This window comes from Rhodoferax sp. RT5P35 (assembly GCF_056521385.1).
Genome location: NZ_JBWMAX010000017.1, coordinates 1 through 106,600 on the forward strand (window position 1 = coordinate 1; position 106,600 = coordinate 106,600).

Below are 106,600 nucleotides of genomic sequence, written 5' to 3' on the forward strand. Positions count from 1 at the left end.
CAACGCACAGGGCCCGGGACATTGAACAACTGCTGCCGCATCGCTGGCAGCCCATCCCTCCTTGAAATCAACCATGGCTGTGGCCAGTGGTCAACATGGGATGGCCGGACGCTTACGATGAATCGGCTGATTTAGACCTTTGGGGACGAAAAAAAGGCCGGTGAAAACCGGCCTAGATTTAGTGGAGGGAGAATCAACCGCGCATGGACTGCGCAATGTCGGTTTCTTCAACCCCCATGTCCAAGGCGTTGATCGCGTTGGAGAGCACGCGGCGCACGCCCTCGGCGAATGCCTTGTGGCCGTCCAAGTCGGTCCAGCGGCGGCCGGCTGCTTCGACCGGAGTCATCCAAAGGATTTCCCACTGGCCGATCCGGCCCACCACCGTGCCGAGCATGTTCTCCTCGACCATGCTTTCGACGTTGCCCTCGGGATCGACGTAGAACGCCGCCGGCTCGGCCACGTCGAAGATCGTTCCGAAGGTTTGCCCTTTGCGGATTGAAGCCTCCAACACGCTATTGATCCGGTTGCCGTTGAACCACGCCTCCAAGTCCGCTCGTTGGTAGTAGCAAGTCTGATTGCTGCCCGTCACTCCGACCGCGCCGGGCTGGCTGTAAGTGGGGCCGCTGCCACTCTTACGCAGGCGCTCCAAAGTCGTCACCGACATCCGCAAGAAGATCGCAGCCTCCGAGGTCGTCAAAGGGATCGTGGGGTCCAAGGACTTGATGGCGTTGATCACATCGACCACCTTCATCTTCTCGCCGTTGTAGTTGACCTCGGCGAACAGAGATTTGGACGAAGACGACACGGGCTGGCTCCTTGGATTTTTTTTCGGGCGGATGCCCCAAGATTATCCGATAAGACCTTGGATCGTTCGGAAGCGCCTGGCTGAGATGAACGACAGCCCAGGCCGCTGGCTTTCAAAAGGTCACACCCGCAACGAGCGTGGCTGCTTTTGACTGGGACTCGCGCTCAAAGCTCTGGCGAGCCTCTTGTGCTCATCGACGGCTGCGATTCGAGCCTTGATCAACGCCGATATCTCAGGCAGGCCGCCAATCTTTGCGTGGGTCGCGGCAGTTCTCCTCATGGCGTCCGTGGACCGCAGGTCCGCGCCGGCCTCGACCAGAGCGTCGATGAAGGAGTGATCACTTGCGCCGAAACGCGCCGCCCACATGGCAGGGGTCATTCCGAAAAAATCCTTGGCGTTCACATCGGCGCCTGCATCGAGCAACAGCCTCATGCATTCGCGGTTCGCCGTGCTCATCACCCGCATCAATGCGGTCTCCCCAGCATCCCCACGGGCATCCACTTCGGCGCCCGCCACGAGCAGCACGCGGAGGCAATCCGCGCGCTCAGCGTCCACTGCCCAGATGACGAGGGGGTTTTCCGCACCCTCGACCTTGCCTGAGACGACGCTCTCTCCCGCTTGGATAGCCCGCTTCGCGCGTTCGGCGTCGCCAGCCTTCACCGCTGCGCAGAGTTCGGAGGTGTGTTTGAAATCCATGATTCAGATTCTCAGAATCATGGAGGGCCGTCAAAGCGGCCACTGGCCTCGATGACGGACGGCTAGCCGACTTCGCCGGAAGCAAGGGCGTCGTGGCAGATCAATGACGCTCACGAACCGAATGATCCCCTGCTTCGTATTTCACGACGGCCCTAACCATTGCACGAGGCAAATTAACCCTACACCCTCAACGGACCTGAACCGGTCTTCGTTGGCTCTTTGGCGTTGGCGGCGAATGCCAACTTAGCTTTCAAAACAGCAGCCTTGAATGACCCCTCAAAATTTTGACCAATCCATTGCATGGCGTCCATGTCATTCATCAAGGCGGTCGCGATCAATGACGCATCCTCGATCACTGCTCTCACCACAATGTCCCTAGGAATTTGGAAATCCATTTTCGGGCCGCCGCCTGCGCCTCTCACCTTCAATAAGAAGGTAGTGGTTCCGTCATTCAAGAAATGTCTGACAACAAAGATTTTTCCCCAATGAAACTTTTCAAGCTCATACACATTGAACAAAGCTTCATCTCCGCTCGCCGAAACTTTCTGGATTGTTTCTGCGAGTATTGCAGCTCCGCCGAGGACGACAATTGCTTTCCCCAAAACCAATTCGCTAAACGCCTTGACTGGCAATCCAACGCCTTGAGTTTCAAATTCCACTTCATCAGCGCTCATTGACTTCCTTTCATAGTTGTGTAAATTTTTCAGCATTGCCAAGCGCACGGAGTCAATGCATGTCTCAAAATGAACTTCCAAAGAGAATCTGGAACCTCGACGCAGAAACTCTCATTGAGATGGGAGCAGACGCAGAATCGATACATGCACATGCGGAAATTGAGCTCGACGAAGATTTAGATAATCTAGCGAAACTGAACACCGCCAAAGTTCCGATCGACGAAAAAGCACTGGAGGAAAAAATTCGTGCTCGTCATCGAATGCATTGGGCAAAATTCTCGAAGGCTTAAGTTTTCCTTCCGAATATTATCTACTGCGGAGTCTTCGTAACCGTCTTGCGCGGCCTTCCGGTCCGGGACTTGGGAGGACGGCACACATGGGGCTCCGGGGCCGGGATCGGCGGCCAGTCGGCCGGCTTGAGCGAGTTGTAGATGTTGGGAGCCCTGACGATGATCGACTGCTCGACCTTCATCATCCATTCCCGCAAGAGTGCCCATTCGGCCGTCGTGTAGGTCTCCGTCACGTCGGCGCGGGCGTGGTTCAGGAAACGCTTCTTGATGCCTTCGGGGACTTCGATCGCCGTCATCACCGCGCCGAACGAGCGGCGCAGGTCGTGCCGGTTGAGCTTCTCGACACCGATCTCTTCCCGGAGGTCGTCGAGCAGGTCGGTGGCGTCCATGTAATGGCCGGTCTTCGAGAATGGGCTGCGGGCCGGGAAGACGAAGCTGCGGGACTTGCCGCCAAATCCGCGCCGAGAGGCCTCCTCGGCGGCGGCGACCTGCCGGCGCTTCAAGAGCTCCAACGCCATGGGCGTCAGCGGCATGCGGTGGCTGCGGCCGTTCTTGGTTTTGTAGAAGAAGACGTAGGGACCCCAGTCGGGGTGGTCTTTGATGTGGACGTGGCTGGTGGAGCGACGGCCCACACCGGGGGGGCCGGTCTCCAAGAGCAGCTCGCCCCACACAAGGCCGGCATGCTCGCTCTTGCGGCAACCCCAAAGCAGCATCAGCATCAAGTAGTGGACGCCGGTCATGTTGTCGTTCATGTCCTTCTTCGACCAGCAGGCCTCCAAGAAGGGGCCGAGGTCGGCCGATGGCCGCAAGGGATTGCGTTTGCCCTGCTCTTCGCGAACCTCCTCGATCTGCTCCCGGCTGCGGTAAAAGTTGTTGATCGCCAAGAAGTTGAACGGATTGCCCTCAATGTGGGCTTCGCGCCGCTGCGCCTGCGCCCTGATCTTCTCGTTCTCGATGAACCAGTTGATCGCCCGCGCCGGCCAGCGGAACGCCTGCTCCGTGGCGGTCGGCGTCGCCTCATGGGTCTCCAAGAATTTCTTCTTGATGTCGTCGGTGTGGATGTCGCGCACCTTGCGGTCGGACCACCTCCATTCCTTGTGCTTCCTCATCACCCGGTCGTAGACCTTCAAGGTGTCGGGCTTGGCCGGCCGCTGCGTCCGCTCGACCATGTGCTCGCGGTAGGCAAGCATCGCCTGCTTCAAGGTGACTTCGGCGGCGTCGCGCTCGCGGGCCAACACATTGGGGTTCTGGCCCGTCTCGACCATCGTCAAAGCCAACTCGGCCGCCCTCGCCCGCGCGTCCTGAATCCTGTCGTAGTCGGCGAAGTTGCCCACCTTGGAGAGCATGGACTTGCCCATGACCTTCCTGCGCAGGATGTAGGTCTTCTTGCCAGCCACCTTCAAGCCGAACCCCGGCGGGGCGTCCCGACTCGTGTCCCATAAGATGTAGCTTTCGGGATTTGGGACGGCTTTTTCAGCGAACTTCAACTTGCCTTGGCCGTTGTAGCCAACGGGGGGCAATTCAAGCTTTCGGAGCTTGCAGAAGTTGTCGTTGAGCTCGGCGCGCCACGCAGGAGCCCGCTTGGTGGCGGAGCCCTCCGCTTGGGGAGCGTCTGCTTGGCTGTCTTGGTCGAGCGACATGGCGATCCTCTCCGAAAAACATGAGATTTCGCGGCCGGGGGACTTTACTTCGGCTGCAAACCCTTGTCGCGAAAGGAATTTTCTCTTCAAGGGGGAGTAAACTGGAGCATAGCAGAAGAGAGGATCGAGGGGTCCCCATCTGGTCCCCAATACCGGGGTAGGCAAATGACGGAGCATGGTGGCAATTGAGGGTGCTAAGACCCCTCAAAAGATCAGTAAGTTATTGAATGACAACAGAAAAACAAGAAATCGACGGACAGGCAGCGAACGCACTCAGCGGCGGCCTAGACACGTCTAAGCACACCCCGATGATGCAGCAGTACCTGGCCATCAAAGCCGAGCACCCCGACACGCTGGTTTTCTACCGCATGGGCGACTTCTACGAGCTATTTTTCAGCGATGCCGAAAAGGCCACCGCCCTGCTCGACATCACCCTGACCAAGCGCGGCCACACGGCGGGCGTGCCGATTCCGATGTGCGGCGTGCCCTTCCATGCGTTGGAGGGCTATCTGGCCAAACTGATCAAGCTGGGCGAGTCGGTGGCGATTTGCGAGCAGGTGGGCGAAGTCACGGGCAAGGGGCCGGTGGAGCGCAAGGTGGTGCGCGTGGTGACCCCCGGCACCTTGACCGATGCCGAGCTGCTGTCCGACAAAACCGAATCCGTGCTGCTGGCCATCCACCAGGGCCCGCGCAACACCTGCGGCCTGGCCTGGCTGAGCGTGACGCGTGCCGAAATCCACCTGGCCGAATGCCCCAGCGACGAGCTGGAAGCGTGGGTCACCCGCATCGCCCCCAGCGAGCTGCTGCACAGCGCCGACGCCAGCCCCAGCCTGGAGCAGCGCATCCAGGCCCTGAAGCGCGCCACTGCGCCCGGCGTGGCCTTGTCCACCACCGCCCGCCCGGCGTGGCAGTTCGATGCTGCCCTGGGCCAGCGCAAGCTGCTGGAACAACTGCACGCCGCCACCCTGGCCGCCTGGCAGGCGGAGGACCTGCCCCAGGCCCACGCGGCGGCCGCTGCCCTGCTGAACTTTGCCGAGCACACCCAGGGCCGCGCCCTGTCGCACGTGCAGACCATCCGCGTGCAAAAGGGGGATGCCGGCATCCATCTGCCGCTCTCCACCCGGCGCAACCTGGAGCTGACGCAAACCCTGCGCGGCGAAGACAAGCCCACGCTGTTCTCGCTGCTCGACACCTGCAGCACCAGCATGGGCAGCCGCGCCCTGAAGCGCTGGCTGCTGGAACTCCAGCGCGACCGCAGTGAGGCTACGCTGCGCCTGCAAGCCATCGCCACCCTGCGAGAAGCCGGGCACGGCCAGCGCCTGCGCGAGCAGCTCAAGGGCAGCGGCGATGTGGAACGCATCAGCGCCCGCATCGCGCTGCGCCAGGTGCGCCCGCGCGAGCTGGTGGCCTTGCAATACACGCTACAAAAAGCAGAGCTACTAGTGCAGGCAGTACCTACGCAATCGGCACTTTTGATTCAAATTTCTGCCGCACTGCACCCTCCCGAGGGTTGCGCCGCCCTGCTGCAGCGCGCCATCCTGGACGAGCCCGCCGCACTGGTGCGCGACGGCGGCGTGATCAACCGTGGCTTCGATGCCGAGCTGGACGAACTGCGCGATATCCAGACCAATTGCGACGCGTTTTTGCTGGACCTGGAAACCCGCGAAAAAGCCCGCACCGGCATTGCCAACCTGCGGGTGCAGTTCAACAAGGTGCACGGCTTCTACATCGAAGTCACCCAGGGCCAGATCGACAAGGTGCCCGCCGACTACCGCCGCCGCCAGACGCTGAAAAACGCCGAGCGCTTCATCACCCCCGAGCTCAAAGCCTTTGAAGACAAGGCCTTGAGCGCCCAGGAGCGCGCCCTGGCCCGCGAGAAATGGCTGTTTGAGCAGGTGCTGGATGCCTTGCAGGCCTTTGTGCCCGCCTTAAGCCAACTGGCCTACGCCCTGGCCGCGCTGGACGTACTGTGCACCCTGGCCGAGCGCTCGCTAACCCTCAACTGGTGTGCCCCGGTATTCGCGAAAGAACCCTGCATCGCCATTGAAGGTGGCCGCCACCCGGTGGTGGAAGCCCGCCTGGCCGAGACCAGCAGCGCCAGCTTCATCGCCAACGACACCGCCCTGGGCCACCGCCAGCGCATGCAAATCATCACCGGCCCCAACATGGGCGGTAAATCGACCTATATGCGCCAGGTGGCCACCATCGTTCTGCTGGCCAGCATGGGCAGCTATGTACCCGCCAGCGCTTGCCGCCTGGGGCCAATAGATGCCATCCACACCCGCATCGGCGCGGCCGACGACCTGGCCAACGCGCAATCCACCTTCATGGTGGAGATGACCGAGGCCGCGCAAATCCTGCACAGCGCCACCGCCCACAGCCTGGTGCTAATGGACGAAATTGGCCGCGGCACCTCCACCTTCGACGGCCTGGCCCTGGCCAGCGGCATTGCCGCGCATCTGCACGACAAAACCCAGGCCTTCTGCCTGTTTGCCACCCACTACTTTGAGCTGACCGAGTTCCCGGCCCAGCACCATGGCGCGGTGAACATGCACGTCAGCGCGGCAGAGTCGGGCCGGGACATCGTGTTCCTGCACGAGCTGCAGCCCGGCCCGGCCAGCCGCAGCTACGGCATCCAGGTGGCCCGCCTGGCCGGCATGCCCGTAGCGGTGCTCAACCACGCCCGCCATACCCTGGCCGCGCTGGAAGACCACGCGCTGGGGAACCAGGCGCAAGTGGATTTATTTGCGCCGCCGCCCCAAAAGCCCGACGACGGACCCAGCGCTTTAGAATCTGCGTTAGCCGCCATCCAGCCGGATGCCCTGTCTCCACGCGAAGCGCTGGAGGCCTTGTACAGCCTGAAGAAACTCAGCCTGGGCGCATCGGCCTAACCCCATTTCAGCTTCTTACCCGTACCACCATGACCTACTGCGTCGCCATCAAACTCAATGCCGGGCTGGTTTTCCTGTCCGATTCGCGCACCAACGCCGGACTGGACCAGATCAGCACCTTCCGCAAGATGATCGTGTACGAGAAGCCGCAAGACCGCTTCATGGTGCTGCTGTCGGCGGGCAACCTGAGCATTTCGCAGGCCATCCGCGAGATCTTGCAGATCGAACAACTGAAGGAGAGCGAAGGCGGCGAGCCCATCACCATCTGGAACGCCAAGAGCATGTTCGACGCGGCCCGGGTGCTGGGTGCGGCGGTGCGCCATGTGTACGAACGCGACGCGGTGTCGTTGCGCCAGGCCGGTGTGGAATTCAATGTGTCGCTGATTTTTGGGGGCCAGATCAAGGGCGAGGGTATGCGCCTGTTCCAGGTGTATTCGGCCGGTAACTTCATCGAAGCCACGCCCGAAACCCCGTACTTCCAGGTCGGCGAATCCAAGTACGGCAAACCGGTGCTGGACCGCGTCATCACCCCCATCACCCCGCTGGACGAGGCCGCCAAGTGCGCGCTGGTGTCGATGGATTCCACCCTCAAATCCAATCTGTCCGTCGGCCTGCCGCTGGACCTGGTGGTGTACGAGGTCGATAGCTTCCAGACCGACAAGGTGGTCTGCATCGACGAGAACAACCCCTACATGAAGATGCTGCACAGCAGCTGGGGCCACAAGCTGCGCGAGGTATTCGACAGCATTGAAGACCCGATGTGGAACGGCGAGCAAACCGACGTGCCGCTGATGGTCGAATCCGGCCGGGGCAAACCACTGCGCAAGATCACTACACCGCAAGAACGCTTGATTTAGCACACCCCCAGGCTGCAGCGCTACGCGTCTTTCGCCAACCCCCTTGCAGGGGGCAACACCTGCGGCCTGGCGAAGCCAGTTCCGCGGTGTTCACGAAAAAGCGGGGAGGCATCGCTCACGTCTACAGCGACACGGCGGTGAACCTGCGCGACTGGGCTCGGCGGGCTAAGGTCACAAAATGCAGGTTATGCCGCCCATCATCTTCACCCACGCCAATAGCTTCCCCGCCGCCACCTACAGCGTCCTGTTTGCCAGCCTGCGCGCGCGCGGCTTCGCAGTAGAGGCCATCGACCAGCTCGGACATGACCCGCAGTACCCGGTCACCAACAACTGGCCGCACCTGGTGCAGCAACTGGCTGACTTTGCCGCCGAGGCAGTCACGCGGCACGGCGAGCCGGCGTTTCTGGTCGGGCATTCACTGGGCGGATTTTTGAGCCTGATGGTGGCGGCCCGACACCCGGAGCTGGCCAGCGGCGTACTGCTGCTGGACGCGCCGATTGTGGGCGGCTGGCGCGCCACCACGCTGGGGGCCATCAAGCGCGCCAAGATGGTGGAAGTGGTGTCGCCCGGCAAGATCAGCCGCACCCGCCGCCAGCACTGGGCCGACCAGAGCGCGGCGCTGGCGCACTTCGAGGGCAAAAAAGCCTTTGCCCGCTGGGAGCCGCAGGTGCTGCAGGACTACATCACTTTTGGCACCCGCGACGAGGACGGCCAGCGGGTCCTAAGCTTCGACCGCGCGGTAGAAACCGCCATCTACAACTGCTTCCCCGACAACATGGAAGGCCTGCTGCGCCGCCACCCGTTGAGATGCCCGGTAGCGTTCATCGGTGGCACCCACTCGGCCGAGATGCGCCAGATTGGCATGGGCCTGACCACCAAAATCACCAAGGGCCGCACCATGATGCTGGACGGCAGCCACCTGTTCCCCATGGAAAAACCTCTAGCCACAGCTGCGGCGATCGAGGCGGCCTTACGGAATATCGACAATATCAGTGCGCCAGCAGTGGCCCCAGAGCCTGCAGGCCCGCAATAAACGTCACCCGTTCGGCCACGTCCGCCGCCAAGCCTTCTTGCGGGTGCAGGCTGAACACCTGCATACCCGCGGCCAAACCGGCCAGCAGGCCCGGCAGGCTGTCTTCCACCACCGCGCAGTGGGCGGGCGCCACGCCCAAGGCCTGGGCGGCGTGCAGAAACAGGCCGGGGTCGGGCTTGAAATGGCCGACCTCGTAGGCGCAAAAAATACGCTCGCCCAGCAAGGGGCGCAAGCCGGTCAGGCCCAGGGTCAGCTCGACCTTTTCGCGCGGGCCGTTGGTGGCCACGCAAAACGGGAGATGCAGACTTTGCAGCAAGGCCAGCGCGCCTGGCAGCGGCTGCAGACCCTGGCGAAAGCGGATTTCGGACTGCTTGCGTGCCTGCGCCGTCAGGGTAGCTTCAAAACCCGGTGCCTGGGCGGGCAGCTGAGCCGCAATCCAGCCAATGCAATCGGCCATGCGCGCGCCGCGAAACCGCTGGTGCGCCTCTGCCCGGCTGACCGGTACGCCGTGGGCGATGGCCAGCGCGTGCAGCACATCCATGCCCGGCTCTTCGCTGTCCACCAGCGTGCCATCGGCATCGAAAATGACGGCCTGGATGGCCGCCATCAGGCTGCCCAGACGACGGTACCCGTATACCAAGTGGCCAGCACCACCAAACCAAAGGCGATGCGGTACCAGGCAAACACCACAAAGTCGTGGGTCGAGATGTAGCGCAGCAGCCAGCGGATGCACAGCCAGGCGCTCAGGAAGCTGACCACAAAGCCTACGGCAAACATCGGGAAGTCGGCCATGGACAGCAGCGCGCGTTCTTTCCACAGGCTGTAACCTCCGGCGGCGATCAGCGTGGGGATGGCCAGAAAGAAGCTGAAATCGGTGGCCGCCTTGCGCGACAGGCCTAGCAGCATGCCGCCAATGATGGTGGAGCCGGAGCGGCTGGTGCCGGGGATCATGCCCAGGCACTGCACCAGGCCGACCTTGAGGGCGTCCAGACCGCTCATGTCGTCGATCTCCTGGATACGCACCACGGGCTTGGCGCGGCGTTCCACCCACCAGATGATCAGGCCGCCGACGATGAAGGCCGTGGCCACCACCGGGGCGTTGAACAAATAGGCCTTGATGCTTTTATAAACAAAAAACCCGACCAGGGCCGCAGGCAGGAAGCCGATGGCCACGTTGAACACAAAGCGGCGCGAGCGGGCGCTGCTGCTGAAGCCGCTGATGGCCCCGGCAATCCGCTGCCAGTACACGATGATCACGGCCAGGATCGCACCGGTCTGGATGGCGATGTCGAACACCTTGGACTTGTCGTCCGTCATGCCCAGGAGCGAGCCGGTCAAAATCAAATGCCCGGTGCTGGACACTGGCAAAAACTCGGTCAGCCCCTCGACGACGCCCATGATGGCGGCTTTGATCAGCAAAATGGTATCCACACGCACTCCCCAAAAAATAAGATGGGGTGATTATCACTGGCCGGTCAACCGCTTTCGTAAAGCGCGCACCGCGCTGTCCACGGTTGTCAACACCGGTAAACCCGTAGCCACTGTGCAGGTTACTTGGCCGCAATTTTGCTGGCGCTACAGGTGTTTGACACCGCAGGCGTGGTCACCACGGGGGTGCTCACTGCAGGCGCGGACACCACCACCGGGGCTGTGGCCGTATAGACCACGTTGTCCACCCAAGCCGCGTCCGAGCCCGCGCTGCGGCTGGCATTTTTGGCATAGGTCCAGACCAGGGTGTGGCTGCCCGATGCCATCTCCAGGGTGTTGGTGATCCAGCCCTTTTCGCCGCTGATGCTCAGGGCGGTTTGCACCACGCCGTCTACCGCCACCGACAAAACGTCACCCCCCGCCTGCGACGACACCTTCCAGTCAAATGCCAGCGTGCCTGGACCGGTGACGGTGGTGGACAGGCTGCTGCTCTGGCTGTGCGTGATGTTGCCGGACTGGGCCGCCGATGCGCCCACGTGGACCGTGCTGGTCTGGCCAAAAAAGCCCACATCGCCGCCGCTGGTCCAGACCAGGCTGTCGTCCAGCGCCGTGGCCAGGGCAATTACCGGCACCACAAAGGTCGCGGTGGCGGCCTTGGTGGTGTCCATGGTCAAGGTGCAGGTGCCGGTGCCGCTGCAGGCCCCGCCCCAGCCGCTGAAGCTGGAACCGGTGGCGGGGGTGGCTGTGAGCGTCACGCTGCCATTGGTGGCAAACGGTGCGGTGCAACTGCTGCCGCAGCTGATGCCTGCGGGGGACGAGCTGACCGTGCCCGCGCCATTGCCCAGTTTGCCCAGCGACAGCGACACCGAGGCCACCGGGTTTAGCCAGGTGCTCAGTGCGGCGTTGTAGGCGGTGTCAAACCGGCCATAGATATTGCTGCCGCTGGGCGCGCTGCAGCTGGAGCTGCCGCCATACAACTGGCCCACCAGGTAGTGGCTGCTGCCGTTGGTCTGAAACAGCGGTGAGCCACTGCTGCCGCCCTCGGTCACCCCGCTGGTGTAGCGCACATTGACAAACGCTCCGCTGGAGCCGGCAGTGCTGCAGGTGAAGGTGTCGGTGGTGGTGTTCAGCGCCGTACACGCCTGGTAACCGGTAATCGTGCCGGTACTGATTTTTTGCAGATCCCCCGCCGGGTGGTGCACACCCGCCACCACCGCACCCAGCATAGGCGCGGTGGCCGCAGCCGACACCGACCAGCCCGCATATACCGCCCCGGTAGGCGGCATGCTGGCCAGCCGCATGAACGAGGTGTCGGTGCTGCTGCTGGCGTAAAGCAAAGTAGCCCCCCCAGAGACGGTTTGGCTGCCGCCGCCCAGGCTGCCACTGGCACAACTGCTGGCCCGGTAGAACCAGTAGCTCTCCAGCGTGGAAGCCACGGTTTGCTGGGATATGCAGTGGTTGGCACTCAGAAAATACGGGCTGGTGCTGGCGGCGGTGTCGGCCACCAGCGCCCCAGAGCACAGGTAAGCACCGCCATCGCTGCCAATAAAGCTGATCTTGGCCACCGCGTTGCTCTCGGCCGTGTAGCTGCTGTTGCAAGCCACATCCACCTCGCAGCTGCCCGCCGTACCGATGCCGGTGGCTTTGCCCAGGTTGTCACCGCCCGCCAAGGGCGAGGCGTAGATGTGGGCCAAGCGGGGAATGGCGATCTGCACGCTGTCGGTGGCAGTGTGGGCGGGCAGCTCTATCTCCAAGGTGGTCTCGGTGCCCTCGACCATTGGGGTCCAAAACATCCGCGCGGCATCGCTGCTGTCGGTGGCCAGGTTGCGCTGCACCGTGGCCAGCACCTCTTGCCCGGTCAGCACGTAGGCCGTGGGCGAGTCCGGGGCATACACCCGCAAGGTCGCCGCTGCGGGCAGGCTGCGCACCAGCACGCCCAAACGCACACCTTGGGCCAGACCCGACCCGATGCGGATGGCGGCAACGCTGCCACCCGCTGCGGTGGCTTGCCAGTCCAGCAGCGCCAATGTGCCAGCCACACTGGCCGTTTGCAGCATCTCGCGGGCCACACCGATCCGCCGCGGCACGCCCAGCGTGTCTTCCTGGGCTGCGGCGCTGCGCCGGGCCAGCGACAATTCTCCGAGGCTGACGCTGGCCGTGCGCACCGGCTGGCTGGGGCGCAGCTGGACCGGTGAGACCTCGCCGCTGCTGGCCACCCTGCGGATGGATTCGGCATGCGCCGCTAGGCCATCGCTGGCTGTAGGCACTGCCGCCACCGTGGCCCAGGCCACTAGGCTACCGGTGTCTTCTGCCGCCGTGGCGCAGGCCGTAGTACTGGACCCACTGCCTCCGCCGCAGCCAGCCACCGCCATAGCCACCACCCACACACTCCCAATAGCCAGCATCCGCACCATATGCGCTATCCCGTTGACAATTTCTTACATGATACGAAGGCTAGGTAAAGCCTATGTACCAAAACCACACCGCCCAGCGCGGGACCGGGAATGGAAATTTATAAGTAAAATAGGCCTATAGCGCATATTCCACCTACACATACAGCTACAAATAAGATAGCAGTATTTTAATTGCATGCCGAGGTGCCAGGAGCCAGCCACTGGCGCAAGGCCGTGTTGTAGGCCACATCCAGTCGGCCATAGGCGTTGCTGCCTGTGGGGTTGCTGCAGCTGGAGCTGCCACCGTACAACTGGCCCACCAGATAGTGGCCACCACCGATGGTTTCAAACAGGGGCGCGCCGCTGCTGCCCTCCTCGGTGGCACCGCTGCTGAACTGGGCGTTGACAAAATTGCCGCTGGCCTGGTTGGAGGTGGTGCAACTGAAGTTCAGCGAAGAAGCGGTCAGCGCCGTGCAGCTCAGGAAGGAATTGATTACGCCCGCGCTGATCGCCTGCCAACTGCCCTGCGGGTGGTGCAGCGTAGCCGCCGCGTCTCCCAGGGTGGGGACAGCCACCGACCAGCCGGCAAACACCGCGCCCGTGGGCGGTGTGTCGGCCAGCCGCATGAACGAGGTGTCGGTGCTCTGGCTGGCATACAGCAAGGTGGCGCCGCCGGTACGGGTGGTGGCGGCGGCATCCAGCGCCGGGCCTGCGCAGGTGCTGGCGCGGTAAAACCACCAGGTTTGCAAAGTCGATGCGGCCGTTTGCGTAGCGATGCAGTGGTTGGCCCCCAGGAAGTACGGCGTGCCGTCGCCCCGGGTGTTGTTGACCAGCGTGCCGGTGCACAGAAAGGCCGCACCGCCGTCTACAAAGCTCATGCGGGCCACCGCATTGCTCTCGGACCCGTAGCTGGGGCTGCAGGCCACATCCACCTCGCAACTGCCCACTGCGGCCTTGGCCAGGTTACCGCTGCCTGCCTCCGACAGCGGGCTGCTGAACAGGTGCGAAACGCGCGGAATGGCGATTTCCACCCCGGCGGTGGACACCTGCGGGGGCAACTCAATCTCCAGCGTGGCCTCGGTACCATCCACCACCGGAGCCCAGTAGGTGCGCCCGGCATCGCTGGTATCGCCCGCCGCGCGGTTGCGCGCCAGGGTGTCAAGCACGTCTTGCGCGGCAATGGTGTAAGCCGTGGCCGCGCCCGGGGCGTAGACCCGCAGCGTGGCCGAGGCAGGCAGGCTTTTCACCAGCAGGCCCAGGCGCAAACCCAGGGCCTGACCAGAGCGGATGCTGATGGCTGCCACCTGACCGCCCGCCGCCGTGGCCTGCCATTGCAGCAAGGCCGCCGTACTGGCCAGCGTACCGGTGACCACCACATCGCGCGGCAAACCAATTTGCTTGGGCACGCCGGTTTGCGCCAACAGGGGTTTCGCCGCCGCCACCTTGGCCTGCGCCACATCACCCAGTGCGATAGCCCGGGCCAGCACCTGCAGCGCGGGACGCGGCTGCAGGGGCGAGACATCGGTGCCTGCCATCTGGCGCAGCGACTCGGCCTTTGCCGCGGTACCCGACAGCAAACTGTCCGAAGCCGACCTGGCCGCATTGGTCGTCACAGCGGAGCACACTGCCCCACCATCGCCACTGCCGCCACCGCAACTGGCAACCAAACCCGCCACCGCCAACAGACTGACCCTGTTCCAACTACGCGCCATAAATATCTCCCGATAAGTTTGCCTATAACCCATTCCAACCCAAGCAATGTACCCGTCAGGCGTACCGCAAGGCCGCAATAGGTGCCAACTGGGATGCCCGCTGTGCCGGGTAAAACCCAAAAAACACGCCGACCGCCGCCGAAAAGCCCACCGCCAGCGCCACCGATGCCAACGTCATGCTGACCTGCCAGCCCGCCGCATGCCCCACGGCCCAGGTGGCCAGCGCCCCCAGCAGCACACCCGCCGCGCCGCCCAGCAAACTGAGCGTTACGGCCTCGACCAGAAACTGCACCAGAATATCGCGCCCCCGCGCGCCCACGGCCATGCGCAGGCCGATTTCACGGGTGCGCTCGGTCACGCTGACCAGCATGATGTTCATGATGCCGATACCGCCAATCAGCAGGCTGATGCCAGCCACCGCCGCCAATAGTAAGGTCATGGTGCGACTGGATTGCTCTTGCGCCTCCAGAATCTCACTCAAATTGCGGAGGGTGAAGGTGTCGTCGGCACTGGCCTCCACCTTGAAGCGCTGGCGCAGCAGCTCGCGGATGTTTTCCTCGGCCACCTGCATGCTCTGGCCCTCGCGCACCTTCACGTTGATGGCCCAGACGCGCTTCACATTGCCCGGCGAGCCGCCCTGCAGCCGGTTGCGGTAGGTAGAGATCGGCAACACCAGGATGTCGTCCTGGTCCTGGCCCATGGAGTTTTGCCCTTTGCGGGCCAGCACGCCGACGATCTTCACTGGTACGGTGCGCACCCGCACCGTCTGGTCGATCGGGTCGGCATCCCCAAACAGCTCTTGCGCCACGGTGGCACCGATCAGGCCGACCTTGGCCGAACCCTGCAACTCGGCATCTTCAAACGCCCGGCCCGCGGCCAGCGGCCATTCGCGGGCCTCTAAATAGTCGTTGTTGGTGCCAAAAATGGTGGTGCTCCAGTTGGCGTTGTTGGCCACCACCTGGGCCATGGTGCGCGAGGACGGCGCGGCCACCTGCACCTCGGGCACTTCCAACTGGATGGCGGTGGCGTCCTCTTCGGTCAGGCGGCTGCGGGTTTGCGCGCCCTGGCGCACGCCCGCCGCCGTGGCCCCGCCGGGCAGCACCAGCATGATGTTGGAGCCCAGGCCCTGCATTTGCTCCTGCACCCTGTCCGTCGCGCCCCGGCCCACCGCTACCATGGTGATCACCGCCGCCACGCCAATGACGATGCCCAGCATGGTCAGCAGGCTGCGCAGCGCGTTCGAGGCCAGCGCCCGCCAGGCACTGCGCAGCGCGGCCATGCCGTTCATCTGGGCAGGGCCGCGGCGGGCAGCGTCGTCCCGAGCCGCCGCCGGGTGCAGGGTGTCCGAGACGCGCCGCAGGTCCTCCACGATCTGCCCGTCCTTGAAGACGATCTTGCGCCGCGCCCAGGCCGCAATATCGGCCTCGTGCGTCACCAGCACCACGGTAATGCCCTGGGTGTTCAGGTCGGTCAGCAGCTGCATCACTTCCTCGGAGGTCTGGCTGTCCAGTGCGCCTGTGGGCTCGTCGGCCAAGATGAGCTGCGGCTGGTTCACCAGCGCCCGCGCAATCGCCACCCGCTGCTGCTGCCCGCCCGACAGCTCGGCGGGCGTGTGGTGCATGCGCGCGCCCAGGCCCACGCGCTGCAAGGCGGCGGCGGCCCGCGCCCGGCGCTGCGTGGCCGCCACCCCAGCGTAAACCAGCGGCAGCTCCACATTTTCCAGCGCACTGGCACGGGGCAGCAAGTTGAACTGCTGGAACACAAAGCCGATGCGCTGGTTGCGGATACGCGCCAGCGCGTCGGCATCCAGGCCCTGCACCGCATCGCCCGCCAGCGTGTAGCTGCCGCTGCTGGGCGTGTCCAGACAGCCCAGAATGTTCATCAGCGTGGACTTGCCCGAACCCGAGGTGCCCATGATGGCCACGAAGTCGCCCTCGGCAATCTCCAGCGACACGCCACGCAGGGCGTGCACGACATCTCCGCCCATGGCGTAGCTTTTGCCTAGCGCCTGGGCGTGGACGACATCCATTAAAAAGGCACCTTGGGCGCGGCTGCGCGGGGGGCTCCGGTGAGCGGGTTGCCCGTCACCACCGCCGTGCCGCTTTGCAAGGCGCTATCGGGCGCAAGCAGCTCGGTGCTGCTGCCGTCGGTGATGCCCAGGCAAACGTTGGTGGCCACCGGCTTGCCCAGCGCGTCCAGCAGGTAGATCCGGCCCCGGCGCGCAGAATTTATAGAAATAGTGCCGCTAGCGCAGGTAACAACTGCGCCATTAGCTACAGTATTAGTAGCATTGGCGGTATCGGCAATGCGCATGCGCAAGGCGGCGTTGGGCACTTTCAGCACGTCTTGCCGGGTGTCGGTGACCACCCGCACATTGGCTGTCATGCCGGGCAGCAGGCGGCCATCGGTATTGGCAAAGCGCAGCACGGCCACGTAGGTGACCACATTGGCCACGTTCAGCGCAGCCTTGCGCACCTGGCGCACCTCGGCCTCGAAAGTCTGGCCGGGGAAGGCATCGACATTGAAATTGGCCTTTTGCCCCAGGCGGATGCGGCCCACATCGCTCTCGTCGATGCTGGCCTCGACCTGCATGTCGTGCAGGTTTTGCGCAATCACAAACAGCTCGGGGGCCTGCAGGCTGGCGGCCACGGTCTGGCCGCGCTCGATGGTGCGTTTGATGACAATGCCACTGACCGGCGAGGTGATGCGGGTGCGGCCCAGGTCGATACGCGCCTGGCCCAGCATGGCTTCGCGCTGCGCCACATTGGCCAGTGCGGTTTTGATCTGCGCATCGGTCACGCTGGCCTGGGCCTGGGCCAGCTTGAGCAGCTCGCCGCTGGTGTTGACCAGGGCGCGGGTGCGGTCCACCTCGCTTTGGGCGATGAATTGCTTGTCGGCCAGGTCGCGCTTGCGCTCAAAGTCGCGCTGGGCCTCGGTCAGGTCCACCTGGGCTTTAGAGATGGCGGCCCGGCCCGCTGCGGCGTTGGCCTGGGCCGTCAGCACAGCAGCCCGCGCAGCATCCACATCGGCCTGGGCCGAGCGCACGCGGTACTCAAAGGTTTCCGGGTCCAGCATGGCGATGAGTTGCCCGGCCTTCACCTCGTCGTTGAAGTCGGCGTACAGCTCCTTGATCTGGCCCGACACCTGGGTGCCCACCGACACCTGGGTCACTGGGTTCACCGCCCCGCTGGCCGCCACGGTGGCCAGCAGCGAGCCGCGCTCCAGGCTGCCGGTGCGGTACACCGGCTGGTCCGCGGCACGGCTCTGGGTCCACCACCACGCAGCACCGCCCAGCACCGCCACGGCCACCAATCCCCCCACCCATTGCTTCATTTTTCGCATGGGGGCGATTGTAGGAACGGGCGGTTACAGAATGCCGTGTGGGGTTACCCGCTGGCAAAGATCAGGGCCGTCGAAACGACACAGGCTGCTTCGCCCAGTACGCCGATGCCAGCAGGTCCAGCCGCACCTCGCCGCCGCTAGACGGCGCGTGCACAAACCGCCCCTCGCCCACGTAGATGCCCGCATGTGTGGCCGCGCCGCGCGGAGTAAACACCACCAGGTCGCCGGTACGCACCGCCTCCAAGGGCACAGCCTGGCCCCAGCTGATGAGAGATGCCACGGTGCGCGGGGCCGACAGGCCCGCCTGGGCTTTGTAGACATAGCCAATCAGGCCGCTGCAATCAAACCCCGACGCGGGCGTATTGCCGCCATAGCGGTACGGCGTGCCGACCAGGCTGATGGCGTAGAGCGTCACGTCATTAGCTTCGTCCACCGACAAGCGGGACGCAGCCAGGGTACTGGCCGTGGAGGGGCGGGACGGTGGTGCGGTAGAGCAGCCCGCCAGCGCCAGCAGCAGCAGCAGCACCAGCCCAGCCGCCGAAGGATGTATTTTTAAGGAGATGCACATACCGCCATTGTGGACAACATCCCCGGGCCAGGCATTCCTGCGCGCTCAGGTCACCGGGGCCGGGTTGAACAGCACCAGGGCGTTGTGCAGCTTCCAGTGCTCGGCCCAGGTCTTTTGGCCGCTGGCTACGGCCAGCATCAGGTGGAACAGTTCCCAGCCCACGTCTTCGATGCTGGCCTCGCCAGTGGCGATACGGCCTGCGTTCACGTCCATCAGGTCGTGCCAGCGGCGCGCCAGGTCGCTGCGGGTCGCCACCTTGATGACGGGCACTTCGGCCAGGCCGTAGGGCGTACCCCGCCCGGTGGTGAAGATGTGGACGTTCATGCCCGCGGCCAGTTGCAGCGTGCCGCAAATGAAGTCACTGGCCGGGGTGGCCGCGTAGACCAGGCCTTTTTGCTGCAACTTCTCACCCGGCGAGAGCACCCCCGAAATCGGTGCCGAGCCGGACTTGACGATGCTGCCCATGGCCTTCTCGACGATGTTGGACAGGCCCCCCAGCTTGTTGCCCGGAGTGGTGTTGGCGCTGCGGTCCACACGGCCTTGGTGCAGATAGTTGTCGTACCAGGCCATTTCACGCACCATGGCATCGGCCACGGCAGTGCTGCTGGCGCGGGCGGTGAGCTGGGCGATGCCGTCGCGCACCTCGGTGGTCTCGGAAAACATGACGGCCGCCCCGGCACGTACCAGCAAATCGGTGGCAAAGCCCACGGCCGGATTGGCGGTCACGCCCGAAAACGCGTCGCTACCGCCGCACTGCACGCCCACCACCAACTCGGACGCGGGCACGGTTTCGCGGCGGCGCAGGTTCAGGCGCTCCAGGTGCACCCGGGCTTGGCGCAAGATCGCGTCCACCATGGCCATGAAGCCCACGTTCTCTTCGGCCTGCAGGCAGACCACGTCCAATGCCGCACCGCGCTGGTCATCAATCGGAATGCTGCCGGGCGGCAACAGGCGCTCGGGCTGCAGCTTTTCACAGCCCAGGCTGAGCACCATCACTTCGCCGCCAAAGTTGGGGTTCAGGCTGATATTGCGCAGGGTGCGAATGGGAATGATGGCATCCGGCGCGTCGATCGCCACGCCGCAGCCGTAGGTGTGCTCCAGGCCCACCACGTCGTCCACATGCGGGTAGCTCGGCAATAGCTCAGCCTTGATGCGTTGCAGCGCAAAATCCAACACACCCGCCACACACTGCACAGTGGTGGTGATGGCCAAAATATTGCGGCTGCCCACCGAGCCATCGGCATTGCGGTAGCCCTGGAAGGTATAGCCCTCCAGCGGTGGCAAGGGCACGGGGGTCACCACGCCAGCATCGCCCGGCATGGGCAGGCCCACCAACTCCCGGGCGGCGGGCATCTTCAATAAACGCTCGTGTATCCAGCTGCCGGCCGGAATCTCGCGCTGCGCATAGCCGATCACCACGTTGTAGCGCAGCACCGGCGCGTCGGCCGCCAGCGCAACCAGACTGACCTTGTGGCCTTGCGGCACCTTGTCTTGCAGCACCAGTCCCGACGGCAGTACCGTGCCCGCAGGCAGGCCCCCGTCGTTGGCCACAATGGCCACGTTGTCCAATGCATGCATGCGGATGGTGAGGGGCACAAGGGCGGGAGATACAGGGGCGGAAGGTGCAAGAGCGGGTGGGGATGCCATGGAGGATGTCCTGTATTTTTAAAATCGCCAGCGGTAAGCCTGCGTCATCAGTTGTCTGACAACAAGCTACGGATGATGCCCCAAGTACGCCATGGGGTCAAGCTGTCTGGCCTGCAAAGTTAACCCTGACAACACTGGACAAACTTGTGGATAAGCCGGGCAAACCGCTGTATGCATGGCTTAAGTGTTTGTTTTCAAAAGACAAAGCTTGCAGTGCCCATAAAACAGGCAGATTGTAAAAACGCCCCTGGCCGCTGAAATCTCCTACCATGGGCCGCATCCATGGAACGCTGCAAAGGAGATTTTTTATGCCGATCCGCCCTGTTGTTTTGCTCGCCACTGCGGCTTTGCTGGTGGGCTGTGCCCTGTCGGCCTGCGCCAACAAAACCGCAACGCCCGCAACACTGTCCGGCCCCGCGCTGCAAAGCCGCCTGAGCGCTCTGCGCTGGACGCTGCAATCGGCTACCGATGGGCAAGGCCACGCCATCGCCACCCTGCTCCCGCGCGCCGACCCGCGCTTCAGCATGGAATTTAAAGAGGGGCGCATCGGCATCCGGGGTGGCTGCAATGCCATGGGCGGCAGCTACCAGATCGATGCGGCGAACCAGCTGCGAGTGGGGGAATTGGTGTCCACGCGCAAGGCCTGCGTGGACGGCGGGCTGATGGAGGCCGACAGCGCCCTCAGCGCGGTGCTCGCAGACAGGCTGCAGCTCCGGCTGGAGGATGGCCCAGCCCCCCTGCTGCGGCTGGTGTCGGTTGCCGGACAGACACTGGTGTGGGCGGGTGCAGCAGCACCTTGATTGCTACAATTTAAGTAGCATCTAGCGCAGATGGAGTATACGCCAGAGGCCTATTTGGCGTTGAAGTTATGCAGTGACCGACACCGGTTCCAAGCGGCGGTGCTTGACGATCAAGCGCTCGGGCGACAGGTACTGTGGCAAGTAGACATCAAAGGGCATGGTGTCGGCGGCCTCGATGGCTTTCTGGGCGGCAACCGACGCGGTGGTCATCGCTTCAAAACGGCTTTGCTGCTCAGCACTGAACGGCAAGTCCAGCAGGTGCTGGCGGGTTTGCAGCGACTGCTGGGCGATGAAGGGCACGAACGAACCGCACGCGGTTCCCTGCATGGCCGCCAGCACGCGGGCCGACGACAGCAGGCTGGGATCGGCCAGGGCGGCATCGGCAGCGGCCAGCGCATCGCTGTACAGCGTGCCACCGTGGGCGGCATCCAATGCAGCGGCGATGGGGCGGCACTGGGCCACCAGGTCGCTGCCCCACTCGGCCAAGGGCACTTCCTGGCCTGCGCGTTCCAGCGTCAGGCCGGGCTCGCGGCCCCGGGCGGCCACGCGGTGCTGGTTGTGCGCCAGCTCGGTGATTTCCTGCGGGCTGTCGGGTGGGCTGTCGCTCAGCAAACAGTGCAGCAAGAACACGTCGATGAAGCGCATGGTCTGGGCGGTGATGCCGACCGGCACAAATGGGTCCAGGTCCAGCAGGCGCACTTCCACGTACTCCACGCCGCGCTCGCGCAGGGCGTGCAGCGGGCGCTCGCCGGGGTAGATCACCCGCTTGGGGCGGATGGTGCCGTAGAACTCGTTTTCGATCTGCAGCAGGCTGGTGGCCAGTTGGTTGTAGTCGCCGCCGGTGCCGCGCACACCCACCGCCTTGTAGGCCGGGTAGGCGCGGGTCAGCGCGTCTTGCAGCGATGCGCCGTAGCCTTCCAGGCTGTTGTAGCTCACGGCCAGCGAGGCCTGGGCATCGCTTTGGTAGCCCAGGGGCCCCATGCGCAGCGAGGTGCCGTGCGGCATGTACATGGTGCAGTCATTGAGTTGTTCCAGCGCATGCTGGCGACCGGCCACAAAGCTGGAGCACACCGCGGGCGACGCGCCAAACAGGTACAGCAGCAAAAATGCGTGGCGGCGGAAGTTGCGGATCAGGCCGAAGTATTCCTCGCTGGTCACGCCCGGCAGCGACCAGTTGTAGTGGATGCCCGAGATGGTCTGCATGCGGCGGCCATAGCGGTGGCCCAGACCCATGCGGTAGACGCTCTTGGCGCGGCCCACGTTGGAGCTGCCATAGCGGCCAATCGGAATGGTCTCGTCGGTGGGCAGGCCGCAGGGCATGCTGGACACCCAGAGCATTTCATCGTCACCCTGCGCTTGCAGGGTGCGGTAGGTGAACTGGTGCACTTCGGTGAGCTCGTCCAGGCAGGCTTCCACGCCTTTGTGCACGCCGGTGATCAGCTCCACCTGGGATTCGCTGAAGTCGGTGGTGATGTGCGGGTGCGTCAGGGCCGAACCGAGGGCTGACGGGTGCGGCGTGAGGGCTAGGCTGCCGCTGGGCTGGGCGCGCAGGCTTTCCTTTTCCAGGCCACGGCGGATGCCCTGGAGCCGGTCGGGCGCGAGGGCCTGCAGGCGTTCTAGCAATGCGGCGGAGGGGGAGGAACTGCTCATCATGGGTATCCGTTAGAGAAAGGATGCAGCGCCCAAACCCCGGGCGGCTCGCCCACGGTCTGGGCACTGCATCCAGTCGTACATAAATCTTGACTGGGCGTGGAAGGTATCACAGGCGCGCCGGGCGTGCTGGAGACGGCAAAACGCCCCCAGCCGCAGGGCGTGGGGGCGTTTTGCGCAAGCGAGAACTACGGTTTTGCTACCTGCGCCGTGACGCTGCTGGCATCCCAGCCGCCGCCCAGCGCCTTGTACAGGCTGACCACGGCATTCAACTGGCTGCGCTGGATGTCGATCAGGCCAGATTCGGCCTGCGCCAGGTCGCGCTGGGCGTTCAGCACATCCAGGTAGCTGGAGTAGCCGTTTTTGTAACGCAGGTCGGCCAGGCGCAGGGTACTGCGCAGGGCATCAATGCGCTTGGCGGTAGTGGCGGTGATGTCGCGGCCAGCAGCCACGTTGTTCAGCGCGTCGTGCACATCGCGGAAAGCGTTTTGCACAGTCTGGGTGTAAGTGGCCAGCGCCTGCTGCTGGCGCGCGTTGGACGCGGCTACCACGGCATCGATCGCCCCGGCGCGGAAGATCGGCTGGGTCAGGTTACCCACCAGGTTCCACAGCAGCGAGGCCGGGTCGAACAGGTCTTTGAGCTCCTTGGACTGGTAGCCCACGCCCGCCGTCAGGCTGAGCTTGGGGAAGTAGGCAGCGCGGGCCTGGCCGATGTCGGCGTTGGCCGCCACCAGGCTTTGCTCGGCAGCCACTACATCGGGGCGGCGGGTCAGCACATCCGACGGCAGATCGGCCGGAATGGCTTGCGCGGCGTACAGCGTGCCCAGGTCGGCACCGCGCACCAGCACCGGGTTGGCGATTTCAGTGGGCTTGCGGCCCAGCAGCACAGCCAGCGCGGATTCGGCATTGCTGCGACTTTGCACCGTCTGCTGCAACGTGGCCTGGATGCCTGCGGCTTCGGATTCGGCCTGGCGCAGGTCCAGCTCGCCAATCACCCCGGCGCTGAAGCGGCGGTTTTGCAAACGCAGGTTCTCGGTGCGGGTGGCCAAAGTCTGTTCGCCCAGGGTTTGCTGGGCATCCAGGGCGCGCAGGGCAAAGTAGCTTTGGGCCACGTTGGCGTACAGCGTGGTCAGCACCGTGCCGCGGCTGGCCGCCTGGCTGAGCAGGCGGGCACGGGCAGCTTCGTCGGCGCGGGCATATTTGCCCCAAAAGTCCAGCTCGTAACTGGCGCTAAGGGCGAGTTGCCGGTCATTGGAGTACGGGCTGGCACCCGGTACGAAGCTGGCCGCATCCTGGCTGCTGCGCCGACGCGTAGCACTGGCGTTCAAATCCACCGTAGGGTAGAAGTTGGACGCGTTCTGGTCCAGCGTAGCGCGGGCTTCGGCGATGCGGGCAGTGGCCAGGGCCAGGTCTTGGCTATTGGCGGCGGCCTCTTGCAGCAGGCCATCCAGCACCGGGTCGTTAAAGCCCTTCCACCACACCAGCCAGTCCACGCTGGTGGCGGTGCCACTGCTGGTCAAGGTGGTGGGCAGGTCCAGCGCCGGGCGCTGGTAATTAGGACCTAAAGGGGCGATACCGCAGGCAGATAGTACGCAAGCAGCTGCTAAAGTAATAGCAAATGATTGTAGAGTGCGCTTAGACATGCTGCGCTCCTTCGCCATGGGTGGGTTTGTTCAGACTCTTGAAGTCCTCCGGCGTGCTGCGGAAGTTCCAGTCGTTGACCAATTTAAAGAACAGCGGCACCAAAAACACCGCCAGGAAGGTCGCCGCCAACATGCCACCCAGCACACCGGTACCGATGGACTGGCGCGCAGCCGCACCCGCACCGCTGGAGAAAGCCAGTGGCACAACACCCAAAATGAAGGCCAGCGAAGTCATCAGAATCGGGCGGAAGCGCAGCCGGGCCGCTTCCAGGGCCGCAGCCACCGGGGTCAGGCCTTCGTGCACCTTCATGGTCGCAAACTCGACGATCAGAATCGCGTTCTTGGCCGACAAGCCCAGCAGCGTGACCAGACCAATCTGGAAGTACACGTCGTTGGTGTAGTTGCGCAGGTATACCGCCACCAGGGCACCAAAGATGCCGAACGGCAGGGCCAGCAGCACAGAGAACGGCAGCGACCATTTTTCATACTGCGCAGCCAAGATCAAGAAGATCATCACAAAACCTGCGCCGATGGCCAGGCCGCTCGAGCCGCTGCTGCGCTTCTCCTGAAAGGCCGAACCACCCCAGTCGTAACCCACATCGGTGGGCAGCACATTGGCGGCCGCGCGTTCCATGGCTCGAATCGCCTGGCCGGAGCTGAAGCCCGGCTTGGGGTCACCCAAAATCTGGATGCTGGGCAGGGCGTTGAAATGCTGAACCGAGTCCGGCCCCGACACAAACTTCACGTCGGCGACGCTGCGAATCTGGATCATCTTGCCGGTGTTGCTGCGCACGTACAGGTTGCCGATGTCGTCCGGCTTGGAACGGTACTCGCCCTCGGCCTGCATCAGCACCTGGTAGATACGGCCACTTTTGTTGAAGTCGTTGACGTAGTAGCTGCCGAGCGTGGCGGCCAGGGTGTTGTAGATGTCGGCCACGGCGATGCCCATGGAGCGGGCTTTTTCGGTGTCCACACTCACATACAACTGCGGCGAATTGGCCTGCCACAGGGTCTTCACGCCTTGCAGCTCGGGCTGCTTATTGGCCTCGGCCAGCAGCTGGGGCAGGATTTGCGCCAAACGCCGCACACCGCCGTCACCCTTGTTTTGCAGATAAAACTCGAAACCACCGGTCTGGCCCAGGCCCTGGATGGCCGGGGGCGTAAAGGCCAGGGGCAGGCCTTCCTTGATGCCGCCGGTTTTCATGTAGAACTCACCGACCAGCTCTTTGGCCGACTGTTTGCGCTCGTCCCAGGGCACCAGCGGGAAAAACATGGTCGCGGCTGACGACTTCAGGCCGCCGCCACCCAGAAAGTTCAGACCCACCAGGCTGAAGGTGGAGTCGATGTTCTTGTTGGGAGACACCGCGGCTTCGATTTGCTTGACCACCTGGTTGGTACGGTCCAGCGACGAACCTTCGGGCAGGATGGCCGCCGCAATGTAGTAGCCCTGGTCTTCATCGGGCACCAGGCCACCGGGGACAATCTTGAACAGCAGCCCGGTCAAACCGGCCATGCAGACAAACAAAATCACGCCCATGAAGCCGCGCTTCAGGAAGAAGGCCACGCCACGGGTGTAGCGGTGGGTCAGCTTCTCGAAACTGCGGTTGAACCAGCTGAAAAACGCATTCTTGCGCTCGGCACCAGGCTTCAGCAGCACCGCGCACAAGGCAGGGGTCAGCGTCAACGCGACCACGCCAGACAAGCACACGGCGATGGTGATGGTGACCGAAAACTGGCGGTACAACTCGCCCGCCAGGCCGCCCAAAAACGCCACCGGAATAAACGCGGCGCACAGCACCAGCACAATCGCGATCACCGGGCCGGTGACTTCGCGCATGGCCTCGATCGAGGCTTCACGCGGGCTCATGCCCTCTTCGTGCATCAGGCGCTCGACGTTTTCCAGCACCACAATCGCATCGTCCACCACGATACCGATCGCCAGCACCATGCCGAACAGGGTCAAGGTGTTGATGCTGTAGCCCAGCAGGTGCAAGCCCGCCATGGTGCCGATCAACGATACCGGCACGGCCAGCGTGGGAATGATCGTGGCGCGCCAACTTTGCAGAAACAAATACACCACGATGAACACCAGCACCATGGCCTCGGCCAGGGTTTTCAGCACTTCATGGATGGACTCGGTGACGAAGGGCGTGGTGTCGTACGGGGTGGAATAGGTCATGCCCTCGGGGAACTTGGCCTTGAGTTCGATCAGCGTTTTTTCCAGCGCTTCGCGGGTGTCCAGCGCGTTGGCACCGGTCTGCAGGAACACCCCGACAGGAACCGTCGGGTGGCCATTGATGCGACCGTAGAAGTTGTAGTCTTTGGAGCCCAGCTCGACGCGGGCCACATCCTTCAGCCGCACGATGGCACCTTTGTCGCCAGTACGGACCACAATGTTGGCGAAGTCTGCGGGTTCGAGCAAGCGGCCTTTGGCCGTGACGGTCAAGGTCAGCTCTTCGGTATTGCCGGGTGGTGCGCCGATCTTGCCGGCGGCGTACTGGGCGTTTTGCTCGGTTACGGCACTGGAAATATCGCCTACGGTAATGCCCATGGCCGCCATGCGGTCCGGGCGCAGCCAGATACGCATGGCGTAGTCTTTGGCACCGAAGATCTGCACATTGGTGGTACCGGGCACGCGCTTGATGGCATCCAGCACGTTTTGCGTCACGTAGTTGGAGATGAACAGCGCGTCATAGCGGTCGTCGGGCGAGTAGATCGCCGCCACCGTCATGAAACTGGCCGAGCTTTTGGCCACGGTCACGCCCTGGCGCTGCACTTCTTGCGGCAGCTTGTTCAACACCTGGTTGACGCGGTTGTTCACGTTCACCGCGGCGATATCCAGGTCGGTGCCCACGTCAAACGTGACGCTGATGCTGACTGCGCCGTCGCCGGACGAGGTAGAGCTCATGTAGAGCATTTTTTCCACACCATTGATCGACTGCTCGATGGGTGCGGCCACCGTGGTTTCCAGTACTTCGGCCGAAGCACCGGGGTAGACCGCGCTGACGCTGACCACGGGTGGCGAAATTTCCGGGTAGCGCGCAATCGGCAGCACGCGCATGGCGGCCAGCCCGGCCAGCACCAGGAACAGGGACAACACCGTCGCGAAGATCGGACGGTCGATAAAAAACTTGGAGAACATGGGTGTGTTGCTCCTTATTTCGCAGCTGAAGCAGCAGCACTAGCGGGCGCTGCAGGTGGCTTATCTGCAGGAGGTGCAACAGGTGAAGCAGGTGAAGCAGGTGCAGCACCTGGGGCTGCGGCCACATACGGCACGGGCTTGACCGTCATGCCTGGCTCGTGCGCCTTGATATAGCCTTCGACCAGCACGCGATCGCCGCTTTGCACACCCTTGGTGACGATCCATTCGCCCTTGGTCCAGCCATCCAGCTCGACCGGACGCGGGGCCAACTTGTCGTCAGGGGTGACCAAAAACACGATCTTGCCCATCGGGCTGTCGATCACCGCACGCTGCGGCACGCTGATGGAGTTGGGGCGACTGGCACCGCCCAACAGCACACGCACAAACTGGCCGGGACGCAAGACACCATCGGGGTTGGGAATTTCGGCCCGGGCATCAAAGCTGCCCGTGGTGGCGTTGAGCTTTTCGCCGGTGAAGTTGAGCTTGCCCGCACGCGGGTAGGTGCTGCCGTCGGCCAGCTTGACATTCACGCTGAAGCCCAGGCTGCCATTGGGCGACTTTTTGCCCGGCACGGCCAACTGGCCCGAACCCACTTGCTTGGTGATGCGCAGCAGGTCGGCCTCGGACACGCTGAAGTTCACGTACATCGGGTTGGTTTGCACGATGGTGGTCAGCAGGCTGTCGGTGGCCGACACCAGGTTGCCGTCGGACTTGGCGGCCGCGCCGGTGGTGCCGCTGATGGGGGCCACCACGGTGGTATAGCCGAGGTTCAAACGGGCTTCGTTGGCCTGGGCCTGGGCTTGCTTCAAGGAAGCAACGGCGGATTCGGCGGCCGACTTGGCATCGTCAAATTCTTTCTGGCTGATGGCTTTCTCGGCCACCAGCGGGGCCAGACGGGCCTGGTCGCGCTGGGCCTGGTTGACCTTGGCCTGCGCCACGGCCACCGCCGCATCGGCGGAAGCGGCCTGGGTCTGGAAGTTGGCCGGGTCAATCTGGAACAGCGGTGTGCCCGCCTTGACCACAGCACCTTCTTCAAACAAACGCTTGTTCAGAATACCCGCGACCCGGGCCCGCACCTCGGTTTCGCGCGAACCGGCGGTTTGGCCCACGTACTCCAGTTCGACCGCATGGTCCTGGGCCGTGACGGTGACCACCGACACCTCGGGCGGTGGCATGGCGCCACCCGGCGCTCCGGCCTGACCCACAGGCTTGCCACAGGCCACCAACGCCAAAGGCAGGGCAGCCAACAAGAAGGGCGACATCCACCGCTGGCGCAAGGAACGCGCCGTAGATGCGGGTTGCGAATGCTGATGGGGGTGGTCGATCGAGGGAGTGCGAGACAGTGCGATGGACATAAACATAGTAAGGTTTAATTAGGTTGATGTAGTATCACATACATTCGTGTATGTTTACTTTAAGATCAGTAGTAACCCGTTAGCAACTTTCCCGCCATGGCCAGAAAAACCAAAGAAGACGCAGAGCATACCTACGCCGCCCTGCTAGAGGCGGCGGAGCAGATGTTTTTTGACAAAGGTGTTGCCCACACCACGCTGGCCGATATTGCCAGCGCCGCAGGCATGACACGGGGTGCTATCTACTGGCACTTCAAAGATAAGGGCGCGCTGCTACAGGCCCTGTTTGAGCAGGCCACGCTGCCCATGGAAAACATGCTGGCCGAGGCTACCGCCTACACCGAATCCGACCCGCTGGGTGCCCTGCGCCACATGTGCGTGCAAGCCCTGACCACGCTGGCCGAGTCGCCTCGGCAGCAGCGCGTGTTCAATATCCTATTCCATAAATGTGAAAACGTGGGCGAAGTGGCCGACGTGCTGGAACACGAACTCGCCTGCCGCGACGAATGCATGGCCAAGTTTGAAGCCATCCTGCAACAAGCAATTGCCCAGGGCCAGTTGCCCGCCGACACCGACGTGTTCCTGAGCCTGCAAACCGTGCACAACTTCACCATGGGCACCATGCGCGAATGGCTGCTGGAGCCCCAAAGCTATCCACTGGCCAGTGCCGCTCCGGCCATGGTAGACATGCTGATCGCCGGGCTGCGCACCTGCCCACCAAGGATCAAATCCAGTTAAGCGCCGGGTTACAGTGCGGGCCATGCAAGGCCTGCACCTCACCGCCGATCTCCACCACTGCGATTGCGACAGCGCCTGGCTGCTGGATGCGCGGCTGCTGGGCGTGGCCTGCCGCGATGCCGTGCAGGCCGCAGGCCTGCAGGCCGTAGGTGAGCTATTCCATGCTTTTCCAGCCACAGCGCAGGGTCCTGGTGGGGTTACCGCTACTATTTTGCTAGCAGAGTCACATTTGTGCGTGCACACCTGGCCCGAGCTGCGTGCGGTGACGCTGGACGTGTACGTGTGCAACTTCGGTGCCGACCACTCGGCCAAGGCGCACGCGCTGCTGGACTTGCTGGTCGCCCTGTTTGCGCCCAAGCACACCGAGCAGCACAGCCTGCAGCGCGGCGATATACGCTGAAATTGGGGCCGGATATCATGCCCATCCACCTTACCTCCAGGAGCACACCATGGCCTTGATGGACTTCATCCGTAAACAGTTCATAGACATCCTCCAGTGGACCGAGGACGGCGACGGCACCCTCGCCTGGCGCTTCCCGATGGCCGACATGGAAATCCAGAACGGAGCCTCGCTCACCGTGCGGGCCTCGCAGGTAGCGATTTTTGTCAACGAAGGCCAGGTGGCCGACGTATTTGGCCCCGGCACCCACAAGCTCACCACGCAAACCCTACCGATCCTCACCTACCTCAAGAACTGGGACAAGCTGTTCGAGTCGCCGTTCAAAAGCGATGTGTATTTCTTCAGCACCCGCCAGCAGATCGACCAGAAATGGGGCACGCCCCAGCCCATCACCATCCGCGACAAAGACTTTGGCGCGGTGCGCCTGCGCGCCTTTGGCAACTACAGCTTCCGCGTGGCCGACCCCAAACTGTTCCACACCGAAATCTCCGGCACGCGCAACAACTACAACGTGGCCGATGTGGACGGCCAACTGCGCGGGCTGGTGCTGCAAAACATCAGCACGGCGATTGCCAGCAGCGGCATTCCGTTTCTGGACCTGGCCGCCAACCAGCAGGTGTTTGCCCAGGCGCTGAGCACCCAGCTGGCCCCCGAATTTGCCAAGATCGGCCTGCAACTGGACGCCATGACGGTGCAAAACGTCTCCCTGCCCGAAGACCTGCAAAAAGTGCTGGACCAAAAAATCGGCATGGGCATGGTCGGCAACGACATGGGCAAGTTCATGCAGTACCAGACAGCGCAAGCCATCCCCAAATTCGCGGAAGGTGCTGGATCGGGCGGCGGCATTGCGGGCGACGCGATGGGCCTGGGCGCGGGCGTAGCCCTGGGCCAGGTGCTGGCGCAAAACCTGCAGGCTGGATTGCAAGGCAATGCAGCAGCCCCCGCCACAGTGGGCATGAAACCCGAAGAAGTCATGGCCACGCTGGAGAAGCTGGGCGAGCTCAAAACCAAGGGCATCCTCACGCAGGAAGAGTTTGATTCCAAAAAGGTGGAACTGCTGAAAAAACTGGTTTAAGCCTTTCGCCTTTCGATATCCGTGGCGACCCCGTCCCCCCAACGCGCCTACCGCGCGCCCTGCCCTGGCTGCGGCGCGCCGGTGGACTTCCTCAGCGCGCAGTCCACCCACGCTGTCTGCGCCTACTGCCAGAGCACGGTGGTGCGCAGCGGTGAAACCCTGGCCCGCATCGGCAAGATGGCCGAGCTGTTCGACGACCACAGCCCCCTGCAACTGCAGGCGAGCGGCACTTGGAAAGCCCATGCTTTCACCCTGGTGGGCCGCCTGCAGTACAAATACGCCGAGGGCATCTGGACGGAATGGCATGCGGTACGCGCTGACGGCACCAGCGCCTTCTTGAGCGAAGACAACGGCGCCTACGTCTTTACCATGCCGCTGCTGGCCCAGCGCGACATCCCGGCGGCCGAGCACTTCCGCGTGGGGGTTACCACCGCCATCAACGGAAAAACCTTCAGCGTCGCCTCCAACCAAACCGTGTCGCTGATTTCGGCCCAGGGCGAGCTGCCGCACCTGCCCGCGTTGGGCGAGCCCTTTGCCATGGTGGAGCTGCGCAGCGCCGCGGGCGAAGTGCTCAGCGTGGACTACGGCACGCAGCCCCCCAGCCTGTGCATCGGCACCGCCGTGCTGATGGACGATTTGCAACTGGTTGGCCTGCGCGCCGAATCGGTCAAAGACGAGAAGGGCCGCCAGTTCGACTGCCCCAGCTGCGGCGCACCGATCACCGTGCAATTGGCCAGCAGCAAGAGCATCACCTGCGGGTCGTGCCACAGCCTGATCGACCTCACCAGCGGCATCGGTGGCGAGCTGCGCCATGCCGCGCAAGACGAACCCGTCCAGCCGCTGATCCCCGTGGGCCAAACCGGCAAGCTGCAAGGCGTGGACTGGCAGGTGGTGGGTTTCCAGCACCGTATGGGCACGGCACCGGGGGATGACGAACAGTTTGGCTGGGAGGAGTATTTGCTTTTCAACGCCAAGCGCGGTTTCTTGTTTCTGGTGGACAGCACCGAAGGCTGGAGCTTGGTGAAGCCTGCCACCGGCGCGCCCGAGATGGCCCGCAACGGCCAAAGCGCCACTTACCTGGGCAGCCGCTACCAGCGCAAGGAAAGCTACAACGCCGAGACCAGCTACGTGCTGGGCGAGTTTTACTGGCAGGTGCAGCGTGGGCAAAAAACCAGTAACCGCGACTTCACCAGCGGCAAAAGCCTGCTGTCCATGGAGCAGTCGGCCCAGGAAGTCACCTGGTCGGTGGGCAGCCAGATCGACAGCGCCCTGGTGGCCACAGCCTTTAAGCTGGAAGGCAAGAAAGACCTGCTTAAACGCAGCGATGCCGTTCCGTTGAGCATTGGAAGCATCGGCCCCAACTCGTGGATATGGATCATCGTGATTCTGGTGATGGTGGTGGCAATGGTCTACACCGCGCGCCGCGACTGCGACCCGAATGTAGAAAACTGCAGTTCCAGTTCATCCAGCGGCCGCACCTCGGGGGGCTCGTACGGCGGGTTCTCCAGCGGTGGCGGACACAAATGATGTGGCTCACCCCCAGGCTACAGCGCAAGCGCTTTGCGCCAACCCCCTTGCAGGGGGCAACACCAGCAGCCTGGCAAACCCAGTTCTGCGGTGTTTCTGCCGGGCGTGCGTTCTGGCTGGATGTGGGGTGGGTGATGGCAATTTTTATTAGGAGAAATCAATATGGTTATCGAATGGCTGCGGCCCGAAGTGGTTTTGGGTTCGGTAGTGTTTGCACTGGTGGGCGTGGCGGTGTTTGCGCTGTGCTTTGTGCTGATGGACAAACTCACGCCCTACAAGTTGTGGGAAGAAATCATTGAAAAGCAGAATATGGCGCTAGCCCTGGTGGTGGCCGCCACCTCCCTGGGCATCTGCATCATCGTCGCCGCCGCCATCCATTGAAGCCGCGTGACAACGCCGGGCCGCGCCCGGTCGAGGTCGCGCTGCTGGCCTCGGTTTTTATCGTCTCGGCCTGTGGGCTGGTGTACGAGCTGGCGGCGGGCGCGCTGGCGTCTTACCTGCTAGGCGACTCGGTGCTGCAGTTTTCCACCGTCATCGGCACGTACTTGTTTGCCATGGGCGTGGGTTCGTATTTGTCGCGCTTTTTCGAGCGCCAGTTGCCAGCCCATTTTTTACGCATAGAACTGCTGGTAGCGTTGATTGGTGGTGCACTACCAGCTCTTCTTTTTATAGCAAACGCGTATCTGCCCGGCGCTTTTCGCCCGTTGCTGTACAGCCTGGTGCTGTTGGTGGGGACGCTGGTGGGGCTGGAGATTCCGCTGGTCATGCGCATCCTGCAGCGCAACGTGGCCTTGAAAGACCTGGTGTCGCAGGTGCTGACCTTCGACTATCTGGGCGCGCTGGCGGTGTCGCTGGCGTTTCCGCTGCTGCTGGTACCGCACCTGGGCCTGGTCCGCACGGGGTTGCTGTTTGGCCTGATGAACGCCGCCGTGGCGTTGTGGGCGCTGTGGCTGTTTCGGCACGACCTGCGCCGCATCGAAGCCCATGCGCTGGCCTGTTTTTTCACCCTGGCTGCACTAGCGGCGGGCATGGCAGCCGCCGACCATATCACCACCTGGGCCGAAGACAAGCTCTACCAGGACCGTGTGGTCATCGCCACCACCACGCCCTACCAGCGCATCGTGGTGACGCATGGCGCAGGCGAAGGCAAGGCGGGTTATAGGCTATTTTTGAACGGCAACCTGCAGTTTGCCCAGCGCGACGAATACCGCTACCACGAGGCCCTGGTGCACCCGGTAATGTCTGCGTATTCGGCCACGGGCGGCGCACCTAAAACAGTAGCCGTGCTAGGCGGCGGCGACGGCATGGCGGTGCGCGAAATCCTCAAATACCCCGGCGTGGAAAGCATCACCCTGGTCGAGCTGGACCCGGCCATGACCACCCTGTTCCAAACCCAGCCTGCGCTGGTGCAGCTCAACGCTGGCGCGCTGCTGTCCCCCAAGGTGCACATCGTCAACACCGACGCGTTCAACTGTCTGCAAACCACTCTTGAGACCTTTGATGTGATCGTGGTGGATTTCCCCGACCCGACCAATTTCGCCATCGGCAAGCTGTACACGAATTCGTTCTACAGCCTGCTGGACCAGCGCCTGTCGGCCAGCGGCTACGCCGTGGTCCAGACCACCTCGCCCCTGGTTGCGCGCAAAAGCTTCTGGACCGTCGCCACCACCATCGAGTCGGTCGGCCTGACCGCTACGCCCTACCACGCCCATGTGCCCAGCTTTGGCGAATGGGGTTACATCATTGCCAGCCACCGCCCCTACCGCATGCCCACCACCCTGCCAGACGGTCTTCGCTTCTTAAGCCCGCACAGCCTGTCCGCGCTGTTCGACTTCCCGCTGGACATGGCCCGTGTGCCCACCGAGGTGAACCGTCTGTCGAACCAAGTGCTGGTGACGACGTACGAGGCGGAATGGGGCCGGGTTGCAGGCCGCTAGATAGAACTGATCGCCACCCGCGCCGCCGCCAAATCCCACGCCGCCTGGCCCACGGTTTTGAATACCGGGGCCAGCGTGGACGGTGGCAGGGGCGTGACCAGCACCGATGCCAGGCTGCGCACCTGGCTCCAGTCCACGCCTGCCTGCAACAAGTCCCCGGCTTCGTGCCGCGCGCCGCCCAGGTCGTCCACCACGATCTGGCGGCTGTGCAGCAGCGCCGGGGGGAATTCCGCCATATCCGGCTTGAAGGCCCCCACGCCAATAGCCAGGGTGTGGGCGGCGATATGGGCGGGAATCACCGGCGTGCGCGAGGTGGTCAGGGCCAGCACCAGGTCGGTGGTCGGCAAGGCGTGCTCCAGATCGTCTGCTGGCACGGCTTGGACGTGAGGATGGCGTGCCTGCAGTGCCGTGCAAAACGCCTGTGCCGATGCCAGGCTGCGGCTGGCTACCCAGAATTGGGCGATCCCCAGGTGCTCCACCAGCGCATCCGCATGGGCGGCGGCCTGGGCACCGGTGCCGATCAGCAGGGCGGAAGTCGGTGTTTGTACGGCCAGCGTCTGGATGCCCAACAACGTGACGGCGGCGGTGCGGCGGGCGGTGACGGTGGGGCCGTCCAGCAGGGCCAGGCGGCGGCCGGTGGCGGTGTCCATCACCACCACCTCGCCCTGGATCACCGGCAGGCCGTGCGCGGCATTACGCGGGTGCACGGTGACCAGCTTGGTGACGCTCAGGTCGTGGGCCACGGCAGGCATGGCCAGCAGCACGCCACCCTCGGCCATGGGCACCACCAGACGCTCGGGGGCCTGGATCTGCTGCAGAGCCAGTTCCTGTGCAGCCTGGGCCACGGCGGGCACGAGTTGCGCGTAGGGCAAAGTCCGTGCGGTCTGTTCGGCGTTGAGTATCTGCATGGCAGCTTTCAGCGTAAAAAGAAGCCAGTGGGAAACGGGTCCAGCGCTTCCAGCACCCACTGGTGGTGGCCCATGATGTGCGCACTGCCGGTGACCTCGGTAAGCGCGCCGTCGAAGTCGCCCACCTTCACCGCTTGCGTCACCTTGACTTCGAACTGGCTGCCCACGATGCTGCCATTCACATAGGTCTGCCCCAGCGGCAGTTGCCCGCGCAGAAACAACTGCGCCGCCCGGCCCGAGGTGCCAGTGCCGGTGGGCGAGCGGTCTACCTCGCGGTCGGCAAATACGCAGACGTTGGACTGGTCCACGCCCTCGCAGTTGGGGGCGCTGTCGATGATGCTGCCATAGAGCTGGTCCAGCCCTGGCTCCAACGGATGCTGGATCTTCACCTGGGCGATCACCGCCGCCTTGGTCTCCGCACCCAACTGGATCAACGAACGGACCAGTTCGGGCTTCACCGTCAAACCCACCTGCTCGGCGTTGAGGTAATAGTAGAAAGCCCCGCCAAACACAATATCGCCGCGCACCTTGCCAAAGCTGGGCGTTTGCACCTCCAGGTCCCGCAGGTAGATGAAGGCCGGTACGTTCTTGAAGGTCACCTTGCCCGCGCGCTGGCCATCCCACTCCACAAAGGCCTCGATGAAGCCCGCCGGTGCGTCAAAGCCGATACGCGTCAGCGGGCTGGTGCGCTCTACATAACCCAGCTCTACCAGCACCTTGCCCAGGGCAATGATGCCGTGGCCGCACATGTCGCTATAGCCCTCGTTGTGGATGAAGATCACGCCAAAATCGGCACCGGGCGTGGTGGGCGGCAGCAGGTAGGCACCGTACATGTCGGCATGGCCGCGCGGCTCGTTCATCAGAAACTGGCGCAGATCGTCGCGGTGGGTTTTGAGCCAGACGCGCTTTTCCAGAATGCCGGTGCCGGGCACGGCGGGCAGGCCGGAGGTCAAAATGCGCAGCGGCTCGCCGCCAGTATGGGCATCTACGGTCTGGACGGTGCGGACAAGGTTCAACATGGCAGGTTCCAAAATAGAGGGGCGTAAAAAAACTGCGGTGCAAAGGCGTCAGTTGGTCTATGTAACAAGTTTTATTCTAGGCAGCGCCTGTAGCGGGTGCAGAAGGATATGTTGGCTGCAAGTTGAGCAGTCACGGCCCAGGCGCGACCGGCTTATCCCCCAGCCAATAGCGGGGCCCGCTGCCACGCTGCTGCGCTACATCGCCGGGGTTGTACAGCGCGCAGCGCTCCAAAGACAGGCAACCGCAGCCAATGCATGCCGTGAGCTGGTCGCGCAAGGCCACGAGCTGGGCGATTTTTTGGTCCAGCATCGGCTGCCAGGCGGTTGACAGGCGCTGCCAATCCTCCGGGCTGGGCGTGCGCTGCTGCGGCAAGCTGGCCAGGGCCGCGCGGATGTCGTCCAGGCTCAGCCCCACCGTCTGGGCCACCCGCACAAAAGCCACCCGCCGCAACACCTCCCGTGGGTACTGGCGCTGCCCCCCGGCGCTGCGCGTGCTGCGAATCAACCCGGCATCTTCGTAAAACCGCAAGGCACTGGCGGCCACACCAGAACGCTTGGCCAAGGCGCTAATCGGTAGCATTTCAGTAGACATCGTGTCACCTCACTTTCTTCCAAATCCTCTTGACTTCAAGTTTACTTTAACTTGCAGAATACGGGCCATGCACACTTGCGCCTGCCTACTGCGCAATCTCCCGCTGGATTCTTTGACCGAGGCCTGGACGCGGTGCCCGGCGAACCGGTGGAGCGACATGCACTTGGTGTCTGCTGTGGCGGAGGCCATCATGGCCCCCAAACAGCAGCCCCCTTCGTCCTTTGTATTGCATGCTCCGTTGGAGTTGCTGGCACGTGCCGCCCTGTTGCCGCGCGTGTCCCGGTGCTGCTGGCCGCCCTGCCCCGTTTCGCCCATGCCATCCCGGGCCTGGGTGGCTTGCTGCACGCCCCCTTGCGCTATGTCGCGCGCCAGGCCGGTCTGCGGCTGATCTGGCACTCCCAGCCCGGCCCGGAAGCGAGCGTGGAGACCGATCCGGCCAGTACCCTGTGGCAACGGTTGGCCCAGGTGTCGGCAGTGCCGCTCGCATCCACGGCGATTGCACAAACCCTGTTGGCCGTGCAAGACAACGGCATGGCCACCCGACTCCTGGCCGGTCCGTGCCGGGCCCTGACCGTGCCCGAGGCGCAGCGGGTGTTGCTGCGCATCGCGGCGCAGTCCATGTTGCAAGACACTCCACACCACGCGTCTTACGGCTGGAGCCACTGCCTTACTTTGCCGCAGGCCGTGCTGGCCAACGCCGATGCCAGCCGCAACCCGCAGGCATTGGTCGCCATCGCTGCCACCCATGTGCTGGCGTTCCGTGCCACGCTGGGCACCGTGGAACTGCAAGCCATGAACACGGTGGCCGATGCAGATATTTCCGTCACTACTCTGGCAAGCGATGCCGCTACGCACCCCGATGTCCACTTGGCCAAGTACACCCTGGCCTGCCTGGATGCGGCAAACAACGACCCGCAAGCAGCACCACTGTTCTTAACGGCAGCACTCCATTTAGTTGCATGGTGGAAGGTCCACGACGCTACACGAACCGCACCGAACGGACCGAAAGTGTGGCCTCTTCAAAACCCTGGAACGGGAAGCTGATTTCTAAAGGCCAGGACGGTTTGGAAGAAATGGCGGCGGGTCATGGGGCGCAAAGACTACTGCAGGGGTGGTGAAGGGAAGATGTTTCCTGGCAGGCACTGCCTATACTGGCCGCCGCAGTCCTAAGCCCTCAATGCACCACCACCCACTCCTCACCAGCACCACGCCTGAATACGCCCATCGGTGTCAGTATGCGCACGCCTTGCGCGCGCCCGCATGGAGCCGGGTGGCGGCTCGGTGACGGCATCGCACCGCTTGCGCGACCCCTGGGTCGATGCCTTGCGCGCACTGGCGCTGCTGGGGGTGTTTATCGTCAACGCGGTGGGTTATGCCCAGGCTCCTGACTACCCGCAGCCCGTGGGCGGCCCGCTGCCCGCCGATTCGGTGTTGGCGCTGGCGCTGCACGGCCTGCTGCTGGCCTGGGTGCAGGGCAAAGCCTGGTCGGTGCTGTGCTTTTTGTTCGGTTTCAGCCTGGGCGATCTGGCACTGCGGCTGCGCGCCACGGGGCACAAGGTACGGCTGGCGCTTCGGGCGCGCTACCGCAAATTACTGCTGGTGGGCGTGCTCCACGGGGCACTACTGTATTTTGGCGACATCCTGACCATGTACGCCCTGTGCGGCTGGCTGGCATCGCGTTGGGCAACCACCCGACCGGCTAGATTGCTGCGCATCGGGCGGCGCATCACGGTACTGGTCGCGGTGCTGCTGGCGCTGTTAGCCGGCAGCCTGTGGCTGGCGCCACTCGACGGTGCGCAACCGTTGGCAGAGGCGCTCATCAACGCGCCCACGCTGCGGGTCTTCATGGCGCGCAATGCCATGGCCTACCTGTGGGCGCAAGTCGGCTCGGTGCTGTTTTTTCTGCCCATGCTGCTGTGGTTGACGGTGGCGGGCATGCTGGCGCGGCGTTTCGGGCTGCTGGGCCAGGGGGGTTTTGCCCGCCAATTCTGGAGCCGCCACCTGGGCACCGGGCAACTGGTACTGGCCTTGGCGCTGAACCTGGGCATCGCCCTGACCGCCGTGCGCTTGCATGCGTTGGGCCAAGCCAACACCACGCGGCTGGCCTTGCTCACGGTGCTGGCGGCCCTGCCCGGCATGTGGCTTGCCGCTGCCACCATCGGCTGCTGCATGCGCTACCAGCACCGCCACCCCACACCACCGCACTGGGTGGTATGGCTGGCCCCAGCCGGTCAGCATACGCTGGCAATGTACCTGCTGCTGTCTTTGGCGCTGGTGCTGGGCCGCACAGCTTTGCGCAGCCTGGACGGCGGCACCGCCCCGACCTTGGCACTGGCGATGGCGGCCTGGTTGGCGGCGGTGTATGCCGCCCGCTGGGCCACCCGGCAGGGGTTGCGCGACCCGGTCAGCCGGTGGCTCTCGCAACGGACGAAAACGGCCCTTTTGAACCACGCCCCACGCTGATGCACCGCCGCCACTTCCTCGCCACCTCCGCCCTCCCCCTGCTGGGCTGCGCGCCCGCCCCTGAGATCACCGGCGGCTTCACCGGCATTGGGTGGGACCGTGGGCATTTGTTACGCGGTGCGCGGACCTGGCCTGCGCCTAGCGTCACCCACCGCACCGACGCACTGATCGCCGGGGGCGGCGTGGCAGGCTTGGCGGCGGCGCGGGCCTTGCGTTTGAAAGGTATCGAGGACTTCGCCCTGCTGGAGCTGGAAGACAGCGCGGGCGGCAACAGCCGGGGCGGCGTGGTGGGCGGCATGGCCTGCCCGCTGGGCGCGCACTACCTGCCGGTGCCCGGCGACGACGCGCCGGATGTACAGAATCTGCTGGAAGAACTGGGCTTGCGCCAGCGGGTGGCGGGGCGCTGCGTCGTTGATGAACGCCACCTGTGCCACAGCCCGCAAGAGCGCTTGTTCTTGCACGGCGCGTGGCAAGACGGCCTGTTGCCGGTGCAGGGTGTAGGCGCGGGCACGCTGGCCCAGTACCAGAAGTTTGCGAACCTGGTGGAGCAACTGCGCCAACAGGCCCCATGGCACATTCCGGCATCAAATCGGCCTCTTGCGCAAGTACAGCTTACGCTTGCAGCTATTACTTTTGCAGCATACCTGGACCAACACGGTTTAAGCGATCCGTACCTGCGCTGGTACCTGGACTACTGCTGCCGCGACGACTTTGGCGCGGGCACGGCCACGGTGTCGGCCTGGGCGGGCATCCACTACTTCGCCAGCCGCCACGGCTTTCACGCGCCGGGGGGCGACAACAGCGAGTGGGATGGCGGCGTGCTGACCTGGCCCGAGGGCAACGCCTGGCTGACCCGCCGCCTGGCCGCGCCACTGGGTGAGCGGCTGCACACTGGCCAGGTGGTGGTGCGCATCGCCGAGACCCGGCACGGTGTGGAGGTGGATGCCTTCAACACCGCCACCCAGGCACTGGAGCGCTGGCAGGCCCGGAAGGCCATCGTCGCCCTGCCAGTATTCATCGCCGCGCGGGTGGTACAGAACCCGCCCGACTTTCTGACCCAGGCAGCGGCACGCACGACCTACGCGCCCTGGCTGGTGGCCAATATCCACATCGACAAGCCGCTGCACGACCGCCCCGGCCCGGCCCCCAGCTGGGACAACGTGCTGTACAACGCGCCCGGCCTGGGCTACGTGGATGCCATGCACCAAAGCCTGCTGCCCGTGCCCGCCGCCACCGTGCTGACCTACTACCGCGCGCTGGGCGATACCCCGAACGGCCGGCGCCTGCTGCTGGAAAAACCGTGGACGGTGTGGCGCGACGAGATCCTGGCCGAGCTGGCCACGGCCCACCCCGACATTGCGCAGAAAGCCACCCGCATAGACATCACCCGCTACGGCCACGCCATGGCCATCCCCACCCCTGCAGTTTCAAGCCAAATTGGCCTCCAGCCCATACAAAACCTACACAAGCAGCTACAAAAACCGCAGCGCCTGGCGTTTGCGCATAGCGACTGGGCAGGGTACTCGGTGTTTGAGGAGGCGTTTACGCTGGGGCACCGGGCTGGGTCTCTTACCTGACTGGCGTCGCCGTAACACCAGTAGGCCCAGCCTGAAATTTACATAGAATAGCCCTCTAGCGCATATTCCGTATACGCTAGTAGCTATTGAAAAAATAGCAAGCCTTAATTACGCTGGCCCGTGAAGCTATTGCCTGCCGAGCTGCCGCCCACGTACTGCCAGATGCCGCTCAAGGCCCCGTTGCTGGCCACGGTACCGGTGAAAGTGGCCGCACCCGATGCCCCGGCGGACAACAGCAGGCTGCCGTTGCCTGACACATTGCCCGTCACCGGCGACTCCAACCCGCTGAAGGTGGTGGACACCGTGCTGCCGGTGATCACGCCGCTGGTGGCGATGCTGACGCGGAAGGTACCGACTTCCTGGCCGCTGTAGCTGCCGCTGTAGTTACCCGCAAAAGTACCCACGGGGGGCGTAAACAGCGTGGTGGGCAGCGGCAGCACATAGTCACCGCCCGTCGCCACCGCCGTGGCCGTGCTGCAAGGCAGCTGGCGCACCTCGCCGGGTGTCAACGCAGAAACAACCACCTTGGTGAAGGTGGCAGGGTCTTGCAAAGAGTACAGCTCCAGCGGAATGTTGGCGGGCACGCGCAGCAGGGTGAAGTTGCCATCTGTCGGGCCAGGCAATACGCGTGACCAGCCATTGCCCCGCAGGCCAAACATGCCCGCCTGGGTCTGCGCCGCACCGGCGGCATTCACAAAGCAGCCCTGCAGCGTGGCGGAGTCGCCTTTGTAGTCCAGGTTCCACTGCGTGAAGTGGGCCACGCTGGCCGCGTAGCTGCCGTTGGATTGGCGGGTGGCCTGGCCTTCGGCCGTCCATACCTTGGCCGATTCGTCGTAGTACCACATCGGAATGGTGGCCGCGCTGCCTGACACGCTGTTGGCCGGATAGGTCAAGATGGCAGTGCTGCCGGTCTTGAGCTGCAACGGGTTGCCGGATGGGTCACTGAGCTTGACTTCGATCACGCCGGCCGAGATCAAGGGCGAACGCACCCCGGCGCTGACCCCTTCGTAGGGCGCAGAAAATGCCTGCACGCCGGCAACGGTGTCCGGCCCGTAATAGCTGCTGCCCACCCGAACCGTGCCGCTGTAGGCCGTGCCCGCAGCGGTTTGCACGGCATTGGCCGGAATCACCACACTGGCACCATTCGGGCTGAAACTGGCCCCCAGCGTAGCGTCAAACGTGGTGCTGACCTGGTCGGCAAACAAGCCCACCGTAATGCGGGTGGTGCGGCCAGATGTGACCGGGGCCTCTTTGGCAATGGTCGCGTAACCAGCCTTCTTGACCAGCACCAGGCTGGTCGCCGTGGTGTTGGCGACGGTGAATGAGAAGGCACCATCGGCTCCGGTGGTGCTGGTCTGGCTGTCCAACACCACGGCGGCGTTGGCCACTGGCTGCGCACTGCCGTCCTGTACCCGCCCGGACACCACGGTGGTCGTGGTGCTACCACCACCCGTACCTCCTGTGCCGCTGCTGCTATCGCCGTCACCGCCGCAGGCAGTCAGCAGACCCGCAACGCATAAAGACACCATCCATGCACGTAAGCATGTGGATGGCAAACGAACCGACGGTAAAAACTGCATGTTGTATGACCCTGGTCAAAGAGGCGTGGAACGCCGAAAAAAAAGAAACAACCGGAATGCAGTGTGAAATTTACTATGTAGAAACATGTCCGCCAGGGATCATTTGTTTCAAAAAGTTAGCATTTGACCGCCCCAGGGCGCTGGGTGAGCCCTGCGGCATTAGCACACCGCATACTGGCGTTGAATGAAAAATCAGCATCCCACTCCGACCCTAGCCACCTAGCCAATGCCATGACTACACCCTACCCACCAATCGAACCCTACCGCACCGGCACCCTCGCGGTGGACGACATCCACACCCTGTACTGGGAGGAAAGTGGCAACCCGGACGGCGTGCCGGTGCTGTTTTTGCACGGCGGGCCGGGATCGGGCACGTCGCCCCGGCACCGTCAATTTTTTGACCCCGCCCACTACCGCATCGTGCTGTTTGACCAGCGCGGTGCGGGCCAATCCACACCGTTGGGCGAAATCCGCAACAACACCACCCAACTGCTGGTGCAGGACATCGAACAGCTGCGCCAGATGCTGGGGATTGCACAGTGGCTGGTGTTTGGCGGCTCCTGGGGTTCGACGCTGGCGCTGGCCTATGGGCAAGCCCATCCGCAGCGCTGCACCGGCTTTGTGTTGCGCGGCATCTTCCTGTGCACGCCGTCAGAAATCGACTGGTTTTTGAACGGCATCCGGTATTTCTTCCCTAAAGAACATGCAGCCTTTGCCGGCCACATTCCTGCAGCCGAACGCGGCGACCTGCTTGCCGCTTACGTGCAGCGCCTGTTCAGCAGCGACCCGGCGGTAAGCTTGGCCGCTGCCCGCACCTGGAGCCGCTACGAGGGCAGTTGCCTGCACCTGCTGCCGCACCCCGAGGTGGCCGACCAGTTTGGTGCCGACGCGGTGGCGCTGGGCGTGGGACGGCTGGAGGCGCACTACATGCGCCATGGCGCGTTTTTGACCGACAACCAGCTCATCCGCAACATAGACCGCATACGCCACCTACCCGCCGTGGTCATCCAGGGCCGGTACGACGTGGTGTGTCCGCCCTGCTCGGCCTGGGCGTTACACCAGGCCTGGCCGGAAGCCACCTTTCAGATGGTGGAAGACGCGGGCCACGCAGCTTTTGAGCCGGGTATTGCCAGCGCGTTGGTGGCGGCGACGGAGCAGTTCAAACACCACGGCAGGCTGTAAACCGCCTGTGGCTCAAGCGCGGCGCGCGGTGAGCCACTTGGCGGCAGGCAAAGCTTCGGCCACCACCCGGACTTCACCGATCTTGCCGAAGAAGCCGTCCGCGCGGTCTCCGTCCCACGAGCCGCCGCCGACCACCCAGGGGGAAGTAGCGGACAGCGTAGCCAACCCCGGTACATTGCTGGTATTGCGCAGCACCGGCGCGCCTTCCACGTACATGACGGTGTCGTGCGTAGTGGGGTCGTTGACGATGGCGATGTGGACCCAGGTGTCGGCGATGATCTCACCCGACCAGCTGGCCAGGCCCTGGCGTGCACCGCTGGTGTCTGGCACCACTTCCCACTGCACTTCACGCAGGCTGGAGATGGCGAACAGCAGGGGCGGAGACTCTGGATCTTCGCCGTTGAAGCCGGACAAATCGCCGCGCTTGCCGTCGCGCGTCATGATGTTCATCCATGCGTGCTTGGACTTGTCCCAGGCTTTGTCGATCTTGATGAAGGCCTCTACCGTATAGCCGCTGCTGGCAAAGGTTTGCGCATTGATGGGGGCGGCGGCATCGGTCAAGAAATAGCTGAGGCGCGGCGTGTTCTTGTTGGTGTTGAGAAAGCCCACAGAACCCGGGGCTGCCGACAGCCGGTGGTGGTCGCTGCTCCAGACAATGTCGCCCAGCTCTGCGCCGACGATCACGCCGCTGTTGAGCGCGTCGCGCTTGAGCGGGTTGGCACCGGTGGCATCTACAATCTGTGTCCCCGGGGCCACGGCCGCACCATCCGCGCCGCCGTAGAAACGCCAGTGGGCCACGGTAGACGCGACTTTAGGGTAGTCGTCACTGTCTTTGGGCAGCGTCTGCACTACCGCCGCGGGCTCGTTGAAGCCCTTCAACACCAGGGCCTTGGCTTGCTCCACCAAAGACGAGGCCACCGTCGCCTTGCCCAGGCCAAATGTGGGATTGAAGCGGGCAAAGCGCTTGGCAAAGTTCATCGCGATGCTGAAGCTGTGGTTGGGCGCAGTCAGCACCGCCTGGTCAAACGCATTCAAGCTGTCGGCGGGCTTCATCGGCACCCAGGGCGAGAACGACAGCACCTTGACCAGGTTGTTGGTCAGGTCAAACTCGTACAGCCGCATCAGGCCGTTGCCGCCCTGGTAGGCCATCTGGTAGTCCACCACCATTTCTTCGACGGCGTTGCCGAAGTCGTTGGTCTTGGTAAGGCGCGCACCGCCGTGGTGGTGGCCATTCAGGGTCATGAAAATCTGGTCGTTGTCGCGGATCAGCTTTTCCCACAGCATCTTGCCGTAGCCGGTCTCCAGCGGGCTCACCGCGTCAGGGGCAATATTCAGCAACTGGTGGTTGACCAAAATGACAGGTAACTTGGGATGCGCCGCGATCACGCCACGGGCCCAGGCAATACCGGCATCCGAAATCCGCCAGGACAGCGACAGCACCAGAAACTGCTGGTCTTGCCCGGTGAAGACGTGGTATTCATGGAAACCCGTGCTATCGCGCTCGCCAAAGGTGGTTTGGCGTTTGGCGCGCTTGGCACTGAACCACTGCAGATAGGGTTCGTTGGCCAGCACACGCTGCGTGTCGGTACCTGTGGTGGGGTTCGCGTCAAAGTCCAGGTCGTTCAGAACGTCGTGGTTGCCCGCCAGGATCGAGTAGGGAACCTTGGCCACTTCCAGCACCTGCATGGCGGTATCGGCAACCTTCCATTGCTCGGGCTTGCCCACCTGGTCCACCACATCGCCCAGGTGGATCAAGAATGGGATGTTGAGCTTTTGCGCGTTGTCCGCCACCCATTTGGTTTGCGCATAAAACGGCTCACTGCCGTAATGCCGTTCGTACTGGCTGCTTTCGCTCGACGTGGCATAGCGTGAATAAAACTGGGTATCGGGCAGCACTGCCAGCGCAAAGCTGGATATGGAAGTGGGGGCGGCAGCACCGCCATCCCCATCGCCACCACCACAGGCGCTGAGCATGCCGCCTGTAGCCAGGGTCGAAGCCGATGCCAGCCCCATTTTCAGCACATTTCGGCGTTGCAGCGCAGCGTCGGCATCGTGCGCATTCTGTGCAAGCGGGATCGGCAAAAACTTCTTCATGGGACATCCAAAAAATAATTGATATGTCCGCAATATATTTACCAATGGTTAAACCCATATGACACACCAAGACTGCTGGCCACACACAGGCTTCTCGCTCGCGGTGGTCTGTAAGCCACTTTGCAATGTGTGTAAAAATTTTCACAAAACCACACGCTAGCGCATATAAATAAAGCGCCAGTAGCTATTTAAAAAATAGCAACTAAATTTCATCCATCAATTGATGCATGCGGTAAGCGCAGCAAATCCCCTATTGAAACCAGCCCATAAAGGACCGAATACAGAAGACCACCATGCCCACCGACGCCACCCACCATGCTGCATTGCGCGATGCCGATCCGAACGATCCGAGCCCCGACAACCCCGAGCTCCAGCAGGTACTGGAGGCCCAGGTGGGGGTCTACCGGCCCATATTGCAAGAAAACCTGCAGCGCGCCGACGGTCTGCAGACCCTGGCCAAAGAGGCCGACCAGCAAGAGCCCGGCTGTGAGGCCGAAATCGCCATGGCGCAGCGCCTATTCAGCCGCTTTGCCGATGAAAAACCAGTTTGGCGCTGGTACCTACTGCACATCCGCTGCTGCACCATCTTTGGCTGGCTGCTATGCCGCCGCCTTGGCCAAGGCTTACCGACCTTACTGGTATGGCAAGTTCAAAAACACCGACTCGGCAAACGCCAAATCCGCCGGCCCAGCCACGTTGTTAGCCCACGCGCCCATCACCCCCGCGGCCATGGGTTTGGCGAACAGATAGCCTTGAAGCTCATCGCAACCCAAGCCGGTCAGTACCTCGCACTGGGCGGTGGTTTCCACGCCTTCTGCCACCACGCTCAAACCCAATGCATGGGCCAGTTGGACAACGGCAGCCACGATGGCGCGGGCATCGGCGCTGTGCTCCAGGTCTTGCACAAAGGACTGGTCGATCTTCAGCTGGCTGACCTGCAGGCGCCGCAGGTACGACAGGCTGGAGTAACCGGTGCCGAAGTCGTCGATGGACAGCTTCACGCCAATCCGCCCCAGCGCCTCAAACGCCTGCAACGTGCCTTCGGCATCTTCCATCGCCACCGACTCGGTGATCTCAAAAATCAGCAAGGCCGGATCCAACTGGTGCTGCTGCAAGGCCCGCTCGATGCGCATCCCTAAATCATCCTGGCGCAACTGGTGTACCGACAGGTTGATGGCCACACGGATACGCAAGCCCTGGTCTCGCCACACCTGCATCTGGCGGCAAGCCTCCTGGATCACCCAGTCGCCCAACGCGTTGATCAGGCCAAAACGTTCGGCCACCGGAATAAAGACCGCCGGACTCAGCATGCCACGCTCCGGGTGTTGCCAGCGCACCAGGGCTTCGACCCCAGTGATCACGCCGCGGCTGGCGCTGACCTTGGGTTGGTAATGCAGAGACAGCTCGTTGCGCTCGATCGCCAGGCGCAGATCGCGCTGGAGTTCGATCTGCTCCCGCACCCCTGCATTCATATGGGGTTCAAAAAATGCATAGGCACTGCCGCCACCCCGCTTGGCCGCATACATGGCCGCATCGGCATGCCCCATGAGCTGGTCACGCGGGCCATCGGACGGAAACATGGCAATACCCAAGGAGCACGACAAGCGCACCTCGTGCTCGCCACCGGCAACGGGCAGGCTGAGGGCATCGATGATGCGCTGGGCGATTTGTGCGGTGGCCGTGGTGTCGGGATTGCCCTCCAGCAGCAGCACAAATTCGTCACCACCCACGCGGGCCACGGTATCGGTGGTCCGGGCCAGGCTGGCCAGGCGCTGGGCCATCACCCGCAACACCATGTCGCCAAAGCCATGGCCAAACGAATCATTGACCGGCTTGAAACCATCCAGGTCCACAAACAGCACCGCCAGGGACGACCCATCCCGGGCGCAACGCTGTACGGCGACACCCACGCGGTCGTCAAACAGCAGGCGGTTGGGCAAACCGGTCAACGCATCACGAAAAGCCAGCGCTTGCAGCTCGGTGTTGGCCGTCTGCAAGGATGCCGCCAGCACGGCCGTTTTGCTTTGCATGCGGGCATCATTCATCGAGGTGAACATAGTCAGGCTTAGCAGCACAATGGTGGCCACCGACACCAGCAGGCCCAGGCTGTCGCCCCGGAGCTGGTCGGCGCTCAGGCACACCGACCCTTCCGCAAACCGGGCTGCCGCCATACCGGTGTAATGCATGCCGCAAATCGCCGCGCCCATGACCAGGGCGGCCAGCAACTGCCACCAGCGTGCCGCATTGCCGCTGAGGCGGCGCAGCCAAAAGAAGATCAGCAAAGCCACGGCCGATGCCGCCACCGCAATGCCAACCGAGGCTAGTACCCAGGCAGGTTCCCATTGGATACCCGGGGCCATGTCCAGTGCCGCCATGCCGGTGTAATGCATGGCACAGATGCCGGCCCCCATAGCCAGCGCCCCCAAAGCCAGCCGGGGCAGCGTCAACCGGTTGCGGCTGGCCACATACAGTGCAATTGCCGACACTGCGACTGCAGCCACCCACGACAGTGCGGTGACCCCATAGCCATAACCCACCGCAAACGGCAGACTCACCGCCAGCATGCCGACAAAATGCATTGACCAGATACCCGTGCCCATGGCCATGGAACCACCGGCCCACCACCCCAGGGCCACCGCGCGGTCCAGGGTGCGCACGCGCTTGGCAAGGTCCAGCGCGACATAGGACGCAAAGCTGGCAATAAAGTAGGACAAAGCCACTACGCCTGGGGCGTAACGAACGGCAACGAAAGAGGAGTCCATGGGTACCCGGGTAAAGGAAAAATCGCAAAAACAGACTGCCTTGCTATCCCATTATCAAAGATGTACTCAAGCCGACGGGTGCTTTAGAAGTTCGCCGCACAGGGAAAACATCTGTTGGCCCGCAGGCCACTCAGCGTGCAGGCAGCGGCAAGTCCACCACCGCCTCCAGCCCAGGCTGCGCGGGCCGCAACGTCAGCCGCCCGCCGTGGGCCTGGGCCACCAAGCGGCACAGATACAGCCCCAAACCAACCCCGCCGGTGCCACGCTGGCGGGCGGCATCGGCGCGGTAGAACGGCTGGGCCAGCTGCGCCCATTGGCCATCGGCCACGCCTGGGCCATGGTCGCGCACGCGCAATTGCAGGCCGTCACCAACCCGCGCCAGATGCACTTCGACCAGGCCCTGACCACCGTGCAAGCGGGCGTTGCCCAGCAGGTTGCGCAGCAGCAGGCGGATACGCACGCGGTCCAGCGGCCAGGTGGGTAAATGCGCTTCGATGTGCAAATCGGTGCCGGGGGCCGTCGCCATCTCTGCCACCAGCGCCGCCAAATCGGTGGGTTCCAGGTGCAGGGCGGCGTGCGGGCTGGCCAGGCGCTCGCTCTCCAGCAGGTCGTTGACCAGGTCGCGCATGAGTTGCAGATCGCGCAGCAGCGGGTCGCGCAGGGGCTGCAGCTCGGCGGTTTCGGGCAGCAGCTCGGTGTTCAGACGGGCGCGGGTTAGCGGCGAACGCAGCTCATGGCTGATCGCCAACAGCAGGCCGCGCTTGGCTTCCAGCATGGCGTGGATGTCGTGCGCCATGGTGTTGATGTGCTGGACCAGATCACCCAGTTCGTCGCGGCTTTGCTGCGGGATGGGCTGGCTAAAGTCGCCCGCGCCAAAGCGCTGCGTGCCGCGGCGGATGTCTTCCAGCGGACGCAGCAGGCGGCGGACCACTGCAAACGCTACGCCGGTCAGCAGCAGCAGCACCGCCAGGGTGGTCCAGATGATGTTGCTGCGCGGCTGCTCCCAGTCCACATCGCCCAGGCCCAGCACCACCCGGCTGCCGTCGGCCGTGGTACGGGTAAGCCAGCGCGGACCCACGTCAGACGCGCGCGCCCAGGCCCGCAGCGGTTTGTCGGCATGCTTGTCCGGATGGGAGTTCCAGTGCACCTGCGGGCCGTCGATACGCACCGACAGCGGCAGGCGCTGTACCAGGGCCTGGGCCCGTTCGACACTGGGCGGGCTGCCCAGATCGGCCACCAAGTGGTCTACATAATCCGCGACCAGGGGACGGGCGGCTTCGCGCCAGCCGACCGAAAAGGCCTTTTGCATGCCCCCCACAAACGCCGCCGACATGGCCAGCGCCAGCAACAAAAACAAAGTCACCAACCGCCAGCGCAGCGAATGGCGCATAGCGTGGCGCGCGCGGCGGTGCCAGCGGGCTTTTCCCTGGTTTTTAAACATAACCATGGTTAAACCCAGCCTACCGCTAGCGAATAACCGGCGTTGCGCCAGGTTTTGATGCAGTCCAGCGGCTCCAGCTTTTTGCGCAGGCGGCTGACCAGCAGGTCCACGGCACGGGTCTGCAGGTCCACCTCGTGGCCGCGCAGACGGTTCAGGATGTCGTCGCGGCTGAACACCTTGCCGGGCTCACGCGCCAGCAGGGTGAGCAGTTCAAATTCGGTGCTGGTCAGGTCCAGCGCTTCCATACCTAGCGTGCCCTGGCGCGACACGCTGCGTTTGTCCAGGTTCATTTCCAGACCGTCAAACACCAGCCGGTGTACATCGTCTGGCACGCGCTGGCGCCGCAGCACGGTCTGCAGCCGGGCTACCAGTTCGCGCGGCTCAAAGGGTTTGGGCAGGTAGTCGTCGGCCCCCAGCTCCAGGCCGACCACCCGGTCCATTACCTCGCCACGGGCGGTGAGCATGACGACCGGGATGTCGCTGTCTTTGCGGATCGTGCGGCACAGGGCAAAGCCATCCATCTCGGGCAGCATCACATCCAGAATCGCCGCGTCAAAACCGCCCTGGCGCAGCTTGGCCAGTCCGGCGCTGGGGGTCAGCGCACAGTCCAGCGCCAGGCCAAAGCGCGCAAAGTACACCCCCAGCGGCCCACCGAGTTCGGCATCGTCGTCAATCAAGAGAATTTTCGGCATGCTGAATTAAACACCTCACATTCAGCTAAAAAGCGCGCTTCCAGGGATACCGTGGAACTGGCTTTGCCAGGCCACTGGTATCGCCCCCTGCAAGGGGGTTGGCGAAAGATGCGCAGCACTGCAGCCTGGGGGTGTGCTTTCACCTCCACCAACCGCCGCGGTGCTGCATGAAATCGCGTACCTGTTGCTGCTGCGCCGGGTTCAGCGCGTCAAAGAAGTTGGCGGCGGCGGTGATCACCTGGGGGCTCTGGCTGCGCAGAGCGGCGGTTTTTTCTTCCACCAGGACCTGGGCCTTGCTGCGGTCAAACTGCGTGCCTGCCACCAGGGCCTGGAGGTCGGCACGCGGATCGGTGCTGCCGCCCATGAGGGCTTTGCGCTGGGCTTGCAGGGTGTCGCTCAAAGTGCCCAGCAGTTGCTTTTGTGCGTCGTTCAGGTCGAGCTTTTTGCCGACTTTCTCGACCATCTTGACACGGAACTCGGCCGATCGCTGCTCGCCCATCGGGCCGCCCCCGGCATGCTCGCCGCGGCCAGCACAGGCACTGAGGCCACCGACCAAAAGGCTGGCACCCAAGATGCCAAGCAGGCTGCGTCGAAGGGTTTTTTTAAAATGGAATCGCATGGTGTGGGTCCTGTTCAGGGTGTGGTTTAACAAGGCCCCATGGTGCCCAGACGCAGGCTGCGCGTCCTCTCGGGGCGGTATCGGTTTGTGTCGTTTTATGTCTGCGGCACAGAAAAATTGACCTTTCACTATGCTTTACATAGCTGTACATCCATGGCCGATAATCATTGGCCATGGATTCGATAGCCTGTGCCGGGCCCGGGGGCAAGCCCATTCCAGCGCGCGGCACCAGCCCCGCCCGCAGCCCATGGAGACGCAAACAAAGTTACATAAAGTTACACGTAGTGTGATAAAACCAAACTAAGACCATACCGAGCGCCGCCCCGACTCCATGCCCAAGACCCGAGATGTAGCCTTTGCGTGGCTCACGCTGAGCACCACCACGCGCCTGTTTCTGCCGATTTTGCTGTTGATCGTGGTGGTGGGTACCGTGCGTTACCAGTTGTTGGTGAAGGTCGAGACCCGCTCCGCCGAGGCCCACTTTGCACAGCAAGTGCAATGGGTCAAAAAATACCTGGTGCCCGCCATGGCGCAGGCCCTGGGAAACGACAGCGCCGAGCCGCTGGCTACTTTGCTGCGCAACGAGGCGCAATCCAATCCCGATATCGCCATGCTGCAGTGGCATTCTGGCGCGCAGGTGCTGGAGGCACGCAACCTGCAGCCGGCCCAGGCGCAGTACCCCGCGTGGTTTGTGGGCTGGTTGCAGATTGGCCCGCATAACGCCCAGCTGGATGTGGTCGGCAGCAGCGGCCACAGCGGTGTCTTGACGGTGCAGATCAGCCCGGTTTTTGCGTTCAACAGCGCCTGGAGCCGGGTCCGCGTGCAGCTGTGGATTGGCGCCGGTAGCGTGCTGACGATTCTGGGGCTGATGTTCTGGGTGCTGCGCATCAACCGCCGCATGCTGCAGCGGCTGGCGGTGGCCACCCAGCAGTTTCAGCGCGGCGACCTGGGCACGCGCATGCCATTGACCGGGCCGCTGGAAGCCCGCACCCTGGCCTACACCTTCAACAACATGGCGGACGAGGTGCAGAGCCTGGTGGCATCACTCACCCAAGCCCAGGCCGCCCTGCAGATCGAGAAAGAGCGCGCCGAAGTCACCCTGTCGTCCATCGGCGATGCCGTCATCACCACCGACCTGGCCGGGTGCATCCTCAGCCTGAACGCCGTAGCCCAGCAGCTCACCGGCTGGACCCACCAGCAGGCGCTGGGGCACCCGCTGGGCGAGGTGTTTGAGCTGCTGGAAGAGCCTGGCTGGGCTGCGGGCCATACCCAGCAAACCCCGCTGTACCAAACCACCACGGTGGTGCACGCCGCCCACCAGACGCTGCTGCATCCGTCCGGAGAACGTATCGCCATCGAAACTACCGCCGCCCCGATTCGCCAGGCCGACGGCACGGCCATGGGCTGTGTGTTGGTGTTCCGCGACGTGAGCGAAAAACGCCAGTTGATCCAGGAAATCTCATGGCAGATCGGCCACGATGTGCTGACCGGCCTGCACAACCGCGCCGCCATGGAGGAACCCTTCAACCTGGCCATCCTGCAGGCGCGCCACCACCACAAGCTGCTGGCCGTGTGCCTGCTGGACCTGGACCACTTCCAGCCCATCAACACCCGCTACGGCAGCAGCAGCGGCGACCGCCTGCTACAGCAGGTGGCCCAGCGGCTGGCCGCATTTGCCGGGGACGACCACGGCCTGGCACGCCTGGGCGGCGATGAATTTGTGCTGCTGTTGAAAGACCAGAACGACCTGGCCGAGGTGCAGCAGCAAGTGGACCAGGTGCAGGCCCTGCTGTCTGCCCCCTACCAGATCAACGACCAGGCCATAGCCCTCACCACCAGCATCGGTATCGCCGTCACACCGCGCAACGAGATGCACAGCGACACCAACCTGGACACCCTGCTGCGCCATGCCGACCAGGCCATGGTCCAGGCCAAGCAAACCGGGCGCAACCGCAGCCACCTGTTTGATGCCCAGCGCGACCAGGAGGTGCATACCCACCACCAGCAGCGCACCCGCATCCGCCAGGCTCTGCTAAACGGCGAACTGCGCCTGTACTACCAGCCCAAGCTGAACATGCGCACCGGCACCGTGTTTGGCATGGAAGCCTTGCTGCGCTGGCAGCACCCCGATAAAGGCGTGGTCGGCCCTTACAACTTTTTGCCACTGGTAGAAAACACCGACGTGATCATCGACATTGGCGAATGGGTGCTGCAACAGGCGTTGCAGCAAATGCAGCAATGGGAAGCGCAAGGCCTGAGCTGGGTGGTCAGCGTCAATATTGCCGCGCGGCACTTCCAGCGGCCCGACTTTGTGGCCCGGCTAGGCAGTATCCTGGCGCAATTCCCGCAGGTGTCGCCCAGCAAGCTGGAGCTGGAGATTCTGGAATCCGCCGCGCTGGAAGACGTGCAGCACATGCGCAACGTGATGGCCGCCTGCCAGCAACTGGGCGTGCAGTTTGCACTGGACGACTTTGGCACCGGCTACTCGTCCCTGGCCTACCTCAAACGCCTGCCCGCCAACACCTTGAAGATCGACCAGGCTTTTGTGCGCGACATGCTGGAAGACCCCGACGACCTGACCCTGGTGGAAGCCGTGGTCGGCCTGGCCAAGGCGTTCAACCGCCAGGTGATTGCCGAAGGCGTGGAAACTGTGGAACACGGCCTGATGCTGCTGCAACTAGGCTGCGACTTGGCCCAGGGCTATGGCATCGCCCGCCCCATGCCCGCCGACACGGTAGCCGCCTGGGCTGCCGACTTCGTCCCTGGTAAAGCCTGGCGCGCCTGGGGTGCCATCCAGTGGGATACCGCCGACTTCCCCCTGCTGCTGGCCGAGCACGACCACCAAGCCTGGGTCGCCGGCATCGCTGCCCAGCCCGCCCATGCCGATGCCAGCTACCCCGCCCGCTTTGGCGCCTGGTATGCCCAGCGTGGCAGCGCGCTGTACGGCCAACTGCCCGCCTTCACCGCCGTGGGTACCGCCATCGTGCGCCTGCGCGACCACAGCCAGGTGCTGGCCAAAGGACCGGTGAACGGGCAGGCCGTGGATATGCATAAATTACACGATTTGCAAGCCGAACTGGCCACCCAACTCGCCGCCCTGCTGCTGGAAGCCACGCAAAAGCAATCCCGCCGGCGGGCCGTACAGAACTTCATGGTGTATTCCTAGGTGAGTGGTACACCCCCAGGCTGCAGCGCAAGCGCTTTTCGCCAACCCCCTTGCAGGGGGCGATACCAGTGGCCTGGCAAAGCCAGTTCCACGGTATCTCTGGAGGAGACGGATGCAGCGCACTTCGCGTCAATTGGCTGGGGTATTCACTACAAAAAATATAGCTTATTAAGAAGGTTTAATATGCGCTAGAGGCCGATTTAATGCTGATTTTTATTTAACCAGGCTGTCACCTTGGCCTGGTCGGTTTCGGCCCGCAGGGCCAAGAAAGCCAGCTCCGCCTCGGGGTACTGGCGGCGCAGGAAGTTCAGCCATTGTTTGAGCCGCCCGGCGCGGGAGCGCGGCTCCAACTGGCTGCACACCAGTTGCCAAAAGGCGGTGATCATGGGTTGCAAATCTGCCCAGGGCAGGTGTGTTGTATCGAAGTCGGAGTCAGCCCCTGCACCTGCCCGAATGGCCAGTGCCAGGCCTGGGTTGGTCACCATGCCGCGCCCCAGCATTAGCGTGTCGCAACCCGATGCAGCGCGGCAGCGGCGGGCATCTTCCGCCGTCCAGATTTCGCCATTCGCCACTACCGGAATCTGCACGGCTTGGCGGATGTCGTTCACGCGCGCCCAGTAGGCGGGCGGGCGGTAGCCATCGGCCTTGGTGCGGGCGTGCACCACGATCTCGGTGGCCCCCGCCTCGGCGATGGCCAGCGCACATTCCACCGCCCGGCTGTCGTCATTAAAGCCCAGCCGCATCTTGGCCGACACGGTCTGGTGCGCGGGCACGGCGCGCCGTACCGCCGACACAATCTTAACCAGCAGCTCCGGCTCGTCCAGCAAGGCCGCGCCGCCGCCATGGCGGTTCACCACCTTGGCGGGGCAACCGAAGTTCAGGTCCACGCCCATGGGGCCCAGGCTGGCCAGCCGCCCGGCGTTTTCGGCCAGGCATACCGGGTCCGAACCCAGCAACTGCGGCCGCACCGGCACCCCCGACAGGGTGCGGCTGCCGTTGAGCAGCTCCGGCACTACGCGGATAAACGCCCGCTCGGGCAGCAAGCTGTTGGTAACGCGGATGAACTCGGACACGCAACGGTCGATGCCGCCCACGCGGGTCAGGATGTCGCGCAGTACAAAATCAAGAAGCCCCTCCATCGGGGCTAGGATGAGCACACCCCCAGGCTGCAGTGCTTCGCATCTTTCGCCAACCCCCTTGCAGGGGGCAACACCAGCAGCCTGGCAAAGCCAGTTCTGCGGTGTTTCTGGGAGCATGCGTTCCGGCTGTGGGTTGGGGTAAGTCAATCACCAAATGCCTACAAAGTCCTTCTTGCCCACCTCAACGCCGTTGTGGCGCAGGATGTCGTAGGCGGTGGTGGTGTGGAAGAAGAAGTGCGGCAAGGTGTAGTTCAGCAGGTAGCTGCTGCCCAACAAGGTCTGCTCTTTGGGCGTACCAGGACGCAGCACGATGCTGCGGCTAGCACCGGCTTCGATGTCGGCGGCGGGCAGGCTTTGGATGAAGGCCAGGGTCTTGGCGATGCGGGCTTGCAGGTCGCCGAAGCTGGCTTCAGTGTCTTCATAGGCAGGCACGTCCACACCGGCCAGGCGGGCGGCACCGCCCTTGGCGAAGTCGGCGGCGATCTGCACCTGGCGGGTCAGCGCAAACATGTCGGGGAACAGGCGCGACTGCAGCAAGACGCTGGGGTCGATCTTCTTGTCGGCCGCGTGGGCTTCGGCTTTGTGCAGCACGCCGCTCAGACCGCCCAAAATTTGGGTAAACAGGGACACAGAGGCTTGGTGGAGGGACAGGGACATGGTTTTTAACTTGGATACGTTGGCTAAGGAGGCAGGAGTCTACGGCGTTCGGCCCGGCCCGGCAGGGGCCGCCGCCAAATCCGGGAAAATAGCGGTGATTCCTCTTCTTTCAAAAACACACATGACCGACACCACCGCTTCCACCACCACCGCTTCCACCACTACCTCCGCCCCCACCCGCCCGGCCCTGCCCGACCACTTGTCCGTAGACCCGCGCAGTCCCCACCACGTGGCCGCCGTGTTTGAGCACGACATCGGCATCCGCCTGAACGACAAGGAGCGCGTGGACGTGGAGGAATACTGCATCAGCGAAGGCTGGGTCAAGGTACCCGCAGGCAAAACCCGCGACCGCAAAGGCCAGCCGCTGCTCATGAAGGTCAAGGGCAAAGTCGAAGCGTTTTACAAATAAGCCTTCTTCATACGCAGCGGTGGATGCGGTGCTAGACTGATTTTGCCCTGGATCCCAGAGGCAAACCGAGCAAATCACCCCCCTTGGAGACACCCATGATGGTCACCCACCGCACCTTTACAAAAACGCTTTTTGCTACTGCCATTCTGGCCATGGGCATTGCTGGTTGCAGCTCCATGATGCCGTCCAACAAAGTGACTTTGTCCGCGCAACTGACCGCCGCCCAAGAGGTGCCGCCCACGGCCTCTACCGGCTCCGGAACGGCCGAAGCCTGGCTGAACAAAGACACCAATGTGCTGACCTGGAAAGTCAGCTTCTCGGGCCTGACAGGCCCGGCCACCGCAGGCCATTTCCACGGCCCGGCGGCCGCGGGGTCGAATGCCGGTGTAGTCGTACCCTTTAGCGGCACCACCAGCCCGCTGGAAGGCCAAGCCACCCTGACCCCCGCCCAAGCCGCCGACCTGCTGGCGGGCAAGTGGTACGCCAATGTGCATACCGCGGCCAACAAGGGTGGCGAGATCCGCGGGCAAATGACCCCCAAGATGTAATGCAGGGCTGCGATGGCCCACCAAGCCATCGCAGCCATCGCACACAGCGGCGCAGCCCAATAACTCCTGAATTAATAGCTATCTGCGCAGGCAGAATATGCGCTAGAGGCACTTTGGAGGCCTAATATGTCGTACCGATTATTTTTACGGCCCATAGTCGCTTTGGCATTGGCCGCACTGATGTGCCCTGTGCCCGCGGCCCTGGCGGCCGATCCGCCTGCAGCGGTAGCCGACAGCGAAGTGCACGTAGCGCGCGCCGACGGCAGCTTCACGGTGGACATGGTGATCCACGTGCCGGTAGACCCTGCCCGGGCCTGGGCGGTGCTCACCGACTTTGAACACATGGCCGACTTTGTGCCCAACCTGGCCAGCAGCCAGGTCACCGAACGCAGTGACAGCCTGGTCAAAGTCACCCAAAAAGGTGTGGCGAAGTACGGCGTTTTCTCGACCCACTTTGAGTCCACCCGCGAAATCCACCTGGTTCCTACGCACGAGATCCGCGCCCATGGCGTGGGTGGCAACGTCCAGCGCGTGGAAAGTCTGATGCAGTTAGAGCCTGACGGCAACGGCACCAAGTTGACCTACCACGCCGAAGTGCAGCCAGGCTTCTGGTTTCCGCCGCTGGTGGGCCCCTCTCTGGTTCAGCACCAAACCGCCGAGCAGTTCACCGCCATGCTGCACGAGATGCTCAAGCGGCCATAAACTTGGCCAGCGGCTTTAGTTAGTCGCTGGCCCAGCCTAAAACAAACCTATCACTCGGCGGCGCTAATCAGCGACGCCAGTCGTTGCCACGGCCTTCGCCATAACCGCGGTCATCACCCCAGCCACGGTGGTGCCAGCGGTGGCCCCATTGCGGCTGCGGGTAGACCACTTGCGGCTGCACATAGACCGGCTGGGGCTGGTAGTACACCGGCGCAGGCCGCACGTACACGGGCGCAGGCTGGTAATAGACCGGCGCGGGCGGCTGGTAGTACACAGGGGCGGGCTGCACATACACCGGCTGGGGCGCACCGCCGTACACCTGCACGCCGGGCACACCAATACCAATCGACCAGGACACATCGCTGCGCGCTTGTGCCACGCTGGCTGCGCCGAGTGCGCTGATGGCCAACACGGCAACACATAGTGAACGTTGGAACTTCATACCGATCTCCTTGTTTCAATCGGGGGCCGATACATGGTGTCTGCCCCGTACTTCTGTTAACGCCGCACAAGCCATCCGGAGGACAAGCCAGCAAACAGAAGCGTTGCCAAACGTAACGCGACCCTGCGCAACCTAAAATCAAGGCATGAGCGCACTCCCCCCCTCCAAAGCCCCTGCCGCCACACCGGCTGAGCCCACCAAACCCAGCAACTTCCTGCGCCAGATCATCGAGTCCGATCTGGCCTCAGGCACCTACGCCCAGCGCCAGTGGGCCGGCAGCCCCGGCGATGCCGCCCACCAAGCCACCGGCCAGCCCGACCCGGCCAAGATCCGCACCCGCTTCCCGCCCGAACCCAACGGCTACCTGCACGTAGGCCACGCCAAAAGCATCTGCCTGAACTTCGGCCTGGCGCGCGACTACGGTGGCGTGTGCCACCTGCGCTTTGACGACACCAACCCCGAAAAAGAAGACGAGGAATACGTCAAGGCCATCGTCGACACCGTGAAATGGCTGGGCTTTGACTGGAATGGCGCGCCCGACGCACCGGCGTACGAGGCCAGCAGCTACTTCGACTTCATGTACCGCGCCGCCGAATACCTAGTCACCGCAGGCCACGCCTATGTGGACGAGCAAACCGTGGAGCAAATGCGCATCAACCGCGGCGACTTCGGCAAGCCCGGCACCGACAGCCCCTTCCGCGCCCGCACCCCCGACGAAAACCTGGCCCGCTTCCGCGAAATGCGCGACGGCCAGCACGAAGATGGCAGCATGGTGCTGCGCGCCAAGATCGACATGGCCAGCCCCAACATCAACCTGCGCGACCCCGCCATCTACCGCATCCGCCGCGCCACCCACCACCGCACGGGCGACAAATGGTGCATCTACCCGATGTACACCTTTGCCCACCCCATCGAAGACGCGCTGGAGCAAATCACCCACAGCATCTGCACCTTGGAATTTGAAGACCAGCGCCCCTTCTACGACTGGCTGCTGGCCCGCCTCTGCGAAGGCGGCCTGCTGGCCAGCCCGCCCCCCCGCCAGTACGAATTTGCCCGCCTCAACCTCACCTACGTGGTCACCAGCAAGCGCAAGCTCGCCCAGCTGGTGTACGACCACAAGGTCAGCGGCTGGGACGACCCCCGCATGCCCACCATCGTGGGCCTGCGCCGCCGCGGCTACACCCCCGAAGCCATCCACCTGTTTGCCGAACGCATAGGTGTCACCAAAAGCGACAGCTGGATCGACTACAGCACCTTAGAGGGCTGCCTGCGCGAAACGCTGGACCACAGCGCCCCCCGCGCCATGGCCGTGCTCGACCCCGTCAAGTTGGTGCTGACTAACTGGGACGCGGTAATGGGCGCTGGCAACCTCGACGCGTGCAGCGCCTCCGTCCACCCCCACCTGCCCGAGCTGGGCAAGCGCAGCTTCCAGATCGGCAAAGAGGTGTGGATTGAACGTGGCGACTTTGAGGAAACCCCGCCCAAGGGCTTCTTCCGGTTGTTCCCAGGCAACAAGGTCCGCCTCAAATACGGCCATGTCATCACCTGCACCGGCGCGGTCAAAGATGCCGACGGCCGGGTCACCGAAGTCCACGCCGAACTCATCCCCGACACCAAGAGCGGCACCCCCGGTGCCGACAGCGTCAAGGTCAAGGGCGTGATCACCTGGGTGAGCGTGGCCGACGGCCTACTCGCAGAGGTGCGCATGTACGACCGCCTGTTCATCGACACCCAGCCCGATGCAGGCGGCAAAGACTTCATCGAAAGCCTGAACCCCAACAGCCTGAAAGTCGTGCAAGCCATCGTGGAGCCGTCACTGGCGACGGCCCAGGCGGACGACAAGTTCCAGTTTGAGCGGCACGGCTACTTTGTGGCGGACCGGGTGGACCACCAGGCGGGGAAGATGGTGTTTAACTTGGCTGTGGGGTTGAAGGATTCTTGGGGGAAGTAATCCAAATGTTTTCGTATAGACGATAAAAAGGTACTGGGAAATTAGATGAAAATTCAGTGTCAAGACCGGAGCGTCGAATTCATATTTCAAAGTCATTATTTTGAAATACCAAGATTTCAACGACCATATTCATGGGATCGTGATAATTGGGAAGAATTCTGGAATGATGTCTTCCAGTCACACAACACTGATTATTTTATTGGCTCCGTTGTTACTTTTACAAAAGGTCAATATAAAGCAATTGTTGATGGGCAGCAACGCCTAACAACTATCACGCTAATTCTAGCGGCGATCAGAAATTTTTATCGAACAAATGCGTTTGAAGATCGAGCATCCGGCGCTCAGAACTTCATAGAACGCAATAATAAAAACAATGAACCAACTTATGTTTTGCGATCAGAAACATCCTATCCTTATCTACAAACAGTAATACAAAAATCCGAATCCCAAACAAAACTTATTAAGTTGAGTGAGGAAGAATCTCTGCTTGAAGGTGCTTTTCAATTTTTTAATACAAAAATTTCGATAGAAATATCAACAATTGAGTCAACTCAAGGGGTATCCACTTCTGCCAAAAAGTCACGTATAAAAAAGAGATTGGATGAACTAAGAGATACATTACTATCACTAAAATTAATCCATGTCGAATTGGATAGCGAAGATGATGCCTATCAAGTATTTGAAACATTAAATACTCGCGGAAAAGATCTTGCAACCGCCGATTTAATAAAAAATCATTTAGCACGTCTTTTAAGGGAAAAAAACTCTAACAGTGATGATGTAAAAGTACGCTGGTCAGTACTATCCGACAACATTAAAGCGATTTCTATCGAGGGGATCGATTTGGATGGTTTTCTTTATCACTACTGGCTTGCGACAAATACAGTTACGCAAAAGAGAGACATATTTAAAGCTGTCAGGACCGCAATAAAGACAAAAATAGCCGCAAAAAAATTATTAGATGAGTTAGTTGCCTTTTCGGAAGTCTATTGTGACTTGCATGAAGTCAATCTTAGAAAATGGAGAACTGACGAACTAGAAATAAAGTCATCCGTAGAATCCATAATAAAATTTCGGGTGAGGCATCCACTTCCATTAATGATGACTGCACTTCGAAAATATGATTCAAAAACACTTTCGAAAGCAGAACTTCTTAGAATATTTCAGATTATTGAATTATTCACTTTTGTAAACACCAGCTTGATGAACGCTCGCTCATCTGGAGGAGTAGCCCAAATGTATGCTTCTCATGCCAAGGCTCTTTCAGGTGTATCTGAACCAATAAGAAGACAAAAAGTTATCTCAGAATTTGCTGATAAATTAGCCTCCAAGTTACCTGAAAAATCAGTTTTCAAAGCCAAATTTGAAGCATTAAAATATTCCGACAAATTTAGTACACAAAAGCGGGACGTTCAATATGTCACGACCAAACTCTTTGCACTCATGTTTCCAGCGGTTGCTATTAATCCGGCAGAAATGTCGATTGAACACATCGAACCACAGAGTTCAAAATCATTGACGGATACTGAAGTCGCCTCGATTGGAAATCTTTGGTTTTTGAAAACAGCATTCAATAATGAGCTCGGCAACTCTTCTGCAAGTATCAAACTAAAACGATATAGAGGCAGTCAATTACCGTGCGACGATACGTTGCTAAATGCCTCAAACTGGACCGCTGTCGAAATTGGGCGTCGTACAACTGAGCTTGCCGATAAATTCTGGGCCGTTGTCGACGAACGATTTGGATTGTCCAAGCCGAAGCAGAAGCCGAAGCCAAAAGTCTTACGTGTGAAGATCGTTGCCACGTCTTAACTTGGCACGGGGTCAAGTCTTGCATTGACACTTTTTTAATTTCCTTCATTGTTAAAAAGGGAACACCCCCCAGTTCAGGTCACAACCTTTGGCTAGCCATGAGGCTCCTTTTAAAAATCAACCCGGAACCCTATGGCCAAACAACCCAGCAACCGGCGACAAAAACAGGGCATCCAAATCCTGAAGCAAAAGGGCCTGCAAGCCATCATCTTCGGTGCGGCCATGCTGCTCGTCCCGCCGTTGTTTGCCAGTTTCCCGATCCTGAAAACCGTTGCCAGTGCTCTGCGCACGCCCGCCTGGCTGGCATTGGGCATAGGTGTGCTGCTACTCGGCGCATACGCCATCGTCAAACGGATGGCAGTTAAAACAGATGATTCGACGGAGGGTGTGGCGCACACGCCATCACCCGCCAAATCACGCGAACCGCTCAAGCTGATAGAGCCTACGCTGGCACCCACCGCAGAACCCGCACCGCCCACATCCAGCCCCGCACCCGCCAGCGCCTGGAGCCCAGCCGTATTCGCCGCCATTGAGTGGCGCAGGTTCGAAGCCGTGTGCGAAGCCCTGTTTGCCCAAGCCGGTTACACCACCCGCGCGCAGTCGCACGGGGCAGACGGCGGCGTAGATATCTGGCTGCACACGGCTGATACGGAAAAGCCGGTTGCCGTGGTGCAGTGTAAGCACTGGCAAGGCAAGCCCGTGGGCGTGAAGGAAATCCGCGAGTTCTTCGGCGTGATGGCATCAAACAAGCTGCAGCGCGGCATTTACGCCACCACGTCTACCTACACCGCAGATGCCCAGCAGTTCGCCACCGCCAATGGCATCGCCGCCATGGACGGCCCCGCCCTGCTGGCCATGATCGCCAAGCGCACGCCCGAGCAGCAGCAGGCCCTGCTGGCCGTAGCCCACGAGGGCGAATACTGGAAACCCACCTGCGCCAGCTGCGGCGTGAAGATGCTGGAGCGCACGCGCAAGAAAGACGGCGTGGCGTTCTGGGGCTGCGTTAGCTATCCGCGATGCAATTCAGTGTTCAAGATGCTGGCGGTACGGTAGGAACACTGCGCTACTATTTTCATAGCTATTTGTGCTCGTGTATCCTGCAGTAGAAGCATTTTTTCCACATACATTTCAAAGCGTTCTTCACCCAGAGAGCAGCAATTCCCATGGCCAAGTTTCTGAACACCAGCGCAACCAACTACTTTCTGGAAGAAATGATCAAGAGCGCGTCCGACCGCTTGATCCTGATCAGTCCCTTCCTCAAGCTCAACGACCGCATGAAGGAACTGCTGGCCGACAAGAACCGGCTGAAGATCGACGTGCGCATCGTCTACGGCAAAAGCGAATTGCAGCCGCAAGAAATTGAATGGCTGCGCGGCCTCACTTACATCCGCACCAGCTTCTGCAAAAACCTGCACGCCAAGTGCTACATGAACGAAGAGATGTGCATCGTTACCAGTCTGAACCTGTACGAGTTCAGCCAGGTGAACAACAACGAGATGGGCATCTTGATCCAGCGTGTAGAAGACGGCCAACTCTACAAAGATGCTTACGAAGAAGCGCAACGCATCGTCCGGATCAGCGATGAAGTGCGGATTTCGCTGGAGCGCGTGACCAGCGAACCCGAAGCTGCCGTAATCCACAGCACAGACGCAGATGCCGCAACCGACAAGCTGACGACCTCCAAGATGGCGCAAAAGTTAGGTATGAAAACAGCCCAATTGCTGGAGCGCGCTACGGCGCAAGGCCATTTGGTACTCAACGGTGACAAGCATGCGCTAACGACCCAAGGCGAGCACGCAGGCGTGGAGTTTGTTGCCAAGTCCCGCTTCGGCCCCTACTTTCTGTGGCCGCAAGACTTTCATCGGGTTTAAGCCCTTGCCAAGTAACTGAGCGCGACATGGCCCAAACTCCCAAAGCCTCGCCAAGCCGCTTGACCCCCTCCCCCAAAGCACTGCAAAAAGCCTTGCGGCAATCAGCGCAACAGGCCCAGCGCTTGGCGGATGCTTTTGGTGTCAAAGTACCCAGCCTCAAACCCAAAGTGCCTCGCAGCGTGCCGCATTCAGACTGACCAACTGCATTTTTAATAGCTGCTAGTGCTTATTCCGTAAGCGTTAGCAGCATGTTTGGTGCATTGACATCCAGCGCCGTTAAACTGCAAACCATGCGCCCCTCACAAGCCCTCAGCCAACACCGGGATGCCGTCTGCCGTGCTGCAGCGCGTTACCACGTGGCCAACCCCAGGGTGTTTGGTTCGACCCTGCGTGGGGATGACATCGAGGGCAGCGATTTGGACCTGTTGGTAGACACTCTGCCCGGCACCACGCTGTTTGATCTGGGTGGCCTGCAAGACGAGTTGCAAGAGTTGCTGGGCGTATCGGTCGATGTGCTGACCGCCAAAGATCTTCCGCTCAAATTCCGTGACACCGTGGTGCTTGAGGCCAAGCCCATATGACCGTCAACAGGCTGCCAGACTACCTAGACCACATGCGGCAAGCGATTGCCGATGCGCAATCGTTCATCGACGGCATGGCCCTAGCGGACTTCATGCAAGACAAGCGCACCCAACAAGCGGTGGTCATGAGCCTGATCGTCCTGGGCGAAGCGGCCACCAAGGTGATGGACCAGCACCCCGCTTTTGCCGCGCAATACCCGGAAATCCCATGGCGCAGCATGCGGGGCATGCGCAACCGCATTGCCCATGGGTACTTCGACATTAACCTGGAAGTGGTGTGGGACACCGTCCAGACGGCATTGCCTGCGTTGAAAACGCAACTCAACGCATTGCCACCGGCCTGACGGCTAGCAATTTGCTACTCTTTGCGTAGCCGCTTGCGCCCATTCCACGGGCGCTAATCCCTTATCCGTTCGCCCACTCCCCATGCCCCCCGCAAACACCACCACGTCTACGTGGTCGAGCTCTCCAAAGACGTGCTTTTGGAAGCACGCTTTCGCAAGGGCAATCCAGGCTATGTGGAAGGCAAGCCTTGCGTGTATGTGGGCATGACGGGGCTGGACCCGGATGTGCGGTTTGACAAGCACAAGGCGGGCATCCAGGCGAATCGGTACGTGCTGCAGTACGGTTTGCGCCTGCTGCCGGATCTGTACGAGGCGTTCAACCCCCTGCACTACCAAGACGCGGTGGACAAGGAGATCGAGATCGGCATCGATCTGCGCTCGGCGGGGTTTGGGGTGTGGCAGGCCTGAGGGTTGATGCTTGGACTCCGCGCCTGGCTTGTAAACTCGCAACCTTTGCCTGCTGGATACGGAGACCCCATGAACAAAGCCCCTCACAAACCCTTCGTGATCGGCGTGGCAGGCGGCAGTGGCAGCGGTAAATCCACGGTGACGCGCCAGGTGCTGGCGTCGATCGGGCCGGAGATGACGGCGGTGCTGATCCAGGACGATTACTACTGCGACCAGACGCATCTGTCGCCCGAAGATCGGCGCAAAACCAACTACGACCACCCCGACGCGTTTGACTGGCCCTTGATGGTCCAGCATGTGCAGGCGCTGCGCCGCGGTGAGGCGATCGAGATGCCCAGCTACGACTTCACGCAGGACAACCGCGCCAGCCAAACCATCACCGTGCAGCCCGCGCCGGTGATCGTGATCGAAGGCCTGTTTGCGTTGTTTGATGCCGATTTGCGCAAGATGATGTCGCTGAAGATTTTTGTGGATACCGCCGCCGACGTGCGCTTCATCCGCCGCCTGCAGCGCGACATGGCCGAGCGCGGGCGCAGTGCCGAGAGCGTGATCCAGCAGTACCTGGAAACCGTGCGCCCCATGCACAAGCAGTTCATCGAGCCCACCAAGCGCCGCGCCGATGTGATCCTGCCGCACGGTGCCAACGGGCCTGCCATCGACATCATCACCACCAAGGTGGTGAGCTTGGTCCGCGATCTGGAGCGGGGCTGACGTGTTGACGGCGTCGAAGGCAGTTCGCTATTTTTTTCGTAGCTTCCGGCGCATATTCCACCTGCACCATCAGCCCATTTAGCCCACAAACTCCACGCCTGCACACACCGCCGCCACCTGCGCCGCGATGCACTGCTCGGGCGTGGCGCGCGCGCTGTCTGGATACACCTCGGTCGTCGTGGTGTAACGCGCGCCCGAGATGCCCGCGCACAGGCCCAGCGCCTGCATCGCGTAGTGGATCACCCCGTGCGCCACCAGCGGCGAGCCGATGATGCCGCCGTGCGCGTCGGCGGGGGCGATGTGGGTCACGCGCTCTACGGCCAGGATGATGGCCTGCTGGAACGCGGGCTGGGGGTTGGCGGTGTCGTCCACCAGGTAGAAGCCATCGGGGATGGTGGCGGGCTCGAAGGGCTGGCCGTCGCGGGCGGCCACGGCGGGGCGGTATTCGGACTCGTCGGTGTCGGTGGTTTCGTGCAGGTCGATGTGGGCAGTGAACTGGCCGCGCATCGGTTCGATGAGGCGTAGCAAGGCCGCAGATTCCTGCGCGGGGCTGTCGGGGCGGAACGAGCGGTTCGGGTCCAGGGCATCGAAGTTCCAGCGCTGGATGCGCTCGTAAGCCCAGGGGCTGACGCAGGGCACCACCAGCAGATTCACCCGGCTCGCATAGCCTTCGGCGTGCGCCTCCACAAAGCGCAGCGCGCCCAGCACGCCGCTGGTCTCGTAACCGTGTACACCGCCGGTCACCAGCACGCTGGGCAGGGCGCTGTTCCAGCCCCGGCTGCGGATGGCGAACAGGGGGAAGCGCTCTTCCGCATAGGCCACCTCGCCGTAATGCTCTACGTCAAAGCGCTCACGCAGCCGCTCGATGCACGACAGTACGTCGTCTGCATAGCTGCGCTGGCGCACCTGGCGCGCGCGCCACTGGGCACGCTCTGTGTCGCCCCAGGCTTGGCCGGGGGTGCCGATGGGGTAGAAAGGGAGTTGGCTCATGGGGTGCGGCTTAAAAGTTGCAAACCCGACTACTTTACGCTGGCGAATCCGCCATGGGCTGTGGTCTTCCCAAAGCCGCCAGGCAGATCTATTGTGTTTCTCATACTTGACAAAAAACTATTTTTGCAAACAATGAGAAACACTATGCCGCCCGCCACCCTACTTTCCAACTTGCCCTGTGCCGCCCAGTTGCAGGCTTTGGGCGCGCAAATTCGCAGCCAGCGCAAAGCCTTGCACTTAAACGCCACGGTCACGGCCGAGGCCGCAGGGGTGTCGCGCGTCACCCTGCACCGCATCGAAAAAGGCGAGCCTTCGGTCACCATGGGGGCGTGGTGCAACGCGCTGGCGGCGCTGGGCATGGTGCTGCAGGCGCGCAGTGCAGCAGACGAGCATACAAGCGCGGCGCAACTGCCTGACAGAGCAGGCTGGATTCCGGCGCGGGTGCTGCTGGCCGACTACCCGCAGTTGCGCGCATTGGCGTGGCAGGTGCACGGCACCGACACGCTCACGCCCTTTGAGGCGCTGGACATTTACGAACGCAACGCCCGCCATTTGGACCTGCCCACCATGTCAGCCGAAGAGCAGGCTTTGCTGCAGGCCCTGCGGCTGGCCTTGTCACGCAGCCCTGGCGTGGATGCAAGTGGGGGCAACGGTGCAGTTTGAACGCCCGCACCACCAGCGCATTGCGCACGTGCTCAGCGCCCTGGACGGGGCCGTGCTGCGCCAGCATGGATGCCTGTTTGGCGGCGGCACCTGCATTGCCTTGCGCTATGGTGAATACCGCGAATCGGTAGACATCGACTTTCTGGTGTCCGATGCCGCAGGCTACCGGGAGCTGCGGCAATTGCTCACCGGCCCCAGCGGCCTGGCGGCCATCACGCACACGCAGGCGATGCCGCTGGTGGGCTTACGCGAGATCCGGGCCGACCAGTACGGTATTCGCACGCAGGTGCAGATGGACGGGCATGCCATCAAGTTCGAGATCGTGCGCGAGGCCCGCATTGCGCTGGAGCCGCCCGGCGCGGACGACGCGGTCTGCGGCATCGGCACCCTGACGCGCCTGGACCTGGCCACGTCCAAACTACTGGCCAACTCAGACCGCCAGGCCGATGACGGCGTATTCAGCCGCGATGTGATCGACCTGGCCATGATGGACCTGCCTTTGCCCACACTGCGGGCCGCGTTGGTCAAAGGCGAGCTGGCCTACGGCGCATCCATTGCACGCGATTTGGGCAAAGCCATAGACCGATTTCAAACCCGCACCGGCTGGCTGGAGCGCTGCATGCAGGCCATGGCCATGCAGCTACCCAAGGCGCTGGTATGGCAAAAAATAAAGGCTTTGCGGCGCATCGTGCCCAAGCCGTAAAAGGCCACCCTTGCAATCCAGCTCCCCCGCCACGACCTAGGTGCAATGACTGAATCCCTGCACATCGTCTGTCCCCATTGCCACACCACCAACCGCGTGCACACCGACCAGCTGGGCAGCGCACCCGACTGTGGCAGCTGCAAAAAGCCCTTGTTCACCGGCCAGCCCGCCGATCTGGATGGGGCAGCGTTTGACAAGCATTTGCTGCGCAACCAGATTCCGCTGCTGGTGGACTTTTGGGCACCGTGGTGCGGGCCGTGTCGGCAGATGGCACCCGCTTATGTACAGGCCGCGGGCCAGCTGGAGCCGCGTATCCGCGTGGCCAAGGTGGACACCGAGGCACACCAGGCCTTGGGCACCCGCTACCAGATCCGCAGCATCCCCACGCTGGCGCTGTTTGTGGGAGGCCGCGAGGTAGCCCGCCAAGCCGGTGCCATGGGGGCGGCCGACATCGTGCGCTGGGTGCAGCAGCACGCGCCGCGCTAACTGCCACGTTCGAATCCCTACTCCATTTCGCAATAACCCGGGCCGGATGGTCTTATCCACCCACTGTTACCGTTCGCCTCCTTTCCCTTACCAAGCCTATAAAACCATGACGTTATTTACCCCCCTGCAAGTCGGCTCTCTCAGCCTACCCAACCGCATCCTGCTGGCCCCGCTGACCCGCACCCGCGCCGACGCGGGCCACCTGCCCAATGACCTGATGACCGAGTACTACAGCCAGCGCGCCACCGGCGGCCTGCTGATCACCGAATGCACCATGGTGGCCCCCGGCACCTCGGCTTTCATCAACGAGCCCGGCATCTACAACGAAGCGCAAATTGCCGCCTGGAAGCAGGTGACCACCGCCGTGCACGCCAAGGGTGGCCGCATCTTCATGCAGATCTGGCACGCGGGCCGCGCTGCGCACCCGGACATCAACGGCGGCGTATCCACGGTGTCCAGCAGCGCCACGGCGATCGAGGGCGAAATCCACACCCCCGGCGGCAAAGTGCCCCACGCGGTGCCGCACGCGCTGACCGCCGACGAAATTCCGGCCATCGTGGCAGCATTTGCCCAGGGCGCGAAGAACGCCATTGCCGCCGGTTTTGACGGCGTGGAAGTGCACGGTGCCAATGGCTACCTGATCGACCAGTTCCTGCGCGACACGCCCAACCAGCGCACCGACGGCTACGGCGGCTCGCTGGAAAACCGCGCCCGCTTCCTGTTCGAAGTGCTGACCGCCGTGACCGCCGCCATTGGCGCAGACAAGGTGGGCCTGCGCCTGTCGCCGCTGAACAGCTTCAACAGCATGCAAGACAGCGATCCGCTGGCCTTTATCGGCTTTTTGGCCGACAAGCTCAACGCCTACAAGTTGGCCTACCTGCACGTGATGCGCGCCGACTTCTTTGGCGTGCAAAAGGGCGATGTGTTGACCATCGCCCGCGCCAAGTACAAGGGCGTGCTGGTCGGCAACATGGGCTACACCGCCGAAGAGGCCGACGCAGCCATCTCCGCGGGCCAGCTCGATGCCGTGGCCTTTGGCACGTCCTTCCTGGCCAACCCCGACCTGCCCGAGCGCGTCCAGCGCAAGGCCCCGCTGAACACGCCCGACCAAAGCACCTTCTACACCCAAGGTGCCAAGGGCTACACGGACTACCCGACGTTGCAGGCCTAACTTTCATGGACTTGGGTGCAGAGCACCCCAAGCCATGAAAGTTGCTTCACGTTAAGCCAGCAGCCCTTCAATCACCTGCCAATGCGCTGGGTCCACCGGCGTGATCGACAGGCGGTTGCCCCGGCGCAGCACTTGCAGCCCGGCCAGGGCCGGGTGGGCGCGCAACGCGGGCAGGGCCAGCAGCCGCGTCTTGCGCAGAGCCTGCACGTCCAGCAGCAGCCAGCGCGGTGCGTCGGCTTGGCTGGCGGCATCAAAGTACGGTGAAGCCGGGTCGAACTGCGTGGGGTCGGGCCGGATGCCCGAGGCCACGCGGGCCAGGCCGGCAATTCCCGGCTCGGCGCAGCTAGAGTGGTAGAACAGCACACCATCGCCCGGCCGCATCTGGTCGCGCATGAAGTTGCGGGCCTGGTAGTTGCGCACGCCAGTCCAGGGTACGGTGCGGTCTGGTGCGGCCAGGGCATCGTCGATGGAGCATTCGCCGGGTTCGGATTTCATCAACCAGTAGTGGGGCATGGCAGGCTTGCGTGAAGATGGAGGGGCTAGCTTACCGCCCTGGCGTACGCACTGCCAACCGCTCCTTTTTTCATAGCTACTCACGCAGTTACTGTCTGCGCTAGAGGCCTATTTTTCTTAAATTTAATCAATGGCGCATGGGCTTCGGTTACCCTCCTGCATTTCCTACTCCACAGAGTCCCAAGCCATGAAAAAACTCAATATCACCATCCAGCTCGAAATGTCCGTACCCGACGACTGGGAACTGGCCCCCACCTCTGAAGGCGGGCAGGTGCTAAAGCTGCCGAACGGCCAGTTCATGGACATGGCCATCGAACCCATGTTTGCCACCGACCCCGAAGACACCTGGACCAGCACCGGCGACGACGATGTGCTCAACGACGTGCTGGACATGATTGATGCCGAAGACGTGACCTACCAGTTCGTCACCCACTAAAACCGTTCCAAGAACGCGGCAGTGTGGAACGCGCCTGCGGGTGTTTATCCGACACGCCGCAGCCTGGCCTTGGCTTGTAATGGGGTCTTACCGTAATCTTTTGCGGCCCCATCACAGGAGACTGCCATGCAAGCCACCAAGACCGTTCAAGCCACCATCACCGACCACGTCACATTCACCCCCGGTGACGGTGCGCCGGTCGTGATCCCCAAAGGACCGGTCGAGATCGAAGTGGCTTCAGAGAGCGCCACGCTCAGCTGGACAGCCGACAACGGTGCCGCCTGCGTAGCCGCCATCCCACTCACGCAGTACAAAGAACATTTGCGCGACAAGAAGATCACGCTGGTGAAGTAAAGCAGCCCAAGACTGGAAGCCCCATATCTGGTCATCCTGGCATCTTCCAACGACAGCTAAGCCGCTGGCTGGCATACACCCGCTGCACGGGTGTTTGCACAGACTATGTTTTTCATAGCAACTAACATATATTGCGTATACGTTAGAGGCCTATTTACCTTGTAGAGCACACCCCTGAACCGGATTCTTACCGGCAGATGGAACAGTCTGTGCTTAGCCCTGCTGTGGGCGCGCGTGCGCCGCCCAAATAAAACCACACCCCCCAGATTACTTGCTGTTACATTCCCGGAACCAGCTGTAAAAGCTGTGTATTTGCCACTCTATGTGAGAGAAAAAATGCCTTCTTACAGCTATGGGATTTCTGATTTTCAATCTATAGCGGCAGGTGCTGCGGTGCTGGCCAGCGGTGGCGGTGGCAGTTACTGCGATGCGCAGGCCGTTTTGCAGCAGTTGGCCGACAGTGGCTGGAGCGGCAGCGTCACCGTTCAACCCTACGACGGCCGCACCAATGCCTGCGTGCTCGCCATAATGGGCTCCCCCGACGCGGCCTCCGTCTTGACGCTGGCAGACATCCAGAACTCCATCACCAACACCTTGGCACTGCTGCAGACGGCCACCGGCTACACGGCTGGTTGCGTGATTCCAGTAGAAATCGGACCCATCAATTCGCTGGTGCCCCTGATTGCCGCAAGCATGGCGCCGGGCAGCCTGTGGGTGGTGGATGGTGATGGCGCCGGACGCGCTGTGCCGGAACTGACGCAAACCACTTTCAGCGGCACTGCCTTGCTGCCCGTCAGCCCTTGCGCGCTGGCCACCGATGCCGCCAACCCGAGCGAGGTGGAATCGGCCGTGCTCTATGCCAGCAACACCGCCAAGATTGAAACGCTGGCGGGCGGCGTGGTGGGAGGATTTGGCGGTTTTTCAGGCATCGCGCTGTGGCCATCCAACCCCAGCAATAGCTTTGCGCTGAATGGCAGCTACATCCCTAATACCTTGTGGCAGGCCTGGACGCTGGGGCAGTTTCTTCGGCAATCGACCACGCCACCATCCACCGCCGAGGTGGCCGCTTGCATTGCGCAGACCACCGGGCGAACTGCCACGGTCAGCGTGACCAACTTCTACATCACTGCGGTCACCCAGGCCACTACGGCAGCCTCGCTAGACGCAGGCGTGATCCGCCTTGATAATGCCCAAGACCCCACCAGCAGCACGCAAACCTACACTCTCTACAACCTGAACGAGAACCTGATCATGTACTGGAGCCAGGGCAGTGCACCCGCCATCGTTGCGCCGGACTCCATTTGCTACTACTCGGAAAGCACGGGGCAGGGCTTTTCCAATGCCAACGACGATCTGGCGCTGTACTTTGACGCCGCCACCGGTAAAAGTACGGGCAAAAGCGTCAGCATCATCCAAGTCAGCACCGCGCCCATGCTGTATGCCGCGCCGGGCGTGGTGTCCTCGTTTGCAGGGCTTCTGCGCAATATCGGTTACGCAGGTGCTATGCCCGCCAACTAAGCCCCGCATGGACGAGAAAGATTTCAACAAGGAACGCCTAGAGCTTGCGCTTGAAGCGGCAGGCATGGATCTTTGGGAAAACAATCTGCTGACCGGCGAAGTCACCCGTGAAGCATCGAAGACATTTGCCGAGCTGGGCTACACCGACGAAGAACTGCGCAACCACCTGGCGCTTCTCTACACCTTCTTCCATCCAGATGATCTGGACACTGTGAAGACGGCGGTGGAAAAACACATCTCCGGGGAGTCGCAGCAATACCGCTGTGAGTTTCGGCTGCGCTCCAAATCCGGCACCTGGATTTGGTATGCCAACTACGGCCGGATCATGGACCGGGATAGCGCGACACCCGGCCAACGTTTGATTGGCGTGACCTTCAACATCGATGACCGCAAGCGCCGTGAAGACGAGATTGCCCAGATCAACCTCCAATTGGCCGAGCAGAACGCCTTGCTGCAAAGCATGAACAGTGCGCTCGAGCTGCTGGCCGCCAACGACCCGCTCACCAGCCTGGCCAATCGCCGCACGCTGATGGAGCTGGGTGCCAAGGAATGCAAACGCGCAGAGCGCTTCCAACACCCGCTGTCGGTGCTGATGGTAGACATCGACTCCTTTAAAAGCGTGAACGACAGCTGGGGCCACTTGGTCGGCGACCGGGTCATCTGTGCAGTGGCAGATATCTGCCGCTTGCGCACACGCAACGGCGTGGACACGGTAGCCCGCCTGGGCGGCGAGGAGTTTGTCGTGATGCTGCCGGAAACCAATATGGCCCAGGCCCAATTGCTGGCCGAGGCCTTGCGCGAAGCCGTGGCGCAGCAGGAAATGGTGGTGAATGACGTTGGCGAGCGGGTGTCGTTTACCGTCAGCATTGGTGTGGCACCGTTGGGCACCGACGGACAGACGTTCGAACAACTGCTCAATAACGCCGACAAGGCGCTGTACAAGGCCAAACACACGGGTAGAAACCGGGTGCATACCTTTGGCAGTGCCGACCCTGCAGCGCCGCAGCCGGGGTAGCGGGCCACTAGTGGGCCACTAACGGGCCATTCTTGGGCCACAGGCTGCCGCCACGCTGTGGTGCGCAGGGAACCAATCCTGCGGCACGGTGTCCGTCCCTTTCCTTCTTACCCACACCCCCTATGCTGCGCGCCCTGAAAGATATCTTTGACAACCTGGTCGCCCAGGCCACCGAGCCCTCCCCCAACGAGCGCCAACACGCCCTGAACCTGGCCACCGCGGTGCTGCTGGTCGAAGTGATGCGCGCCGACCCGACCAAAACCGCCGTAGAGCGCCAGGCCGTGGTGCTCACCCTACAGCAGCGACTGGAGCTGGACGGCGCGGCCCTGACGCAGCTGATGCAGCAAGCAGAACAATCGGCCGCCCAGGCCTACGACTACCACCGCTTCACCGCCAGCCTCAACGCCCACTACACCCAGGCGCAAAAGATCCAGATCGTGGAAGACATGTGGCAGGTGGCCTATGCCGATGGCGCACTGGGTGCGGTGGAGAACAGCGTTATCAACCAGGTGGCCGGGCTGCTGTACGTTACCCACGGTGAATACATCGGCGCCAAGATGCGCGCCAAAGAGGCTGCGGGCCTGCTGCTGTAAAGCGACCCTGCGCCTTGGCGCTACCATGGGCAAGAGTGGCGACTGGCGTGATTGTTGCGTTGCGTTGCCGAACCCACTCCTGAATACGCCCCATGCCGCCAGCCCTCTTGAAGAGCCTATTTGCAGGCACTATTTTCAGCAGCGCCTTCTTGCTGTTTCTGGTGCAGCCGCTGATCGCCAAGCAGATCTTGCCGTGGTTTGGCGGCTCGGCGGCGGTGTGGTCTATCTGCATGGTGTTCTTCCAGGGGGTGCTGCTGGCGGGCTACGCCTATTCCGACTGGCTAACCCGGCGGCCCGCGCGGCTGCAGGCAGCCATCCACACGATGCTGCTACTGGTCAGCCTGGCGTTTTTGCCCATCATCACCGCCGCGCACTGGAAGCCCACCGGGGCCGAAGACCCGTCGCTGCAGATTTTGGGGCTGCTGCTGGGCACCATTGGGCTGCCGTATTTTTTGCTCTCCACCACCGGGCCGCTGGTGCAGTCCTGGCTGGCGCGCACACCCTGGGGCGCGCAGGTGTACCGCTACTTTGCGCTGTCCAACGGGGCCTCGCTGGCTTCGCTGTTGGCCTACCCGGTGCTGATCGAGCCTTACACCGCCTTGCGCCAGCAGGCGCTGGGCTGGTCCTGGGGCTACGCGGCTTTTGTGCTGCTGTGCACCACGGCCAGCCTGTACGCGGCGAGGTTGGCGAAACCGATTCCGGCCCGCAGTGCGCCCCCGGCACCGACCGAGGCCGCCCCCGGCTGGTCGCGCTATGCCGTGTGGCTGGCATTGCCAGCGCTGGCCACCTGGCTGCTGCTGGCCGTGACCAACCACATCACGCAAAACGTGGCCGCGATTCCCTTTCTGTGGGTGCTGCCCCTGTCGGTCTACCTGCTGAGCTTTGTGCTGACCTTTGAAAACGACCGCTGGTACCGCCGCAGCCTGCTGCTGCCCGCCGCCGCCGTGGCCCTGCTGCTGTGCGCCTACGGCCTGCAGGCTGGCATGGGCTACGACCTGGCCACGGGCGTGCCGATGTATGTAGTGGGCCTGTTTGTGCTGTGCATGTTTTTGCACGGCGAAATGGCATCGATGCGGCCTGGTCACGCCTACCTGACACGCTTTTACCTGATGCTGTCTCTGGGCGGCGCACTGGGTGGCGTGGCCGTGGGGCTGGTGGCACCGCATGTGCTGCCCGCGTACTACGAGATGGGCATCGGCCTGGTGCTGGTGGCCGTGCTGGGCGCGGTAGTGTTGCGCCACCAGCGGGCCCACGCCCTGGCCTGCGTGGCGCTGGCCCTGGTGTGCAGCTACTTTCTGTGGCAACAGGTGCGCAACGAACAAGACGGTACCCGCCGCATGGCGCGCAACTTTTACGGCACCCTGAGCAGCCTGGACAGCACCGACCCCAACGACCCGCAGCGCAACCGCCGCCAGCTCTACCACGGCTCGGTCAAGCATGGCGAGCAGTACCTGGCCGCCGAGCGCCGCCGCGAACCTACGGCCTACTACGGCCCCACCTCGGGCATCGGCCGGGCCATATTGTCGATCCCGGTGTCGGCCCCGGCCACGCCCCGGCACGTCGGCCTGATCGGCCTGGGCGCAGGCACCCTGGCCAGCTATGGCCGGGCGGGCGATGTCTACCGGGTGTATGAAATCAACCCCCAGGTATTCGACTTTGCCGACACCGAATTCAGCTTTTTAAAGGACAGCCCGGCCCATATCGACCGGGTGCTGGGCGATGCCCGGCTGGCGCTGGAGCGCGAAGCGCCGCAGCAGTTTGACGTGCTGGCGGTGGATGCATTCTCGGGCGACTCGGTGCCCATCCACCTGATTACCGCCGAGGCCATGCAGGTCTACCTGCGCCATATGCGGCCTGACGGCATCATTGCCTTCCATGTCACCAACCGCTTCCTCAACATGGCCCCGGTGGTCGAAAAAATCGCCCTGGCCCAGGGCCTGCAGGTGGCCTTTGTGCACGACGACGCCGAAGACAGCGACCTGCGCCGCACCGACTGGGTGCTGGTCAGCCGCAGCGCGCCACGCCTGCAGACCCCGCAAATCCATACCGCCACCAGCGCCATCCCGCCCATCCCCGGCCTGCGGCTGTGGACCGACGACTTCAACAACCTGTTTGGGGTGTTGAAGTAGCGACGGGACTTACGCAGCGCCCCCTGTGTCGCCCGCCGGGCGCACAGGGGCTTGCGTAAGTCCTAAACGATACTGCGCGCTTGCTATTTCAACCCCTGACCCTATGCCATTCCTGACCCGCCGCACCACCCTGCTCGCCTCCCTGGGCCTGCTGGCCCCCCGCCTGCACGCCGCCACCCCCATCAAGCCTACCGTCCCCACGCTCTGGCCGCAGGACCTGCGGGTACCGGGCGGCGTGGCGCGGCTGTCGCTGGGGCCTGCGGCGCTGCGGCCTGTGGTGTTTGCGGGGGACGTACCGGTGCTGGTGCTGGGCGATCCCATCGAGTGGACAGCCATCGTCGGCATTCCGCTGGCTGCGGCGCTGGGCCCGGCCTTTATCCGCGTGCAAACCGATAGCGGCACGCGCCAGGTGGCCTACACCGTGGGGCCCAAGCAGTACCGTGAGCAGCGGCTGAAAGTGGCTCCCGGCACGGTGGATCTCTCAATCGAGGACGAAGCGCGCTACAACCGCGAACACGCCCACCTGCAAACCGTGATGGCCAGCTTCAGCGAACCGCTGCCGCCCAGTTTGCGCATGCAGGTGCCAGTGCCAGGGCGGCGCTCCAGCTCGTTCGGGCTGCGCCGGGTGTTCAACGGGCAGGCACGCAACCCGCACAGCGGCATGGACATCGCCGCCGCCACAGGCACGCCGGTGGCCGCGCCGCTGCCGGGCCGGGTGATTGACACCGGCGACTACTTCTTCAACGGCAACACCGTCTGGCTGGACCACGGCGGCGGCCTGCTGGGCATGTTTTGCCACCTGAGCGCCATCGCCGTGCAGCCCGGCGATGTGCTGCAGACCGGCCAGCGCCTGGGTGCCGTGGGCGCCACCGGCCGCGTAACCGGGCCGCACCTGCACTGGTCGATCTGCCTGAACCGGGCCATGGTGGACCCAGCGCTGTTTATGGCGGCGTCAGCTCCGCCTGCGCAAATGCTCCTTAATCTTACTGTGTCAATAAAATCATGACATTATCTGGACTTCTTCATTTTTTACGTGAGGAATGATGGATGCCATCGAACGATTTGACCGGTACTTGGAACATTTGGCCGAAGGACTTGGCCATACAGACCGGCACGCAGGACTCAGGGGCTATTGCACAGGCTTGATGCTGCCGCTGGCACGCAAGAGCGTGGAGCCGATGGCAGCCCGCGTTGATCCGCTGCACGCAAGCGCCAGGCATCAGTCGCTGCATCACTTCGTGGCCAAGGCCGAGTGGTCTGACGCGGAGATGCTGAGACGGGTTTGTCAGTGGGTTGTGCCGAGGATGGATTTCAACCGTGGTGGCTGGTGGATCATTGATGACACCGGCTTCCCGAAGAAGGGCAAGCACTCGGTGGGCGTAGCCCGGCAATACTGCGGCATGCTGGGCAAGCAGGACAGCTGTCAAGTCGCGGTGAGCGTGTCGCTGGCCTGCGATCAAGGCAGCATTCCGGTGGCGTGGCAGCTCTATCTGCCCGAGGAGTGGGCAACGGATGCGGCGCGCAGGGCTCGGGCCGGTGTACCTGAGGCGACGAAGTTTGCGACCAAGCCGCAGATCGCCTTGCAGCAACTGCGCGCGCTGCTGGCCGACGGCGCGCCGCACCATTGCGTGCTGGCCGATGCAGGCTACGGCGTGGACACTGCCTTCCGCCAAGCCTTGAGCGACATGGGGCTGACCTACGCGGTGGGCGTGACTTCAGCGGTGGTGGTCTGGGGGCCCGGGGTTGAGCCGCTGCCGCCCGCGCTCTACAGCGGCACAGGGCGACCGCCGGTGATGCCGCGCCGTACTCCCGAGTTGCAACCGGTGAGCGTCAAGGCCTTGGCCATGTCCTTGCCCGCACGGGCATTCAAGACCATCACCTGGCGCGAAGGCACCAACGCGCCGCTCAGCGGGCGCTTTGCCGCTCTACGCGTGCGCCATGCAGGTGGCAATGCCGGCAAGGCCAGGCTGCGCCCGCTGCAGTGGGTGCTCATTGAATGGCCCAAGGATCAGACTGAGCCCTGCAAGTACATCCTGTCCACGCTGCCCGAAGACACGCCCATCACCGATTTGGTCAGCGTTACCTATCAGCGCTGGCGCATCGAGCGCGATTACCAGGACCTGAAGCAGGACTTCGGCTTGGGCCATTACGAGGGGCGTGGCTGGCGCGGCTTCCACCACCACGCCAGCCTGAGCATCGCGGCCTACGGGTTCTTGATGTCCGAGAGACTCACTGCCGACAAGTCAATCGGCGGCAAAAAAAACTTCATCGAATGCCAAGTGCCTGTCGTTCCCGGCGATTACCTCCCCCGAGGCAGCCCTGCGGGCGCAGCGGCACGTGAGGAACTCGATCACGACGCTGCGTCATCGCCTGGCTCACCAACTGATCGCCCGGCTCGGGCAATGTCCTTGCTGCGGCAGGGTGGGCGCAAGGTTGCGCTTGTGACACAGTAAGATTAATGAATAGCTAACAGCGTAGGTAAAGCTTAGGCCAGCGGCACTTTTTACCCTCATTTTGACGATGCGGGACTAAGCCGTTGCCTGCACAGCGCGGGGCTTTGCGTAGGCGCTGGCGGGCCGTAGCACTTTGTCTTCCTGGGCCCATACTTGGTTGCGGCCCTGGGCTTTGGCTTTGTACAAGGCCTGGTCGGCTGCCACTAATAGCTCTTCAAAGTCCGGGAAGCCCGCGTTGGCATGCCAACTGGCGCAACCCGCGCTGAAGGTCACGCACAGGCCTGGCGCGTAGGCCGGTATCTGCAGGTCGGCCAGGGCATGGCGGGCATTCTCGGCAATGCCCAGGGCATGCTCGGTGCGCGTACCGGGCAGCAGGATGACGAACTCTTCGCCGCCATAGCGGGCCACCATGTCGGTGGGGCGGTGCACGCTGCGGGCCAGGGCCTGGGCCACGGCGTGCAGGCAGGTATCTCCCTGCACATGGCCAAAATGGTCGTTGTAGCGTTTGAAATGGTCGATATCCACCAGCACCAGCGACAGCGGCTCGCCACTGCGCTGGGCGCGCTGCCATTCCGCCTGGGCGGCACTGTCAAAGCTGTTGCGGTTGTACACACCGGTGAGCTTATCGCGCGCTGAGCTGCGCAGCAAGGACGCATGGGTGGTGGCCAGTTCCTGGTAAAGCTGGGTGATCTGGTAGATCAAAGCGGCCAGCAGGCTGACCGAAGAGACGACGCTCAGCAGCCGCGACACATACCAGCCCAGGCTGTAGCGGGCCGAAGACAACAGAGTCAACGACACATCGGCCAGAGAGGCCAGCACGGCTATAAACAGGAACAGGTTAGCCAGTTCCCAGCGCTTCTTGGGTAGCAGTAAGGCCAGCGCCACTGCAGCCAGGTTGAGCGCCCACACCGTCCAGCCCGCAGCGCTGTCGCTAAGTGTCTTGAAGCTGTTGCCATTGATCAAGACCGGCAAGGCTTCGTCATGGAGCGCCAGCCAGGCCATGGCAGCGGCCAGCAGCGGTGCCAGCAAAAACAGCTGCCCGGCCTGCCGGACCGACACGCGTTGGCACAGCGCGGCATGCACGCGCGACTGCCGCAGCAGCAAGGACACACCAATGAAAAATGGAAATCCGCCGTGCCAGAACACCCATAGCCACACCGCCGACTGGTTGTTGCCCCCCAGCAGGCCGGTGGGAGCAAACACCCCGGGGAACACCAGTAACTGGATCGGGGCCAGCATCGCCACATAGGCATATGCCCCGGCCAGCGGCACCAGATAAAAGCGCCGCACCGCAGCAAACTGCACCATCAGCAGGTAGGCAGTCAATGCCTCGGTCAGCGTAACGGTGGCCGCAAAAATCGGTAAAAACGGAGCCACCACCGGCAGGGCCGTGGCCGCGTAGGGCTCAGCCGCCACAGCCACCAATATGATCAACAGCGCCAGCAACAGCCCCCACTTGCGTTGCGGTGCCGTGGCCGAGAAATGTTGGGGAGCTTTGGGCATCAGAAGAGAGAGGGTTTTGGTTGGCTAGGAATGCATCGCGCACAGCAGCAAGAATACGCCAGCCACTACCACCGCAGAAAAATTGCGCATCATTTCTGTATGCAATTATGGAGAGAAATTTTTCTATCCATGGAAAATAAGTTTCTCTCTTACTATTAAATTAGTAGCAATTTATACATACTGGTTAAGGACTACAGGCCAAATTAATCTAAAAATGAAAGTACGGCTCCCGCCCTACGGGTCGTGCAAAATTGACCAAGCCCACCTGCGCTGGCCAAGCCGCTTATCCCACCAGGTCGCCACCACCGCCCAGCGCATTTTGAAAATACCAAGCTGAAGCGCATCTTGCAAGGGGGCGACTGCTATGCTTTGTTAAATGTTTCTACACACCACGGGCCTACGCCATGCCACGTCCCTTGCTTTTGCACACTAGCGTCTGGCCAACGTGGCTGGCGGCAAGCGCTTTGGTCGTTGCGCAGCTCGCGCTGGCATGGCTGCCGCTGGGCTGGCCGGTGGTGCTATTGCAAGTGGCGCTGGTCGCTGGCTGGGTGGCTTTGGGGGGTGCTGTGGTGGCCGCCCGCGGCGCTGCCGCACCGGCACTGGCCGAAGCGGATGCCACCCCCACGCCTTCTTCACACCAGATGCTGGAAGAGGCCCTGGACATCCTGCCCGATAACGCCACGTTTTCCCTGTTTGATGCACAGGAGCGCATGGTGCTGGTGAATGCGCGAACCCGGGTGCACTACCCCGATGCAGCGCCTTTCATGGTGCCGGGCGTGCGGTTTGAAGAGATTCTGCGGCGTACCGTGGCGCTGGGGGAAATGCCCGAATTCGGGAGCGATGAAGCTTGGATACAGCAGCGGCTGGCGGCCTTCCGCAACCCCGTAGAACCCCAAATCCAGGCGCAGCCGCACGACCGCTGGCTGCGCATCAGCCAGCAGCGCCTGTCAGACGGCAGTACCGCCATCCTGCGGGCCGACATTACCGACGCGGTGCGCAAGGAGCGGGCGCTGGAACAAGCGCGGCAACAAGCCCAACGCGCCCAGACCCAGCTGTCCGAGGCGCTGGAGGCCATGCCCATCGGCATCGAGCTGTTTGATGAGCAAGACCGGCTGGTCTATTTCAACCGCAAGATGGGCGAGATGCGACCCTGGTTTACGCTGGAAGAAGGCCGGGGCCTGACCCACGAGGCCTTGGTGCGCATCGGCCTGCGCCAGGGCTTTCCACACGAAGCCATGGGCCGCGAAGAAGAATGGCTGGCCCAGCACCTGGCCGAACGCGGCCAACGCGCCACGCCCGAGGTGCGCTCCTATCCCATCGGCGTGTGGATGCATGCCTACGAGTCGCGCACGCCGTCAGGCTACATCGTGGCCGTGCGCTTGGACGTTACCGAAATGGTGCTGCAGCGCCAGGCGCTGGAGCAGGCCAACCAGCGCCTGGCCCTGCTGTCGGCCACCGACGGTTTGACCGGCATCGGCAACCGGCGGCATTTTGACGCGGTGCTGGCCACCGAGTGGCTGCGCGGTGCGCGCCAGCTGGAGCCGCTGGCTCTGCTCATGATCGACATCGACCACTTCAAGCTTTACAACGACCACTACGGCCACGTGGCAGGCGATGCCTGCCTGCGCCGTGTGGCCCAGTTGCTGGCCACCTGTGTGCGCCGCGCAGGCGAGCTGGTGGCCCGCTACGGCGGCGAAGAATTTGTGCTGTTGCTGCCCGGCACCGACCAGGACCATGCCCGGCTGGTTGCACAGCACTGCATGGACGCGCTGGCCCTGGCGCGCATCCCGCACGCCGCATCGCCCACGGCCGACCATGTGACCCTCAGCATCGGCATCGCCCACACCGTGCCCGATGCCGACCGCCAAGCCGAGTCGCTGGTAGATGCGGCCGACAACGCGCTGTACCGGGCCAAGAATGCTGGACGGCAGCAGTTTGAAGTCAGCCAGATGTAGGTCCCCCGGCTTGCGCACTGCGTGGCGTCGCCATCCCCCTTGCAGAGGGCGCTACCAGCGGCCTGGCAAAGCCAGTTCTGCGGTATTTTCGAAAGAGATGTTTCTGCGCTGGGTAGAAGCTTTTGACCGAAGGTGCGTCGGCCCCCAGACGCGCTGACGGATCTACGTGAAATGTGCTGCTTCAAGCTGCGACGGGCTGGGTCCGGGTGCTCGCCACCGCAGCCAGCGTCTGGCGGATGCCCTCGGCATACGGGGTCTTGCGGATCGGCCCGATCAGTTGCAGCAGCGCCGAGTCGTCCATGGTCAGCGGATCGGTCATCAGGTAGTTCATCTCGACCATCTCGCGCATGAAAGGTTTGAACAGACCTATCAGGCGCAGCATGGTCTTGCCTGCGACCCGCAGCTTGATCTGCTTGCCGGTCTGACGTTCCATCTCCGACACTAGCGCGCGCTGCGATGTCACCCCGGCGCCAGCAAAGTTCCAGATCTTCCCAAAGGCGGCAGGCGTGTCCACCAACTTGGCGACCACCGGCCCGACATCGGGCACGAAGACAAACTCATGCGGGGGGTCGATCGGCCCGACCATGTCCGCCGTGCCGCCCTGGACGGCGGCCAATGCAGGCAGGTGCAGCAGGCTGGCCTCCACGCCGGGCCCGTAGAAGTCTGGCAGGCGCAAGACGGTCGCGTTGATCCGGCCCTCGGCATGCGCCTGCATGACCAAATCCTCCTGTGCCTTGCGCATGCGGCCCTTGAAGGTGTGCGGCTCTCGTGGATGGTCTTCCCGCACCGGATTGGTCTGAGCCATGCCATAGAGGTAGACGGTGCCGATCAGGATGATGTTCTTGACCCCGGCAGCACTGGCCCCTGCGAGGGTCTTGCGCATGATTTCGGGGTGCAGCTCGAACTGCCAGTAATTCACCCCGACCATGTAGACCAGCGTCTCTATGCCGGTGGCGGCGGCCTGCACCGAGGCAGGTGAGTCAGGGTTCCAGGTGGCAATCTCGGCCAGCGGCTCTGCACCAAAAGCCTTGCGCAAGCTGGCTTCTGTGCGGCCGACTACCCGGTAGGACTGGCCTTGGCTGCTGAGAGTAGCGGCGATACTTTGGCCGATGGCGCCGGCGGCACCGAAAAGAGCAATCTTGGGCTGGGTAACTGGATGCGACATGGTGAACTCCGTTGATTTCGATGGTTTTTTTGCTTGCAGAGACTGCAGTTTGCAAGATCAACGGCCAAATGAAAATTACCTAGAATTGCATGATCTCTATAAATAAATGCATACCATGACCAGCACCGTGACCGAGAGCGAACCGAACTGGGAGTGGTACCGCACCTTCCTCAAAGTCCTGGAAACAGGCTCGCTGTCCGCAGCCGGACGCGCGATGGGACTGACGCAGCCGACCGTTGGCCGCCACATCGACAGCCTGGAGACCGCGCTGGCGTTGAAGCTCTTTACCCGATCCTTCGATGGCTTTACGCCGACCGAGGCGGCGCTGGAACTCGGGCCGTATGCCGCCGGTGTGGCAGCGACCGCGGCCGCGCTGCGCAGGGTGGCCAGCAGCCACGGCGCGGGCGTGCGCGGAACGGTACGCCTCACCGCCAGCGAGATCATTGGCGTCGAGGTGCTGCCTCCGATCCTGGCAGCACTGCGCAACGAGCACCCCCAATTGACCATCGAACTGGTGCTATCGAACCAGGTGGACGATCTGCTGCACCGCGAGGCCGACATCGCGGTGCGCATGCTGCGGCCAGCACAGGACGCCTTGGTGGCCAAGCGGGTGGGCGGCATCGAAGTCGGGTTGCATGCCCATGCGCACTACCTGGCAGCCCACGGCGTGCCCACCTCCATAGACGCGCTCTCGGAGCACGCGCTGATTGGTTTCGACCGAGAGAGTGCGTACATCCGGAAGCTGCAGGACCGGTTCCCAGAGTTCTCTCGCGCCGCCTTTGGCTTCCGTGCCGACAGCGACCTGGCACAGCTGTCGGCCATCCGCGCAGGCTTCGGCATCGGCTTTTGCCAGTCAGCGCTGGCGGCAAAAGACCCGGCCCTGGTTCGGGTGTTGAAGACCCAGTTTTCGCTGTCGCTGGACACCTGGATCGCCATGCACGAAGACCTGCGCGAAAGCCCGCGTTGCGCGGTGACTTTTGCGGCGCTGGCGGCGGGGCTCACCGCCTACCTACAGCACGCCGAGCCTCCAGCTAGCACTTAGAGCACCTACACGATGCCGCTATTTTTCATATATTTTTTAGGCCTGTAGCGTACATATTACCTACGCTGATAGCTATTTATTCGATAGCAATCAGTGCGCCTTATCCCAGTTGGGACCCACGCCGACTTCGGCCAGCAGCGGCACCTTCAGGTCTGCCACACCGGCCATCAGGCGCGGAATCTCAACGCGCAGCCAGTCCACCTCGGCCTCGGGCACTTCGAACACCAGTTCATCGTGCACCTGCATGATCATTTTGGTGGCGCGTTTTTCTGCATCCAGCGCTTTTTGCACGGCGACCATGCTGAGCTTGATCAGGTCGGCGGCCGTGCCCTGCATCGGCGCGTTGATGGCGGCGCGCTCCAGGCCGGCCAGCAGCGCGCCCTTGGCGTTCTGGATATTCGCCAGCTGCAGGCGGCGGCCAAACACGGTCTCCACATAGCCCTGCTGTTTGGCCAGTTCGCGGGTGGTTTCCATGTAGGTTTTGACACCGGGGTAGCGGTCGAAGTAGCGGGCAATGTAGTTTTTGGCGGCGGTGTTGTCGATGTTCAGGTTCTTGGCCAGGCCATAGGCGCTCATGCCGTAGATCAGGCCGAAGTTGATGACCTTGGCGTAGCGGCGCTGCTCGCTGCTGACCTGCTCCACCGTGACACCAAACACCTCGGCGGCCGTGGCGCGGTGCACGTCCAGGCCGTCGGTAAAGGCGCGCAACAGCGCAGCGTCGCCGCTGATGTGGGCCATGATGCGCAGCTCGATTTGCGAGTAGTCGGCACTGGCAATCAGGTTGCCGGGTGCGGCCACAAAGGCTTCGCGCACGCGGCGGCCTTCGGGGGTGCGGATGGGGATGTTCTGCAGATTCGGGTCGTTGCTGCTGAGGCGACCGGTCACGGCCACGGCCTGGGCGTAGTGGGTGTGCACACGGCCACTGCGCGGCAGTATCAGCAAGGCCAGCTTGTCGGTGTAGGTGCCTTTGAGCTTGGCCAGGCTGCGGTGCTCCAGCAGCTTGGCGGGCAGGGGGTAGTCTTCGGCCAGCTTTTCCAGCACTTCTTCGTCAGTGCTGCGCGCGCCGGTAGCGGTTTTCTTGACTACCGGCATGCCCAGTTTGTCGAAGAAGATTTCGCCCAACTGCTTGGGGCTGCTGAGGTTGAAGGGCTGGCCCGCAATCTCGTAGGCCTCGTTTTCCAGTTGCACGATGCGCTGGCCCAGCGCGTGGCTTTGGCTGGCCAGCGTGGCCGCGTCGATCAGCACGCCGTTGCGCTCGATGCGGTAGAGCGCCTCGCTGCTGTCGATCTCCAATTGGTAAATGAAGGCCAGCGCTGGAACCGCCTGTAACTGCGGCCACAGCACGCGGTGCACGGCCAGGGTCATGTCGGCATCTTCGCAGGCGTACTCCGCCGTTTTTTCCACATCCACCTGGTTGATGGTGAGCTGGTGCACGCCTTTGCCGCACAGGTCTTCGAAGCTGATGCCGCTGCGGCCCAGATGGCGTTCGGCCAGGCTGGCCAGGCCGTGCGGTTTGTGGACTTCCAGCACGTAGCTTTGCAGCATGGTGTCGTGGGCGTAGCCCTGCACTTCGATGCCGTGGTTGGCGAACACATGGCGGTCGTACTTGATGTGCTGGCCCAGCTTGGGTTTGCTGGCATCCTCCAGCCAGGGCTTGAGCCGGGCCAGCACATCAATGCGCGGCAACTGGGCGGGCGCGTCGGGGTAGTTGTGCGCCACCGGGATGTAGGCGGCCTCGCCGGGGGTGACGCAGACGCTGATGCCGACGATCTCGGCCAGCATTTCGTCCAGCGAATTGGTTTCGGTGTCCAGCGCCACCAGCTCGGCGGCTTGCAGCTTAGCCAGCCACAGGTCAAAAGCCTCCCAGGTCAGGATGGTCTCGAAGCCGGGGGTGCGGGTGGGAGCAACTTCGACAGCGGCGGGTTCGTCGAACAGGCCGGGATCGGAAGGCTTGGCCTTGGGGGTCTTCTCGGCCGTATCCGCCTTAAGTGCAGGCTCTACAGCGGCGGCACCGTCCAGATTCCGGGCCAGGCCTTTGAAGCCAAACTTCTCATAAAAAGCCTTTAAAGCGCCCGTATCCTGTGCATTAAAAGCTATGGAATCCATAGCAGGCAGGCCTTCGATGTAGCCCGCCAGTTCGCAGTCGGTCTTGATGGTGACCAGGCGGCGGCCCTGCGGCAGCCAGTCCACAGCAGCGCGCAGGTTCTCACCGGCCACGCCCTTGATCTCGCTGGCACGGGCCATCAATGCGTCGAGTGAGCCGTATTCCATCAGCCACTTGGCAGCGGTCTTGGGGCCGACCTTGGGCACGCCAGGCACGTTGTCCACGGTGTCACCCACGAGAGTCTGGTAATCCACCATCAGGCTGGGCGGCACGCCAAATTCTTCGGTGACCCCGGCCACGTCGCGGCGCTTGCCGTTCATGGTGTCGATGATGGTGACGTGTGCATTCACCAACTGGCTCAAGTCCTTGTCGCCGCTGGACACCACCACCTCGATACCCTGGTCGCCCGCCAGCCGGGCCAGCGTGCCGATCACGTCATCGGCCTCCACCCCCGGCACGGCTACCACTGGCCAGCCCATCAGGCGGATGACCTCGTGTACCGGCTCCATCTGCGTGCGCAAATCATCCGGCATGGGGCTGCGGGTGGCCTTGTAGGCGGGATACCAGTCGTCGCGGAAGGTGGGGCCTTTGGCATCGAACACGCACACGGCGTAGTCGGCCCGCACTTCTTTGCGCAGGCTGTTCATCATGTTGATGATGATGCGAATGGCACCGGTTTTTTGCACCGTGCCATCGGGCAAGGTGGTGCTCATGGTTTCGCCGCCGGCAAAAAAGGCGCGGTACAGGTAGCTGGAGCCATCGACCAGCAGCAGGGTTTTTTGGGTTGTCATGGGGGCATTTTGCCTGCGGGATCCTTGCGCCGTCCGCACAACGCAAGGCAATTACAATCAATTCTCATTACCGTTTATATCCCTGCTGCCACCATGTTTTTTTTACGTTGCCGTCGCAGCACCTTGGCGCTGCTGCTCTGCGGGCTGACCTTTGCGGCATCTGCTGCGGACCCCACCGCCCAAGCCATCAACGCTTCCAAGCCCCCTGCCCACGCCGCCCCGCGCAAGCTGGCCGCCGACCTGGGTAGCGGCGCGGCAGACGGCGTGTTTCCGCGCACCGTGGCGCACTACCAAGGCCGCACGCTGCTCGCCCAACCACCTCAGCGCGTGGCCGTGCTGTCCACCGGGCAGAACGACGGCCTTCTGACACTGGGCCTGGTGCCGGTGGCCACCACCCGCGACGACCAGGGCCGCCTATATGCCGACTACCTGGCCCAGGGCTTTGTCCTGCACCAGGCTGCCATGCGCCGCACCGCCGACCTGGGCGTGCGCAGCGCCCCTGACCTCGAGGTGCTGGCCTCCCTGCGTCCCGACCTGATCCTGGTTAACAAGGCCATGCTGACGCCGCAGATGCACGCGCTCTACCAGCGCATTGCCCCCACGGTGGTGACACGGGGCAACGGGGTGAACTGGAAGATCGACTTTCTGCTGCTGGCCGATGCGCTGGGCCGCAGTGATCAGGCCCGCGCCTGGCTCCAGCAGTACCACGCGGATGCCAGCACGCTGGCCGGGCACTGGCCCGCAGGCACAGCCCCCAGCGTATCTTTCGTGCAGGCCAACGCCTCACGCAACCGGGTGATGGGTGTGCGCTCGTTCACCGGCAGCATTGCCGAAGACGCAGGCCTGCAGCGCCCGCCCAGCCAGCGCTTTGCGGGCAATTCGCAAGACATCAGCGGCGAGCTGCTGGACCAGGCCGATGCCGACTGGATTTTTTATGCCGCCCGAGACAAATCCGTCTCCAGCCTGACCGGCTCGCCGCTGTGGCCGCGCCTGCGCGGTGCCGCCCAGGGCAAGAGCGTGCGCGTCGGGCTGGACCCGTTCTACCTGAACGCGGGCCCGCTGGCGGCCCGAACGGTGCTGGACGCGCTGGCACAAACTGCCCCCAACCGACTGCCGAAACCATGACCGTCTTTCCCGCCGCCACCCCAGCCCGCCGTGCCGCCCGGGGCCTGGGGCTGATCCTGCTACTGGCCGCCCTGATGGGCCTGGTGCTGGCCAGTATCTCGCTGGGCGCACGCCCGATTCCGCTGGCCCGGCTGTGGCAACTGCTGTGGCAGCCGGATAGCAGCGTCGAATCCACCATCGTCTGGCAGATGCGCATGCCGCGTACCGCGCTGGGCCTGGCAGTGGGCGCAGCCCTGGGCGTAGCCGGTGGCCTGATGCAAGCGCTCACGCGCAACCCGCTGGCCGACCCCGGCCTGCTGGGCATCAATGCTGGGGCGGCGCTGGCGGTGGTACTGGCCATGTCGGTACTGGGCGTGGGTAGCTATGTGGGCACGGTGGGCTTTGCACTGCTGGGTGCACTGCTGGCGGCGGTAGGCGTATATGTGCTGAGCAGCGGGGCTGCGCCCAGCGCGCAGCGGGTGCGCCTGCTGCTGGCGGGCACGGCCATCAGCGCCAGCCTGGCATCGTGCACCGGCATCGTCACGCTGTTTGACAGCACCACTTTTGATGCCTACCGCTTCTGGGTAGTGGGCGCGCTCGATGGCCGCAACGCCGACGTGCTGTGGCCCATGCTGCCGCTGGTGCTGGCGGGCTGCGGCATTGCGTTATGGCAGGCGCGGGCGCTGGACGCGATGGCCCTGGGCGATGAGTTTGGCCAGGCGCTGGGCCTGCGGCTCAAGCCGGTACGCGTCTGGAGCTTTATCGCCATTGCCCTTCTGTGCGGCGCAGCCACGGCGGCGGCGGGGCCGATTGCGTTTGTCGGCCTGGTGATTCCGCACGCGATGCGCCTGCTGGTGGGGCCGCACTGGCGCTGGATACTGCCCTACGGCCTGTTGGCCGGGCCGGTCTTGGTGCTGGGCAGCGACATCCTGGGCCGACTGATCGCCGTACCCAGCGAGATCGAGGTGGGCATCGTCACCGCCTTCATTGGTGCACCGGTGCTGCTGGCCCTGGTGCAGCGTAGCCGGCGTGGGAGCGCGGTATGAACCTGAATATCAGCACCGGCATCTGGGCCGAACTCGCGCACCGCCGCACCCGCGTCGTGTTGGCGACATTGCTAGCCGCCGGCCTGGCCGTCACCCTGCTGGGCCTGCGCCTGGGCAGCTACGACCTCCCTTGGGGCCGCTTCTTCGCCACCTTGTGGGGCGGTGGCGAGGACATGGGCCGCATGGTGCTGATCGACCTGCGCCTGCCGCGCGCTCTGGTAGCACTCGGCGCGGGCGCAGCGCTGGCCACCGCCGGGGCCATCTTCCAAAGCCTGTCGCGCAACCCGCTGGCCAGCCCGGACATCATCGGCCTGACCACCGGATCGGCCACCGGCGCGCTGGTGGTGATTTTGTGGCTGGGCGACCGGGCGCTGAACGTGCCCATGGGTGCGCTGGTCGGCGGCCTAGCCACGGTGGCGCTGGTCTACCTGTTCAGCCTGCACCGCGGCCTGCACGGGCAGCGCTTGGTGCTGATCGGCCTGGCCATTGCCGCCATGCTGGCCTCGGTGAACGACTTCTTGCTCACCCGCGCCGAGCTGGACCAGGCCCTCGCCGCCAAGATGTGGCTGCACGGCAGCCTGCAGGGCAGCGGCTGGCTGCAAGCCCAGCGCCTGGGCCTGGGCTGCGCCCTGCTGCTGCCGCTGGCCTGGCTGCTCAGCCCGCGCCTGCGCCTGCTGGAGATGGGCGACGAGCTGGCCACCAGCCTGGGTCTGCACGTTGGCCGCAGCCACACCTACCTGACCCTGGTGGCCGTGGGCCTGACCGCGCTGGCCATCGCCTGCGCCGGCCCCATCGGCTTCATCGCCCTGGCCGCGCCGCAATTGGCACGCCGCCTGTGCCGCGCACCCGGCATCGGCCTGTGGGCGGCCGCACTGATGGGCGCCGTGCTGTGCGCCAGCGCCGACCTGCTGGCGCGGCTGGTGCTGGCGCCGTTCCAGATCCCCGTCGGCCTGGTCACCAGCGTCCTGGGCGGGGCGTACCTGACTGACTTACTAGCCCGCGAATGGCGAAGCCACGACCTCTGAACCCATGCACACACCCACTGCCTACCGCCTCCGTGGCGAAGACCTGACCCTGGCCTACGGCGACACCCGTGTGGCCGAGCACCTGAGCGTGGCGATCCCCGACGGCGCGTTCACCGTCATCGTCGGCCCCAACGCCTGCGGCAAATCCACCCTGCTGAAAGCCCTGGCGCGGCTGCGCACGCCACAGGCCGGCCAGGTGTATCTGGACGGCGCGCTGATCGGCAGCTACCCTACGCGCGAAGTCGCGCGCCGCCTTGGCCTACTGCCGCAAACCGCCATCGCCCCCGAAGGCATACGCGTGGCCGAGCTGGTGGCGCGCGGTCGCCATCCGCACCAAAGCCTGTTCGGCGGCTGGACGGCCGAGGACGACCGCATCGTCGCCCAGGCCCTGCGCGCCACCGCTATCGAAGACCTGGCCGACCAGCTGGTGGACGAACTCTCCGGCGGCCAGCGCCAGCGCGTCTGGGTGGCCATGGTGCTGGCGCAGGACACGCAGTTGTTGCTGCTCGACGAGCCCACCACCTACCTGGACCTGGCGCACCAGATCGACCTGCTGGAACTCTTCCGCGACCTGAACCGGCAGCAAGGCCGCACCCTGGTCGCCGTGCTGCACGACCTGAACCACGCCTGCCGCTACGCCGACCAGCTGGTCGTCCTACGCCAGGGCCAGCTGGTGGCCCAGGGCGCGCCCCAGGACATCATCACCGCACAGCTGGTGGAGCAGGTGTTTGATCTGCCGTGCCGGATCATCGAAGACCCGGTGTCGGGGACGCCGCTGGTGATTCCTGAGGGGCGTACGCGGGGATGAAGGTGGGCGACGAAACAGCGCGCTGATTTCATCTGTTTGGGGTACGGCAGGCACGCGTTCGGCGGCTAACATGGACGTGCAAGCTCTGCGGGGTTTGGTGAAATTTTTATATTTGGATATTTGTCCAGTTACCTCACTGAAAATTCAGTCTGCAAGCCCGTTTCAGGAGATTTGGATGGCCATTCGAGCGGACCGCCTTCAGCGTCCGCTCACTTTCGCGTTAGGCCCCCTCAAGAAAATGCCGAACATAAATTCAGTCACCTTTGATCTATCCGATTGCAAACTGGTCGAAGAGTCCGATGCGCATCGCATGTGGGCCAGTACAACTGGCGTCTATCACAATCTTCGGGTTTCGCCACAACCACCCACCTGGCCCTTTGATCTGCGGGACTGCCCAGCAGCTGCAGATTTCTACGCGCGCCAGTGCGTTGAGAACAAAGGTGTCATGCTTGAGATGGCAGTAGTTCAGATTGGTCAGTTCAGCGCCTTAAGAGGCCTATTCAAGTATCGATCTCCTGTCCCGAAGAGCCTGGCGATGATGTTTGTCCACATCCTCTGGATACCTTTCAAGGGTTGGACGATACAACTCAATGTCGAGTCTGTAGAAGTCGGAACAACCGGGATGCGCGAAGCGGCAATGATGCTCATGGAAGGAGACAAGTGGCCAATCCCTTCTTCGGTGGAGGAGCCTATAGAGGTAAGCAGCCCCGACGACATGTTCGATCAAATGCGTTCGCAGCCGCTACGCGCATTGCCTTCAGATGGCGAGAAGTACGACGAGATCTTCCCGGATCATCCACTTTCGAAAGTTCGATGTCGCATGACAGAGGTAGTTTCCAGTCTTGTCGTTTCCGCACCGCCCAAAGATCTTGTGCCATTTCGGAAGGCTGCATGGTGGAAGCCATTCAAATGAGACAAGCCTCAATGCCGGTTTTGTTAGTTGAGTTCGCCAGGTTATGCCGCGGCATTTTGCGGCATGCATTGCGTTTATGGTACATGTTGACGTGACTTGGTGGCTCTGGTCCACCGTGGTCGGCCTGGCGGTCCTAAACCTTGGCGTCTGCATCGCTGTTTCACGGAGCGGTAACTACACTCGAACGCAAGTGCTGCTTCAATCTGTGCTTGTGTGGCTGATGCCGGTTCTCGGAGCAATATTGGTTGCGCTTGTTCTTCGTTCGGATGCAACGCCACGCACTAGGGCTGGCCCGTTCATCCCGCCCACGGATGTACCGGGCGGTGCTAGTGGGGACCTTGGCGGAGGTAGTGGTCATGCTCCACAACATGTCAATCGACACGGACCCACAACAGCAGGAGGCGGCTTCGCCGCAAAGTGTTGTAATCCGGTCACCTTCACGTTAAACCACACCATCGACATCACCAATGCATTTCGTCAAACCGTCAACTGCAGTTTTTATTGGCGCTGCCATTGGCATGGCGCTTAGTTATGTCGTGCTGTTCATCTTCGGATTAATATTTCTTTGGACGCTTGTGGCGCAAGGCGTTCCAGGAAACGAGTCTTATGCTCGCGCATACGAATCAACACCGTATCTTGTTTTTGCGCACTTGGTTGGCTTTTTGTGTCTGCTTCCTGGTGGTTTATGGACCGCGAGACTATGTGCAAACACGAGTGTTCGTCATGCACTTTATGCAGGTCTTTTGGTCACGCTCTTTGCATTGATTGGCAACCTCGTACCATACTACTTGCCCATTCCGTTCTGGTCTAAGGTTGCCTCTGTCTTGTTACCGGTTCCAGCATTCCTGCTGGGCGCTAGGCTACATCGTCATGCGGTTTAACATGCTGCTCGGTACGGACACACAGCCGCAGGTTGCAGCTTCGCGGCACATGTTGCGTGCCGGACAGCGTCGACGTTGTATTGCTCCTACATGAAGTCGCCCATATGCTACTTGTGCAAAAAAGACTTTGGATCGGAATACTTTCACTTCCAAACCGGTGGTGCCTTAGTTCAGTTTTTCGACTACCAGTCACTTCCCGAAGGCGCTGCGGGACAACCACAAGGCCTTGAGTGGTTCTGCAATCAACATCTTCAGGCTGCCCAAGCGCTGTCCTCGAATACAACCAGCGAAGCTCTCTCAAATTTACATGCCCAGTATGGCGAGTTCCCGCCGTACGAAGCCAAACCACATCGCGCCCCTGAGCTCTGGGTGACTTCTGTTGGGGCAAATGCTGTAAAGGTCTTTTCCATCCTCCGCCAAGCCACTAAAGCGTCCCCGTCCGATGCCAAGAAATTGTTGTTGTCCGGCGCGTTCAAAGTCGCAGAGGGGTGGCCTAGGGATTTTCACGATTGGCAAGCAGCCTTGGTTGACGCCGGGGCACAAGTGGAAATTCGCTTTCCATGAACACGCCATCTAACCGGGCAGTTAACGGGAAGCCGAATAAGCGCAGCGTTTTTTGCTCAACCGGCATGGCGCGGCACCGGTTTCTTATACGTTAGCTTTACTGCAAGAGCCCGACCGCAATTGCTAGCAAGTGACAAAATGTCGCCCCATCCGCTACACAAAAAATAGCTACCTACGCATATCCTATAAGTGCCACAACCATATATCGCAGGAAAACACGCTAGCACCCCGCTACGTTTTGCTTACGCTGGCAAGCCCCCGCGCATAGATAATTCGCCGGCCTCCACCTCCCTCCTCGACACCCTGCCCATGTCCAACCTCATCGTCCACGGCGGCACGCCCTTGCGCGGCCGCATTACCCCTTCTGCCAATAAAAACGCCGTGCTGCCGGTGCTGTGCGCCACGCTGCTGACCTATGAGCCGCTGCGGCTGCTGGGCGTGCCGGACATCACCGACGTGCGCAAGATTCTGGACATCTTCCGCCTGCTGGGCAGCGAGGTGCAGATGGACTACGCCACCGGCACGCTGGAGCTGCACCACCGCGAGACCGTGTTCGACGCGGCGCGGCACCGGCTGCCGGAAGAGATGCGCTCGTCCATCATGCTGGTGCCGCCGCTGCTGGCGCGCTTTGGCGTGGCGCGGCTGGAGGACAACGTCAAGGGCTGCACGCTGGGCGTGCGCGAGATCGACCCGCACATCGATGTGTTCCGCCAATTCGGCGGCCTGGTGGAGCGCAGCGAGGGCTCGCTGCTGGTGCGCTGCCGCGGCCCGCTGACGCCGACCGACCACTGGCTGGACTACGCATCCGTCACCACCACCGAGAACTTCGTGCTCTGCGCCGCATCGGCCAGCGGTGTCTCCACGCTGACGAATGCCGCTTCCGAACCGCATGTGCAGGAGTTCTGTCGCTTCATGCAGATGATTGGCGTGAAGATCGAGGGCATGGGCACCTCGCGCGTGACGGTGCACGGCGGCGGTACGCTGGGCGGCGGTGAGTACCGCTTCGACGAGGACTTCCACGAGATCACCACCTTCTTGGCGCTGGGCGCGATCACCGGCGGCGACGTGGTGGTCCGCAACAGCGCGCCAGAGAACTTTCCGCTGATCGACCGCACCTTTGCCAAGTTCGGCGTGCACATCACGCACGAGAACGGTTGGTCGCGCGCCTATTGCCCGGGTGCGCTGAAGGTGCAAACACCGTTCACCAGCAATGTGCTGACCAAGGTCGAGGCCGCGCCCTGGCCCTATTTCCCGGTGGACCTGCTGCCGATCTTCGTAGCACTCGGCGTGCAGGCCCAGGGCAACGCGATGTTCTGGAACAAAGTGTACGACGGCGCCATGGGCTGGACCACCGAGCTGTCGAAATTCGGCGCCCATGTGTACCAGTCGGACCCGCACCGCATCGTCAGCTTTGGCGGCAGCCCGCTGACGCCGGCGGTGGTGGAGAGCCCCTACATCATCCGCGTGGCGATTGCGCTGTTCATGGTGGCGGCCAGCGTCAACGGTCGCTCCGAGATCCGCAACGCCACGCCGATCCGCCGCGCGCATCCGGGCTTTGTGGAGAACCTGCGCAGCCTGGGCGCACAGGTTGAGTGGACTAGCGAGGAGTGATCCACTCGCTCCTGAATTTATAGCTGCTGGTGCATTTAATACCTGGGCCAGCAGCCTTTTTCTTATAAATCCAGTTTAAACGTCAGCTTGGCCGTTCGCGGTGCACCAGCCGCCAAACGGGTGCCGCCGGCGGCCCAGTATTCCTTGTCGGCCACGTTGTCTACGTTCAGCTGCCAGGTCGTCTGGTAGCCGGCCAGGCGGGTGGCATAGCGGGCGCCCAGGCTGTACAGGGTGACACCGCCCAGCCAAGCCTGGTTCAGGTCGTTCACCGGGCGGCGGCCGGTGTAGTAGGCGCCGCCGTTGACCGACAGGCCGGGCAGGCTGGTCAGGGCGTACGACAGGAAGGCGCTGCCGGTCTGCTTGGCGGTGTTTTCCGGGCTCTTGCCGTTGTAGCTGGCATTGATGTTGCGGAACTCGGCGTCCAGCCACTGGGCCGAGGTTTGCCAGGACAGCTGCTTGGTGAGTTGGCCCTGGGTGGACAGCTCCACGCCGGTGTAGTTCTGCCGACCGTCGGCGGTGTAGACATTGCTGCTGTTGGTGTAGTAGCCGGGGCGGCTGATGTTGAACAGCGCGGTGGACAGCAGCGTGCCGCCGGCGTTACGCCAACGCATGCCCAGCTCTTTTTGCTTGCTGACGCCGGGTGCCAGGCGGGTGTTCTGGTTGGCGGTGCCGGTGGGCGCGGTGTCACCCTGCTCCAGGCCGTTGGCGAAGGAGGTGTAGAAGGACAGGTCAGGCGTCAGCTTGTAGACCAGGGCCGCCATAGGCGTGGTCTTGCTCGCGTCGTAGTGGGCGCTGCCCTGGTCGCTCACGTAGTTGCTGTGGCGCAGGCCGACCATCAGCTGCCACTGGCTGGACAGCTGCACCTGGTTCAGCGCGTAGAGGCCGGTGTCCACAGTGTCGAGCGCGGCGGTGCTGGCCGTGGTGGGCAGCGCGCCGTAGGTGACCGTGGTGACGGGCACGGGGTTGTACAGGTTTTGCGAGGCGATGGTGTAGTTCTGCTGGTACACCGGGTCCTGGCCGTAGCGGGTGCGCGCGGCGCCCAGGGTCAGGTTGTTCTGCAGACCCAGCAGGGCAAAGCTGCCAAACAGCTCGGCGCGCAGCAGGTCGCTATGCGCCACGAAGTTCTGGATGTTGCCGCGGATGCTGCCATTGCCCGTGGCCACGGCGGCGGCGTTGGTGAAGGTGAAGATGGGCAGCTGGCGGTCGCGGTCCACCTGCGACTGGCCGGCCTCCAGCGTCAGCGCCCAGTTGTCGCTCAGGGCGTAGTCGGCACGCAGCTGGGCGTTGCGGGTATCGGCCTCGAACGAGGACCCGTTGGGGCCCACTAAGGTCTTGGCGTTGACCGCGTGCGGCAGGGTGATGACGCCGCTGACCGCCGTGGGCAGGGCCACGCCCACCTGCTCGGTGACCTTGCGGTGCTCGTAGTCCAGATCAGCCTTCAGCGTCAGGCGGCTGGTCACGCGCCAGTCAAAGGCTGCGGACGCAAAAGCCCGGTCGCCGTTGCCCACGCCGTTCAGGTAAGAGCCCAGCGCACCGCCGGCGGCGTTGACACGCAGGCCATATTGCTGGCCGTCACCGAAACGCCGGCCCACATCCACCGTAGACAGCGCCGTGCCGTACTGGTCCACCACCAGGCCCAGCGTGGTCACCGGCTGGGCACCCGCGCGCTTGGTGACGAAGTTGACGATGCCGGCCGGCGCGGTGAAGCCGTAGTACAGAGCGGAAGCGCCCTTCAGCACCTCCACGCGCTCCTTGTTCTCCATCGGAATCTGCGAGAAGTTCAGCAGGGGCATGGAGCCGTTCAGGCGGTAGTTGGTGCGGTTCTCCACGCCTATGCCGCGTATTACCAGCTGGTCCCAGGTCTCGCCGCCGTTTTGCTGGCGCGTCACGCCGGCGGTGTTGCGCATGGCGTCGTACAGACCGGCTGCGCCTTGCAGCTCCAGCACCTCGCGGGTAACCACGTTGACGGTGGACGGCACGTCCATGATGTCCGAGCCGCGAAAGCTGCCCGCCTCTACCGTGTTGGGTGCAAAGCCCTGGGCCGTGGCAGCCCGCACGGTGACAGAGCTGAGGGCGGGCGCATCCACAGGCCGGGTCTCTTGGGCCACGGCAGCGTGGGCCCCGTACAGGGCGGATAAAAGCAGTGGCAGCTGGCGAAGGCGGTTCGGGCAGTTCATGGTCGTAAGGGTCAGAAAGGTAGAAAAGAGGAGTCGAAAAAGACTCTGTATTTTATGTAAATAAAAATGAAAATTGTTCGTATTCACGCAAAGAGGTACCGAAGCCCAAGCTTGAAACCGTGGGCATGAACCCCATTGCGAAACTCCGTGTAGCAATTTATTTCAGACTTAGTCAAGCCCCTGAACACGCCATGGGCCACACAGGGCAAGCCTTTTTGGCATCTGGTCCATAATTTGTCGGCTTACTCTATTTTCCCAGCCAGCATCCCGATCAGGTGCTGCGCGCCACAGGTTCCATGACACTCCACACCACCACGCTCACCCCTTCCCCCCGCAGCCAATCCGGCAGTTTTTTGATGGTGATCTTGGGGGCCTGCGTAGGCCTGGGCCTGGTCGGCGGCCTACTGATTGCCATCGCAGCCGCCTGGTACTACCCCAGCCTGCCCGAACTCGACAAGGTGACCCGCTACCAACCTCAGCAGGCCATGCAGGTGTTTACCAGCGATGGCGTAGAGATTGCGCAATTTGGCTCTGAGCGGCGCACTTTCTTGCCCATCGCCCAGATACCCAAGCCGATGCAGGACGCGGTGCTGGCCATCGAAGATGCCCGCTTTCGCGACCACAGCGGCATCGACCCCATCGGCGTGCTGCGGGCGGTGGTGTCTAACCTCACCGGGGGCACGCGCCAGGGGGCATCGACCATCACCCAGCAGGTGGCGCGCAACTTCTTTTTAAGCAACCGCAAGACGGCCGAGCGCAAGCTCAAAGAGGCCATGCTGGCGCTGAAGATCGAGAAATCGCTGACCAAAGACCAGATTCTGGAGCTCTACATGAACCAGATCTACCTGGGCCACCGCGCCTATGGCTTTGGTGCGGCTGCGCAGGTCTACTTTGGCAAGCCGCTGGCCGATTTGTCCATTGCCGAAATGGCCATGCTGGCCGGGCTGCCGCAGAACCCGGCCTACGCCAACCCCATCACCAACCTGGAGCGCGCTACCCGCCGCCAGCAGTTGGTGCTGGGCCGCATGCGCACCGTGGGGACCATTACCGAAGAACAATTTGCCACCGCCACGGCGCAAAAGCTGGTGATCCGCTCGCCGCTGCAGGTGCCGGTACACGCCGAGTTTGTGGCCGAAATGGCCCGCCAGGTGGTGTTTGAGCGCTACGGCCAGCAGGCCTACTCACAGGGCATCAAGGTCACCACCTCGCTGATTTCCACCGACCAGCAGGCCGCCTACGCGGCCCTGCGCCGCGGCGTGCTGGCTTTTGACCGCAAGCTGCCCTACCGGGGACCCGAAGAATTTGAAGAACTGCCCAGCGATGCCGCCGAAGAAGATGCCGCCGCCGCCCTGGCCCTGAAGGACTACAGCGACGACGAAGACCTGCGCGTGGCCATCGTGCTGCTGGCCAGCCCGCAAGCCGTGGTGGCCCGCCTGGCCACGGGCGAGACCCTGCAACTCCAGGGCGAAGGCCTGCGCTGGGCGCAAACCGCGCTGAGTGCCAAGGCCACTGCGCCCCTGGCCATCAAGCGCGGGGCCATCATCCGTGTGCAGCAAGTGGGCGGCAAAACCGGCTGGGCGATTTCGCAATGGCCCGAAGTGCAAAGTGCCCTGGTGGCGCTGACCCCCACCACCGGCCGGGTGCGGGCGCTGGTGGGCGGCTTCGACTTTTCTGACCAGCAGTTCAACCACGTCACCCAGGGCTGGCGGCAGCCGGGCTCCAGCTTCAAACCGTTTTTGTACTCCGCGGCCATCGACAAAGGCGTGATGCCATCCACCGTGGTCAACGACGGCCCGCTGGAGCTGCCCGGTGTGAACGGTGGCCCGGGCTGGAGCCCGCAAAACGACGATGGCCAATTCCTCGGGGCCATTCCCTTGCGCACCGCCCTGGCCAAGTCGCGCAACCTGGTCAGCGTGCGGCTGGTGCAGATGCTGGGCGTGCAGCCCGCGCGCGAATGGGCGGCACGGTTTGGCTTTGATATCGACAAACAGCCCGACAACCTGACCCTGGCCCTGGGCGCGGGCAGTACCACCCCATTGCAAATGGCCTCGGCCTACAGCGTGTTTGCCAACGGCGGCCACGTGCTGCCGCCGGTGGTGATAGAACGCATCACCGACGCGCAGGGCAAGGTGCTGTTCGAAGCCCCGCCACCCCCGGTGCTGGCCGACATGGAGCCCGCCGTGCCCGAGCGCAACCTGTTCATCACCAGCAGTCTGCTGCAAACCGTGACCAGCAGCGGCACCGCCGCCAAGGCCCAGGCCACGCTGAAGCGCCCCGACCTGTACGGCAAAACCGGCACCACCAACGACTCGGTGGATGCCTGGTTTGCCGGGTTCCAGCCCGGCCTGGTCGCCGTGGTGTGGACCGGCTACGACAAACCCCGCAGCATGGGCCGCGAATCGGGCAGCAGCGTATCCTTGCCCATCTGGATCGACTACATGGGCCGCGCGCTCAAGGGCGTGCCGGTGGCCCCGTTCGCACCGCCGCCCAGCGTGGTGCGCGATGCGCTGGACGACTGGACCTACACCGACCCGCCCGAGAACGGCGAACTGATCCGCCTGGGCTTTGACGAGCCGCCTGCAGAACAAGTTAAGTAAAGCCGGTCATCGGAAACGGCACGGCTCCCGTTCCAAGGTAATTAGGAGACGAACCATATGTGCAATCCGCCGTTTCGCTGGGGCCCAAGTGCCCTGCTCCTCAGTGCCCTGCTGGGTGCCTGTGCTACGCACGAACCTGCGAAACCCGTGGCCACCGCGCCCGCCGTGCGGCCCGGTCCGGTGGCCGCCTACCAGCTCACCAACCGCCTGACCTGGGGGGCTACGGTGGCCACGCTGGACCAGGCCGAGCACCTGGGCCTGAGCCCTTACCTGGCCCAGCAACTGCACCCTGGCCCGGCTACCCTGCCCCCAGCGGTGCAGCAGCAAATAGCCGCCATGACCATCAGCCAAACCCCGGTGGTGGCGTTGGCGCAAGACATGGAGCAGCGCAGAAAAGATGCCGAGGCCACCTTTGCCGATGACGACGACAAAAAAGCCGCCCAACAGGCCTACCAGCAGGAGTTGAACCGCCTTGGCCGCGAAGCCGCCACGCGCCACCTGCTACGCGCGCTGTACTCCAGCAACCAGGTGCAAGAACAAATGACCTGGTTCTGGCTAAACCACTTCAACGTGCACCTGTACAAAGCCAATCTGCGCGCTTTGGTGGGCGACTACGAGGACACGGCCCTGCGCCCGCACGCTCTGGGCAAGTTCCGCGACCTGCTGGGTGCGGTGGCCCACCACCCGGCCATGCTGCGCTACCTGGACAACGAGCAAAACGCCACCAACCGCATCAACGAAAACTACGCCCGCGAGTTGATGGAACTGCACACCCTGGGTCTGGGCGCGGGCTACACCCAGCAAGACGTGCAAGAGATGGCCCGCGTGCTCACCGGCGTGGGCGTGAACCTGGGCGCCGACAACCCCAAGGTCCGCAAAGAGCTGCAAGGCGACTACGTGCGCAAAGGCCTTTTCGAGTTCAACCCGAACCGGCACGACTACGGCGCGAAAACCCTGCTGGGCCAGCCCATGCACAGCCGGGGCCTGGCCGAGCTGGACGAAGCTCTGGACCGGCTGGCCAAACACCCCGCCACCGCCCACTTCATCAGCCGCAAATTGGCCCAGTACTGGCTTAGCGACGACCCGCCGCCCGCGCTGGTGGAACGCATGGCGCAGAGCTTTTTTAAGAGCGACGGCGACATTGCCGTGACCTTGCAGACGCTGTTGTCTTCACCTGAGTATGCGCAGGGCGCGGGGCAGAAGTTCAAGGACCCGGTGCACTATGTCGTATCCGCCGTGCGGCTGGCGTACGACGACAAGCCCATCCTCAATGTCGGCCCCATGCTGAACTGGCTCAACCGCATGGGCGAGCCCCTGTATGGCCGCCAAACCCCCGACGGCTATGCGCTGGACACGGCGGCCTGGTCCAGCCCTGGCCAGATGGCGACCCGGTTTGAAATTGCCAAGGCCATCGGCTCGGGCAACGCCGGGCTGTTTAAAACGGACGGCCCGCAGCCCCTGGAAAAGCCCGCTTTTCCGCAACTGGCCAACGCCTTGTACTACCGCGCGCTAGGCCAGACCCTGGGCTCCAACACCCAGCAAGCACTGGCCCAGGCCACCTCGCCGCAGGAGTGGAACAGCTTCCTTCTGTCGTCCCCTGAGCTGATGCACCGCTAAAGGAAGAACCATGCAACGCCGCCACCTGCTCCAGTCGCTGTCTGCCCTACCCTTGCTGAATGCAGGGCATCTGTTTGCTGCGCCCGCAGCGCAATCGCGCCTGCTGTTTGTATTCTTGCGCGGAGCCTACGATGCCGCCAATCTGCTGGTGCCTACCTCCAGCGACTTCTACTACGCGTCGCGCCCCGACATCGCCGTGCCCCGGCCCGGAGCCGACCTGAACACCGCGCTGGCGCTGAACGCTGACTGGGGCCTGCACCCGGCGCTGCGCGAAACGGTGTACCCGCTGTGGCAGAAGGGCGAGGCCAGCTTCATCCCGTTTGCGGGCACCGACGATGTGTCGCGCAGCCACTTCGAGACGCAAGACAGCATTGAGCTGGGCCAGCCGCTGACGGGCCAGAAAAACTACCGCTCCGGCTTCATGAACCGCCTGGCATCCGTCATCAACGGTGCCGAGCCCATGGCCTTCACCGACAGCCTGCCGCTGGTAATGCAGGGCAGCGTGCAGGTGCCCAACACCGCGCTCAAGTCGCTGGCCAAACCGGCCGTAGACCCGCGCCAGACGGCCATCATCGCGGCCATGTACAAGGGCAGCGATCTGTCCAGCCGCGTCACCGACGGCTTTGCGGTGCGCGACGAAGTGGCCCGCGAACTCAGCACCGAAATGCAAGCCGCCAGCCGGGGTGCCATCAATGCCAAAGGCTTCGAGCTGGAAGCCCAGCGCATCGCCCGCCTGATGAAGGAACGCTACAACCTGGGCTTTGTGGACGTGGGCGGCTGGGACACGCACGTCAACCAGGGCGGTGCCAGCGGCTACCTGGCATCCCGCCTGGAAGAGTTGGGCCGCGGCCTGGCCACTTTTGCGCAAGAGATGGGCCCGGCCTGGCGCAACACCACCGTGGTGGTGGCCAGCGAATTTGGCCGCACCTTCCGGCAAAACGGCAACCGCGGCACCGACCACGGCCACGGCTCGGTGTATTGGGTGCTGGGCGGCGGCTTGCGCCATAGCGGAACATCCGGGCAAATTGCGGGCGAGCAGGTGCGCATCGAACAAGCCACCTTGTTCCAGAACCGCGACTACCCTGTGCTCAACGAGTACCGTGCCGTACTAGCGGGGCTGTTCGGTCGGCAGTTTGGGCTGAACGGCAAGCAGTTGGAGCAGGTGTTTGCCGGGGTTGCGCCGCGCGACCTGGGGCTGGTGTGAGCCCCTTGTCGGATACGGGCAAGTTTGTGGTGCCGCATAGAAAGTAAGCGCACCGTAAACGCCTAGCCTTGCCTTCTACACAACTAGGGGACGGGGATGGGAAAACAGCTCATGCTGGGCGTAGCGGCCGCCATATTTGCCGCGTTTGCATGGTCTCTGGGCTTTATCGCGCCGTATGTGATCGGCCCCTATTCCATCTACGACCTGGCGGTGTGCCGATTTTTGATCTCGGGCGTGTTTGCGCTGGGCATCTTGCTGGCCGCCCCCAGCCAACTGCGCGGGCTCACGGCCATGGACTGGCTGGTGGCGGCCTGGCTGGGTCTGATTGGCTACGTGGGGTATTTTTTGACGATTGCCGCCGCCGTGATTTACGCCGGGCCGGTGATCCCCCCGGCTTTTGTGGCCACGGTGCCGGTGGTGCTGGCCATCATCGGCAACTTCGGGCCTGAACGCATCTCTTGGCGCAGCCTGGCACCGCCCCTGGCGTTGGCGCTGGCGGGGTTGCTGTTGGTCAACGCCGACGGGCTGACCCACCCCAGCGTCAACCCCCTGGGCCAGACGCTGCTGGGCATAGGCTTTTCCATCGCTGCGGTGGCGCTGTGGACGCTGTTTGGCATTAGCAACCAGGCGGCGCTGCGCAAACGCCCGCACATGGGCGCACTCACCTGGACCGGCATGATGATGCTAGGCGGCAGCTTCGAGGTGGTGGTCTTCATCCCGCTGGGCCTGTCGCTGGATTTGTTCCACGTGCCGAGCATCGGCCTGGCGTGGGACACCTCCGCCCCGCTGCTCATGTCGGCACTGGCGCTGGCAATTCTCGGCTCGATTGGCGCGTCCTGGGCTTGGTCCATCGCCACCCGGCGCTTGCCGATTGGCCTGGCCGGGCAACTCATCGTGACCGAAACCATTTTCGCCACCACCTTCGGCCTGATCGCCCGCCAGCGCTGGCCCAGCGTGTCCGAGGCCAGCGGCATCGCTCTGCTGCTGGTGGGGGTGATTACCGCCGTGGGGGCGTTTCACCGGGCGCAGCAGCCTGCAGCCACACTAGGCGGCAAACAGCAAACGGCTTGAGCTTCAAGCCCCCGCCAAAATCCAGCGCGCCGCCTTCTCGGCAATCATCAGGGTGGGACTGTTGGTGTTGCCACTGGTGATGGTGGGCATCACGCTGGCATCCACCACCCGCAAACCGCGCACGCCGCGCACCCGCAAATGGCTGTCCACGACTGCGAGCGGGTCACTGGCGCGGCCCATCTTGGCGGTGCCCACCGGGTGGAAGATGGTGGTGCCGATGTCGCCCGCCAGGCGGGCCAGTTGTTCGTCGGTCTGGTACTGCGTGCCGGGCTTGAATTCTTCGGGCTGGTAGCGGGCCATGGCCGGTTGCCCGGCAATGCGGCGGGTCAGGCGCAACGAGTCGGCGGCGATCTGCCGGTCCTCTTCAGTGGCCAGGTAGTTGGGGGCGATGCACGGCGCATCTTCAAACCGCGGGCTGCGGATGCGCACACTGCCCCGGCTGGTGGGGTTGAGATTGCAGACGCTGGCAGTAATGGCCGGAAAACCATGCAATGGCTGGCCAAAGGCTTCCAAGCTCAGTGGCTGCACGTGGTACTCCAGGTTGGCATGGGCCTGCGTGGCATCGCTGCGCGCAAAAATGCCCAGCTGTGACGGTGCCATGCTCATCGGGCCGCTGCGGTGCAAGGCGTATTCCAGCGCAATTTTCGCCTTGCCCCAGAGCGTGCTGGCCAGGGTGTTGAGCGTGCGCGCGCCCTGCACCTTGTACACCGAGCGAATCTGCAAATGGTCTTGCAGGTTGCCGCCCACGCCCGGCACATCGGCCACTACTGGCAGACCCTGCGTCCGAAGCAAGACCGCGTCGCCCACGCCCGAGAGTTGCAGTATCTGCGGCGAACCCACCGCCCCGGCGCTCAGCAGCACCTCACGCCGGGCATGCACGGTGCGGCGCACGCCCTGCTGCACCAGCTCCACCCCGCTGCACACCGGCAGGCCGTCGTCTCCCGGCGTGAACAGCAGGCGGCACACCTGGGCACCGGTCCACACCGCCAAGTTACTGCGCTGCTTGCGGATGGGCCGCAGAAAGGCCTTGGACGCGTTCCAGCGCCAGCCGTTGCGTTGGTTCACCTCGAAATAGCCCACGCCCAGGTTGTCGCCGCCGTTGAAGTCGGCCACCGCCGGGATGCCCTCTTGCTGCGCCGCCAGCGCAAACGCATCCAGCACGTCCCAGCGCAGGCGCTGCTTCTCTACCCGCCACTCTCCGCCGTTACCGTGCAGCGCGGCAAAAGCCTGGGCATCGCCATCCTGGGTCGCGGCCTGTGTGGCATCCAGCCGGTAATGGTCTTCGTGGGCGCGAAAGTCGGCCAGGCAATGCTGCCAGCCCCAGGCCTCGTCGCCCGTAGCCTCGGCCCACTGGGCGTAGTCGCGGGCTTGGCCGCGCATGTAAATCATGCCGTTGATGCTGGAGCAGCCCCCCAGCGTTTTGCCCCGCGGGTACAGCAGCGACCGGCCATTCAGCCCCGGCGCGGGGTCGGTGCGGTAGCGCCAGTCGGTGCGCGGGTTGTCGATGCAGTACAGGTAACCCACCGGAATGTGGATCCACGCATAGTTGTCCGGCCCGCCCGCCTCCAGCAGCAGCACGCTGCGATTCTTGTCCGCGCTGAGCCGGTTGGCCAGCAAGCAACCTGCGGTGCCTGCGCCGATGACGATGTAGTCGAAAGTGGGGGTGTCCATGGGGGCAGGATAGAGCAGATGGTGGGGTCAAGGGCACGCCGGTTGGTACCGCATACCTAGTGGTGACAAAATTAGTGATGAGATTAGGGGACTGATGACAAGAAAGATTCAGGAGTGTCGTGGTCAAGTTATGTCGCACACACCGATAGGTTGTGTGATTGCCGATGGACGCTCAAAGGCATTGGGTGGCTAGTTGCCCAGTGTGCAGTGCAGCCGCACGCTGTTGTAGAAGCTGACGATATAGTCAGTAATATCGTTCGTGGCCTCGGCATGGTTGGCATAGTCGTTCTGCCAGACACGCTCCATTTTCAGGTTTAAAAAGAAGTGCTCCATCACCGCGTTGTCCCAGCAGTTACGCTTTCGGCTCATGCTGCCGACCAGGCCGTGCTTGGCCCGCAGTGTCTGGTGCGCGGCGCTAGCGTATTGGCTGCCGCGATCTGAATGCACGATCAAGCCTGGGGCCGGTTGGCGTTGCATGATGGCCACTTGCAGTGCTCGGCACACCAGTCCAGCCTGCATGTCCGAAGCCATTGCCCAGCCTACCTACCTTGCGCGCAAACAAGTCGAGCACCACCGCCAAATACAGCCAGCCGCTGCGCGTTCGGATGTAGGTGATGTCGGCAACCCATGCCTGGTTTGGGGCGCGTCGGATTGAACTGTCGATTCAACATATTGAGCGAGATCGGCAGTGCATGCCGACTGTCTGTCGTATGCACAAACTTGCGCTTGCACGTCGAACGTAGATTGTGTTGCCTCATCAACGGCGCACCCGATACCGGCCCATCACGATCCCACGCGAAGCCACGGCTGTGCGCAA

Annotated in this window: 89 protein-coding genes and 1 pseudogene; 54 read left to right on the forward strand and 36 right to left on the reverse strand. The window is 63.0% G+C overall.

What is annotated here, in order from left to right; all coding sequences use genetic code 11:
• Positions 1 to 193: 193 nt before the first annotated feature.
• The 3 genes from AC097L_RS20990 to AC097L_RS21000 form a co-directional block, all read right to left on the reverse strand.
• On the reverse strand, positions 194 to 805 hold the full coding sequence (locus AC097L_RS20990; RefSeq protein ID WP_479588664.1) for a helix-turn-helix domain-containing protein: 612 nt from the start codon (positions 803 to 805) through the stop codon (positions 194 to 196).
• A gap of 120 nt (positions 806 to 925) precedes the next feature.
• Positions 926 to 1,501, reverse strand: coding sequence for an ankyrin repeat domain-containing protein (locus tag AC097L_RS20995; RefSeq protein ID WP_479588665.1), 576 nt, complete (start codon positions 1,499 to 1,501; stop codon positions 926 to 928).
• Positions 1,502 to 1,680: 179 nt separating this feature from the next.
• The gene (locus tag AC097L_RS21000) at positions 1,681 to 2,175 is read right to left on the reverse strand and encodes a hypothetical protein (RefSeq protein ID WP_479588666.1); all 495 of its coding nucleotides are present in this window, start codon (positions 2,173 to 2,175) and stop codon (positions 1,681 to 1,683) included.
• A 59-nt stretch (positions 2,176 to 2,234) separates the two neighbouring features.
• Here AC097L_RS21000 and AC097L_RS21005 point away from each other — a divergent pair, with 59 nt between their 5' ends.
• Positions 2,235 to 2,465 (forward strand): hypothetical protein, encoded by a 231-nt coding sequence (locus AC097L_RS21005; protein WP_479588667.1) that lies wholly within the window; start codon positions 2,235 to 2,237, stop codon positions 2,463 to 2,465.
• A gap of 20 nt (positions 2,466 to 2,485) precedes the next feature.
• Here the strand turns inward: AC097L_RS21005 and AC097L_RS21010 are convergent, their stop codons facing one another.
• Complete coding sequence (locus AC097L_RS21010) at positions 2,486 to 4,105, reverse strand: tyrosine-type recombinase/integrase (RefSeq protein WP_479588668.1); 1,620 nt, start codon at positions 4,103 to 4,105, stop codon at positions 2,486 to 2,488.
• Positions 4,106 to 4,413: 308 nt separating this feature from the next.
• Between AC097L_RS21010 and mutS the strand changes: the two genes are divergently transcribed.
• The 3 genes from mutS to AC097L_RS21025 all read left to right on the forward strand — a co-directional run bounded on the left by mutS (position 4,414) and on the right by AC097L_RS21025 (position 8,886).
• Positions 4,414 to 6,996 (forward strand): DNA mismatch repair protein MutS, encoded by a 2,583-nt coding sequence (gene mutS, locus AC097L_RS21015; protein WP_479588746.1) that lies wholly within the window; start codon positions 4,414 to 4,416, stop codon positions 6,994 to 6,996.
• 29 nt (positions 6,997 to 7,025) lie between these two features.
• On the forward strand, positions 7,026 to 7,853 hold the full coding sequence (locus AC097L_RS21020; RefSeq protein ID WP_479588669.1) for a proteasome-type protease: 828 nt from the start codon (positions 7,026 to 7,028) through the stop codon (positions 7,851 to 7,853).
• A gap of 187 nt (positions 7,854 to 8,040) precedes the next feature.
• Positions 8,041 to 8,886: an alpha/beta hydrolase gene (locus tag AC097L_RS21025; RefSeq protein ID WP_479588747.1), complete on the forward strand. Its 846-nt coding sequence runs from the start codon at positions 8,041 to 8,043 to the stop codon at positions 8,884 to 8,886.
• Here the strand turns inward: AC097L_RS21025 and AC097L_RS21030 are convergent.
• From AC097L_RS21030 to garD, 8 genes are all read right to left on the reverse strand, one after another.
• On the reverse strand, positions 8,843 to 9,493 hold the full coding sequence (locus AC097L_RS21030) for an HAD family hydrolase (RefSeq protein ID WP_479588670.1): 651 nt from the start codon (positions 9,491 to 9,493) through the stop codon (positions 8,843 to 8,845). The two genes, AC097L_RS21025 and AC097L_RS21030, sit on opposite strands and share 44 nt — an antisense overlap.
• Positions 9,493 to 10,317: an undecaprenyl-diphosphate phosphatase gene (locus AC097L_RS21035; RefSeq protein ID WP_479588671.1), complete on the reverse strand. Its 825-nt coding sequence runs from the start codon at positions 10,315 to 10,317 to the stop codon at positions 9,493 to 9,495. The genes AC097L_RS21030 and AC097L_RS21035 overlap by 1 nt, the downstream gene beginning before the upstream one ends.
• 119 nt (positions 10,318 to 10,436) lie before the next feature.
• Positions 10,437 to 12,719 (reverse strand): trypsin-like peptidase domain-containing protein, encoded by a 2,283-nt coding sequence (locus AC097L_RS21040; protein ID WP_479588672.1) that lies wholly within the window; start codon positions 12,717 to 12,719, stop codon positions 10,437 to 10,439.
• 176 nt (positions 12,720 to 12,895) lie between these two features.
• Positions 12,896 to 14,419, reverse strand: a complete 1,524-nt coding sequence (locus tag AC097L_RS21045) for a trypsin-like serine peptidase (RefSeq protein WP_479588673.1) — start codon at positions 14,417 to 14,419, stop codon at positions 12,896 to 12,898.
• Positions 14,420 to 14,474: 55 nt separating this feature from the next.
• The gene (locus tag AC097L_RS21050; protein ID WP_479588674.1) at positions 14,475 to 16,448 is read right to left on the reverse strand and encodes an ABC transporter permease; all 1,974 of its coding nucleotides are present in this window, start codon (positions 16,446 to 16,448) and stop codon (positions 14,475 to 14,477) included.
• A complete protein-coding gene (locus AC097L_RS21055) occupies positions 16,448 to 17,761 on the reverse strand; it encodes an efflux RND transporter periplasmic adaptor subunit (protein WP_479588675.1) in 1,314 nt (437 codons plus the stop codon). Before AC097L_RS21055 ends, AC097L_RS21050 begins: the two co-directional genes overlap by 1 nt.
• 61 nt (positions 17,762 to 17,822) lie before the next feature.
• Positions 17,823 to 18,329 (reverse strand): C40 family peptidase, encoded by a 507-nt coding sequence (locus tag AC097L_RS21060; protein WP_479588676.1) that lies wholly within the window; start codon positions 18,327 to 18,329, stop codon positions 17,823 to 17,825.
• A 45-nt stretch (positions 18,330 to 18,374) separates the two neighbouring features.
• Positions 18,375 to 19,976 carry a galactarate dehydratase gene (gene garD / locus AC097L_RS21065; protein WP_479588677.1) on the reverse strand — a complete coding sequence of 534 codons (1,602 nt, stop codon included), beginning with the start codon at positions 19,974 to 19,976 and terminating at the stop codon, positions 18,375 to 18,377.
• A 308-nt stretch (positions 19,977 to 20,284) separates the two neighbouring features.
• On the opposite strand from garD, the gene AC097L_RS21070 reads away from it, so the two are divergent.
• On the forward strand, positions 20,285 to 20,776 hold the full coding sequence (locus tag AC097L_RS21070; protein WP_479588678.1) for an META domain-containing protein: 492 nt from the start codon (positions 20,285 to 20,287) through the stop codon (positions 20,774 to 20,776).
• Between the two features lie 66 nt (positions 20,777 to 20,842).
• Here the strand turns inward: AC097L_RS21070 and gshA are convergent, their stop codons facing one another.
• The 4 genes from gshA to AC097L_RS21090 form a co-directional block, all read right to left on the reverse strand.
• Positions 20,843 to 22,429: a glutamate--cysteine ligase gene (gene gshA / locus AC097L_RS21075; RefSeq protein ID WP_479588679.1), complete on the reverse strand. Its 1,587-nt coding sequence runs from the start codon at positions 22,427 to 22,429 to the stop codon at positions 20,843 to 20,845.
• A 185-nt stretch (positions 22,430 to 22,614) separates the two neighbouring features.
• A complete protein-coding gene (locus AC097L_RS21080) occupies positions 22,615 to 24,069 on the reverse strand; it encodes an efflux transporter outer membrane subunit (RefSeq protein WP_479588680.1) in 1,455 nt (484 codons plus the stop codon).
• The gene (locus tag AC097L_RS21085; RefSeq protein WP_479588681.1) at positions 24,062 to 27,211 is read right to left on the reverse strand and encodes an efflux RND transporter permease subunit; all 3,150 of its coding nucleotides are present in this window, start codon (positions 27,209 to 27,211) and stop codon (positions 24,062 to 24,064) included. Before AC097L_RS21085 ends, AC097L_RS21080 begins: the two co-directional genes overlap by 8 nt.
• Positions 27,212 to 27,225: 14 nt before the next feature.
• Complete coding sequence (locus AC097L_RS21090; RefSeq protein WP_479588682.1) at positions 27,226 to 28,566, reverse strand: efflux RND transporter periplasmic adaptor subunit; 1,341 nt, start codon at positions 28,564 to 28,566, stop codon at positions 27,226 to 27,228.
• 96 nt (positions 28,567 to 28,662) lie between these two features.
• On the opposite strand from AC097L_RS21090, the gene AC097L_RS21095 reads away from it, so the two are divergent.
• The 6 genes from AC097L_RS21095 to AC097L_RS21120 all read left to right on the forward strand — a co-directional run bounded on the left by AC097L_RS21095 (position 28,663) and on the right by AC097L_RS21120 (position 34,240).
• Positions 28,663 to 29,301, forward strand: coding sequence for a TetR family transcriptional regulator (locus AC097L_RS21095; protein ID WP_479588683.1), 639 nt, complete (start codon positions 28,663 to 28,665; stop codon positions 29,299 to 29,301).
• Positions 29,302 to 29,323: 22 nt separating this feature from the next.
• Entirely contained in the window at positions 29,324 to 29,701 is a 378-nt protein-coding gene (locus AC097L_RS21100; protein ID WP_479588684.1) for an S-adenosylmethionine decarboxylase family protein, read from the forward strand.
• Between the two features lie 49 nt (positions 29,702 to 29,750).
• Positions 29,751 to 30,776: an SPFH domain-containing protein gene (locus AC097L_RS21105; RefSeq protein WP_479588685.1), complete on the forward strand. Its 1,026-nt coding sequence runs from the start codon at positions 29,751 to 29,753 to the stop codon at positions 30,774 to 30,776.
• A gap of 21 nt (positions 30,777 to 30,797) precedes the next feature.
• Complete coding sequence (locus AC097L_RS21110; RefSeq protein WP_479588686.1) at positions 30,798 to 32,303, forward strand: DUF4178 domain-containing protein; 1,506 nt, start codon at positions 30,798 to 30,800, stop codon at positions 32,301 to 32,303.
• Positions 32,304 to 32,465: 162 nt separating this feature from the next.
• Positions 32,466 to 32,684 carry a DUF350 domain-containing protein gene (locus AC097L_RS21115; RefSeq protein ID WP_295951809.1) on the forward strand — a complete coding sequence of 73 codons (219 nt, stop codon included), beginning with the start codon at positions 32,466 to 32,468 and terminating at the stop codon, positions 32,682 to 32,684.
• Positions 32,681 to 34,240 carry a polyamine aminopropyltransferase gene (locus tag AC097L_RS21120; RefSeq protein ID WP_479588687.1) on the forward strand — a complete coding sequence of 520 codons (1,560 nt, stop codon included), beginning with the start codon at positions 32,681 to 32,683 and terminating at the stop codon, positions 34,238 to 34,240. The genes AC097L_RS21115 and AC097L_RS21120 overlap by 4 nt, the downstream gene beginning before the upstream one ends.
• Here the strand turns inward: AC097L_RS21120 and AC097L_RS21125 are convergent.
• From AC097L_RS21125 to soxR, 3 genes are all read right to left on the reverse strand, one after another.
• Positions 34,237 to 35,148, reverse strand: coding sequence for a delta(1)-pyrroline-2-carboxylate reductase family protein (locus AC097L_RS21125; protein ID WP_479588688.1), 912 nt, complete (start codon positions 35,146 to 35,148; stop codon positions 34,237 to 34,239). The genes AC097L_RS21120 and AC097L_RS21125 overlap by 4 nt on opposite strands.
• An 8-nt stretch (positions 35,149 to 35,156) precedes the next feature.
• Positions 35,157 to 36,167: a trans-3-hydroxy-L-proline dehydratase gene (gene lhpH, locus AC097L_RS21130; RefSeq protein ID WP_479588689.1), complete on the reverse strand. Its 1,011-nt coding sequence runs from the start codon at positions 36,165 to 36,167 to the stop codon at positions 35,157 to 35,159.
• Positions 36,168 to 36,297: 130 nt separating this feature from the next.
• Complete coding sequence (soxR, locus tag AC097L_RS21135; RefSeq protein ID WP_479588690.1) at positions 36,298 to 36,759, reverse strand: redox-sensitive transcriptional activator SoxR; 462 nt, start codon at positions 36,757 to 36,759, stop codon at positions 36,298 to 36,300.
• A 282-nt stretch (positions 36,760 to 37,041) separates the two neighbouring features.
• Here soxR and AC097L_RS21140 point away from each other — a divergent pair, with 282 nt between their 5' ends.
• From AC097L_RS21140 to AC097L_RS21150, 3 genes are all read left to right on the forward strand, one after another.
• Entirely contained in the window at positions 37,042 to 37,803 is a 762-nt protein-coding gene (locus tag AC097L_RS21140; RefSeq protein WP_479588691.1) for a hypothetical protein, read from the forward strand.
• 183 nt (positions 37,804 to 37,986) lie between these two features.
• The gene (locus AC097L_RS21145) at positions 37,987 to 39,222 is read left to right on the forward strand and encodes a DUF418 domain-containing protein (protein WP_479588692.1); all 1,236 of its coding nucleotides are present in this window, start codon (positions 37,987 to 37,989) and stop codon (positions 39,220 to 39,222) included.
• Positions 39,222 to 40,799 carry an FAD-dependent oxidoreductase gene (locus AC097L_RS21150; RefSeq protein ID WP_479588748.1) on the forward strand — a complete coding sequence of 526 codons (1,578 nt, stop codon included), beginning with the start codon at positions 39,222 to 39,224 and terminating at the stop codon, positions 40,797 to 40,799. Before AC097L_RS21145 ends, AC097L_RS21150 begins: the two co-directional genes overlap by 1 nt.
• 104 nt (positions 40,800 to 40,903) lie before the next feature.
• Here AC097L_RS21150 and AC097L_RS21155 read toward each other — a convergent pair whose 3' ends face one another.
• Positions 40,904 to 42,328: a carboxypeptidase-like regulatory domain-containing protein gene (locus tag AC097L_RS21155; protein WP_479588693.1), complete on the reverse strand. Its 1,425-nt coding sequence runs from the start codon at positions 42,326 to 42,328 to the stop codon at positions 40,904 to 40,906.
• A gap of 56 nt (positions 42,329 to 42,384) precedes the next feature.
• Here AC097L_RS21155 and AC097L_RS21160 point away from each other — a divergent pair, with 56 nt between their 5' ends.
• The gene (locus AC097L_RS21160) at positions 42,385 to 42,567 is read left to right on the forward strand and encodes a hypothetical protein (RefSeq protein WP_479588694.1); all 183 of its coding nucleotides are present in this window, start codon (positions 42,385 to 42,387) and stop codon (positions 42,565 to 42,567) included.
• Between the two features lie 43 nt (positions 42,568 to 42,610).
• A complete protein-coding gene (gene pip, locus AC097L_RS21165; RefSeq protein WP_479588695.1) occupies positions 42,611 to 43,561 on the forward strand; it encodes a prolyl aminopeptidase in 951 nt (316 codons plus the stop codon).
• A gap of 12 nt (positions 43,562 to 43,573) precedes the next feature.
• On the opposite strand, the gene AC097L_RS21170 is transcribed toward pip, so the two are convergent.
• From AC097L_RS21170 to AC097L_RS21190, 5 genes are all read right to left on the reverse strand, one after another.
• Positions 43,574 to 45,655, reverse strand: coding sequence for a laminin G domain-containing metallophosphoesterase family protein (locus tag AC097L_RS21170; protein ID WP_479588696.1), 2,082 nt, complete (start codon positions 45,653 to 45,655; stop codon positions 43,574 to 43,576).
• 632 nt (positions 45,656 to 46,287) lie between these two features.
• Positions 46,288 to 48,417, reverse strand: a complete 2,130-nt coding sequence (locus AC097L_RS21175; RefSeq protein WP_479588697.1) for a putative bifunctional diguanylate cyclase/phosphodiesterase — start codon at positions 48,415 to 48,417, stop codon at positions 46,288 to 46,290.
• A 130-nt stretch (positions 48,418 to 48,547) separates the two neighbouring features.
• Positions 48,548 to 49,864: a HAMP domain-containing sensor histidine kinase gene (locus AC097L_RS21180; RefSeq protein WP_479588698.1), complete on the reverse strand. Its 1,317-nt coding sequence runs from the start codon at positions 49,862 to 49,864 to the stop codon at positions 48,548 to 48,550.
• Positions 49,865 to 49,866: 2 nt separating this feature from the next.
• Positions 49,867 to 50,550, reverse strand: coding sequence for a response regulator transcription factor (locus AC097L_RS21185; protein WP_479588699.1), 684 nt, complete (start codon positions 50,548 to 50,550; stop codon positions 49,867 to 49,869).
• A gap of 139 nt (positions 50,551 to 50,689) precedes the next feature.
• A complete protein-coding gene (locus AC097L_RS21190) occupies positions 50,690 to 51,169 on the reverse strand; it encodes a Spy/CpxP family protein refolding chaperone (protein WP_479588700.1) in 480 nt (159 codons plus the stop codon).
• Positions 51,170 to 51,500: 331 nt separating this feature from the next.
• On the opposite strand from AC097L_RS21190, the gene AC097L_RS21195 reads away from it, so the two are divergent.
• Positions 51,501 to 54,335: a putative bifunctional diguanylate cyclase/phosphodiesterase gene (locus AC097L_RS21195; protein ID WP_479588701.1), complete on the forward strand. Its 2,835-nt coding sequence runs from the start codon at positions 51,501 to 51,503 to the stop codon at positions 54,333 to 54,335.
• A 200-nt stretch (positions 54,336 to 54,535) separates the two neighbouring features.
• On the opposite strand, the gene AC097L_RS21200 is transcribed toward AC097L_RS21195, so the two are convergent.
• Both AC097L_RS21200 and AC097L_RS21205 read right to left on the reverse strand, forming a co-directional pair.
• The gene (locus AC097L_RS21200; protein WP_479588749.1) at positions 54,536 to 55,474 is read right to left on the reverse strand and encodes a tRNA-dihydrouridine synthase; all 939 of its coding nucleotides are present in this window, start codon (positions 55,472 to 55,474) and stop codon (positions 54,536 to 54,538) included.
• 147 nt (positions 55,475 to 55,621) lie between these two features.
• Positions 55,622 to 56,131, reverse strand: a complete 510-nt coding sequence (locus AC097L_RS21205; protein WP_479588702.1) for a DUF1993 domain-containing protein — start codon at positions 56,129 to 56,131, stop codon at positions 55,622 to 55,624.
• A 121-nt stretch (positions 56,132 to 56,252) separates the two neighbouring features.
• On the opposite strand from AC097L_RS21205, the gene AC097L_RS21210 reads away from it, so the two are divergent.
• The 3 genes from AC097L_RS21210 to AC097L_RS21220 all read left to right on the forward strand — a co-directional run bounded on the left by AC097L_RS21210 (position 56,253) and on the right by AC097L_RS21220 (position 57,790).
• Positions 56,253 to 56,540 carry a DUF3297 family protein gene (locus AC097L_RS21210; RefSeq protein ID WP_479588703.1) on the forward strand — a complete coding sequence of 96 codons (288 nt, stop codon included), beginning with the start codon at positions 56,253 to 56,255 and terminating at the stop codon, positions 56,538 to 56,540.
• 98 nt (positions 56,541 to 56,638) lie between these two features.
• Positions 56,639 to 57,088 carry a CHRD domain-containing protein gene (locus AC097L_RS21215; RefSeq protein ID WP_479588750.1) on the forward strand — a complete coding sequence of 150 codons (450 nt, stop codon included), beginning with the start codon at positions 56,639 to 56,641 and terminating at the stop codon, positions 57,086 to 57,088.
• 126 nt (positions 57,089 to 57,214) lie between these two features.
• On the forward strand, positions 57,215 to 57,790 hold the full coding sequence (locus AC097L_RS21220) for an SRPBCC family protein (RefSeq protein ID WP_479588704.1): 576 nt from the start codon (positions 57,215 to 57,217) through the stop codon (positions 57,788 to 57,790).
• Positions 57,791 to 57,857: 67 nt separating this feature from the next.
• Here AC097L_RS21220 and AC097L_RS21225 read toward each other — a convergent pair whose 3' ends face one another.
• On the reverse strand, positions 57,858 to 58,232 hold the full coding sequence (locus tag AC097L_RS21225) for a hypothetical protein (protein WP_479588705.1): 375 nt from the start codon (positions 58,230 to 58,232) through the stop codon (positions 57,858 to 57,860).
• 145 nt (positions 58,233 to 58,377) lie between these two features.
• On the opposite strand from AC097L_RS21225, the gene AC097L_RS21230 reads away from it, so the two are divergent.
• From AC097L_RS21230 to udk, 8 genes are all read left to right on the forward strand, one after another.
• Positions 58,378 to 60,183, forward strand: a complete 1,806-nt coding sequence (locus tag AC097L_RS21230) for a glutamine--tRNA ligase/YqeY domain fusion protein (protein ID WP_479588706.1) — start codon at positions 58,378 to 58,380, stop codon at positions 60,181 to 60,183.
• Positions 60,184 to 60,228: 45 nt separating this feature from the next.
• On the forward strand, positions 60,229 to 61,995 hold the full coding sequence (locus AC097L_RS21235; protein ID WP_479588707.1) for a DUF262 domain-containing protein: 1,767 nt from the start codon (positions 60,229 to 60,231) through the stop codon (positions 61,993 to 61,995).
• 132 nt (positions 61,996 to 62,127) lie between these two features.
• Entirely contained in the window at positions 62,128 to 63,048 is a 921-nt protein-coding gene (locus AC097L_RS21240) for a restriction endonuclease (RefSeq protein ID WP_479588708.1), read from the forward strand.
• A 110-nt stretch (positions 63,049 to 63,158) separates the two neighbouring features.
• Positions 63,159 to 63,866: a phospholipase D family protein gene (locus AC097L_RS21245; protein WP_479588709.1), complete on the forward strand. Its 708-nt coding sequence runs from the start codon at positions 63,159 to 63,161 to the stop codon at positions 63,864 to 63,866.
• 290 nt (positions 63,867 to 64,156) lie between these two features.
• Positions 64,157 to 64,447 carry a nucleotidyltransferase family protein gene (locus AC097L_RS21250; protein ID WP_479588751.1) on the forward strand — a complete coding sequence of 97 codons (291 nt, stop codon included), beginning with the start codon at positions 64,157 to 64,159 and terminating at the stop codon, positions 64,445 to 64,447.
• Positions 64,444 to 64,791 (forward strand): HepT-like ribonuclease domain-containing protein, encoded by a 348-nt coding sequence (locus AC097L_RS21255; protein WP_479588710.1) that lies wholly within the window; start codon positions 64,444 to 64,446, stop codon positions 64,789 to 64,791. Before AC097L_RS21250 ends, AC097L_RS21255 begins: the two co-directional genes overlap by 4 nt.
• A gap of 111 nt (positions 64,792 to 64,902) precedes the next feature.
• Entirely contained in the window at positions 64,903 to 65,199 is a 297-nt protein-coding gene (locus tag AC097L_RS21260; protein ID WP_479588711.1) for a hypothetical protein, read from the forward strand.
• 69 nt (positions 65,200 to 65,268) lie between these two features.
• Positions 65,269 to 65,910, forward strand: coding sequence for a uridine kinase (gene udk / locus AC097L_RS21265; RefSeq protein ID WP_479588712.1), 642 nt, complete (start codon positions 65,269 to 65,271; stop codon positions 65,908 to 65,910).
• Between the two features lie 78 nt (positions 65,911 to 65,988).
• Here the strand turns inward: udk and AC097L_RS21270 are convergent, their stop codons facing one another.
• On the reverse strand, positions 65,989 to 66,900 hold the full coding sequence (locus AC097L_RS21270; RefSeq protein WP_479588713.1) for a M14 family metallopeptidase: 912 nt from the start codon (positions 66,898 to 66,900) through the stop codon (positions 65,989 to 65,991).
• Between the two features lie 144 nt (positions 66,901 to 67,044).
• Here AC097L_RS21270 and AC097L_RS21275 point away from each other — a divergent pair, with 144 nt between their 5' ends.
• The 4 genes from AC097L_RS21275 to AC097L_RS21290 all read left to right on the forward strand — a co-directional run bounded on the left by AC097L_RS21275 (position 67,045) and on the right by AC097L_RS21290 (position 69,923).
• Entirely contained in the window at positions 67,045 to 67,563 is a 519-nt protein-coding gene (locus tag AC097L_RS21275; protein WP_479588714.1) for a helix-turn-helix domain-containing protein, read from the forward strand.
• Entirely contained in the window at positions 67,553 to 68,266 is a 714-nt protein-coding gene (locus AC097L_RS21280; RefSeq protein WP_479588715.1) for a nucleotidyl transferase AbiEii/AbiGii toxin family protein, read from the forward strand. Before AC097L_RS21275 ends, AC097L_RS21280 begins: the two co-directional genes overlap by 11 nt.
• Positions 68,267 to 68,311: 45 nt before the next feature.
• On the forward strand, positions 68,312 to 68,752 hold the full coding sequence (trxC, locus tag AC097L_RS21285; protein WP_479588716.1) for a thioredoxin TrxC: 441 nt from the start codon (positions 68,312 to 68,314) through the stop codon (positions 68,750 to 68,752).
• A gap of 106 nt (positions 68,753 to 68,858) precedes the next feature.
• Positions 68,859 to 69,923 carry an alkene reductase gene (locus tag AC097L_RS21290; RefSeq protein ID WP_479588717.1) on the forward strand — a complete coding sequence of 355 codons (1,065 nt, stop codon included), beginning with the start codon at positions 68,859 to 68,861 and terminating at the stop codon, positions 69,921 to 69,923.
• Positions 69,924 to 69,974: 51 nt separating this feature from the next.
• On the opposite strand, the gene AC097L_RS21295 is transcribed toward AC097L_RS21290, so the two are convergent.
• Positions 69,975 to 70,436, reverse strand: a complete 462-nt coding sequence (locus AC097L_RS21295; protein WP_479588718.1) for an EVE domain-containing protein — start codon at positions 70,434 to 70,436, stop codon at positions 69,975 to 69,977.
• A 187-nt stretch (positions 70,437 to 70,623) separates the two neighbouring features.
• On the opposite strand from AC097L_RS21295, the gene AC097L_RS21300 reads away from it, so the two are divergent.
• The 8 genes from AC097L_RS21300 (at position 70,624) to AC097L_RS21335 (ending at position 78,934) form a co-directional block, all read left to right on the forward strand.
• The gene (locus AC097L_RS21300) at positions 70,624 to 70,872 is read left to right on the forward strand and encodes a hypothetical protein (RefSeq protein WP_479588719.1); all 249 of its coding nucleotides are present in this window, start codon (positions 70,624 to 70,626) and stop codon (positions 70,870 to 70,872) included.
• 126 nt (positions 70,873 to 70,998) lie between these two features.
• On the forward strand, positions 70,999 to 71,226 hold the full coding sequence (locus AC097L_RS21305; protein ID WP_479588720.1) for a hypothetical protein: 228 nt from the start codon (positions 70,999 to 71,001) through the stop codon (positions 71,224 to 71,226).
• A gap of 336 nt (positions 71,227 to 71,562) precedes the next feature.
• Positions 71,563 to 72,744 carry an S-methyl thiohydantoin desulfurase domain-containing protein gene (locus tag AC097L_RS21310; protein ID WP_479588721.1) on the forward strand — a complete coding sequence of 394 codons (1,182 nt, stop codon included), beginning with the start codon at positions 71,563 to 71,565 and terminating at the stop codon, positions 72,742 to 72,744.
• 7 nt (positions 72,745 to 72,751) lie between these two features.
• Positions 72,752 to 73,759, forward strand: a complete 1,008-nt coding sequence (locus AC097L_RS21315; RefSeq protein WP_479588722.1) for a sensor domain-containing diguanylate cyclase — start codon at positions 72,752 to 72,754, stop codon at positions 73,757 to 73,759.
• 122 nt (positions 73,760 to 73,881) lie between these two features.
• Entirely contained in the window at positions 73,882 to 74,352 is a 471-nt protein-coding gene (locus tag AC097L_RS21320) for a tellurite resistance TerB family protein (RefSeq protein WP_479588723.1), read from the forward strand.
• A gap of 92 nt (positions 74,353 to 74,444) precedes the next feature.
• Positions 74,445 to 76,481, forward strand: a complete 2,037-nt coding sequence (locus tag AC097L_RS21325) for a spermidine synthase (protein WP_479588724.1) — start codon at positions 74,445 to 74,447, stop codon at positions 76,479 to 76,481.
• Positions 76,482 to 76,584: 103 nt separating this feature from the next.
• Positions 76,585 to 77,487: a peptidoglycan DD-metalloendopeptidase family protein gene (locus tag AC097L_RS21330; RefSeq protein ID WP_479588725.1), complete on the forward strand. Its 903-nt coding sequence runs from the start codon at positions 76,585 to 76,587 to the stop codon at positions 77,485 to 77,487.
• 37 nt (positions 77,488 to 77,524) lie between these two features.
• Entirely contained in the window at positions 77,525 to 78,934 is a 1,410-nt protein-coding gene (locus AC097L_RS21335) for an IS701 family transposase (protein ID WP_479588726.1), read from the forward strand.
• Between the two features lie 75 nt (positions 78,935 to 79,009).
• On the opposite strand, the gene AC097L_RS21340 is transcribed toward AC097L_RS21335, so the two are convergent.
• A complete protein-coding gene (locus AC097L_RS21340; RefSeq protein ID WP_479588727.1) occupies positions 79,010 to 80,437 on the reverse strand; it encodes a sensor domain-containing diguanylate cyclase in 1,428 nt (475 codons plus the stop codon).
• A 404-nt stretch (positions 80,438 to 80,841) separates the two neighbouring features.
• Between AC097L_RS21340 and AC097L_RS21345 the strand changes: the two genes are divergently transcribed.
• Positions 80,842 to 82,392, forward strand: coding sequence for a GGDEF domain-containing protein (locus AC097L_RS21345; protein ID WP_479588728.1), 1,551 nt, complete (start codon positions 80,842 to 80,844; stop codon positions 82,390 to 82,392).
• Between the two features lie 181 nt (positions 82,393 to 82,573).
• Here the strand turns inward: AC097L_RS21345 and AC097L_RS21350 are convergent, their stop codons facing one another.
• Positions 82,574 to 83,557 (reverse strand): NAD-dependent epimerase/dehydratase family protein, encoded by a 984-nt coding sequence (locus tag AC097L_RS21350; RefSeq protein WP_479588729.1) that lies wholly within the window; start codon positions 83,555 to 83,557, stop codon positions 82,574 to 82,576.
• A 106-nt stretch (positions 83,558 to 83,663) separates the two neighbouring features.
• Between AC097L_RS21350 and AC097L_RS21355 the strand changes: the two genes are divergently transcribed.
• Positions 83,664 to 84,599, forward strand: coding sequence for a LysR family transcriptional regulator (locus AC097L_RS21355; RefSeq protein WP_479588730.1), 936 nt, complete (start codon positions 83,664 to 83,666; stop codon positions 84,597 to 84,599).
• A gap of 90 nt (positions 84,600 to 84,689) precedes the next feature.
• Here the strand turns inward: AC097L_RS21355 and polA are convergent, their stop codons facing one another.
• On the reverse strand, positions 84,690 to 87,494 hold the full coding sequence (gene polA / locus AC097L_RS21360) for a DNA polymerase I (RefSeq protein ID WP_479588731.1): 2,805 nt from the start codon (positions 87,492 to 87,494) through the stop codon (positions 84,690 to 84,692).
• Between the two features lie 93 nt (positions 87,495 to 87,587).
• On the opposite strand from polA, the gene AC097L_RS21365 reads away from it, so the two are divergent.
• The 8 genes from AC097L_RS21365 to AC097L_RS21400 all read left to right on the forward strand — a co-directional run bounded on the left by AC097L_RS21365 (position 87,588) and on the right by AC097L_RS21400 (position 95,446).
• The gene (locus AC097L_RS21365) at positions 87,588 to 88,619 is read left to right on the forward strand and encodes an iron-siderophore ABC transporter substrate-binding protein (protein WP_479588732.1); all 1,032 of its coding nucleotides are present in this window, start codon (positions 87,588 to 87,590) and stop codon (positions 88,617 to 88,619) included.
• Positions 88,616 to 89,644 (forward strand): FecCD family ABC transporter permease, encoded by a 1,029-nt coding sequence (locus AC097L_RS21370; RefSeq protein ID WP_479588733.1) that lies wholly within the window; start codon positions 88,616 to 88,618, stop codon positions 89,642 to 89,644. The genes AC097L_RS21365 and AC097L_RS21370 overlap by 4 nt, the downstream gene beginning before the upstream one ends.
• Complete coding sequence (locus tag AC097L_RS21375; RefSeq protein WP_479588734.1) at positions 89,641 to 90,669, forward strand: FecCD family ABC transporter permease; 1,029 nt, start codon at positions 89,641 to 89,643, stop codon at positions 90,667 to 90,669. The genes AC097L_RS21370 and AC097L_RS21375 overlap by 4 nt, the downstream gene beginning before the upstream one ends.
• A 4-nt stretch (positions 90,670 to 90,673) precedes the next feature.
• Positions 90,674 to 91,477, forward strand: coding sequence for an ABC transporter ATP-binding protein (locus AC097L_RS21380; RefSeq protein ID WP_479588735.1), 804 nt, complete (start codon positions 90,674 to 90,676; stop codon positions 91,475 to 91,477).
• 70 nt (positions 91,478 to 91,547) lie between these two features.
• Complete coding sequence (locus AC097L_RS21385) at positions 91,548 to 92,390, forward strand: hypothetical protein (RefSeq protein WP_479588736.1); 843 nt, start codon at positions 91,548 to 91,550, stop codon at positions 92,388 to 92,390.
• A 467-nt stretch (positions 92,391 to 92,857) separates the two neighbouring features.
• Positions 92,858 to 93,271 (forward strand): hypothetical protein, encoded by a 414-nt coding sequence (locus AC097L_RS21390; RefSeq protein WP_479588737.1) that lies wholly within the window; start codon positions 92,858 to 92,860, stop codon positions 93,269 to 93,271.
• Positions 93,272 to 93,361: 90 nt separating this feature from the next.
• Positions 93,362 to 93,835 (forward strand): hypothetical protein, encoded by a 474-nt coding sequence (locus tag AC097L_RS21395; protein WP_479588738.1) that lies wholly within the window; start codon positions 93,362 to 93,364, stop codon positions 93,833 to 93,835.
• Positions 93,836 to 94,144: 309 nt separating this feature from the next.
• Positions 94,145 to 95,446 carry a UDP-N-acetylglucosamine 1-carboxyvinyltransferase gene (locus AC097L_RS21400; RefSeq protein ID WP_479588739.1) on the forward strand — a complete coding sequence of 434 codons (1,302 nt, stop codon included), beginning with the start codon at positions 94,145 to 94,147 and terminating at the stop codon, positions 95,444 to 95,446.
• A gap of 62 nt (positions 95,447 to 95,508) precedes the next feature.
• Here the strand turns inward: AC097L_RS21400 and AC097L_RS21405 are convergent, their stop codons facing one another.
• Complete coding sequence (locus tag AC097L_RS21405) at positions 95,509 to 97,623, reverse strand: TonB-dependent siderophore receptor (RefSeq protein ID WP_479588740.1); 2,115 nt, start codon at positions 97,621 to 97,623, stop codon at positions 95,509 to 95,511.
• A 296-nt stretch (positions 97,624 to 97,919) separates the two neighbouring features.
• Between AC097L_RS21405 and AC097L_RS21410 the strand changes: the two genes are divergently transcribed.
• The 4 genes from AC097L_RS21410 to AC097L_RS21425 all read left to right on the forward strand — a co-directional run bounded on the left by AC097L_RS21410 (position 97,920) and on the right by AC097L_RS21425 (position 104,112).
• The gene (locus tag AC097L_RS21410; RefSeq protein WP_479588741.1) at positions 97,920 to 100,220 is read left to right on the forward strand and encodes a penicillin-binding protein 1A; all 2,301 of its coding nucleotides are present in this window, start codon (positions 97,920 to 97,922) and stop codon (positions 100,218 to 100,220) included.
• Positions 100,221 to 100,277: 57 nt separating this feature from the next.
• The gene (locus AC097L_RS21415) at positions 100,278 to 101,837 is read left to right on the forward strand and encodes a DUF1800 domain-containing protein (protein ID WP_479588742.1); all 1,560 of its coding nucleotides are present in this window, start codon (positions 100,278 to 100,280) and stop codon (positions 101,835 to 101,837) included.
• 10 nt (positions 101,838 to 101,847) lie between these two features.
• Positions 101,848 to 103,041 carry a DUF1501 domain-containing protein gene (locus tag AC097L_RS21420; RefSeq protein WP_479588743.1) on the forward strand — a complete coding sequence of 398 codons (1,194 nt, stop codon included), beginning with the start codon at positions 101,848 to 101,850 and terminating at the stop codon, positions 103,039 to 103,041.
• Positions 103,042 to 103,137: 96 nt separating this feature from the next.
• On the forward strand, positions 103,138 to 104,112 hold the full coding sequence (locus AC097L_RS21425; RefSeq protein ID WP_479588744.1) for a DMT family transporter: 975 nt from the start codon (positions 103,138 to 103,140) through the stop codon (positions 104,110 to 104,112).
• 3 nt (positions 104,113 to 104,115) lie between these two features.
• Here AC097L_RS21425 and AC097L_RS21430 read toward each other — a convergent pair whose 3' ends face one another.
• On the reverse strand, positions 104,116 to 105,783 hold the full coding sequence (locus AC097L_RS21430; RefSeq protein ID WP_479588745.1) for a GMC family oxidoreductase: 1,668 nt from the start codon (positions 105,781 to 105,783) through the stop codon (positions 104,116 to 104,118).
• 189 nt (positions 105,784 to 105,972) lie between these two features.
• Positions 105,973 to 106,600: pseudogene (locus AC097L_RS21435) on the reverse strand (IS3 family transposase); the annotation flags it as partial.

What these genes read in the sequence shown, in the direction of transcription:
- AC097L_RS20995 (WP_479588665.1), bottom strand. Translation starts at nt 1,501, where the DNA reads ATGGATTTCAAACACACCTCCGAACTCTGCGCAGCGGTGAAGGCTGGC.
- AC097L_RS21000 (WP_479588666.1), bottom strand. Translation starts at nt 2,175, where the DNA reads ATGAGCGCTGATGAAGTGGAATTTGAAACTCAAGGCGTTGGATTGCCA.
- AC097L_RS21005 (WP_479588667.1), top strand. Translation starts at nt 2,235, where the DNA reads ATGTCTCAAAATGAACTTCCAAAGAGAATCTGGAACCTCGACGCAGAA.
- AC097L_RS21010 (WP_479588668.1), bottom strand. Translation starts at nt 4,105, where the DNA reads ATGTCGCTCGACCAAGACAGCCAAGCAGACGCTCCCCAAGCGGAGGGC.
- mutS (WP_479588746.1), top strand. Translation starts at nt 4,414, where the DNA reads ATGATGCAGCAGTACCTGGCCATCAAAGCCGAGCACCCCGACACGCTG.
- AC097L_RS21020 (WP_479588669.1), top strand. Translation starts at nt 7,026, where the DNA reads ATGACCTACTGCGTCGCCATCAAACTCAATGCCGGGCTGGTTTTCCTG.
- AC097L_RS21025 (WP_479588747.1), top strand. Translation starts at nt 8,041, where the DNA reads ATGCCGCCCATCATCTTCACCCACGCCAATAGCTTCCCCGCCGCCACC.
- AC097L_RS21030 (WP_479588670.1), bottom strand. Translation starts at nt 9,493, where the DNA reads ATGGCGGCCATCCAGGCCGTCATTTTCGATGCCGATGGCACGCTGGTG.
- AC097L_RS21040 (WP_479588672.1), bottom strand. Translation starts at nt 12,719, where the DNA reads ATGCTGGCTATTGGGAGTGTGTGGGTGGTGGCTATGGCGGTGGCTGGC.
- AC097L_RS21045 (WP_479588673.1), bottom strand. Translation starts at nt 14,419, where the DNA reads ATGGCGCGTAGTTGGAACAGGGTCAGTCTGTTGGCGGTGGCGGGTTTG.
- AC097L_RS21050 (WP_479588674.1), bottom strand. Translation starts at nt 16,448, where the DNA reads ATGGATGTCGTCCACGCCCAGGCGCTAGGCAAAAGCTACGCCATGGGC.
- AC097L_RS21055 (WP_479588675.1), bottom strand. Translation starts at nt 17,761, where the DNA reads ATGCGAAAAATGAAGCAATGGGTGGGGGGATTGGTGGCCGTGGCGGTG.
- AC097L_RS21060 (WP_479588676.1), bottom strand. Translation starts at nt 18,329, where the DNA reads ATGTGCATCTCCTTAAAAATACATCCTTCGGCGGCTGGGCTGGTGCTG.
- garD (WP_479588677.1), bottom strand. Translation starts at nt 19,976, where the DNA reads ATGGCATCCCCACCCGCTCTTGCACCTTCCGCCCCTGTATCTCCCGCC.
- AC097L_RS21070 (WP_479588678.1), top strand. Translation starts at nt 20,285, where the DNA reads ATGCCGATCCGCCCTGTTGTTTTGCTCGCCACTGCGGCTTTGCTGGTG.
- gshA (WP_479588679.1), bottom strand. Translation starts at nt 22,429, where the DNA reads ATGATGAGCAGTTCCTCCCCCTCCGCCGCATTGCTAGAACGCCTGCAG.
- AC097L_RS21080 (WP_479588680.1), bottom strand. Translation starts at nt 24,069, where the DNA reads ATGTCTAAGCGCACTCTACAATCATTTGCTATTACTTTAGCAGCTGCT.
- AC097L_RS21085 (WP_479588681.1), bottom strand. Translation starts at nt 27,211, where the DNA reads ATGTTCTCCAAGTTTTTTATCGACCGTCCGATCTTCGCGACGGTGTTG.
- AC097L_RS21090 (WP_479588682.1), bottom strand. Translation starts at nt 28,566, where the DNA reads ATGTCCATCGCACTGTCTCGCACTCCCTCGATCGACCACCCCCATCAG.
- AC097L_RS21095 (WP_479588683.1), top strand. Translation starts at nt 28,663, where the DNA reads ATGGCCAGAAAAACCAAAGAAGACGCAGAGCATACCTACGCCGCCCTG.
- AC097L_RS21100 (WP_479588684.1), top strand. Translation starts at nt 29,324, where the DNA reads ATGCAAGGCCTGCACCTCACCGCCGATCTCCACCACTGCGATTGCGAC.
- AC097L_RS21105 (WP_479588685.1), top strand. Translation starts at nt 29,751, where the DNA reads ATGGCCTTGATGGACTTCATCCGTAAACAGTTCATAGACATCCTCCAG.
- AC097L_RS21115 (WP_295951809.1), top strand. Translation starts at nt 32,466, where the DNA reads ATGGTTATCGAATGGCTGCGGCCCGAAGTGGTTTTGGGTTCGGTAGTG.
- AC097L_RS21125 (WP_479588688.1), bottom strand. Translation starts at nt 35,148, where the DNA reads ATGCAGATACTCAACGCCGAACAGACCGCACGGACTTTGCCCTACGCG.
- lhpH (WP_479588689.1), bottom strand. Translation starts at nt 36,167, where the DNA reads ATGTTGAACCTTGTCCGCACCGTCCAGACCGTAGATGCCCATACTGGC.
- soxR (WP_479588690.1), bottom strand. Translation starts at nt 36,759, where the DNA reads ATGTCTACTGAAATGCTACCGATTAGCGCCTTGGCCAAGCGTTCTGGT.
- AC097L_RS21150 (WP_479588748.1), top strand. Translation starts at nt 39,222, where the DNA reads ATGCACCGCCGCCACTTCCTCGCCACCTCCGCCCTCCCCCTGCTGGGC.
- AC097L_RS21155 (WP_479588693.1), bottom strand. Translation starts at nt 42,328, where the DNA reads ATGGTGTCTTTATGCGTTGCGGGTCTGCTGACTGCCTGCGGCGGTGAC.
- AC097L_RS21160 (WP_479588694.1), top strand. Translation starts at nt 42,385, where the DNA reads ATGACCCTGGTCAAAGAGGCGTGGAACGCCGAAAAAAAAGAAACAACC.
- pip (WP_479588695.1), top strand. Translation starts at nt 42,611, where the DNA reads ATGACTACACCCTACCCACCAATCGAACCCTACCGCACCGGCACCCTC.
- AC097L_RS21170 (WP_479588696.1), bottom strand. Translation starts at nt 45,655, where the DNA reads ATGAAGAAGTTTTTGCCGATCCCGCTTGCACAGAATGCGCACGATGCC.
- AC097L_RS21175 (WP_479588697.1), bottom strand. Translation starts at nt 48,417, where the DNA reads ATGGACTCCTCTTTCGTTGCCGTTCGTTACGCCCCAGGCGTAGTGGCT.
- AC097L_RS21180 (WP_479588698.1), bottom strand. Translation starts at nt 49,864, where the DNA reads ATGGTTATGTTTAAAAACCAGGGAAAAGCCCGCTGGCACCGCCGCGCG.
- AC097L_RS21185 (WP_479588699.1), bottom strand. Translation starts at nt 50,550, where the DNA reads ATGCCGAAAATTCTCTTGATTGACGACGATGCCGAACTCGGTGGGCCG.
- AC097L_RS21190 (WP_479588700.1), bottom strand. Translation starts at nt 51,169, where the DNA reads ATGCGATTCCATTTTAAAAAAACCCTTCGACGCAGCCTGCTTGGCATC.
- AC097L_RS21195 (WP_479588701.1), top strand. Translation starts at nt 51,501, where the DNA reads ATGCCCAAGACCCGAGATGTAGCCTTTGCGTGGCTCACGCTGAGCACC.
- AC097L_RS21200 (WP_479588749.1), bottom strand. Translation starts at nt 55,474, where the DNA reads ATGGAGGGGCTTCTTGATTTTGTACTGCGCGACATCCTGACCCGCGTG.
- AC097L_RS21205 (WP_479588702.1), bottom strand. Translation starts at nt 56,131, where the DNA reads ATGTCCCTGTCCCTCCACCAAGCCTCTGTGTCCCTGTTTACCCAAATT.
- AC097L_RS21210 (WP_479588703.1), top strand. Translation starts at nt 56,253, where the DNA reads ATGACCGACACCACCGCTTCCACCACCACCGCTTCCACCACTACCTCC.
- AC097L_RS21215 (WP_479588750.1), top strand. Translation starts at nt 56,639, where the DNA reads ATGGTCACCCACCGCACCTTTACAAAAACGCTTTTTGCTACTGCCATT.
- AC097L_RS21220 (WP_479588704.1), top strand. Translation starts at nt 57,215, where the DNA reads ATGTCGTACCGATTATTTTTACGGCCCATAGTCGCTTTGGCATTGGCC.
- AC097L_RS21225 (WP_479588705.1), bottom strand. Translation starts at nt 58,232, where the DNA reads ATGAAGTTCCAACGTTCACTATGTGTTGCCGTGTTGGCCATCAGCGCA.
- AC097L_RS21230 (WP_479588706.1), top strand. Translation starts at nt 58,378, where the DNA reads ATGAGCGCACTCCCCCCCTCCAAAGCCCCTGCCGCCACACCGGCTGAG.
- AC097L_RS21235 (WP_479588707.1), top strand. Translation starts at nt 60,229, where the DNA reads ATGAAAATTCAGTGTCAAGACCGGAGCGTCGAATTCATATTTCAAAGT.
- AC097L_RS21240 (WP_479588708.1), top strand. Translation starts at nt 62,128, where the DNA reads ATGGCCAAACAACCCAGCAACCGGCGACAAAAACAGGGCATCCAAATC.
- AC097L_RS21245 (WP_479588709.1), top strand. Translation starts at nt 63,159, where the DNA reads ATGGCCAAGTTTCTGAACACCAGCGCAACCAACTACTTTCTGGAAGAA.
- AC097L_RS21250 (WP_479588751.1), top strand. Translation starts at nt 64,157, where the DNA reads ATGCGCCCCTCACAAGCCCTCAGCCAACACCGGGATGCCGTCTGCCGT.
- AC097L_RS21255 (WP_479588710.1), top strand. Translation starts at nt 64,444, where the DNA reads ATGACCGTCAACAGGCTGCCAGACTACCTAGACCACATGCGGCAAGCG.
- udk (WP_479588712.1), top strand. Translation starts at nt 65,269, where the DNA reads ATGAACAAAGCCCCTCACAAACCCTTCGTGATCGGCGTGGCAGGCGGC.
- AC097L_RS21270 (WP_479588713.1), bottom strand. Translation starts at nt 66,900, where the DNA reads ATGAGCCAACTCCCTTTCTACCCCATCGGCACCCCCGGCCAAGCCTGG.
- AC097L_RS21275 (WP_479588714.1), top strand. Translation starts at nt 67,045, where the DNA reads ATGCCGCCCGCCACCCTACTTTCCAACTTGCCCTGTGCCGCCCAGTTG.
- trxC (WP_479588716.1), top strand. Translation starts at nt 68,312, where the DNA reads ATGACTGAATCCCTGCACATCGTCTGTCCCCATTGCCACACCACCAAC.
- AC097L_RS21290 (WP_479588717.1), top strand. Translation starts at nt 68,859, where the DNA reads ATGACGTTATTTACCCCCCTGCAAGTCGGCTCTCTCAGCCTACCCAAC.
- AC097L_RS21295 (WP_479588718.1), bottom strand. Translation starts at nt 70,436, where the DNA reads ATGCCCCACTACTGGTTGATGAAATCCGAACCCGGCGAATGCTCCATC.
- AC097L_RS21300 (WP_479588719.1), top strand. Translation starts at nt 70,624, where the DNA reads ATGAAAAAACTCAATATCACCATCCAGCTCGAAATGTCCGTACCCGAC.
- AC097L_RS21305 (WP_479588720.1), top strand. Translation starts at nt 70,999, where the DNA reads ATGCAAGCCACCAAGACCGTTCAAGCCACCATCACCGACCACGTCACA.
- AC097L_RS21310 (WP_479588721.1), top strand. Translation starts at nt 71,563, where the DNA reads ATGCCTTCTTACAGCTATGGGATTTCTGATTTTCAATCTATAGCGGCA.
- AC097L_RS21315 (WP_479588722.1), top strand. Translation starts at nt 72,752, where the DNA reads ATGGACGAGAAAGATTTCAACAAGGAACGCCTAGAGCTTGCGCTTGAA.
- AC097L_RS21320 (WP_479588723.1), top strand. Translation starts at nt 73,882, where the DNA reads ATGCTGCGCGCCCTGAAAGATATCTTTGACAACCTGGTCGCCCAGGCC.
- AC097L_RS21325 (WP_479588724.1), top strand. Translation starts at nt 74,445, where the DNA reads ATGCCGCCAGCCCTCTTGAAGAGCCTATTTGCAGGCACTATTTTCAGC.
- AC097L_RS21330 (WP_479588725.1), top strand. Translation starts at nt 76,585, where the DNA reads ATGCCATTCCTGACCCGCCGCACCACCCTGCTCGCCTCCCTGGGCCTG.
- AC097L_RS21335 (WP_479588726.1), top strand. Translation starts at nt 77,525, where the DNA reads ATGGATGCCATCGAACGATTTGACCGGTACTTGGAACATTTGGCCGAA.
- AC097L_RS21340 (WP_479588727.1), bottom strand. Translation starts at nt 80,437, where the DNA reads ATGCCCAAAGCTCCCCAACATTTCTCGGCCACGGCACCGCAACGCAAG.
- AC097L_RS21345 (WP_479588728.1), top strand. Translation starts at nt 80,842, where the DNA reads ATGCCACGTCCCTTGCTTTTGCACACTAGCGTCTGGCCAACGTGGCTG.
- AC097L_RS21350 (WP_479588729.1), bottom strand. Translation starts at nt 83,557, where the DNA reads ATGTCGCATCCAGTTACCCAGCCCAAGATTGCTCTTTTCGGTGCCGCC.
- AC097L_RS21355 (WP_479588730.1), top strand. Translation starts at nt 83,664, where the DNA reads ATGCATACCATGACCAGCACCGTGACCGAGAGCGAACCGAACTGGGAG.
- polA (WP_479588731.1), bottom strand. Translation starts at nt 87,494, where the DNA reads ATGACAACCCAAAAAACCCTGCTGCTGGTCGATGGCTCCAGCTACCTG.
- AC097L_RS21365 (WP_479588732.1), top strand. Translation starts at nt 87,588, where the DNA reads ATGTTTTTTTTACGTTGCCGTCGCAGCACCTTGGCGCTGCTGCTCTGC.
- AC097L_RS21370 (WP_479588733.1), top strand. Translation starts at nt 88,616, where the DNA reads ATGACCGTCTTTCCCGCCGCCACCCCAGCCCGCCGTGCCGCCCGGGGC.
- AC097L_RS21375 (WP_479588734.1), top strand. Translation starts at nt 89,641, where the DNA reads ATGAACCTGAATATCAGCACCGGCATCTGGGCCGAACTCGCGCACCGC.
- AC097L_RS21380 (WP_479588735.1), top strand. Translation starts at nt 90,674, where the DNA reads ATGCACACACCCACTGCCTACCGCCTCCGTGGCGAAGACCTGACCCTG.
- AC097L_RS21385 (WP_479588736.1), top strand. Translation starts at nt 91,548, where the DNA reads ATGGACGTGCAAGCTCTGCGGGGTTTGGTGAAATTTTTATATTTGGAT.
- AC097L_RS21390 (WP_479588737.1), top strand. Translation starts at nt 92,858, where the DNA reads ATGCATTTCGTCAAACCGTCAACTGCAGTTTTTATTGGCGCTGCCATT.
- AC097L_RS21395 (WP_479588738.1), top strand. Translation starts at nt 93,362, where the DNA reads ATGAAGTCGCCCATATGCTACTTGTGCAAAAAAGACTTTGGATCGGAA.
- AC097L_RS21400 (WP_479588739.1), top strand. Translation starts at nt 94,145, where the DNA reads ATGTCCAACCTCATCGTCCACGGCGGCACGCCCTTGCGCGGCCGCATT.
- AC097L_RS21405 (WP_479588740.1), bottom strand. Translation starts at nt 97,623, where the DNA reads ATGAACTGCCCGAACCGCCTTCGCCAGCTGCCACTGCTTTTATCCGCC.
- AC097L_RS21410 (WP_479588741.1), top strand. Translation starts at nt 97,920, where the DNA reads ATGACACTCCACACCACCACGCTCACCCCTTCCCCCCGCAGCCAATCC.
- AC097L_RS21415 (WP_479588742.1), top strand. Translation starts at nt 100,278, where the DNA reads ATGTGCAATCCGCCGTTTCGCTGGGGCCCAAGTGCCCTGCTCCTCAGT.
- AC097L_RS21420 (WP_479588743.1), top strand. Translation starts at nt 101,848, where the DNA reads ATGCAACGCCGCCACCTGCTCCAGTCGCTGTCTGCCCTACCCTTGCTG.
- AC097L_RS21425 (WP_479588744.1), top strand. Translation starts at nt 103,138, where the DNA reads ATGGGAAAACAGCTCATGCTGGGCGTAGCGGCCGCCATATTTGCCGCG.
- AC097L_RS21430 (WP_479588745.1), bottom strand. Translation starts at nt 105,783, where the DNA reads ATGGACACCCCCACTTTCGACTACATCGTCATCGGCGCAGGCACCGCA.